This window comes from Bradyrhizobium sp. USDA 4451, assembly GCF_054822585.1.
Genome location: NZ_JBTRCH010000001.1, coordinates 1,362,877 through 1,478,219 on the forward strand (window position 1 = coordinate 1,362,877; position 115,343 = coordinate 1,478,219).

Annotated in this window: 98 protein-coding genes, 1 tRNA gene and 8 pseudogenes (2 of these 107 only partly in view); 43 read left to right on the forward strand and 64 right to left on the reverse strand. The window is 64.3% G+C overall.

Annotated features, from left to right (window positions below):
* The 3 genes from ACVMB0_RS06235 to ACVMB0_RS06245 form a co-directional block, all read right to left on the reverse strand.
* Nucleotides 1-592, reverse strand: partial view of a S1C family serine protease gene (locus tag ACVMB0_RS06235; RefSeq protein ID WP_461345647.1) — the start only. Its footprint begins 674 nt before the window's first position; 592 of the gene's 1,266 nt are visible here — the first part of the coding sequence; the start codon lies at nt 590-592; its stop codon lies off the left edge, out of view.
* Nucleotides 593-795: 203 nt separating this feature from the next.
* Nucleotides 796-1,041, reverse strand: a complete 246-nt coding sequence (locus ACVMB0_RS06240; protein WP_456798939.1) for a hypothetical protein — start codon at nt 1,039-1,041, stop codon at nt 796-798.
* 326 nt (nt 1,042-1,367) lie between these two features.
* Entirely contained in the window at nt 1,368-2,381 is a 1,014-nt protein-coding gene (locus ACVMB0_RS06245; RefSeq protein ID WP_461345648.1) for a 1-aminocyclopropane-1-carboxylate deaminase, read from the reverse strand.
* Nucleotides 2,382-2,542: 161 nt separating this feature from the next.
* Between ACVMB0_RS06245 and ACVMB0_RS06250 the strand changes: the two genes are divergently transcribed.
* Nucleotides 2,543-3,007: an Lrp/AsnC family transcriptional regulator gene (locus ACVMB0_RS06250; RefSeq protein WP_461345649.1), complete on the forward strand. Its 465-nt coding sequence runs from the start codon at nt 2,543-2,545 to the stop codon at nt 3,005-3,007.
* 320 nt (nt 3,008-3,327) lie between these two features.
* Nucleotides 3,328-4,167 (forward strand): hypothetical protein, encoded by an 840-nt coding sequence (locus ACVMB0_RS06255; protein WP_461345650.1) that lies wholly within the window; start codon nt 3,328-3,330, stop codon nt 4,165-4,167.
* A 234-nt stretch (nt 4,168-4,401) separates the two neighbouring features.
* Here the strand turns inward: ACVMB0_RS06255 and ACVMB0_RS06260 are convergent.
* Nucleotides 4,402-5,547, reverse strand: a pseudogene (locus ACVMB0_RS06260) (N-6 DNA methylase); the annotation flags it as partial.
* Nucleotides 5,548-5,923: 376 nt separating this feature from the next.
* Here ACVMB0_RS06260 and ACVMB0_RS06265 point away from each other — a divergent pair.
* From ACVMB0_RS06265 to ACVMB0_RS06275, 3 genes are all read left to right on the forward strand, one after another.
* Entirely contained in the window at nt 5,924-7,324 is a 1,401-nt protein-coding gene (locus tag ACVMB0_RS06265; protein ID WP_461345651.1) for a selenium-binding protein SBP56-related protein, read from the forward strand.
* A 2-nt stretch (nt 7,325-7,326) separates the two neighbouring features.
* Nucleotides 7,327-7,995 carry a hypothetical protein gene (locus ACVMB0_RS06270; RefSeq protein ID WP_461345652.1) on the forward strand — a complete coding sequence of 223 codons (669 nt, stop codon included), beginning with the start codon at nt 7,327-7,329 and terminating at the stop codon, nt 7,993-7,995.
* 143 nt (nt 7,996-8,138) lie between these two features.
* Entirely contained in the window at nt 8,139-9,287 is a 1,149-nt protein-coding gene (locus ACVMB0_RS06275) for a LysM peptidoglycan-binding domain-containing protein (protein WP_461345653.1), read from the forward strand.
* Nucleotides 9,288-9,307: 20 nt separating this feature from the next.
* Here ACVMB0_RS06275 and ACVMB0_RS06280 read toward each other — a convergent pair whose 3' ends face one another.
* The gene (locus ACVMB0_RS06280) at nt 9,308-9,610 is read right to left on the reverse strand and encodes a c-type cytochrome (RefSeq protein ID WP_461345654.1); all 303 of its coding nucleotides are present in this window, start codon (nt 9,608-9,610) and stop codon (nt 9,308-9,310) included.
* 100 nt (nt 9,611-9,710) lie between these two features.
* Between ACVMB0_RS06280 and ACVMB0_RS06285 the strand changes: the two genes are divergently transcribed.
* Nucleotides 9,711-10,604: an NAD-dependent protein deacetylase gene (locus ACVMB0_RS06285; RefSeq protein WP_461345655.1), complete on the forward strand. Its 894-nt coding sequence runs from the start codon at nt 9,711-9,713 to the stop codon at nt 10,602-10,604.
* 166 nt (nt 10,605-10,770) lie between these two features.
* On the opposite strand, the gene ACVMB0_RS06290 is transcribed toward ACVMB0_RS06285, so the two are convergent.
* From ACVMB0_RS06290 to dctA, 9 genes and pseudogenes are all read right to left on the reverse strand, one after another.
* The gene (locus ACVMB0_RS06290; RefSeq protein WP_456751659.1) at nt 10,771-11,067 is read right to left on the reverse strand and encodes a hypothetical protein; all 297 of its coding nucleotides are present in this window, start codon (nt 11,065-11,067) and stop codon (nt 10,771-10,773) included.
* Entirely contained in the window at nt 11,064-11,342 is a 279-nt protein-coding gene (gene minE / locus ACVMB0_RS06295; protein ID WP_026192121.1) for a cell division topological specificity factor MinE, read from the reverse strand. Before minE ends, ACVMB0_RS06290 begins: the two co-directional genes overlap by 4 nt.
* Nucleotides 11,342-12,157: a septum site-determining protein MinD gene (gene minD, locus ACVMB0_RS06300; RefSeq protein WP_456751658.1), complete on the reverse strand. Its 816-nt coding sequence runs from the start codon at nt 12,155-12,157 to the stop codon at nt 11,342-11,344. The genes minE and minD overlap by 1 nt, the downstream gene beginning before the upstream one ends.
* Nucleotides 12,158-12,182: 25 nt before the next feature.
* A complete protein-coding gene (minC, locus tag ACVMB0_RS06305; RefSeq protein WP_456751657.1) occupies nt 12,183-12,893 on the reverse strand; it encodes a septum site-determining protein MinC in 711 nt (236 codons plus the stop codon).
* Between the two features lie 167 nt (nt 12,894-13,060).
* Nucleotides 13,061-13,324: a hypothetical protein gene (locus tag ACVMB0_RS06310; RefSeq protein ID WP_456797062.1), complete on the reverse strand. Its 264-nt coding sequence runs from the start codon at nt 13,322-13,324 to the stop codon at nt 13,061-13,063.
* Nucleotides 13,325-13,371: 47 nt separating this feature from the next.
* Nucleotides 13,372-14,172: a TetR/AcrR family transcriptional regulator gene (locus tag ACVMB0_RS06315; RefSeq protein ID WP_456797061.1), complete on the reverse strand. Its 801-nt coding sequence runs from the start codon at nt 14,170-14,172 to the stop codon at nt 13,372-13,374.
* A gap of 52 nt (nt 14,173-14,224) precedes the next feature.
* Nucleotides 14,225-15,121, reverse strand: a complete 897-nt coding sequence (locus tag ACVMB0_RS06320; protein WP_461349608.1) for a tripartite tricarboxylate transporter substrate-binding protein — start codon at nt 15,119-15,121, stop codon at nt 14,225-14,227.
* A 126-nt stretch (nt 15,122-15,247) separates the two neighbouring features.
* The gene (locus tag ACVMB0_RS06325; protein ID WP_461345656.1) at nt 15,248-16,177 is read right to left on the reverse strand and encodes a LysR substrate-binding domain-containing protein; all 930 of its coding nucleotides are present in this window, start codon (nt 16,175-16,177) and stop codon (nt 15,248-15,250) included.
* 24 nt (nt 16,178-16,201) lie between these two features.
* A pseudogene (gene dctA, locus ACVMB0_RS06330) lies at nt 16,202-17,501 on the reverse strand (C4-dicarboxylate transporter DctA).
* A 278-nt stretch (nt 17,502-17,779) separates the two neighbouring features.
* Here dctA and ACVMB0_RS06335 point away from each other — a divergent pair.
* The 4 genes from ACVMB0_RS06335 to ACVMB0_RS06350 all read left to right on the forward strand — a co-directional run bounded on the left by ACVMB0_RS06335 (nt 17,780) and on the right by ACVMB0_RS06350 (nt 22,091).
* Entirely contained in the window at nt 17,780-18,922 is a 1,143-nt protein-coding gene (locus ACVMB0_RS06335) for an FAD-dependent monooxygenase (protein ID WP_461345657.1), read from the forward strand.
* Nucleotides 18,923-18,945: 23 nt separating this feature from the next.
* Nucleotides 18,946-19,344 (forward strand): carboxymuconolactone decarboxylase family protein, encoded by a 399-nt coding sequence (locus tag ACVMB0_RS06340; RefSeq protein WP_456797060.1) that lies wholly within the window; start codon nt 18,946-18,948, stop codon nt 19,342-19,344.
* On the forward strand, nt 19,334-20,185 hold the full coding sequence (locus ACVMB0_RS06345; protein WP_461345658.1) for an alpha/beta fold hydrolase: 852 nt from the start codon (nt 19,334-19,336) through the stop codon (nt 20,183-20,185). The genes ACVMB0_RS06340 and ACVMB0_RS06345 overlap by 11 nt, the downstream gene beginning before the upstream one ends.
* Nucleotides 20,186-20,432: 247 nt before the next feature.
* Nucleotides 20,433-22,091: an alkaline phosphatase family protein gene (locus tag ACVMB0_RS06350; RefSeq protein ID WP_461345659.1), complete on the forward strand. Its 1,659-nt coding sequence runs from the start codon at nt 20,433-20,435 to the stop codon at nt 22,089-22,091.
* Nucleotides 22,092-22,217: 126 nt separating this feature from the next.
* On the opposite strand, the gene ACVMB0_RS06355 is transcribed toward ACVMB0_RS06350, so the two are convergent.
* The 15 genes and pseudogenes from ACVMB0_RS06355 to ACVMB0_RS06425 all read right to left on the reverse strand — a co-directional run bounded on the left by ACVMB0_RS06355 (nt 22,218) and on the right by ACVMB0_RS06425 (nt 35,303).
* Nucleotides 22,218-22,988, reverse strand: a complete 771-nt coding sequence (locus tag ACVMB0_RS06355; protein ID WP_461345660.1) for an urease accessory protein UreD — start codon at nt 22,986-22,988, stop codon at nt 22,218-22,220.
* 65 nt (nt 22,989-23,053) lie between these two features.
* Nucleotides 23,054-23,704: an urease accessory protein UreG gene (gene ureG / locus ACVMB0_RS06360; RefSeq protein WP_456797056.1), complete on the reverse strand. Its 651-nt coding sequence runs from the start codon at nt 23,702-23,704 to the stop codon at nt 23,054-23,056.
* Nucleotides 23,701-25,407: an urease subunit alpha gene (gene ureC, locus ACVMB0_RS06365; protein WP_461345661.1), complete on the reverse strand. Its 1,707-nt coding sequence runs from the start codon at nt 25,405-25,407 to the stop codon at nt 23,701-23,703. The genes ureG and ureC overlap by 4 nt, the downstream gene beginning before the upstream one ends.
* 2 nt (nt 25,408-25,409) lie before the next feature.
* The gene (ureB, locus tag ACVMB0_RS06370) at nt 25,410-26,108 is read right to left on the reverse strand and encodes an urease subunit beta (protein ID WP_461345662.1); all 699 of its coding nucleotides are present in this window, start codon (nt 26,106-26,108) and stop codon (nt 25,410-25,412) included.
* Nucleotides 26,109-26,124: 16 nt separating this feature from the next.
* On the reverse strand, nt 26,125-26,805 hold the full coding sequence (locus tag ACVMB0_RS06375; RefSeq protein ID WP_456751644.1) for an urease accessory protein UreF: 681 nt from the start codon (nt 26,803-26,805) through the stop codon (nt 26,125-26,127).
* Nucleotides 26,792-27,247, reverse strand: a complete 456-nt coding sequence (ureE, locus tag ACVMB0_RS06380; RefSeq protein WP_461345663.1) for an urease accessory protein UreE — start codon at nt 27,245-27,247, stop codon at nt 26,792-26,794. The genes ACVMB0_RS06375 and ureE overlap by 14 nt, the downstream gene beginning before the upstream one ends.
* Nucleotides 27,248-27,379: 132 nt before the next feature.
* Entirely contained in the window at nt 27,380-27,682 is a 303-nt protein-coding gene (locus tag ACVMB0_RS06385; protein ID WP_461345664.1) for a putative quinol monooxygenase, read from the reverse strand.
* Nucleotides 27,682-29,196 carry an amidase gene (locus tag ACVMB0_RS06390; RefSeq protein WP_461345665.1) on the reverse strand — a complete coding sequence of 505 codons (1,515 nt, stop codon included), beginning with the start codon at nt 29,194-29,196 and terminating at the stop codon, nt 27,682-27,684. Before ACVMB0_RS06390 ends, ACVMB0_RS06385 begins: the two co-directional genes overlap by 1 nt.
* An 87-nt stretch (nt 29,197-29,283) precedes the next feature.
* Nucleotides 29,284-29,985, reverse strand: a complete 702-nt coding sequence (locus ACVMB0_RS06395; RefSeq protein WP_461345666.1) for an ABC transporter ATP-binding protein — start codon at nt 29,983-29,985, stop codon at nt 29,284-29,286.
* A complete protein-coding gene (locus ACVMB0_RS06400) occupies nt 29,982-30,710 on the reverse strand; it encodes an ATP-binding cassette domain-containing protein (RefSeq protein WP_461345667.1) in 729 nt (242 codons plus the stop codon). Before ACVMB0_RS06400 ends, ACVMB0_RS06395 begins: the two co-directional genes overlap by 4 nt.
* Before the next feature lie 2 nt (nt 30,711-30,712).
* Nucleotides 30,713-31,777, reverse strand: a complete 1,065-nt coding sequence (locus ACVMB0_RS06405) for a branched-chain amino acid ABC transporter permease (protein ID WP_456751638.1) — start codon at nt 31,775-31,777, stop codon at nt 30,713-30,715.
* Nucleotides 31,777-32,643, reverse strand: a complete 867-nt coding sequence (locus ACVMB0_RS06410; protein ID WP_456751637.1) for a branched-chain amino acid ABC transporter permease — start codon at nt 32,641-32,643, stop codon at nt 31,777-31,779. The genes ACVMB0_RS06405 and ACVMB0_RS06410 overlap by 1 nt, the downstream gene beginning before the upstream one ends.
* 60 nt (nt 32,644-32,703) lie before the next feature.
* Nucleotides 32,704-33,942, reverse strand: coding sequence for an urea ABC transporter substrate-binding protein (locus tag ACVMB0_RS06415; protein WP_456751636.1), 1,239 nt, complete (start codon nt 33,940-33,942; stop codon nt 32,704-32,706).
* A gap of 70 nt (nt 33,943-34,012) precedes the next feature.
* Nucleotides 34,013-35,063, reverse strand: a pseudogene (locus ACVMB0_RS06420) (substrate-binding domain-containing protein).
* Between the two features lie 42 nt (nt 35,064-35,105).
* On the reverse strand, nt 35,106-35,303 hold the full coding sequence (locus ACVMB0_RS06425) for a hypothetical protein (protein WP_461345668.1): 198 nt from the start codon (nt 35,301-35,303) through the stop codon (nt 35,106-35,108).
* An 8-nt stretch (nt 35,304-35,311) separates the two neighbouring features.
* Between ACVMB0_RS06425 and ACVMB0_RS06430 the strand changes: the two genes are divergently transcribed.
* Complete coding sequence (locus ACVMB0_RS06430) at nt 35,312-35,767, forward strand: MarR family winged helix-turn-helix transcriptional regulator (protein ID WP_461345669.1); 456 nt, start codon at nt 35,312-35,314, stop codon at nt 35,765-35,767.
* Nucleotides 35,768-35,919: 152 nt separating this feature from the next.
* Here ACVMB0_RS06430 and ACVMB0_RS06435 read toward each other — a convergent pair whose 3' ends face one another.
* Nucleotides 35,920-36,264: a MerR family transcriptional regulator gene (locus ACVMB0_RS06435; protein WP_456751634.1), complete on the reverse strand. Its 345-nt coding sequence runs from the start codon at nt 36,262-36,264 to the stop codon at nt 35,920-35,922.
* A gap of 80 nt (nt 36,265-36,344) precedes the next feature.
* Here ACVMB0_RS06435 and ACVMB0_RS06440 point away from each other — a divergent pair, with 80 nt between their 5' ends.
* Nucleotides 36,345-37,772, forward strand: coding sequence for a nitrilase-related carbon-nitrogen hydrolase (locus ACVMB0_RS06440; RefSeq protein ID WP_461345670.1), 1,428 nt, complete (start codon nt 36,345-36,347; stop codon nt 37,770-37,772).
* On the opposite strand, the gene ACVMB0_RS06445 is transcribed toward ACVMB0_RS06440, so the two are convergent.
* The 9 genes from ACVMB0_RS06445 to ACVMB0_RS06485 all read right to left on the reverse strand — a co-directional run bounded on the left by ACVMB0_RS06445 (nt 37,691) and on the right by ACVMB0_RS06485 (nt 48,695).
* Nucleotides 37,691-38,164, reverse strand: coding sequence for a 2-keto-4-pentenoate hydratase (locus ACVMB0_RS06445; protein WP_461345671.1), 474 nt, complete (start codon nt 38,162-38,164; stop codon nt 37,691-37,693). The two genes, ACVMB0_RS06440 and ACVMB0_RS06445, sit on opposite strands and share 82 nt — an antisense overlap.
* Before the next feature lie 11 nt (nt 38,165-38,175).
* Nucleotides 38,176-39,057 carry an alpha/beta fold hydrolase gene (locus ACVMB0_RS06450; RefSeq protein ID WP_456751629.1) on the reverse strand — a complete coding sequence of 294 codons (882 nt, stop codon included), beginning with the start codon at nt 39,055-39,057 and terminating at the stop codon, nt 38,176-38,178.
* A gap of 22 nt (nt 39,058-39,079) precedes the next feature.
* Entirely contained in the window at nt 39,080-40,891 is a 1,812-nt protein-coding gene (locus ACVMB0_RS06455; protein ID WP_461345672.1) for an FAD-dependent monooxygenase, read from the reverse strand.
* 43 nt (nt 40,892-40,934) lie between these two features.
* Nucleotides 40,935-41,516 (reverse strand): DODA-type extradiol aromatic ring-opening family dioxygenase, encoded by a 582-nt coding sequence (locus ACVMB0_RS06460; protein ID WP_461345673.1) that lies wholly within the window; start codon nt 41,514-41,516, stop codon nt 40,935-40,937.
* A 10-nt stretch (nt 41,517-41,526) separates the two neighbouring features.
* Nucleotides 41,527-43,788, reverse strand: a complete 2,262-nt coding sequence (locus ACVMB0_RS06465) for a DEAD/DEAH box helicase family protein (RefSeq protein ID WP_461345674.1) — start codon at nt 43,786-43,788, stop codon at nt 41,527-41,529.
* Nucleotides 43,789-44,247: 459 nt separating this feature from the next.
* Nucleotides 44,248-44,337: transfer RNA gene (locus ACVMB0_RS06470), tRNA-Ser, on the reverse strand.
* 354 nt (nt 44,338-44,691) lie between these two features.
* The gene (locus ACVMB0_RS06475) at nt 44,692-46,143 is read right to left on the reverse strand and encodes a trehalose-6-phosphate synthase (RefSeq protein WP_461345675.1); all 1,452 of its coding nucleotides are present in this window, start codon (nt 46,141-46,143) and stop codon (nt 44,692-44,694) included.
* 203 nt (nt 46,144-46,346) lie between these two features.
* Nucleotides 46,347-47,198 carry a trehalose-phosphatase gene (gene otsB / locus ACVMB0_RS06480; protein ID WP_461345676.1) on the reverse strand — a complete coding sequence of 284 codons (852 nt, stop codon included), beginning with the start codon at nt 47,196-47,198 and terminating at the stop codon, nt 46,347-46,349.
* A gap of 3 nt (nt 47,199-47,201) precedes the next feature.
* On the reverse strand, nt 47,202-48,695 hold the full coding sequence (locus ACVMB0_RS06485; protein WP_461345677.1) for an MFS transporter: 1,494 nt from the start codon (nt 48,693-48,695) through the stop codon (nt 47,202-47,204).
* 183 nt (nt 48,696-48,878) lie between these two features.
* On the opposite strand from ACVMB0_RS06485, the gene ACVMB0_RS06490 reads away from it, so the two are divergent.
* The gene (locus ACVMB0_RS06490; protein WP_461345678.1) at nt 48,879-49,247 is read left to right on the forward strand and encodes a DUF3175 domain-containing protein; all 369 of its coding nucleotides are present in this window, start codon (nt 48,879-48,881) and stop codon (nt 49,245-49,247) included.
* A gap of 155 nt (nt 49,248-49,402) precedes the next feature.
* Here ACVMB0_RS06490 and ACVMB0_RS06495 read toward each other — a convergent pair whose 3' ends face one another.
* Nucleotides 49,403-51,436, reverse strand: a complete 2,034-nt coding sequence (locus ACVMB0_RS06495; RefSeq protein ID WP_461345679.1) for a methyl-accepting chemotaxis protein — start codon at nt 51,434-51,436, stop codon at nt 49,403-49,405.
* Nucleotides 51,437-51,901: 465 nt separating this feature from the next.
* Between ACVMB0_RS06495 and ACVMB0_RS06500 the strand changes: the two are divergent.
* Together ACVMB0_RS06500 and ACVMB0_RS06505 are read left to right on the forward strand one after the other, a co-directional pair.
* Nucleotides 51,902-53,075 (forward strand): annotated as a pseudogene (locus ACVMB0_RS06500) (FIST N-terminal domain-containing protein).
* Nucleotides 53,072-54,445 (forward strand): ATP-binding response regulator, encoded by a 1,374-nt coding sequence (locus ACVMB0_RS06505; protein WP_461345680.1) that lies wholly within the window; start codon nt 53,072-53,074, stop codon nt 54,443-54,445. Before ACVMB0_RS06500 ends, ACVMB0_RS06505 begins: the two are co-directional and overlap by 4 nt.
* On the opposite strand, the gene ACVMB0_RS06510 is transcribed toward ACVMB0_RS06505, so the two are convergent.
* The 4 genes from ACVMB0_RS06510 to ACVMB0_RS06525 form a co-directional block, all read right to left on the reverse strand.
* Complete coding sequence (locus ACVMB0_RS06510) at nt 54,440-55,222, reverse strand: LuxR C-terminal-related transcriptional regulator (protein ID WP_461345681.1); 783 nt, start codon at nt 55,220-55,222, stop codon at nt 54,440-54,442. The two genes, ACVMB0_RS06505 and ACVMB0_RS06510, sit on opposite strands and share 6 nt — an antisense overlap.
* An 80-nt stretch (nt 55,223-55,302) precedes the next feature.
* Complete coding sequence (locus ACVMB0_RS06515) at nt 55,303-55,983, reverse strand: response regulator (protein WP_456751616.1); 681 nt, start codon at nt 55,981-55,983, stop codon at nt 55,303-55,305.
* A 24-nt stretch (nt 55,984-56,007) separates the two neighbouring features.
* On the reverse strand, nt 56,008-57,207 hold the full coding sequence (locus ACVMB0_RS06520; protein ID WP_461345682.1) for a c-type cytochrome: 1,200 nt from the start codon (nt 57,205-57,207) through the stop codon (nt 56,008-56,010).
* A gap of 22 nt (nt 57,208-57,229) precedes the next feature.
* The gene (locus ACVMB0_RS06525; protein WP_456751614.1) at nt 57,230-58,945 is read right to left on the reverse strand and encodes a PQQ-dependent methanol/ethanol family dehydrogenase; all 1,716 of its coding nucleotides are present in this window, start codon (nt 58,943-58,945) and stop codon (nt 57,230-57,232) included.
* 404 nt (nt 58,946-59,349) lie between these two features.
* On the opposite strand from ACVMB0_RS06525, the gene ACVMB0_RS06530 reads away from it, so the two are divergent.
* The 4 genes from ACVMB0_RS06530 (at nt 59,350) to ACVMB0_RS06545 (ending at nt 64,438) form a co-directional block, all read left to right on the forward strand.
* Nucleotides 59,350-59,835: a (2Fe-2S)-binding protein gene (locus ACVMB0_RS06530; RefSeq protein ID WP_456751613.1), complete on the forward strand. Its 486-nt coding sequence runs from the start codon at nt 59,350-59,352 to the stop codon at nt 59,833-59,835.
* 90 nt (nt 59,836-59,925) lie between these two features.
* On the forward strand, nt 59,926-62,265 hold the full coding sequence (locus ACVMB0_RS06535; RefSeq protein WP_461345683.1) for a xanthine dehydrogenase family protein molybdopterin-binding subunit: 2,340 nt from the start codon (nt 59,926-59,928) through the stop codon (nt 62,263-62,265).
* 13 nt (nt 62,266-62,278) lie between these two features.
* Complete coding sequence (locus ACVMB0_RS06540) at nt 62,279-63,079, forward strand: FAD binding domain-containing protein (protein WP_461345684.1); 801 nt, start codon at nt 62,279-62,281, stop codon at nt 63,077-63,079.
* 246 nt (nt 63,080-63,325) lie between these two features.
* Nucleotides 63,326-64,438, forward strand: a complete 1,113-nt coding sequence (locus tag ACVMB0_RS06545) for a CaiB/BaiF CoA transferase family protein (protein WP_461345685.1) — start codon at nt 63,326-63,328, stop codon at nt 64,436-64,438.
* A 112-nt stretch (nt 64,439-64,550) separates the two neighbouring features.
* Here the strand turns inward: ACVMB0_RS06545 and hppD are convergent, their stop codons facing one another.
* Nucleotides 64,551-65,669, reverse strand: coding sequence for a 4-hydroxyphenylpyruvate dioxygenase (gene hppD, locus ACVMB0_RS06550; protein ID WP_461345686.1), 1,119 nt, complete (start codon nt 65,667-65,669; stop codon nt 64,551-64,553).
* Between the two features lie 122 nt (nt 65,670-65,791).
* On the opposite strand from hppD, the gene ACVMB0_RS06555 reads away from it, so the two are divergent.
* Both ACVMB0_RS06555 and ACVMB0_RS06560 read left to right on the forward strand, forming a co-directional pair.
* Complete coding sequence (locus ACVMB0_RS06555) at nt 65,792-66,268, forward strand: Lrp/AsnC family transcriptional regulator (protein WP_461345687.1); 477 nt, start codon at nt 65,792-65,794, stop codon at nt 66,266-66,268.
* A gap of 86 nt (nt 66,269-66,354) precedes the next feature.
* Nucleotides 66,355-66,666: a DUF1272 domain-containing protein gene (locus ACVMB0_RS06560; RefSeq protein ID WP_461345688.1), complete on the forward strand. Its 312-nt coding sequence runs from the start codon at nt 66,355-66,357 to the stop codon at nt 66,664-66,666.
* Between the two features lie 103 nt (nt 66,667-66,769).
* On the opposite strand, the gene fahA is transcribed toward ACVMB0_RS06560, so the two are convergent.
* From fahA to ACVMB0_RS06585, 5 genes are all read right to left on the reverse strand, one after another.
* A complete protein-coding gene (gene fahA, locus ACVMB0_RS06565) occupies nt 66,770-68,041 on the reverse strand; it encodes a fumarylacetoacetase (RefSeq protein ID WP_461345689.1) in 1,272 nt (423 codons plus the stop codon).
* 152 nt (nt 68,042-68,193) lie between these two features.
* Nucleotides 68,194-69,540, reverse strand: coding sequence for a homogentisate 1,2-dioxygenase (gene hmgA / locus ACVMB0_RS06570; protein ID WP_461345690.1), 1,347 nt, complete (start codon nt 69,538-69,540; stop codon nt 68,194-68,196).
* A gap of 2 nt (nt 69,541-69,542) precedes the next feature.
* Nucleotides 69,543-70,499, reverse strand: a complete 957-nt coding sequence (locus tag ACVMB0_RS06575; RefSeq protein WP_456751604.1) for an MBL fold metallo-hydrolase — start codon at nt 70,497-70,499, stop codon at nt 69,543-69,545.
* A gap of 22 nt (nt 70,500-70,521) precedes the next feature.
* The gene (locus ACVMB0_RS06580; RefSeq protein WP_456751603.1) at nt 70,522-70,761 is read right to left on the reverse strand and encodes a DUF2783 domain-containing protein; all 240 of its coding nucleotides are present in this window, start codon (nt 70,759-70,761) and stop codon (nt 70,522-70,524) included.
* A gap of 9 nt (nt 70,762-70,770) precedes the next feature.
* Entirely contained in the window at nt 70,771-72,396 is a 1,626-nt protein-coding gene (locus ACVMB0_RS06585; RefSeq protein WP_461345691.1) for an FAD-dependent oxidoreductase, read from the reverse strand.
* A gap of 287 nt (nt 72,397-72,683) precedes the next feature.
* On the opposite strand from ACVMB0_RS06585, the gene ACVMB0_RS06590 reads away from it, so the two are divergent.
* Both ACVMB0_RS06590 and ACVMB0_RS06595 read left to right on the forward strand, forming a co-directional pair.
* Nucleotides 72,684-73,133 carry a MarR family winged helix-turn-helix transcriptional regulator gene (locus ACVMB0_RS06590; RefSeq protein WP_249137848.1) on the forward strand — a complete coding sequence of 150 codons (450 nt, stop codon included), beginning with the start codon at nt 72,684-72,686 and terminating at the stop codon, nt 73,131-73,133.
* 182 nt (nt 73,134-73,315) lie between these two features.
* Nucleotides 73,316-74,302 (forward strand): annotated as a pseudogene (locus tag ACVMB0_RS06595) (IS30 family transposase); the annotation flags it as partial.
* A gap of 168 nt (nt 74,303-74,470) precedes the next feature.
* On the opposite strand, the gene ACVMB0_RS06600 reads toward ACVMB0_RS06595, so the two are convergent.
* Together ACVMB0_RS06600 and ACVMB0_RS06605 are read right to left on the reverse strand one after the other, a co-directional pair.
* Nucleotides 74,471-75,352: an NAD(P)-dependent oxidoreductase gene (locus tag ACVMB0_RS06600; protein WP_461345692.1), complete on the reverse strand. Its 882-nt coding sequence runs from the start codon at nt 75,350-75,352 to the stop codon at nt 74,471-74,473.
* Nucleotides 75,353-75,398: 46 nt separating this feature from the next.
* Nucleotides 75,399-76,205 carry an N-acyl homoserine lactonase family protein gene (locus ACVMB0_RS06605; protein WP_456751600.1) on the reverse strand — a complete coding sequence of 269 codons (807 nt, stop codon included), beginning with the start codon at nt 76,203-76,205 and terminating at the stop codon, nt 75,399-75,401.
* Between the two features lie 476 nt (nt 76,206-76,681).
* Between ACVMB0_RS06605 and ACVMB0_RS06610 the strand changes: the two genes are divergently transcribed.
* From ACVMB0_RS06610 to ACVMB0_RS06625, 4 genes and pseudogenes are all read left to right on the forward strand, one after another.
* Nucleotides 76,682-78,244: a caspase family protein gene (locus ACVMB0_RS06610; RefSeq protein WP_456751599.1), complete on the forward strand. Its 1,563-nt coding sequence runs from the start codon at nt 76,682-76,684 to the stop codon at nt 78,242-78,244.
* Nucleotides 78,245-78,379: 135 nt separating this feature from the next.
* A complete protein-coding gene (locus ACVMB0_RS06615; protein ID WP_456751598.1) occupies nt 78,380-79,033 on the forward strand; it encodes an OmpA family protein in 654 nt (217 codons plus the stop codon).
* Nucleotides 79,034-79,256: 223 nt separating this feature from the next.
* Nucleotides 79,257-80,176, forward strand: a pseudogene (locus ACVMB0_RS06620) (efflux RND transporter periplasmic adaptor subunit).
* Nucleotides 80,177-80,189: 13 nt separating this feature from the next.
* A complete protein-coding gene (locus ACVMB0_RS06625) occupies nt 80,190-83,342 on the forward strand; it encodes an efflux RND transporter permease subunit (RefSeq protein WP_461345693.1) in 3,153 nt (1,050 codons plus the stop codon).
* Between the two features lie 17 nt (nt 83,343-83,359).
* Here the strand turns inward: ACVMB0_RS06625 and ACVMB0_RS06630 are convergent, their stop codons facing one another.
* Together ACVMB0_RS06630 and ACVMB0_RS06635 are read right to left on the reverse strand one after the other, a co-directional pair.
* Complete coding sequence (locus ACVMB0_RS06630; protein WP_456751596.1) at nt 83,360-83,995, reverse strand: pyridoxamine 5'-phosphate oxidase family protein; 636 nt, start codon at nt 83,993-83,995, stop codon at nt 83,360-83,362.
* A gap of 386 nt (nt 83,996-84,381) precedes the next feature.
* Nucleotides 84,382-85,056, reverse strand: a complete 675-nt coding sequence (locus ACVMB0_RS06635) for a Crp/Fnr family transcriptional regulator (RefSeq protein WP_456751595.1) — start codon at nt 85,054-85,056, stop codon at nt 84,382-84,384.
* 211 nt (nt 85,057-85,267) lie between these two features.
* On the opposite strand from ACVMB0_RS06635, the gene ACVMB0_RS06640 reads away from it, so the two are divergent.
* Together ACVMB0_RS06640 and ACVMB0_RS06645 are read left to right on the forward strand one after the other, a co-directional pair.
* Entirely contained in the window at nt 85,268-87,334 is a 2,067-nt protein-coding gene (locus tag ACVMB0_RS06640; RefSeq protein WP_461345694.1) for an AsmA family protein, read from the forward strand.
* Nucleotides 87,335-87,469: 135 nt separating this feature from the next.
* Nucleotides 87,470-89,377 (forward strand): adenylate/guanylate cyclase domain-containing protein, encoded by a 1,908-nt coding sequence (locus tag ACVMB0_RS06645; RefSeq protein WP_461345695.1) that lies wholly within the window; start codon nt 87,470-87,472, stop codon nt 89,375-89,377.
* Nucleotides 89,378-89,902: 525 nt separating this feature from the next.
* On the opposite strand, the gene ACVMB0_RS06650 is transcribed toward ACVMB0_RS06645, so the two are convergent.
* The gene (locus tag ACVMB0_RS06650) at nt 89,903-90,085 is read right to left on the reverse strand and encodes a hypothetical protein (RefSeq protein ID WP_461345696.1); all 183 of its coding nucleotides are present in this window, start codon (nt 90,083-90,085) and stop codon (nt 89,903-89,905) included.
* A gap of 95 nt (nt 90,086-90,180) precedes the next feature.
* On the opposite strand from ACVMB0_RS06650, the gene ACVMB0_RS06655 reads away from it, so the two are divergent.
* From ACVMB0_RS06655 to ACVMB0_RS06670, 4 genes are all read left to right on the forward strand, one after another.
* Complete coding sequence (locus ACVMB0_RS06655) at nt 90,181-91,686, forward strand: SIR2 family protein (RefSeq protein WP_461345697.1); 1,506 nt, start codon at nt 90,181-90,183, stop codon at nt 91,684-91,686.
* A complete protein-coding gene (locus ACVMB0_RS06660) occupies nt 91,631-94,003 on the forward strand; it encodes a hypothetical protein (protein ID WP_461345698.1) in 2,373 nt (790 codons plus the stop codon). Before ACVMB0_RS06655 ends, ACVMB0_RS06660 begins: the two co-directional genes overlap by 56 nt.
* Nucleotides 94,004-94,107: 104 nt before the next feature.
* Nucleotides 94,108-94,338, forward strand: a complete 231-nt coding sequence (locus tag ACVMB0_RS06665) for a hypothetical protein (RefSeq protein WP_461345699.1) — start codon at nt 94,108-94,110, stop codon at nt 94,336-94,338.
* A 154-nt stretch (nt 94,339-94,492) separates the two neighbouring features.
* Nucleotides 94,493-95,275 carry an efflux RND transporter periplasmic adaptor subunit gene (locus tag ACVMB0_RS06670; protein WP_461345700.1) on the forward strand — a complete coding sequence of 261 codons (783 nt, stop codon included), beginning with the start codon at nt 94,493-94,495 and terminating at the stop codon, nt 95,273-95,275.
* A 319-nt stretch (nt 95,276-95,594) separates the two neighbouring features.
* On the opposite strand, the gene ACVMB0_RS06675 is transcribed toward ACVMB0_RS06670, so the two are convergent.
* A complete protein-coding gene (locus ACVMB0_RS06675) occupies nt 95,595-96,434 on the reverse strand; it encodes a caspase family protein (protein WP_461345701.1) in 840 nt (279 codons plus the stop codon).
* Nucleotides 96,435-96,794: 360 nt separating this feature from the next.
* Between ACVMB0_RS06675 and ACVMB0_RS06680 the strand changes: the two are divergent.
* From ACVMB0_RS06680 to ACVMB0_RS06720, 9 genes and pseudogenes are all read left to right on the forward strand, one after another.
* Nucleotides 96,795-98,523: pseudogene (locus tag ACVMB0_RS06680) on the forward strand (hypothetical protein).
* Nucleotides 98,524-98,716: 193 nt separating this feature from the next.
* A complete protein-coding gene (locus ACVMB0_RS06685; RefSeq protein WP_456751587.1) occupies nt 98,717-99,442 on the forward strand; it encodes a thermonuclease family protein in 726 nt (241 codons plus the stop codon).
* 96 nt (nt 99,443-99,538) lie between these two features.
* A complete protein-coding gene (locus tag ACVMB0_RS06690; RefSeq protein ID WP_461349609.1) occupies nt 99,539-100,309 on the forward strand; it encodes an LssY C-terminal domain-containing protein in 771 nt (256 codons plus the stop codon).
* Between the two features lie 132 nt (nt 100,310-100,441).
* Nucleotides 100,442-101,626 carry a pyridoxal-phosphate-dependent aminotransferase family protein gene (locus ACVMB0_RS06695; RefSeq protein WP_456751585.1) on the forward strand — a complete coding sequence of 395 codons (1,185 nt, stop codon included), beginning with the start codon at nt 100,442-100,444 and terminating at the stop codon, nt 101,624-101,626.
* Between the two features lie 275 nt (nt 101,627-101,901).
* Nucleotides 101,902-102,202 (forward strand): annotated as a pseudogene (locus ACVMB0_RS06700) (GIY-YIG nuclease family protein).
* Between the two features lie 277 nt (nt 102,203-102,479).
* Complete coding sequence (locus ACVMB0_RS06705) at nt 102,480-103,532, forward strand: ABC transporter ATP-binding protein (protein ID WP_461349610.1); 1,053 nt, start codon at nt 102,480-102,482, stop codon at nt 103,530-103,532.
* 21 nt (nt 103,533-103,553) lie between these two features.
* Nucleotides 103,554-103,709 (forward strand): hypothetical protein, encoded by a 156-nt coding sequence (locus ACVMB0_RS06710; RefSeq protein WP_461345702.1) that lies wholly within the window; start codon nt 103,554-103,556, stop codon nt 103,707-103,709.
* Between the two features lie 142 nt (nt 103,710-103,851).
* Nucleotides 103,852-105,567, forward strand: a complete 1,716-nt coding sequence (locus ACVMB0_RS06715) for an ABC transporter permease (RefSeq protein WP_461345703.1) — start codon at nt 103,852-103,854, stop codon at nt 105,565-105,567.
* Between the two features lie 193 nt (nt 105,568-105,760).
* On the forward strand, nt 105,761-107,869 hold the full coding sequence (locus ACVMB0_RS06720; protein ID WP_461345704.1) for a S9 family peptidase: 2,109 nt from the start codon (nt 105,761-105,763) through the stop codon (nt 107,867-107,869).
* Nucleotides 107,870-108,198: 329 nt separating this feature from the next.
* Here ACVMB0_RS06720 and ACVMB0_RS06725 read toward each other — a convergent pair whose 3' ends face one another.
* From ACVMB0_RS06725 to ACVMB0_RS06740, 4 genes are all read right to left on the reverse strand, one after another.
* Nucleotides 108,199-109,281, reverse strand: coding sequence for an IS4 family transposase (locus ACVMB0_RS06725; RefSeq protein WP_461345437.1), 1,083 nt, complete (start codon nt 109,279-109,281; stop codon nt 108,199-108,201).
* A gap of 137 nt (nt 109,282-109,418) precedes the next feature.
* The gene (locus tag ACVMB0_RS06730; protein ID WP_461345705.1) at nt 109,419-110,138 is read right to left on the reverse strand and encodes a ribonuclease activity regulator RraA; all 720 of its coding nucleotides are present in this window, start codon (nt 110,136-110,138) and stop codon (nt 109,419-109,421) included.
* Nucleotides 110,139-110,283: 145 nt separating this feature from the next.
* On the reverse strand, nt 110,284-112,023 hold the full coding sequence (araD, locus tag ACVMB0_RS06735; RefSeq protein WP_461345706.1) for an L-arabinonate dehydratase: 1,740 nt from the start codon (nt 112,021-112,023) through the stop codon (nt 110,284-110,286).
* Between the two features lie 185 nt (nt 112,024-112,208).
* A complete protein-coding gene (locus ACVMB0_RS06740; RefSeq protein WP_456751580.1) occupies nt 112,209-112,841 on the reverse strand; it encodes a response regulator transcription factor in 633 nt (210 codons plus the stop codon).
* A 153-nt stretch (nt 112,842-112,994) separates the two neighbouring features.
* Here ACVMB0_RS06740 and ACVMB0_RS06745 point away from each other — a divergent pair, with 153 nt between their 5' ends.
* Nucleotides 112,995-113,303, forward strand: a complete 309-nt coding sequence (locus ACVMB0_RS06745; protein WP_461345707.1) for a hypothetical protein — start codon at nt 112,995-112,997, stop codon at nt 113,301-113,303.
* A gap of 88 nt (nt 113,304-113,391) precedes the next feature.
* Here the strand turns inward: ACVMB0_RS06745 and ACVMB0_RS06750 are convergent, their stop codons facing one another.
* The 4 genes in view from ACVMB0_RS06750 to ACVMB0_RS06765 are tightly spaced (at most 43 nt apart) and all read right to left on the reverse strand, a layout consistent with a single transcriptional unit that may run on beyond the window.
* Nucleotides 113,392-113,709, reverse strand: a complete 318-nt coding sequence (locus ACVMB0_RS06750) for a PilZ domain-containing protein (RefSeq protein WP_212023244.1) — start codon at nt 113,707-113,709, stop codon at nt 113,392-113,394.
* 3 nt (nt 113,710-113,712) lie between these two features.
* The gene (locus ACVMB0_RS06755) at nt 113,713-114,570 is read right to left on the reverse strand and encodes a CheR family methyltransferase (RefSeq protein WP_461345708.1); all 858 of its coding nucleotides are present in this window, start codon (nt 114,568-114,570) and stop codon (nt 113,713-113,715) included.
* Between the two features lie 35 nt (nt 114,571-114,605).
* Entirely contained in the window at nt 114,606-114,995 is a 390-nt protein-coding gene (locus tag ACVMB0_RS06760; protein ID WP_456751577.1) for a response regulator, read from the reverse strand.
* A 43-nt stretch (nt 114,996-115,038) separates the two neighbouring features.
* Nucleotides 115,039-115,343: the 3' portion of a chemotaxis protein CheW gene (locus tag ACVMB0_RS06765; protein WP_461345709.1), read on the reverse strand. 169 nt of this gene lie beyond the right edge of the window; the window shows 305 of its 474 coding nt (coding positions 170-474); the start codon falls outside the window, past its right edge; the stop codon is at nt 115,039-115,041.

Sequence of the window (115,343 nt, forward strand, 5' to 3'; positions counted from 1 at the left end):
TCGCGGGCGGCGTGCTGGGGCCTGCGGCCTGCTGCGGCGGCGCAGCCGCAGGCTTGGCCGCGACCGCGAACTCGCCGGCATTGGCGACGCCGTTCTTCTTCACCGAAACCACGCAGTTGAGCAACGCGGGCAGCAATTGCCCGGTTTGATTCAGGTTGAACTGAAACAACTGTCCCTGCGCGAACGCCGTCATCTGGCGCGCCTTGCGGAACTGGTTGACCAAGTTGGAATTGACCGGCATCTCGACATTGACGAGTTGGCTGCCGAGCGGCATGCCGTAGACAGCGAACGCGGGCTGTCCGTCGAAGGTCAGCGCAAGCGGGAAGGCCTCGCCCGGCGTCAGGCGCCAGCTCTCATGGGCAAAGCCGAGCCGCCAGCTGCCATTCGCGGCAATCGCGACGACGAAGTAGATGCCGCTTTGATAGACCGTCGCGGCCGAGCAATGCGTGAACGCACCGCTCTTGTCGTCGGTGAAGGCGCCGCCCTTCCAGTTGCCGACCGTGATCGAGCCGTAGGGACCGCGGGCATGCGATGGAGTTGCGGACGTGAACAGCCACGCGGCCAAAACGGCCACCCAGATCACAACTCTCATGACGCACACTCCCCAGCCACAACCCATTCTAGGAGGAAGAAATTCACCCGCAAGTGGTGCGCGGCTCAGCCTTTGGTCCTGCCACCGCGCAATACCGCCGCAGATGAGGCCATCGCCACATCCTCAGGTTACACCTGTAACGTTCCTATTATGTTCCTAGAATGTCAACCCAGACATATTTCGTCGGTCATGCCGGCGGATGGCTACTGCGGATCCCGAACCGAGGATTGCGCCGAGTCGTTGGAATCGCTGAACCAGTACCGGGATGCGAGGGCGTGGACGCCGATGCCGATCAGGAAGATGCCCGCGTACAGCTCGACCGCGTGATTCATCCCCAGCAGGCGGGCGCGCAGCCCAGCAGCGTGGCCCTGGTAGGTCCAGAACCAATGCCCCACGGCGACGATGCCAAGGCCAAGTGCGGCGATGGCCCGGCCGGCCGCATTCATCATCCTCACGCGAAGGTCTCCCGACTCGCCCGGCCCGGACAGGATACCGAGAGAAGCTGACGCCGACCTGACGCGGAGAGATGGAACGTAGCCCGGATAGCGCGAAGAAGCGTAGCCCGGATGAAGCCAACGGGTCGCGCGAATGCGCACCCGATGACAGGCTCCGCGCAATCCGGGGATCTCGCGCCGCGGAGAAACCTATCCCGGATTGCGCTGCGCTCCATCCGGGCTACGAAGCTGTATGCGGGGAGAGCAGATCCCCACCCGCTTTGCTCTGTCGAGCAAAGCGACCTCCCCTTTTCAAGGGGAGGTAAGATGCGTGCGACGCCTCAGCCGTTGCGGAACGCGTAGGCGTAGCCGTTGAGCGCCGGGGCGCCGCCGAGATGGGCGTAGAGCACCTTCGATCCGGCCGGGAAGAAGCCCTTCTGCACCAGATCGATCATGCCCTGCATCGACTTCCCCTCGTAGACGGGGTCGGTGATCATGCCTTCGAGCCGCGCGCTGAGGCGGATCGCCGCCTTGGTCTCCTCCGACGGCACGCCATAGGCGGGATAGGCATAGTCCTCGATCAGCACGACATCATCCTCGACGATGTCGCGGCCGAGTTCGACCAGCCTGGCGGTGTTCTGCGCGATCGACAGCACCTGCGCCTTGGTCTGCGCGGGCGTGAACGAACCGTCGATGCCGATCACGTTGCGCGCGCGCCCATCGGCGGCGAAGCCGACCAGCATGCCGGCATGGGTCGAGCCGGTCACCGTGCAGACCACGATGTAGTCGAACTTGACGCCGAGCTGGCGCTCCTGCGCGCGCACCTCTTCGGCGAAGCCGACATAGCCGAGCCCGCCATATTTGTGCACCGAGGCGCCGGCCGGAATCGCATAGGGCTTGCCGCCCGATGCCTTGACCTCCTCGATCGCCTGCTCCCAGCTCTTGCGGATGCCGATGTCGAAACCTTCGTCGACCAGGCGCACGTCTGCGCCCATCACGCGCGACAGCAGGATGTTGCCGACGCGGTCATAGACGGCGTCCTCATGCGGCACCCAGCTCTCCTGCACCAGCCGGCACTTCATGCCGATCTTGGCCGCGACCGCGGCAACCATGCGGGTGTGGTTCGACTGCACGCCGCCGATCGAGACCAGCGTGTCGGCGTTGGAGGCGATCGCGTCGGGGATGATGTATTCGAGCTTGCGCAGCTTGTTGCCGCCATAGGCAAGCCCGGAATTGCAATCCTCGCGCTTGGCATAGAGCTCGACCTTGCCGCCGAGATGCTTGGACAGCCGATCGAGCTTCTCGATGGCGGTCGGCCCGAAGGTGAGCGGGTAGCGCGCGAACTTCTCCAGCATGCTGGCATCCTCTTGGGTGGTCTGGAATGGCGGCCAGATCTATCATCACCGGTGCGAAAGGTGCTCTCTAACTCAGGCCGCGTATTCGTAGAAGATTGCCGAATTGGCCATAGATGATATGTTTTCTCTCACAAGATCGATCAATCATGAGAGATTCTTCCATGGCAGCACGGCTCGACCGCATCGACCTCAAGATATTGAGATTGCTGCAGAAGAACGGCCGGCTCAGCAATGCCGAGCTGGCCGAACTGGTCGGCGTCAGCCCCGCCACCTGCCATCGCCGGACCCAGGCGCTGTTCGACGAGGGCTATCTGAGCGGCGTCCGCGCCATGGTGGCGCCGCGCAAGCTCGGCAAGGGCACGCTGGTCATGGTCGGCGTCGTGCTCGACCGCTCGACGCCGGAGAGCTTTGCGAGCTTCGAGCAGGCGGTGGCGAAACTCAAATGCGTGCTCGACTGCCACCTCGTCGCCGGCGATTTCGACTACTTCCTCAAGATCCGCGCCGGCGACGTCGACGACTTCAAGCGCATCCATGGCGACCAGCTCATCGCGCTGCCCGGCGTGCGCCAGACCCGCACCTTCTTCGTGATGAAGGAGGTGGTGGACAATGCGGCGCTGGAGTTTTGAGCTGGCGCAAGCGGACTGTCGTCACGTTTTAGCCGTTCGCCAGTCAAGTTCAAAACTCCAACATTTCTCAACGCTTGGGCATTTTGACCGACCAATCACGACTAATCAGGTTGACCCCTGCGTGCAATTAACCGGGTATACTCGGAAACTACGATTCGCGCGCTTTGGGGTGGGCCGTGTCCGAACCGACAAATATCTGGAAATTTGTTGAAGGGCTGCGCGCAGGCAGGATGCGCGTTCCAAACTTCCAACGCGGGTTTGTTTGGGAGTCTGAGCCTGCACTCGCAACATTTGCGAATAAGTCGTCGGCGAGGTGAAGCATGCCTCCGAAAGCCTATGATGACGATCAGGTCGAGTACGAAGTCATTCCCCGCCACGGAAGAGACCTGCTTGCGCCTGACCCTCATAGTTATGAGGCAGTATTTGCGCCAATTCACTCCGTGGGATTAGGCGAAATTCTCACTGTTCTCACGCTGCTGTATGTCTGCACGATTACCGCATTCAACGCAGCGTATTTCGCTAACGTTCCCGGCAACTTTGTGGAGTTCTTCTCCCTCACCGATTTGATCCAGACCAATCTTCCAATCATTCAGTATTTCTTCCAAGTGTTCATCACTTACACGCTGGTGGCATCTTTTTTTGGATTTGTGTGCGGAATGGCCGGAGTGGATATTCCGGGAACGGTGCGAAACTTCCTCGAGCCGTTCATCGTCGATTCCCATATTCAGCCCCGCAAGTTTTGGCTCAGCGTTACAACTGCGATTGTGCTTTTCTGGATATACGTTGGCGTTATGGATGCCATGCATGTCACGAATTTCACCGCGCGCATGATTCCAACCTTTATATTTCAGGCCGTCCTTCTGTACGCTTTTTGGGTCGGTTTCAAATATTCGCTCGTGCCAGCGCGACAGCTCGCCGGGGCCGCATTCATCGCGCTATTTGTGTGCTCCAATAACGCTGGCCACGCTTGGATAAAAAGTCAAATTGCCGATCCGACTCATATCCAAGCGATCCAAGACAAAGAAGGCAATTGCCACGACCGCAATATACTTCGCAATTCCAGCAGCGGGCTACTCCTGCATAATCCATCGCTAAATCAGTTTGAGTTTCGCAGTAAGGATACTATCAAGACGATTTTTCAAAATCGAGGCTGCGTTTGACGCGACGACGCTAGCGGTTTGAGATGCGAAAGCGCTGCTGCGCCCTTCTATGCGTCATGGATAGAAGGTGAATCGCGTTGGTGAGCACCGGGAAGACCTGAAAGTATTCCAACGAAATTGGCGAAGCATGGGTCCGCCGTCCGTCCGTTCTAGCGCGCATTCCAAGCATACCGGCCACAGTGTCAAAATTCGCAAAAGGCCATCAGCGGACATTGCGCTAGTTGTTGCGATCGCCTACGAGATGCGCGCCGTGGCGCTCCAGTCCCCGATATCGTGCAGCTTTGTCCGGATCAGATCAAACCGCTTTACCGCGGCAGCAATAGTCTGCTGCCGGTCAAGATCAAAGGACCCGTCCGGCCGAATCGGAATTGCCGCAGTGAGCTGGCGGGCACGTCCAGAGAATAGCTTGGCTTCGTAGATGAAGTTGCCGGCCGCAATGGAGCGGCGGAGTTCCGAAGCAAGATAGTCGAGGTCAATCTGGTCACTAAGAATTTCGATCCCAATCACATCGTCCGTTATCGTGTACTTTTCTTCTCGACGGACGAACACCTTGCCCACCGCCTTGGCACCATTTGCGATAACGGTGACGAGAGGCTTGGTTTCAACTGGGATCTTATTAGCCTTTAGCCATTTGGCCGAGATACTCCCCTTGATGGCGTTAGCTTCCTTGAAGCAAGAGAACACCGGCACATCTCCGCGGTTCTTCTCTATGTCCTCATTCCTGACGCGTTCCCCCGAGCGCACTTTGAAGAATCTGTCATCTGATAGTGAGACCGTTGCGGTAGGACCGTCGGTCAACGCGGCTAGTTCGGCCTTCGCCGAGGCCAAGTCGGCCACAATCTCTTCGATCTGGGTGATGGCATCGTCGATGAATTCGGTGCGCTCGACCGCAGCAGCCTGCACCCCAAGCTCCACAAGCTCTTCTTCGGACCAAAACCGAGCAATGTCCCAGCGATCACTTGCGCTAAAATCCTCTGGCGAAACGATCTTTACCAGTGTGCTAGCCGCTGCCTTTGATGCATCCCGCTTCTCATCCCAAGCTATGAAACGGTCCGCCACTTCTTCGAGATCGTTGTCGTCGGGCGTCGGCACGCGTCGAACGTCCAATGTCTCGCCGATTGACCGCACGTAGCCGCAGAACACCGGTGGCCTGCTATCGACCTCGGTATGCCGTCGTTCCAAGACAAGGATGCTCGTGGGCTGCGACGTATTGAAGAACGAATTTCGCGGGAGGGTGATCGACGCGAGAAGATTGCACTCATCCAAAAGCTTCTGTTTTGGCCTAGCTTCCGTTCGATTGAGCATCCCGAGCGGGACGATGATATAGGCACGGCCGCCAGGTTTCAAAGCACCAGAGATATAGCGCATAAACAGCGCCTCTAGTCGCCCGTTATCAACGCGACTACTCGCTAGGCGTGGACGAGGGCACGACGAATCTTTGCGTCCTCAGTCTCTGAGCCGGAATATAGCTCGCGGAGAACTGATGATCGATAGTGGTGTCGCGAAGGCCGCCTAGGGTCAGGGGCTGATGCCGATGCGTTCTCGGCGCCCGTCCGTCCAAAGTTCAATAGCAGACCTCCAGCTGCAGAACGTCACAGCTCAAGTGGATGCGCGCGTGTTTCCGGGAGGCGCATGATGCCGTAAGCTGTGCGCAGCCAACCTCGCGCCCAGCGGAGTGCCAGGCCGACCATTCAGAGCATTGCAACGCTGCGCACGGCCGACGTTGGCGACAAGCCGATAGAACCGGGAGGACGTCATGACGATGCGACCCGACCCTACGTTTCACGCCTCGCCCAAGCTTGCGATGGAGGCGCCGCCGGAGCAATTCGCCTATACGCTGCTGCTCAGTCCCGACTTCAAGAAACCCGACGCGCTCGCGGTGATCGACGTCAGGCCGGGCTCGAAGACCTACGGCAAGATCGTCCACACCGTGACGATGCCGAACAAGGGCGACGAGTTCCATCACTTCGGCTGGAACGCCTGCTCCTCCGCACTGTCACCGCTCACAGGGCATGCCTTCATCGAGCGGCGCTACCTCATCATTCCCGGACTGCGGTCGTCGCGCATCTACATCATCGACACCAAGCCCTCGCCGCTCGAAGCCAAGATCCACAAGATCATCGAGCCGGAGGAAGTGTTCAAGAAGACCGGCTACTCGCGGCCGCACACTATTCATTGCGGACCGGACGGCATCTATGTCTCCACCCTCGGCGGCGGCGGCAAGGACGGCACGCAAGGCCCGCCCGGCATCTTCATCATGGATTGCGAGACCTTCGACGTGCTCGGCCGCTGGGAGATCGACCGCGGGCCGCAAACGCTGCACTATGATTTCTGGTGGAACCTGCCGCGCGATTACATGGTGTCGAGCGAGTGGGCGCTGCCGCCGCAATTCGAGAACGGCATCGTGCCTGAGGACCTGCTGGCGAACAAATACGGCCACCGGCTGCATTTCTGGGATTTGCGCGCGCGGCGCAACGTGCAGACCATCGACCTCGGCGCCAATCACCAGATGGCGCTCGAGGTCAGACCCGCGCATGATCCGATCCGCGAATACGGCTTTGTCGGCGTCGTCGTCGACACCACCAACCTCGAAGCCTCGATCTGGACCTGGTGGCGCGAGGGCGGAAAATTCCACGCCGAGAAGACCGCGGTCATCCCGCCCGAGCCGGCGCCGAAGGAGAAGCTCCCGCCGCTGCTGCAGGGGTTCGGCGCCGTGCCGCCGCTGGTGACCGACATCGACCTGTCGATGGACGACCGCTTCCTCTACGTCTCCTGCTGGGGCACCGGCGAAATGCGCCAATACGACGTCCGCGATCCGCGGAAGCCGAAGCTCGCACGCTCGGTGCATATCGGCGGCATCGCCCGCCGCACGCCGCATCCGAACGGCAAGGCGTTTGCCGGCGGCCCGCAGATGGTCGAGATCAGCCGCGACGGCAAGCGGGTGTACTGGACCAACTCGCTGTATTCGACCTGGGACGACCAGTTCTATCCCGACGGCATGCCGGGCGCCGAGGTGATGGCCAATGTCGGCGCCAACGGGGGGCTGGAACTCGCCAAGGACTATTTCGTCGACTTCCCCGAGGGCTATCGCCCGCATCAAATCCGCCTCGAGGGCGGCGACTGTTCGACGGATTCGTTCTGCTATCCGTCGGTCTGACATTGAGTGGCGTCGATCCGACGGCCATCTGGCTGTGGTTCGCGATCATCGCAAGCGGCCTCTATCACGGAATCAATCCGGGCATGGGCTGGCCGCTCGCGGTGTCCGCGGGCCTGATGGACAAATCGCCGCGCGCCGTGGTCGGCGCGCTGCTGCCGCTGTCGGCGGGCCATCTCGCAGCGATGCTGCTCGTGCTGCTGCCGTTCGCGCTGCTGATCGCGCTGGTGGAATGGCAGCGCCCGATCCAGGTCGCGGCCGGCATTATCGTCATCGGCTTCGGCCTGATGCGCCTGGTCGATCGCCGCCATCCGCGCGCCCTCGCGCGGATTCCGCCGGCCAGATTGGCGCTCTGGTCGTTCGCTGTGGCGATTGCACATGGTGCAGGCCTGATGCTGCTGCCGATCTATCTCGGCCTCTGCGCGACGTCATCGGCGCACGACGGCCACACGGCCGCAGCCCGGATGATCGACCAGAATCTGGCGATGGCGCTCCTGGTCGCATTCGTCCACACCGCCGCCATGCTGTGTGCCGGTGGCCTGCTGGCATGGCTGGTCTATCGCTATCTCGGCGTGAGATTCGTTGCGCGGAGCTGGTTCAACCTGGAGATGGTCTGGGCGCTCAGCCTGGTTCTTGTGGGCACCGCAGCGCTTGCCGTCAGTGTCGCGGCGTAGCGCTGAGCTGCCCGGTCGGCCGTGCCGCTCAAGGGAGTAATCCTTTCATCCGACTTGATGGGGTGCGCAAACCGGCGCACTCTGTTCCGGAAACCTCACGAGGCTGCAGGGGAGCGCGGACACACGGGGACATTGATCCGCGGATGATGATCATGAACGCTACGGCGATGCGATTGGTCATACCGTTGCTGGCACTTGCCGCCGGCGGCACGGCGGCGCTCGTCTTCGGTATCCGCCAAACCCAGCAGATCCTGAGCACAAGCCCGCGCCTGATGGCGACGGCGCCATCCGCTCCCACACAAGACGCACCAAACCAAGACAGGACCGCGCTGGCGAAGGCACAAACCGAGACAGCGGCCCTGACCGACGCCCTCGCAGGATCGTCGCCGGCAACGGGTGGCGACGCGGTGCCGGAATTCGACGTCGTCAACATCGAGCCGACCGGCGGGACCGTTGTTGCTGGCCGGGCACCCCCGGGCACGACGGTGGAATTGCTGCGCAACGGCGAGGTGCACGATCGCGCCGTGGCCGACAAATCCGGCCAGTTCGTCATGGTGCCGCGCCCGCTTCCGCCGGGAAATTACGACCTGACCCTGCGCATGACGCGTGACGGCAAGCAGGTGACCTCGACGCAGAGCGTGGCCGTGGCGCTGGATGCTGCGGCACGGGAGCGGCCGATGGTGGCACTGATGGCGCCGGACAAGCCGGTGCGTGTGCTGTCGCAACCTGCCGCGGCGGCGCCGGCGGCCGGCAAGGTGACCGTCGAGGCGGTCGAGACCGAACCGGGGGGCAAGCTCCATGTCAGCGGTCAGGCCGCGCCCGGGGCAACCGTCCGGTTCTATCTCAACGGCGGCTTGATCACGTCGGCCACCGCCGACCAGACGGGACACCTCTCGGTCACGATCAACCAAGGCGTCACCGCCGGCGACTACCGGATCCGGCTCGACGATGTCGACCCCGGCTCGGGCAAGGTCCGTGCACGCGCCGAAGTGCCGTTCAACGTTCCGGACGCGGCCATGACCGCGTCGATCCCGGCGTCGAGCGGTGCGAATGCAACCACACCGCAGCTCGCGGCGGCGACGCCCACCGCCGCATCAAGCTCCCCCTCCGCCGTCATCGTGCCGAAGATCGCGACGACCACCGTCGTCCGCGGCGACAGCCTGTGGCGGATCAGCCAGCGCGCATTCGGCGCCGGGCAGCGCTACGCCGTGATCTATCGGGCCAACGCGCAGCAGATCCGTAATCCCAATTTGATCTATCCCGGCCAGGTCTTCGTCGTGCCGGCACGGTGAGACCGGCGTTGCGCCAACGGTCATTTGCCGGGGGATTTCAGGAAAGCGACGATCCTGGCGCGATCCTCCGCCGAGCGCACGCCGGTGTACGGCTTCATGCCGTTACCCGACACCACGGCCTCGGGATCCTCGATGAAGCGCAGCAGTGTGCGCTCATCCCAGACGATGCCGGATGATTTCATCGCCTCCGAATAGGGAAAGTTCGCGACCGATCCGGCCTTGCGGCCGACGATATTGTGCAGGTTCGGGCCGACACGGTTGTCGCCGTCCCTGACGGTGTGGCAGGTGCGGCAGGAATTGTTGAACGCCTGCTCACCGGACACGCCTGCATCCTGACCATGAGACGGCGTCAACGGCAGGGATATCAACCCGCAAACGACGACGATGAATCCTTGACGCATCGATCGCTCCGTCGGAAGTGCCATGCCGTCAACGCAGAGATCACGTGAAAGGTCCGCTCGCGGCAGGGCCCACATCTGGCGGAGCCACGCGCGCCGCACTAGATGTGCCCGCATGCAGCACCCCGCCCTCGAGGATTTCGTCGCCGGCCACCAGCGCCTGTTTGTCCTGACCGGGGCCGGATGCAGCACCAATTCGGGCATTCCCGATTACCGCGACAGCGACGGCAACTGGAAGCGGACGCGGCCGGTCACCATCCAGGCATTTCTGGGCGAGGCTGCGACGCGGCAGCGCTACTGGGCGCGCAGCATGGTGGGGTGGCGGCGGTTCGGCCGCGCGGCGCCGAACGGCGCGCATCGCGCGCTGGCGAAGCTCGAACAGCAAGGTCGCTGCGAGCAGCTCGTGACCCAGAATGTCGACCGGCTGCACCAGGCCGCGGGCAGCGAGCATGTGATCGACCTGCACGGCCGGCTCGATGTGGTGCGCTGCCTCGGCTGCAGCGCAACGATGCCGCGTGAGCAGTTTCAGGGCGAGCTGGCGCGGCTCAATCCGGCCTGGCTCACGCTCGATGCCGCCGACGCGCCCGACGGCGATGCCGATCTCGAGCAGGATTTTTCATCATTCGCGGTGCCGGCCTGCACGGCCTGCGGCGGCGTGCTGAAGCCCGACGTGGTGTTCTTCGGCGAGAACGTGCCGCGCGAGACGGTGGCATCGGCACAGGCGCATCTCGAGCAGGCCGACGCCGTGCTGGTGGTCGGCTCCTCGCTGATGGTCTATTCCGGCTTTCGCTTCGTCCGGATGGCAGAGCAGCTCGGCCTGCCGATCGCCGCCGTCAATCTCGGCCGCACCCGCGCCGACGATTTGCTCACGCTCAAGGTCGAGGCCCAGTGCGAGACGGCGCTGTCGTTTTTGCTGTAGGCCGCTGCCGCTTCAGCTCAGCGCTCCCCAATAGGATCGTCATTCCGGGGCGACGCGAAGCGTCGAGCCCGGAATCCATTGTTCCGCATCGCCCGTGGCTCAATGGATTCCGGGCTCGCGCCAAGAGGCGACCCCCGGAATGACAACTCCCGTGAGAAATCGCCCTCTACGCGCGATGGCGCGGCGCCTTGGCCATCGGCATGTTGGCGTTCCAATGCGTCCAGCTGACGCTGGCGAGACTGCCGAGATCCGTCGCCAGCGGACGGCGGGTACGGCGCTCGTACTCGGCGATGCAGCGGCCTGATTCGCCAATCTTGCGCTGCAATTCGTCGATCGTCATCTGCGTCGCGCGGCCGCAATTGGCCTTGCCGAGCTGATCCGCCTCGATCGCCTTCAAGGCCGCACGCAGCTTCTTGAGCTGCGCGCGCTGCCAGGCGATGTGACTGTCGCTGTCTACCGTCATGTGGCCGCCACCATCTTTGATCGTTGCACGCCATTGGGAACCTCGATGTCGACTTCGAGCATCGAGACGAACTTGCCGCGGTCCATCCGGACCACGACCTTGTCGGGATCGACGTCGATGTGCTTGGAGACCACGCTCAGGATTTCCGAGCGGAGCGTCTCCAGCAGGTCGGGTGCGCCGGTCCGGCCGCGCTCATGCGAAAGCAGGATTTGCAACCGCTCCCGCGCGACGGGCGCCGATGCGGCGCGGCCGCCGAACAGCCGCATTACGTTCATCATGCCGCCCTCCGTCGCAGCAACCTGTCCATCAGCCCCTTGCGCTCGACCGGCACCACCATCTCGACCGCTTCGCCCATCAGGCGCCGCACTGCGTCGGTATAGGCCTTGGCCGGCGCGCTGCCCGCCGCGTTCAGCGTCACCGGGCAGCCGACATTGGAGGCGCGCAGCACGTCCTGGCTCTCTGGGACGATGCCGAGCAGCGGCGTGGCGAGGATCTCCAGGATGTCGTCGATCGACAGCATCTCGCCGCGCGCGGCGCGGCCGGCATCATAGCGGGTGACCAGAAGATGCTTCTCGACCCGCTCGCCGCGCTCGGCGCGGACCGTCTTGGAATCCAGCATGCCGATGATGCGGTCGGAGTCGCGCACCGACGACACTTCCGGATTGGTGACGATGATGGCTTCGTCGGCATAGCGCATCGCGAGCGTCGCGCCGCGTTCGATGCCGGCCGGGCTGTCGCACAGGATCCAGTCGAACTTGGTCTTGAGGTCGGCGATCACGCGCTTGACGCCCTCTTCGGTCAGCGCGTCCTTGTCGCGGGTTTGCGATGCCGGCAGCAGCCAGAGATTTTCCAGCCGCTTATCGCGGATCAGGGCCTGCGGCAGCTTGGCGACGCCCTGCACCACATTGATGAGGTCGAACACCACGCGCCGCTCGGCGCCCATCACGAGGTCGAGGTTGCGCAGGCCGACGTCGAAATCGATGACGACGACGTTCTGGCCCATTTGCGCAAGCGCCGCGCCCAAGGCGGCAGTAGAGGTCGTTTTGCCGACCCCGCCCTTCCCAGACGTCACGACCAAAACCTTGGCCATTCTCTCTCTCCTTGTAGTCAGTCGGTCAGTTCAATGGTGTGATGCGCAGCATTTCGCCCTCGAGCCACGCCTGGGCGGGCCGGTTGCGCAAGCTGTCGGCGATGTCATCTGCGGTCTGGTAGTAGCCGTCGATAGCGAGCAGTTCGGCTTCGATCTTCTGGCAGAAGATCCGCGCCGCCGAATTGCCGTTGATGCCGGCCATCGCGCGGCCGCGCAGCGTGCCGTAGACATGGATCGAGCCGCCGGCGACGATCTCGGCGCCGGAGCCGACCGAGCCGAGCACGGTGACGTCGCCCTCGGCGAACACGATCGACTGGCCGGAGCGGACCGGGCTCTCCAGCAGCAGCGACGGCAGCTTGCTCTTGTCCTTGTCCTTCTCTTTCGGCTGCGGCGCCTTCGGCTCGACATGGGTGATCGCGCAGGCCCGGCCGCCGGTCAAAAGCGGCGGCATGTTGGCGCCGAGCTTGGATTCGTCGACCCCCTCGATGCCGAGGATGCGGATGTTGCGTTCACCGAGGCTGCCGATCAGATGCGCGATCGCGGCCTGGCTGAGGTCGACCGACGCGAGGTCCAGCACCACAGGCTTGCCGGTGAAGAAGCCCGGCGATTTCGCCAGCGTCGCGTCAATCTCGGCGAGCCAGGACACGACAGGCACGACCGGCGAGAAAACGAACGCAACATAGGAACGGCCGCGCATGCGGACCTGCTGACGTGCGACCTGTTGAGTTGCGTCCATCGCCCCTGACTCGGTTGTCTTGTCGAATGGTTAACAATCGGACCGCATGGTTAATCAAAGGTTAACGGAAGGGGGTGTTTTCACGGATTTGAGACGGCTGCTCCGGCGGCAACCGCCACTGGCTGCGAACTGTGGCCCGGATGCAAACTCCTGGAGCCGACGGCCGATCAACGCCGCGCTGACGGCGATCGCTCGGCCTGCACGGAGGCATCGAACACGGCGCGGCATGACGGGCTGAGCTGCTCGACCTGCGCAGCCATGCAATCCCTGATCCGCTCGCGGTCCGGAATGTAGGCACCGCACAGCCGCACCGCGTCACCCATGCAGGCCTGACGCTGCATCGATTCGTTCGGTCCGGACTGGGCCACAGCGGGCGTCACGGCGGGCGCAATGGTTGCGGCGATAAGCACGAGGGCAAGACGAAGTTTCATGGATCACTCTCTCACTGGTGGTTGAAATGCCGGGTCGAGACGGATTGTCACGACTGCGGCGTGCCGGCGTTGCCGGCTGCGGGATCGACGTCGGCTTGCGACGGCGGAAGGTGCAGAAGTGTTGCGATCGTGGTGTCGAGCAGCCGGGTCCAGGCGGCTTCCGCGTCGATCTCGGGCGCAATCCGGCCGAGCAGCATCGGGAAGGACGGCGGCTGGTTGAGCGCGGCATTGAGCAGCGCGAAGAACAGCGCCGGATGGCTGCTGCGGATGATCCCGGCATCGATGCCGGCCTGGAAAAGCTCGCGCGCCGACTCATACGCCGGACGCAGCAGCTTCTCGGTCACCTGCGTGGCGCGCTCGGGGCTCTCGGCGCCGCGCCGAACCACGAAATTGCGCACCTCCGGATGCGCCGCGTAGAAGGTCGCGACGCGGATGATCAGCACGCGCAGCCGATCGCCAAGGGAACGGCTGCTGTCGTGGGCAATCGCATGCACTTCGGCCATCGCGGGCACGGCAAGCGTCACGATGCGGTCGAGGCAGGCCTCCCACAGCGCGGCCTTGTTGCCGAAATGAACGCGCACGAGATTCGGCGCGACACCCGCCGCCGCCGCGACACTGCGCAGGTCGGCGCCATCGAAGCCGAGATTTGCGAAGGCCTCGGTCGCCGCGATCAGCAGCGCCTGACGGCCATCAGGCAAGTCCTTGCTGCGGCGTCCCTTGGGACGTCCCTTGGGCCGGGAATTGGGCCGGGCGATTGTCGCCGGCGCCGTTTTGCTCGTATCGGTCATCGCCACCATTATATGTTCGATTGAACATATAATGGTGCAGGCCGACCGTTCAAGGGGCAAACCCCAAGTCGGGGAATTCGCCTAAAACACCCATTCAGTCAGACGATTACGCCTATTCCGGCTTGATGTTGGCCGACTTGACGATCGGCCACCATTTCTCGATTTCGGCGGCCTGATGGTCGCGCAGCGCGGCGGAGCTCTGCTTGTCCGGCGGCGGAATCTCCTGACCGAGCTCGGCGAAGCGTTGCCGCACGACGGGCTCGGCGAGCGCAGTCATCGCGGCCTTCGACAGCGTCGCCACGATCTCGGCGGGCGTACCCTTCGGGGCCCAAATGCCGTGCCAATAGGCGATGGTGAGCCCCGGCAATCCGGCTTCATCAACGGTTGGAATCTCGGGCGCCGAGGCCAGCCGCGACGACTGCGTCACCGCAAACGACTTCACGGTCCCGCTCTTCACCTGCGGCAGCGAGTTGGAGGCCTGATCGAACATGATGTCGATATGCCCGGCCATCAGATCGTTCAGCGCGGGACCGGCGCCGCGATACGGCACGAAAGAGAAGTTCGTGTTCGTCAACTGCTGGAAGAACACACCGGCGACATGCGCGCCCGATCCCGGACCGGCGGTGCCCGCCGTCGCCTTGTCGCCATTGGCCTTGAGCCAGGCGATCAGCTCCTTCAGATTCTGCGCCGGCAGGTCGGGCCGGCCGATGATCAGCTGCGGTCCGCTGGCGATCAGCGCGACTGGCGCGAATTCGCGCACGTCATATGGCAGCTGATAGATCGCGCCGTTGAGGCAGTGCGTGCCCCAATGCCCGATCGTGATCGTGGTGCCGTCCGGCGCCGCACGCGAGGCACGCAGGCCGGCGACGGTGCCGGAGGCGCCCGTGACATTCTCGATGATGACGGGATGGCCGAGCGTATTGCGCATGTATTCGGCGAGGATCCGCGCCAGCACATCGGTCGGCCCGCCGGCGGCGAACGGCACGATCATGGTGATCGGCCGCGCCATGGTCTCCGCGCGCGCACCTCGCGATGCAAGCGGCAGCGTCGCGGCACCAAGTGCGAGTTGCAGGAATGGCCGGCGAGACATGTTGGGCATGCGCGTTCCCCCTGATGCTGTCTTAGAGCTCGTCGTTTAGAAGCTCCAGCCCTTCGACTTGCCCCAGTCCATCATGAATTGCTCGGTCTCACGCCCGGCATCGGCGAGCCATGCGGTGAAGTCGGCGATCGCGCCGGCGCTGTCATTGTCGGCGAGATAGAACGAGCGATATTCGCGCTTGCGTAGCCCGAGATCGCCGAACGGCAGGCAGAGCTGGCCCGCCATCAATTCGTCGATCACCAGAAACAGCGGAAACAGCCCGATGCCGATGCGCTCGATGGTCGCCTGCAGCGCGAAGAACATCTGCTCGAACCGCAGCGTCTCCTGGTCCGCGCTCATCTCGCCGCCTGCCTGGGCCAGCCAGCGCGGCCAGTCATAGGGCTCAGTCAGATAGGTGATCAGGGTGTGATGCCGCAGATCGTCGGGGGTGGCGAGGCGGCCTCGGCTCAACAGGTCGACATGGCAGACCGGCGCGATCAGCTCGGTCATGAAGTGCTGCGACATCCAGCCCACCGGCTCGCCGACATTGCCGCGGATCGCGACGTCGAACGATCGGTCGTTGACGTTAAGCGGCCCGATCGAGGTCAACAGCCGCAGCTCGACATCGGCGCGCATGCGCTGGAACGAGGCGATGCGGCGGATCAGCCAGCGCATCGCAAAGGTCGGCGGCGCGCTGACCCGCAGCACCGACGGCGAGCCGTACGCCTTCATGTCCATCGAGGCGAGCGCCAGGCGATCGAGGATCGCCGTGACCTCGCGATAATAGATCTGCCCGGCGGCGGTCAGCGTCAGTTGCGACGGCGCGCGGCGAAACAGCTTGACGCCGAACCAGTCCTCGAGAAGCGCGACCTGGCGGCTGACGGCACCGTGGGTGACGAGCAGCTCTTCAGCGGCCTTGGTGAAGCTGACGTGCCGCGCGGCCGCCTCGAATGTCCGCACCGCGTTGAGCGGTGGCAACTTTCTCATGATCCTGTCGCGTCTCCGGAAGGCTCAGGAGGATAGCGTGGCGGCGTCGGGATTGTCGAGGGCGCGGACGAATTGCGCGCGGTCGAGGTCGCCTTCCCAGCGCGCCACCACCACGGTCGCCACCGCCGTGCCGATGAAATTGGTCAGCGCACGCGCTTCCGACATGAAGCGGTCGATGCCGAGCAACAGTGCGATGCTTGCTACCGGGACGTGGCCGATCGAACCCAGCGTCGCGGCGAGCACGATGAAGCCGCTACCCGGCACCGCGGCGCCCCTTCGAGGTCAGCAGGCAGACCACGACGAGACCGATCTGCTGCATCAGCGACATCGGCGTGTCGGTGGCCTGGGCGAGGAACACGGCGGCCATGGTGAGATAGATGCAGGTGCCGTCGAGATTGAAGGTGTAGCCGGTCGGGATCACCAGGCCGACGGTCGATTCGGCGCAGCCTGCAGCCTTCATCTTGTCGATGAAGCGCGGCATCACCGATTCCGAGCCCGACAGGCCGAGCACCAGCAGCAGCTCTTCCCGCAGATAGCGGATCAGCTTGAAGATGCTGAAGCCGGCAAGCCGCGACACGATGCCGAGCCCTGCGATCACGAACAGCACGCAGGTGAGATAGAACACCAGCATGAAGTGCGACAGCGCGACGATCGAGCCGACGCCGTATTTGCCGATGGTGAAGGCCATGGCGCCGAACGCGCCGATCGGCGCGATCCGCATGATCATGCCGATCAGGATGAACAGGATCTTCGACAGCTTCTCGATCGCCACCAGCACCGGCTTGCCGCCTTCGCCATAGCGCTGCAGGGCGATCCCGAACAGCACGGCAAAAAATAGCACTTGCAGCGTGTCGCCGTTGGTGAACGCGCCGCCCACGGTCGAGGGAATGACGTTCATCAGGAAGCCGACCACGGTCTGGTCGTGCGACTGGGTCACGTAGGTGGCAACGAGGCGGGAATCCAGCGAAGCGGCCGAGACGTGCATGCCGGCGCCGGGCCGCGCCAGGTTGATCACGATCAGGCCGATGATGAGCGCCGCGGTGGTCGCAACCTCGAAATAGATGATTGTCTTCAGACCGATCCGTCCGGCCTTGCGCATGTCGCCGAGGCTCGCAATGCCGTGCACTACGGTGAGGAAGACGATCGGCGCGATCGCCATCTTGATCATCTTGATCAGCGCGTCGCCGAGCGGCTTCAGCGCTGCGCCGATATCCGGCCAGAGGTAGCCGACCAGCACGCCCAGCGCGATGCCGATCAGCACCTGGACATAGAGACGCGCATGCCAGGGCGCTGCGGCGACGTCGAGACGGGCAGCACCCGTCATTGGTGATCGTGGACATGGGCGGCGATCCTCTGGAGTCTTGATGTTGGCCGCGCCATCGGTGGATGCACCGCTGCAGCAGCGGCGGAACGTTGGCGGGCGATCGCGCCGAGCGCAAACGAGTTAAGCTCAGGCAGCGTGACCTCAGCTCACAGGCTGGTACCGGGCGCGTGAGCCCACCTCACGCTCCGTCAGCATTACTCGTTTGCGGGCGCCTGCCGCTTTGACCGACAACGGCAAGGAAGCCGGTCGTCAACCGGCGCAAGCTGTGAGGAACGACGATGAGCAGACTTTCGGTGGCGGTGATCGGCGCCGGCATGGGCGGACTGGCCTCGGCGGCGGCGCTGAGCCGCGCGGGTGTCGATGTGACGGTATACGAACAGGCCCAGCGCTTCACCCGGCTCGGCGCCGGCATCCAGATCGGCTGCAACGCCATGAAGGTGATGCGGGCCTGGGACCTGGAGCCGGCGCTGCGCCGCGCGGCGTTCTACCCGCGCTCCTGGAACAACAAGGAATACGACACCGGCGAGGTGCGCTTCGACATGGTGTTCGGCCCTGCCGCGGAGGAGCGCTACGGCGCACCCTATCTGCTCGGGCATCGCGGCGACCTGCATGCGGCGCTGGCCAGCGCCGTGCCGGATCATCTCGTCCGGCTCGACCACAAGCTCACTGCGATCGAACAGCGCGCCGACGGTTCGGTGGCGCTGACCTTCGCCAACGGCCACAGCACGGCGGTCGACGCGGTGGTGGCGGCCGACGGCGTGCATTCCTTCGTCAAGGAGCGGCTGTTCGGCCGCGACGAGCCGAACTTCACCGGCCGCATCGCCTATCGCACCGTGTTTCCGGCATCGCTGCTCAACGGCTATCCGATCGACGACTGCACCAAATGGTGGGGACCGGATCGCCACATCGTGATCTATTACGTCAAGCCCGATCGCAGCGAGGTCTATTTCGTCACCAGCCAGCCGGAGCCCGGCTTCACGGTGGAATCCTGGTCGGCGACCGGCGACATCAACGAATTGCGCAAGGCGTTCGAAGGCTTCCATCCCCAAGTCCGCAGGGTGCTGGAGGCCTGCCCGTCGGTGCACAAATGGGCGCTGGTCGACCGTGATCCACTGCCGCGCTGGAGCGAGGGCAACATCACGCTGCTCGGCGATGCCTGCCATCCGATGACGCCCTACATGGCGCAGGGCGCGGCGATGGCGATCGAGGATGCCGCGGTGCTGTCACGCTGCCTCGCGGGCGTCGATCGCGACGGCGTCGCCGAGGCCTTCCGCCGCTTCGAGGCGACGCGCAAGCCACGCACCTCGCGCGTGCAGGCGAGCTCGCGCACCAACACCTGGCTCAAGAACCCGACCGATCCGGACTGGGTCTACGGCTACGACGCCTGGACCACGCCGCTCGCCGAGCCGGCGCTGGCCTGACCACAATCGAAATGGAGACGATGATGACCGACGCCAATCCCCGCGGCGAGAAGTTCGAGCGCGGCTTGCAAACCCGCCGCACCGTGCTCGGCGACGCCTATGTCGAGCGCTCGCTGAAGGCGGCCGACGAGTTCAACTGGCCGATCCAGAAGCTCGCGACCGAATATTGCTGGGACGAGATCTGGAATCGCCCCGATCTCGACAAGCGCAGCCGAAGCCTGCTCAACCTCGGCATGATCGCAGCGCTGAACCGGCCGCACGAGCTCAAGGTACATATCCGCGGCGCACTCAACAACGGCCTGAGCAAGAGCGAGCTGCGCGAGGTGTTTTTGCAAATCGCGGTGTATTGCGGCATGCCCGCCGGGCTCGACAGCTTCCGCATCGCCAAGGATGTGTTCGCGGAGATGGGCCTTGTCGACTGAACCGGCCCCGATCGTCACCGCCGCATGGCAGGGCTTCGTCCGGCACGACGTGCCGGGCAAGGCCGGGCGGCTCAGCGTCCGTGTCGGCGGCGCCGGTCACCGCGCGCCGGTGCTGCTCTGCCACTCGATCCTGACCAGCAGCGCGATCTGGCACCGCCAGGCCCTCGCGCTTGCCGCCCGCGGCCATCGCGTGTTCGCCCTCGACAGCCGGGGCCACGGACAATCCGAGGCACCGCGCGGTCCGTATACGATGGACCACCTCGTGGCGGATGCCATCGCGGTGCTCGATCATTTCGAGATCGCGCGGGCGCATGTGATCGGCGTCTCGCAGGGCGGCATGACGGCGTTCGGGCTCGGCGTGCGCCATCCCGACCGCCTGCTCAGCCTGTGCGTGATCGCCGCGCGCGCCGATGCGCCGCCGCCGTTCGCGGCCGCATGGGACGATCGGATCGCTCTCGTGCAAGCTCAGGGCATCGCGCCGCTCGCGGCCCCGACCGCCGAGCGCTGGTTCGGACGGGCTTTTCTCGAGGCCCATCCCGCCATCGCCACCGCGCTGCTCGACTGCATCAACGTGACCGATCCCGCGGGCTTCATCGGCTGTGCCCGCGCGATCCAGTCCCTCGCCTATCTCGACGGTGTGAAGACGATGCAGGTGCCGCTAACGATGATCGTCGGCGCAAACGACCAGCTGCTGGTGCAGCCGATGACCGAACTCGCGGCGATGCTTGATTGCCGGCTTGCGATCGTTCCCGACGCCGGGCACCTGCCCCAGGTCGATCACCCCAGCGAGGTCGAGACCGCGATCGAACGGCATTTGCGGGAAGCCGCTCGATCCGAGTGACGCGCGTCCGCCGCGGTCGCCGCGGCTCCCAGCAAAAACATCGAAAACAACCCCATGCAAAGGTGCGGGCGGCCGCCGCCTGCACCAATTCGCGCCATCGGCGTGACGATCCTTGGATGCCGGTCAGCCCCCGGCCGGTCATCGAACTCGCAAGAAAGCGTCATCCCGCCGTCAACTGACCGCGACAGATTGTCGCGGCCAGCGCGGGCGATTCAAAATCTCACCGGAAATCGAGAGGGGCGAACTCATGAGTGGTTTTCGTGACTATTTCTTGTCGACTGCCGCGATCGCGGCGGCCATGCTGGCTTGCGGCGTCGCGGTCGCGCATGCCGATGATGACAACGACCATTCGCAGCGACATCGCTACAAGCACGTCCTGCTGATCAGCGTCGACGGCATGCACGCTGTCGATTTGAAGCGTTGGGTCGAAAGCCGTCCGGGCGGCAACTTCGCGCAGCTCAGCGGCAAGGGCGTGGTCTATCCGAACGCCTTCACCACCGCGCCCTCCGACAGCTATCCCGGCATGCTGGCGCAGGTCACGGGCGCCACACCGAAGGGCGGCGGCCTGTTCTATGACGACAGCTATGATCGCACCGAATATCCGGCGAAGGCCTTCTATACCAGCCAGGGTCTTGCCGATCCCGGTTGCGTAAGCCCCGCAGGAACCGAACTCACCAATTTCGAAGCGCTCGACAAGAGCTACAACTATTCCAGCGGATTGGTCGCCGATTACACCGCCGGCGGCACGCTCGGTCAGGTCTACACCCAGCTCGATCCGGATCACATGCAGCGCAAGCTGGTGAACGGCGAGTGCAAGCCGGTCTATCCGCACGAGTACGTGCGCACCAACACGATCTTCGAGGTGATCAAGCAGGCCGGCATGCGCACGGCTTGGTCCGACAAGCATCCCGCCTATGAGGATCTCGCCGGCCCGTCGGGCAAGGGCCTCGACGAGCTGTTCACGCCGGAGATCAATTCGCAGGACACGATCGACCCCGGCGCGCAGCCCGGCGACGACTACACCACGAGCTACACCGGCGTCCGCTCCTACGATTCGCTGAAGGTGCAGGCGGTGCTGAACTGGATCGACGGCTATGACGGCACGCGAAGCAAGCGTCAGCCGGTGCCTGCGATTTTCGGCATGAACTTCCAGGCGGTCAGCGTCGGCCAGAAGCTCGCCAAGGCCGGCCACGCCGATACCGACAAGTCGCTGGTCGGCGGCTACGCCGACGGCAAGGCGACGCCCGGCAATGCGCTCACGCTGCAATTCCAGTTCGTCGACGACGCGCTCGGCAAGTTCGTCAACGAGCTCAAGGCGCAAAACCTCTACGACTCGACGCTGATCATCGTCAGCGCCAAGCACGGCCAGTCGCCGATCGACGTCAAGGACCGCGTGGCGATCTCCGACGCGCTGTACAGCAGCACGCCCGGTTTCGGCAGCAACGGCTTCGAAATCTGCGATGACGAGGCGCTGGTCTGGCTGTCGCCGGAGTTGCAGCAGGCGACCAATCCGGCGACCGGCCATCCCTATTATGCCGACGCCAAGGCCTACATCCTGGCTCACGCCGCCGACTTGCATATCCAGAAGCTGCTCGACCGCGACGAGCTGACCAGGCTGTATGAGGATCCGTTCCACAACAGCCGGGTTCCGGACTTCATCGCCATCACCGACCACGGCGTGATCTGCACCGGCGGCAGCAAGCTCGCCGAACATGGCGGCTTCTCGGACGACGATCGCAACGTGCTGCTGCTGCTCTCCTCGCCGCGCATCAAGCATGCGCGGGTCATCGAGGACGAGAGCTTCACCACCCAGATCGCGCCGACCATCCTCCGCGCGCTCGACCTCGATCCGCGCAGCCTGCAAGCGGTTCGCGACGAGGGCGTCGAGCCGCTGAAGGAAAAATGAAGCCGCAGCCGCGGGAGCTCCAGCGGCGCACCACAGCGAACGGCTTGCGCGGCAGAGACACCGGGCAAGCCGACCTGCCCGATCTCACGTATCGGCGCCTCGCATAGCGGGGCGCCGATACTCGCATCAGCAGGCGATCGCGCCCGCACGCGCCGTCGGCGCCAGCATTGCTTGACGATAGATCGCCCGGATCCCGTCAAAGGCCGTTCGGATCGGCCGGAGGTCCGTCGCCGCAAGGCGGACACCGAGCCCCGCGGCCTCGGGCAGCACGCTGGCCGCAGCGTACAGGCACGGAATCCGATCCAGAGCGGCGTTCAGCGATGCCTGGAGGCTCGCCAGATCATGCGTTGGGGTCAGCACCAGGAACGCCGATCCAAACGCCCGACGACCGCAAAAGATATCGGGGTCCGGACGCTGCAGCCGCATCCGGTCGATCAGCAGGGGCTCGCCGCCCGATCTGCGCAGGCAGAACGTCGATTCCAGCTCGCGGAAACCGCGGGCTTTCCCGCCGGGATCGTGCATCGTGAATGCGTCGACGATCAAGCTGCAAGCCTCGTCTGCGCAGTCGAGCTCCACGGACTGGCGCAGCGCCGCATCCGGAAACAGGATGCGCGGCTCCGGCAGATATTCCAGGCTGGCGCCATTCGCGACCTGAAGGCTGACGGTCTCGGCGGCGTGAGCATCCGGGTCCGCACGATGCACCGACGTCGCGCCTTGATTGGTGAGGCAGACGGCCGTGCCCGGCTCGAGCACGAGACGCTGCGCCAGGCGATCCTCGCCGTGAACCGCGCCACTTGCCGTCTGCACGATCACGCCGAGGCAATCCGGCCGATCCGGATCGACATGGAAGCTGCGGGTGAGGACGAACGGCCAACGGAACAGGCGCCGGTCGATCACTGTACGATGACCACGACGGGCAAAGCTCAGGTCGAGCCGCAGATCGTCCGCTGTCGCCGCCGGCCTCACGTTCTGAACAGAACCTCGCGCTCGAGCAGATCGACGATCGCATCGATCCCCTCGCCGCGACGGCAATTGGTGAGCAGCACCGGACGATCGCCGCGAACAGTCAGGGCCTCGCGACGCATGCGCTCCAGGTCGACGCCGACATGAGGCGCCAGATCGACCTTGTTGATGACAAGGAGGTCGGCGCGGATGACGCCGGGCCCGCGCTTGCGCGGGATATCGTCGCCCCCGGCCACGTCGATGACGAACATCCAGAAATCGGTCAGATCGCGCGAAAAGGTCGAGGCGAGGTTGTCGCCGCCGCTCTCCAGCAGGATCAGCTCGACGCCGGGAAAGCGCCGCTCGAGTTCGTCCGCCGCCTCGATGTTGAGCGTCGGGTCCTCGCGAATGACGGTGTGAGGGCACGCGCCCGCCTCGACCGCCGACACCCGAGCAGGATCGATCAGCCCGGATCGCCGGATCCGCTCGGCGTCTTCCGCGGTGACCAAATCGTTGGTGATGACGGCAATATCGATGCCGCGCGCCTTGAGCGCCGGGATCAGCCGCTCGACCAGCGCCGTCTTGCCCGAGCCGACCGGCCCTCCGATCCCGACCCGCGCGGCCGCGATATGTGCAGCGCTCGATTCGCCTCTTAGCGTGATTCGATTCATCGCAGCATATACCGCCTGGCAAGCGGCACCTTGGTAGCCGGGGGACACATCAATAGCTTGCCGTCGGCGCGGACTTCGAAGGTCTGCGGATCGACCTCGACATGCGGCTTCGCCGCATTCCGCACCATGTCGGTCTTGCGCAGCTTCCGCACGTTCCTGATCTGGACGAGATCGCGCGTCAGGCCGTGCTTGCGGCCGACGTCGGCATCGATGGCAAGCTTCGAGACGAAGTTGACGCCCAGACGTTGCGGCGCGGCGCCAAGCGCGCCCCACATGCGTTTCTGGATCATCGGTTCCGACAGGCCAAGGCTGCCATTGCCATCGCCCATGGCGGCCCACACGACAAAGCCGTTCTTGATCACCATGTAGGGCTTGATGCCGAAAGACGCGCGCGGCCAGAGCACGAGATCGGCCATCTTGCCGATCTCCACCGAGCCGACCATGTGGTCGATGCCGACCGCGATGGCCGGGTTGATGGTGAGCTTGGCGACATAACGCTTGATGCGTTCATTGTCGGCGCGAACGGTTTTCTCCTCGGGCAGGCGGCCGATCCGGTCCTTCATCACGCTGGCGAGCTGCCAGCATTTCGCGACATTCTCGGCAAGCCGTCCCATGCCTTGCGTATCGGTACCGAAGATCGAGATCGCGCCCATGTCGTGCAGGAAATCCTCCGCGGCCATTGATTGGGCGCGCACCCGCGCTTCGCCGAACATCACGTCCTCGGGCGCATTGTAGTTGAGCTGATGACAGATCATCGTCATCGGCACGCCCTCCTCCATACCGTAGGAGGTGTAGGGATTGGTCGGGTTGGTGGACGAGGGAATCACGTTGTCCCACGACACGACCTTGAGCAGATCCGGCGCATGACCGCCGCCGGCGCCCTCGACGTGATACATGTGGATGGTGCGCCCATCGACGGCGGCCATCGTATCCTCGCAGAAGCCGTATTCGTTGATCGAATCGGTGTGCAGGTGGACCGCGAAATCGTTGCGATCGGCCGCCACCAGGCTCTGGTCGATCACGGCCGGAGCGGCCCCGAAATCCTCGTGGATCTTCACCGACATACCGCCGGCCGCCACCGCCTCCTCGACGGCTTCCGGATTGGACCCGCCGCGCCCGAACAGCGCGTAGTTGAGCGGCGAGAACTCGATCGCCTGGAGGAAGCGCGCAAAGGGTGCGGCGGCACCACTGCCAACATCGAAAACCGGACCCGAGCCGTTGCCGACCAACGTGGTCGTGCCGCCGGCGAGGGCATGGTCGGACTGTTCGGGCGAGATCAGATGCGCATGCGACTCGATCGCGCCGGCGGTGACGATGAACGGGCCGCCGGCGATCGGCGCCGTGGTGTGGCCGACCACCATGTCGGGATGCACATCCGGCATCACGTCGGGATTGCCCGCCTTGCCGATGCCGACGATGCGGCCGTCCCGGATGCCGATGTCGGCCTTCACGATGCCGGTTACCGCATCGACGATCGTGGCATTCTTGATCACTGCATCCAGGATCTTGTGCGAGGACGTCCGGTAGCCGTTGACGCCCTCGCCGTCGCGCAGGTTCTTGCCGGCACCGACCAGCAACTCGTGTCCGTAAGTGGTGTAGTCGTGCTCGATCTCGGCGAGCAGGCTGGTGTCGGCGAGCCGCACCAGATCGCCCTTGGTCGGGCCGTAGAGTTCGCCATAGGCGCGGCGAGTCAGGATGGCCACGGTCAGGCTCCCTGATAGCCGCGGGCGCGGGCCTGCTTCAGCGCCGCGTCGCGCGCCGACGGCGCATCCAGCGGACCGTTGACCAGCCCGGCCTGTCCAAGCACGACCCGGTTGCCCGCGATCGGAACGAGGCGCACCGACTTGGTCACGCCAGGCTCGAAGCGGATGCCGGCGCCGGCCGGCCGATCGATCTTCATGCCCCAGGCCGCCGCGCGATCGAAGCGCAAGGCGCGATTGACCTCGAAGAAATGCGTGTGGCTGCGAACCTGGACGTCACGGTCGCCGGTGTTGACCACCTCGATGGTGACCGCCGGCAGGCCGGCAAAGCTCTCGATGTCTTCGCCGCCTGCGATAATCTCGCCGGGAACGAGATCCTCGGCGACCGCACTATCGCTGGGCGCGATCGGCTCGAACACCGCCATCACCTTGGTACCCTCGGCGAACAGGCATTCGATGTAGAGCATCGGGATCATCTGCGCGACGCCGGGCTCGACGTCGTCGACCGTCAGCAGCCGGCCTGCCATGTCGCGAATGTCCGCATACGGCAGGTCACGCCGCGCCGCCGTCATCACCTCGTCGGTGATGTAGGCGACCGCCTCGGGGTGACTTAGTTTGATCCCGAGCGAACGATTGCGGCGCGCCATTTGCGCGGCGTTGAAGATCAGGAGACGATCCATCTCGGTCGGCGACAGATTCATCATGACGAAGCCACCTCTCCTATGTCGTGAACATCCGAACGTGACGCAGCGGCCCGCGCGACACCGCAATGTCGATGAACGGCGTGAAGCTCGCCGGCTGCGCGTCCGGCCGGGGCGTTTCCGCCAGCAGGTTCGCGAGCAGCCCGCGCGCCACCGCCTGGCTGCGCTGGGCTTCCACATGACCGATGACGCCGAGCCGTACCGCGGCACCGACCAGACCGGTCACCAGCGTCCAGCCCGACATCAACTCCGCTGCATCGAGCTTGAATTCGGCATCGCGGCAGACCACGGCCTGCGCGACCGGTAAATGACCGAGCCGCGCATCCGATGACACCAGCCTGCGGTAAGCGACCGATAGCGGGCCATCGAGCTTGACCCAGACCCCGAGCAGCGCCCTGCCCGCGCGACGCGAACCTTCCCGCATCTCGGCCGACACCGTTGCCGCCTCGGCGAGCCGATCGACCGCAGCAATCGCATCGCAACCCGCCGCATGAAAGGCGCTGCGCAGCAGGATGCGATCCATGGTGGCCCAGCGCCGCACCAATTGATCGGAGATGATGCGGTCGAGCTCGTTGCGATTGGCGAGCATGCCGTCGGCGGCGAGCCCTTCGAGTCCCCAGGAGAACGCGAAGCCGCCGGCCGGATAGGCGCTATCGCCCAGCTGCAGCAGCGCCAGCGCTTGCAATCTATCGAACAGCATCGGCTTCCATCACCTCGCCGGTCTCGAGCAGCGGCATGATGCGCGCGCGATACGTCTCGAGCGGACCATCCAGCGGCACGACGAGCCAGTCGCCGTCGAAGCGGACCCGCCAGTGCAGGTTTCCGGCATTCCATCCGAGCTTGAGCGCCGCCGCCTGATCCGTGGCCTTCAATCGCCACGTCTGCTGCTCGCCAAAACGCACAATGACGGCGCGATCATGCGCGAGAAAGAGCAGCGCGCCATCTACCAACTCTTCATCGCGATCCAGGCTGACCGCGCAGTCGGTTCCACGATCGGTCGTCAGACGAAAGCGCTTGCGACCGACATCCGCCGGCGGCACGAACAGCAGTTCAATGCCGCCGTGATGCTCGACATGATGGAGGCGGCGCGCAAAGGCCGTGTCGTCGGACCTCCCGATGATGCCATGAAGCCGTAACGTCACGATGTTCTCCCGCAATTGATCCGGCGCCGGTCTAAAGCGCGATGAGATTTGGTTGAATCGTCATCGCGCTTTAGCCCTTTGTTTGAGCATGATCTTTTCGGAAAACCGCTTCGCACTTTTCCGGATCATGCTTTAACGCACCGTCGCCGACACCTCCTTTGACGTCACCAGCGTGACCTCGCCGTCGAGGATCGGCTTGGCGATGCCGAAGAAGGTCGCCACCGCGGCCGATCCGTTGTGACGATCCATCGCGGCCTTGTCGGCGAAGCGCTCATAGGTCGTGAACAGGCAGGGATCGTCCTCGCTTTGCGAGATGAAGAACCCGATCGTCTCCGGCTCCTTGGCCGCGACATGGGCCGCGACGTCGCGCAGCGCGTCGCGCATCGTGGCCTCGCGGCCGGATTTCGCCCTGATGATGGCGGTGATCGTGATCATCAGAACTTTCTCCAGTCGCCGTCGGCCTCGAAGGCCTTGGCCGCCTGATAGATGGTCGCCTCGTTGTAATCCCTGGCGATCAGCATCAGGCCGACCGGCAGGCCGTCCGAGAGACCGCAAGGCACGGTCATGGCGGGGTGGCCGGTGACGTCGAACGGGCTGGTGGTGGCGGTCATCTCGAAGGCACGCTGGACCACTTCGGCCAACGGCGCCCCCTTCGCCGGAATCGGCGTCGCGACGCAGGGCAGGGTCGGCATCAGCAGCAAATCGTACGACCCGAACATCCTGTCGTAGGCCGCCTTGGCGGCGATCGCGATGTTGCGGGACTTGGCGTAATAGCGGCCGCGATAGTGGCTGACGCCCCACTGTCCGACCAGCATGCAGAGCTTCAGCGTCTGCGACAGATCGTCGGCACGGTCGCGCCAGGCGGAATGCGCGTCGACCAGGCCCACATCGTAGAGCCCCTTCCAGTTGAAGCCCATGCCGTTGCCGATCATCATCTGAACCAGAAAGCCCTCCAGCGTGATCGGATTCCAGGCCGCGAGCGCGTGCATGTGTTCGGGGATCGAAACCTCCGACACGCTGGCGCCGAGCTTGGCGAAGCGCTCCGCCCCGGCTTTGACCTTGGCGACGACGCCTTCCTGCATGTTCGGCGCCGAGAAGCCCTCCTTGAGGACGCCGATCCTCAGGCCCTTGGCGCCGCGGTTGAGCAGCTCGGTGTAGCTCGTGACCTTCGGCGCATATTGCCGCGGATCATACCCGTCGGGACCGGCCAGCACCTCCAGCAGCAGCGCATTGTCGGCGACGTTCGCCGTCATCGGCCCGGTGTGATCGATCGTCGATTCGATCGGCATCACGCCGGTGTAGGGAACCAGGCCGTGCGTCGCTTTCATGCCGTAAATGCCGCAATAGGACGACGGGATGCGGATCGAGCCGCCCTGGTCGCCACCGATCGCCATGTCGACTTCACCGGCCGCAACCAGCGCAGCGCTGCCTGAGGACGAGCCGCCTGCGGAATACCCCATCTTGAGCGGGTTATGAACCGGCGCCGGATCGGAGGTGTGGCTGCCGCCCGACAGACAGAAATGTTCGCACACCGCCTTGCCGACGATGGTGCCGCCAGCATCGAGGATCCGCGTCACGATGCTCGCGTCGGCAGCTGGAATGAAGCCCTCGAGCGTCGTCGCGCCGTTCATCATGGGAACGCCGGCAAGCGCGACATTGTCCTTCAGCACGACCGTACGGCCGGCAAGCTTGCCGCTGGCCGCACCCTTCACCTCGGTCTTGATCGCCCAGGCGCCGTATTTGTTCTCGCCCGGTGCCGGCTTGGCGCCAGGTACGCGCGGATATTTCACCGGCGGCAGCGGATTCGGCAGCTCGTCGATGACGTCATACGCATCGAACATGCCGCCCATCAACGCGAGATAGTCGCCGGCCTCCTCGACCGACATGTTCATGTGCAGGCTCGCGGCGAGCTCGGCAACATCCTCGGCATTCGGGCGCTTGATAGACATGAGTCATCCTTTCTTGTGCGGACAAGCTGGCAGAGCAGACAGAAATCAGTCATCGCGGTGGCCGGCGCGGCTGCGCCGGAACGGGCCTTAAGTCGGGCTCATGGCGGCATCCCGTGCCATCAGGCTGTTGCGGTCGAGCTCTTCCGTGATGCGTCCCTTCTGGATATTGAGCACCCGGTCGGACAGCGAGGTGATGAATTCGAGATTCTGTTCGACGACGATCAGCGACATGTTCCAGCGCTTCTTCAGCGCGAGCAGCGTCTCGATGATCTCCTCGATGATCGACGGCTGGATGCCTTCGGTCGGCTCGTCGAGCAGGATCAGCCGCGGCTTGGTGCAGAGACAGCGCGCCAGCGCGAGCAATTGCTGCTCGCCGCCCGACAGCGCCCCGCCGCGCCGGTCGAGCAGGCGCACCAGGCGCGGAAAGTCCTGCAGCACGGCGTCGATCACCGTGCGATCTTCCTTCGGTGCCGCCGCAAGCCCCATCCGCAGGTTCTCGTAGACGCTGAGGTCGGGGAAGATCTCCCTGCCCTGCGGCACCAGACCGATGCCGAGCCGGGACCGCTCATGCGGCTTCAGATGGGTGATGGTCTTGCCGGCAAAGGCGACCGTGCCGCCGGTGGTCGGCAGATGGCCCATCAAGGCACGCAGCGTCGTGGTCTTGCCCATGCCGTTATGGCCGAGAATGCCGAGATACTCGCCGTCCTGCACCGTCATGTCGATGCCGAACAGGATCGGAATCCGGCCGTAGCCGGAGCGCAGATCCCTGGCCTCCAGCAGCGCGTTCATGCCGCCACCTTCTTGCCGAGATAGACGTCGCGCACCCGCTGATCCGCCAGCACCTTGCTCACGGTATCTTCCACGAGCACGCGCCCCTGATGGAACACGGTCACCTTCTTGGCGATCTGCTTGATGAACTCCATGTCATGCTCGACGACGATGATGGCATGGGTCTGGTTGATCTCGCGGATGATCGCGGCGGTGTGCGCGGTCTCCTCATCGGTCATGCCGGCGGCCGGCTCGTCGAGCAGGATCAGATCGGGCTCGGCGGCGAGCACCATGCCGATCTCCACCCACTGTCGTTGGCCGTGCGACAATGTCGCGACAATGCGGTCGGCGTGGTCGGTCAGGCGGATCATCTCCAGCACGGCATTGACGGCGGGCGCCTGCGCGCGCGGCGTCGCCTTGCGGCGGACTGCGAGCCAGATGTTCTCGCGCACCGACAGGCCGTTGAAGACGTTCGGCACCTGGGTCTTGATGCCGATCCCCATCCGGGCGATCTGGTGCGACAGCCGGCCGGCGATGGCCTCGCCGCGAAATGCGATGGTGCCGGAGGTCGGGGTGAGCTGGCCGGTCAGCATCTTGAAGAAGGTGCTCTTGCCGGCGCCGTTCGGGCCGATCAGGCAACGCAGCTCCATCTCCTCCAGCGTGAAGGTGATGTCGTCATTGGCGACCACGCCGCCGAACCGCATCGTGAGATGCTCGGCCTTGAGCAGGGGGACGAGTTCGGCCATTTCTATTCTGCTCCAGCCGGGTGCGGCGCCACCGTCGGCGATGACATCGGTTCCTCTTCGAGAGACGCTTTCGCTTTCGGCTGCGGCACAAGCCTGAGCAGGAGATCGCGCGCCGTGGGTACCAGCCCCTTGGGCAGCAGCAGCACGAACACGATCAGGACGGCGCCGAGGACGAGATTGGAGTTCAGCGCCTGCTGCGAGCCGATATAGGCGACGATGTACTCGATCAGCACGCAGCCGACGATCGGACCGAGCAGGGTGCCGAGGCCGCCGACGGTGATCCAGATGATGATCTCGGCCGAGAGCGACAGGCTGAAGATGGTCGGACCGACGAACGCGCCCCAATTGACATAGAGCGCACCGGCCAACCCCGCGATCGCGCCGCCCAGGCTGAAGGTCAGCAGCTTGACGACGCGCGGGTCATAGCCGAGCAAGGACGCGCGGGTCTCGTTCTCGCGCACGGCGACGATGACGCGGCCGGCCGGCAGCGACAGCAACAGACGCAGCAACAGGAACACGGCAAGCAGCGCGCCGGCCGTCGTCCACCAGGATTGCTCGGGCGACAGCATCTCGCCCGGATGGAACGGCACGTTGAAGGTCGGCACTGCCGGAATGCCGTTGAAGCCGCCGAGCAGCGCCTGGCCGATCCGGTAGCTGTCGCCGGACGTCGAGTTGATGCAGTTGAACAGGATCAGCGTCACGGTCAGCGTGATCACGCCGAGATAGACGTCGGAGATGCGGCCGAAGAAGATGAAATAGCCGAGCACCACCGCGAACAGCAGCGGAACGATGACGGCCAGCAGGATCGCCGGCGTCGAGTCCTGGAAATTGATCGCGGCGATCGCATAGGCGTAACCGCCGAGCCCGAAGAACGCGGTCTGTCCGAACGACAGGATGCCGCCGAAGCCCCAGATGAAGGCCAGGCTGAGCGCCAGCACCGACATCGCCGCGAACAGCGTCAGCTGCATCAGCGCGAACAGTTCGATCACCGACGGAACCAGCGCGATCGCGATGATCGCAGCGACGATCGCAGCCGCCTGGGCCGCGAGGCGAAAGCGGGGCGGCATCACAGCGTCCCCTTGAAGAAGCGGCCGGAGATGCCCTGCGGCAGCAGGCGGATCAGGACGATCGCCGCCGTGAACACCAAAACCTCGCCGTATACGGGCGTCGTGAAGTAGGCGCCGATCTGATTGACGGCGCCGAACAGGCTGGCAGCCGACATCGTGCCCGACAGGATCGCCGCGCCGCCGCCGACCACCGTCATGAAGGCCTTGGCGACATAGGCGCCGCCCATCCCGGGCGTGATCCCCGAGACCGGCGCAAGCAGGCCGCCGGCAAGGCCGGTGACCGCGGCGCCGACCGCGAAGGTGCTCATATAGACCCGCGCCGGATTGACCCCCAACGTCGCTGCCATCGCCGGGTTCTGCATCGTGGCGCGCGCGATCAGGCCCCACCTGGTATAGCGCATGACGCCGTAGACCAGCGCCATCATGACAACGGCCATGCCGGCCAGGAACAGCGTGTAGTAGCTCGACTGATACGAGCCGATCGAGAAGCCGCCGAGCGGCGTCGGCACGCCCTGCTGGGTATTGCCGTAGATCGTCGTGATGATGCCGATGATGGCGAGGCTCAGTCCCCAGGTCGCCAGCATCGAATCGACCAGGCGTCCGTAGAGAAACCGGATCAGGCAGCGCTCGATGACGAGGCCGACGACGCCGACGAACAGCGGCGCGACGACCAGCATCGCGATCCAGATGTTCACTCCGGCGTTGGCCGAGATGACGGTCGCGTAGGCGCCGAGCATGACGAACTCGCCATGGGCGAGGTTGATGATCTTCATCATGCCGAAGATGATTGCCAGTCCGAGGCACAGCAGGAACAGCGAGGCGATTCCGTTCAGAACGTCGAGCCCGAGTATGACGTAGATCGCCATTCGTAAGGTCCTTCCGGCAGTCCAGTGCGCTGGCCCCGCCGCGCCGCGGGCCAGAAGACGTCAGAGACTGATGATGTACTGCTTGATGTCGTTCGGATTCTTGACCAGATCGCAGACGCTCGCGGTGTCGGCCGGCTTGACGTCCGGGTAGCTCTCCAGCACCGACCATTTGCGGTCCTTCACCTCGGCGAGGAAGGCGTTGCGGATGGTGTGATGGGTTGCCTTGTCGAGCGTGACCTTGCCGCTCGGCCCGTCGAACGAGATGGAATCCTCCAGCGCCGCGATCACCTTCATGCGGTCGATGCTGGCGGCCTTGCGCACGCCGGCCGCCCACAGCATGACGCCTTCGTAGGTACAGGCGGCGAGCTCGCTGATATAGGGCGTGTCGGAATGCGCCTTCTTGATCTTCTCGACGAAGCTCTTCGAGGCCGGCGTCGTCAGCTCCTCGAAATAGCCGTAGGCGCCGAGGATGGAGTCGCTTTCGGCCGCATCGAGCGTGGTCGGCTCGTTGACCAGGCCGAACGTGGTCGACGCGATCGGGATCTTCCCCTTCATGCCGGCCGAGGTCCACTGGCGGTAGAACGCGGTGTGGTTGCCGCCGACCAGCGCCGAGAGGATGAGGTCGGGCTTGGCAGCCTGAATCTTCGAGATCGTCGGGCCGAAATTGGTGACGTCGAGCGGGAAGAAGTCGGTCGACAGCACCTCGCCGCCATTGTCCTTGACGTATTTGGTCATCCACTTCGCGGTGATCTGACCGTAATTGTAGTCGGCGGCAATGATGTAGGCCTTCTTGCCGGCCTTCTTCATCGCGGTCGGCACCAGCTTTTCCACGGTCTGCGCCGGTGTCGTTCCGGTGCAGAAGGTGTTGCGATCGCAGACGCCGCCCTCATAGAGCACGTTGTAGAAGTACAGCACCTTGAAGCGGTCGAAGGTCGGGCGCACCGCCTCGCGCGAGGCCGAGGTGATGCCGCCGTGAACCACGTCGACCTTGTCCTTCACCGCGAGCTGCTGGGCGAATTGCGAATACATCTGGATGTTCGACTGGGTGTCGTAGTGGATCACCTTCAGCGGCCGGCCGAGCAATCCGCCGCCGGCGTTGATCTCGTCCACGGCGAGCTGCAGGGCGTAGACCATCGGCGTGCCGGAGGCTGCGATCGGCCCGGACTGATCGTGCAGGCTGCCGACCACGATCGGGTTCTCGGCACCGAGCGCGCCGGAGCGGAAGACCGCGGGCGCCGCGATCAGCGTCGTCGTTGCAATGGCCGAGTGCTGCAGGAAGCGGCGACGCGAGAAACTCATGGAGGCCCCCAAGTTGGCGGTGCTTGATATGGAAACTATTAAAAAGACAATATTTGAAAATGCAAGCGCTTTATCGCCGCGCGACCAGCGAGAAATCGTAGCCATCGAGCCGGGCGAGATGGATCGGATGCCGGACTCCGACCACCGGACGCGCATCATCGCCGCGTGCCGTGCCGCTGCTGGCTGGTCCGCCCGTAAAAGCGGCTGAGTTGCCGCGCATCGAGGCTGCCGGCTTCCTCGATCAGGGCGGCGAGGGAATAGATCCCCTCGTAGCAGGACTCCCCGAAAGCATTGGCCGGCGGCGGACTGTCACCGAACGCGGTGTGATAGCGCTCCAGGAAGGCGCCGTTGTTGCGGGAGCGGATCGAGGCGAAATAGCTCGACGCCGCATAGAGGTTTTCGGTCTCGTCCGGCTCAAGCCCGTAGATGATGGTCTCGTCGACCGCCGAGGAAAACCGCAATACGTGCGAACTCAGGCCGGCGGCACAGAACGCCCGGTTGAAGGCGATGCAGTCGAGCCCCAGGAACATCGGCACCACCACGTCCGAGCGCGTGGTCTTGATGCGGTCCAGGATCTCATCGAAATCATGCAGGCCGACGGGCAGATAATGCTCGCCGGTCACGCTGCCGCCGAAGCGGGCGATCAGCGCGCGCGCAATCCTGAGCGACGAGCGCGGCCAGATGTAGTCGTTGCCGCAGAGAAAATAGCGGCGCGCGTGCTTTGATTCCGAGAGCCATTGGATCGCCGGCGCGAGCAACTCGTCGGCGGTCTCGCCGGTCGTCATGACGTCGAACGGCGACGACAGCCCTTCGAACTGCGGGGTATAGATAAATGGAACGCGACCGAGGGCCGCGCTGACCACGGAGTCCCGCGCAAAACTCGGCAACATCCCGACGATGCCGTCCGCGCCATGAAGGTCGATGGCGTCGCGCGCCGCCTGCCCCGCACTTGCGCCGCTCTCGCCGGCATTCATGACGCAGAGTTCGACCGGCCGGCGCAGGATGCCCGACATCCGGTTGATTTCGTCGACCGCCAGACGTCCGCACGCCTCGGCCGACGGCGCCCACAGTCCCGCCGCGCCGCTTTGTGGGATGAGCAGACATATCCGGACGCTACGCAACAATGGCCTCTCCGCAATTCCGACGGAGATACCACTCACGAATCATGCCAACCGCGATCCCGCGCGCAACCGGGCCGGTTTTGCAGCAGAAGCGATCATTCTCGCAGTCTCGCCGCCTGTCTTGCCGACGTTTGTCGCCGAGCCTGCCCATTCATTGAGCAGTCCCCAACCGGATTTGCTTTCCGGGCGCAGCAATTTATAGTCGAAATCAAATGTTGAAATGTCAAATAAATTGGCCAAGGACCTCCATGGATCTACCCGACCTGATCCGGGGCGTGCATCGTCAGCTGGAGCAAGCGCTGGAAGCCGAGCTCAAGCCGCGCGACATGTCGCTCCACCAGTATCGCGTGCTCGAGGCATTGGCCGAGCAGAACGGCCTGTCGATGGGAGATCTGGCGACCCGTCTGCTGGTCGATGGTCCGACCCTGACCAAGGTGATCGACAGAATGGTCGCGTCGGCCGACGTGTATCGCGGTCCCGATCCGTTCGACCGGCGCAAGGTGCTGATCTTCCTGTCGCGCAGGGGCGCTGCGCGCTTCGACGACATCGGCGCGCTCGGCGCATCTATCCAGCAGGACGTCGTTGACCGGCTCGGCACATCGGAAGCCGCAACCTTGACGGCGCTGCTCTCGGAACTGTTGACCTGCGGCCATCCGTTACAGTCCCGATCGACGCGTGGACGAGAGACGTTCACGCACGAATGATCGCGTGCTATTCTGCACATCGATCGCCGGGTGCTAAACCACAACTTGAGCCACGACCCGAACCAGTCTAGCGGGTTTGGCTCATCCAACTCGGAAATTCGAGCTCGAGATATAAGCTTCTGTCGCGAATGGGAGCTGGGTTTACACCGCCCTCAACGATCCATTACCTTTATTAGTTTTGCGATCTCACGCCGCCGGGCTTGTATCTCCTTGATATGCTGGTCGATACGGCCCAGCTTTCCTCTTAGTGCCTTTACCATCGCTGCGCGCGAGGGATAATTGGGCGCGGCGTCGCTGAGGCCCTTTCGGATTTCGCCAAGGGAAAAACCCAGCCGCTGCGATCCATCGATGAGACTGAGAATTTTCACGGTCGTTTCCGGATAGTCTCGATAGCCATTCTCACGCCGGATCGCGGCGGGAAGCACTTTGCGCTTTTCGTAAAACCGGATGCGGGACGGCGAGATGCCGGTCCTTTTTGAAAGCTCTCCGATCCGCATCGGACCTCCTTGACCTTGAACCTAGGTTGAAAGTGTAGCGTCGACCGATCGGCCGGAAAAGCCAAAGGAGGGAGCGCCCGATGACTACACACGCATTTGAGGACGACAGCGCGAGAGTTGCGGTCGCTGCTCCCGCCTGCAACCAGTCGCTACTATGGCTGATTGCAGGAGCGTTCACCTCGATGTTCGCCGTCGGCGGGCGATGGGACATCGCACTGGCAGCTTGGGTTGCTCCGGTATTCCTGCTGCGATTTGTACGCATCAACCGTTTACGCGTCGCGATCCCGGCCATTTGGCTGGCTTCCCTGGCCAACGCCTTGTTCTGGGCGATCGAGCTGAACGACAGAGCGATGACCGCTCCGGATTATGCGATAGCGATCGTGTTCGGCGCCGTATTCGCGCTGCCATATGTGGCCGATCGAATACTCACGCCCCACCTTGGTGTTCTCGGTAAACTTCTGGCATTTCCGGCAGCCTGGGCCTGCACGGAATATTTGGTGGCGACGCTGAGCCCGCTGGGAGGCATGTATGGCCTGCGCGCCAACACGCAGACCGAATATCTGTCGGTACTGCAGCTGACCTCCGTGCTCGGACCGTACAGCATTGGATTTCTGATCAATTGGTTTGCAACGACGGTGAACTGGATGTGGGAGCGCCCGCGCGATTCCAGGCGACGATCCGTAGCGATCGCTTACGGTACCGTTCTAGGCGTGGTTCTGATCGGAGGGGGTTTGCGGCTCGCATTCACGCCGACGCCAAAAGCTTACGTCCGCATGGCGACGATCACGCCGAGCATGTACGCGCAAAATGCCGCGCGCGCGATGATCGAAGGTCGATCCGCTGCTCCAAATTCATACGCCGATCCGATGACCGTCATGCACGCCAATACACTTCTTTTCGCGAACAAGAGTGAAGTGGCGCGCGCGCCCACGGATTTGGTGCGAGCTGCCTATTCGCTTGTGCAAGACGACCTGCTCCGAAGCACGCGCGAGGCTGCCTGGAGCGGCGCCAAAGTCGTGCTCTGGTCCGAGACAGCGGCACCAATACTCAGTGATGCCGACAAATCCGCCTTTCTTGTCAAGATCGCAGACGTTGCGCGCTCGGAGAAGATTTTCATTGATGCCGCCATCGGAGAGCCGTTCGCTCGGAATCAGAGTGAGCTGATCGGTCCTGACGGCAAGGAAATCTGGTCCTATGACAAGCGCCATCCTGTTCCTCTCCTCGAACCGGTTGCTCCGGGAACACGACCGGCACCCACTGCGCAAACGCCTTTCGGCCGCTTGACCAACGTCATCTGCTTCGACGCCGATTTCCCCTCGCAGTCGCGGGTGGACGCGGATGTCATGTTGGTGCCAGGGTTCGAGTGGCCCGAAATCGGCTCCTCGCACACGCTGAAATGGGTGCGCGTGCGAGCAATCGAGAATGGCTACGCCCTGACGGTATCGACGATGCCGATGTCCCAATTGGTGATGCGGCTGCCGACGATCTCGAGGGCTGGCATCGCGTAGGCCACCGCCCGCAGCACGTCGGCCACCGTCGGTGTTTCGACCTCGACGTCCCGGTCAAGAAGAAAAGCCACTTCCGCTTCGATCTTCGGCTGAAGCACGCGCCCCGCAGCGACAGACTCGTCCTCGCCCACGATCATATCGGCGAAGAGAACTCCGAAATCCGGCCTGTCTACCCCGAGTTGCTTCTGCACGGCGCGCGAGGTCAGACCGATCTTGCTTCCGACCATGCGCCGGCCTTCCTTCTCCCAATGTGCGGTGTTCTCCTGCTGGATGGTATAGGCCCCATCGACGTCGAGGTCCGCCAACTGGGGGCGAATGGGCGCGATCGGAGTACCGGCGTAAGCGGCGCGAATCTGAGCGGCGAGTTCGCTGTGCTTGGCTTGCTGATTCATCTGAACGATCCTTATTTGCCGGTCCGCAGAAATTCGATGTGGAGCCGATTAAACTGCTCTGCGTCCTCGAATTGGGGCCAGTGGCCGCAGCGGTTCATGACCACGAATTTCGAGCCCGGAATCATGTCCGCGATCTGCTTCCCCTCCTCGGGCGTCGCCGTCGGATCATGCGAGGTCCATACGACCATGGTCGGCGCCTTGATCGACCGGTATTGGTCGGCGGTGATCATGTTGGGCCGGCGGATTTCCATCTCCTGCAGGCACATGATCCGCTTCATCGTGTCGGCGAATCCCGGCTGGGCGTAGATCGCGCGACGGGTCTCGATCAGATCGTCCGAAACCATTCTCTTGTCGCACATCAGGAATTCGAGACGTGCCTTGATCCGTTCCCAGGAGGGATCGGACGCAGCCTCGTTGGACAGCTTTTTCAGCCGCTCCATCACGTGAGGGTGCGCCGTCCAGCCACCGGCAGTGTTGAGGACAAGCTTCTCGACCGCGGCGGGACGATGCACCGCGAGATAGGTCGCGACCCAGCCGCCGAGCGACTCACCGCTGATCATCGCCTTGTCCCTGCCGAGCGTCTTGAGGACGGCAAGGACATGATCGGCGTAGTCCTTGACCTGGTAGTCGATGGCCGGCTTGTCGGTCCATCCATGGCCCAGCATGTCGATGGCGACAAACCAGAAGTGATCAGCGTGCGGACCGAAGTTTCTGGAGTATGCCTCTGCATGGCCGCCGACGCCGTGCAGCGCCAGGACGAGCGGCTTGGACGGATCGCCCGACTCGATGCAGCGAGTGCGAATCCCGCCGGCGTTGATGAAGTGCTGTTTGAAGGAAATGCCCCTGAGATCGGCCCAGACGCTGGAAAAGTTTTCTGGTCTCGTGTCGCTCATAGCTGGATCTCGTTCGTTGACGTCAGGCGAAAAGCGGGGTGCCGCTGGGTTTCGATGGAGAGGATGGTTTCTGTCGCGGGACCGCTGAGAGGTCCGGAAGATCCAGGACCGTCCGGATTGCTGCGCTGAGCCGGTCAAGGGCCGCGCTTGCGTCGGACGTTCCCTCAATGTCGCGCCAGGCGATCACGCCATCGGGGCGAACAAGCAGAACTCCGGCTTCCTCGATCTCGCGGATGCGCTGCCACTCGCAATAGAGGTCCTGCGCCTCCGGCGAGCCCGTCAACACGACGCGGAGGAATGGCAGATCGAGGCGCAGCGCCGCCTCCTTCCATGCCCCGCCGGCGAGGCCGGTCACTACAGTGAATAGGCCCTTTCCGGTCACGTCGAGCGTCGACACGCGCAAGCCGTCACGGTCGACGAGCCATGCATGCGGAATCTTGGCACCGGGGCGCGACGTCGGTTGATTGTAGAGGCCGCGATCTCGCCGCCACTCCTCCGGCTTGGCACCGACGTCCGGGATCACGGCCGAGGATTCGTACCGCTGGTTCATCTCGGTGCCCTGGGCATTGAACTCCGTCTGCTTGAGGTCCAGCGCTGCCTGCGCCGCCTTCCGGGCGGCCACGCCATCCGGCCCTGGGTCGCGGAAGCGTGCGATGCCCGCGGCGACCGGGTTTTCCGCGCCCTGCACCCTGAAGCATGCGTTCAGCGGGGCGTAGTCGAGCCGGGACTGGTTCGCCCGCAGCACGATCTGCTTTCCGACCGGCGCCCGCTCCTGCGAGTAGCTTTCCAGCAGCTTCGGACCGGCCCAGCCCTTCACCGAATAGGCGAGCTTCCAACCGAGGTTGTGGGCGTCCTGGACGCAGGTGTTGTTGCCCAATCCGCTCGACGGCGGGTGCCGGTGGACCGCATCGCCGCCACAGTGCACCCTGCCCTTCGAATACTGGGTCACGTAGGCCTGGTTCACGTACCAGATCGATGTGCGCACGATGTTGATGTCGACGGACGGGTCGCCGATCAGAACCTTTATCTTTGGAATGATCGCGTCCGGAGATAAGTCTGGCTCGCCCTTGCTGATGTCGAAACCCCAACCGGCGATCCACTGCGTCCAGGGATGCACGGCCCGCAGCAGGCCCATGCCGATTTCGCCGAAGCTAGCATCCGGCGTCACGATCCAGTTCAGAATGCTCGGCCGATGTTTGCTGTATTTGGTCAGGTCACAGTTGAAGACGGTGTAGACGGTGCCGGCGCGCGCCATCTGTCCTTCGATCGGCAGGCCCAGATGGTCCACCACCATCGAGCGCGCGCCGTCCGCGCCGACCATATAACGCGCGCGGACGGTGTACTCTCGCCCGTCGAGGCGATCGCGCAGCGTGGCCGTAACGCCGCCCGCATCCTGCTCATGCCGGACGTACTCGGTGTTGAACGCGAAGGTCGCGCCCTTCTCGGCCGCCTTCTGGAACAGAATTGGCTCGAGCAATGGTTGGATGATGTCGACCATGCCGCAGGGGCTTGCACGCAGATAATCGCCGCGGCGATCGTCGCCAGTCCCCCAGGTCCGCATTCGGATCAGCTCGCAGCCAGCCAGGCTGGTCGTGAAGGTCGTGTCCCCCATGAGCTCCCAGGGGCTCGCGTACCGGGCCACGTCTTCCGCGATCCCGAGATCGCGGAAGACCTCGTTGGCGCGCTGGTTGGTGATGTGAGCGCGCGGGCTGTCGGCCATCCAGTTGCCGCGCGATACGATGTGACTGCGAACGCCGCAATTGGCGAGCGCCACGGCGGTCGTCGAGCCCGTGGGGCCGGCGCCGATGATGAGCACGTCCGTTTCGTATGCCATTTGCCTGCTCCGCGATGCCCGCATTCGCGCGGGCTTTAGTCGATCAATGAGCACCGTCGGCCTGCTTCGCCGCCATCATCGCCATGCCGGCGATCCAGCCCGGAATCGCTTCGTAGAATTCCTGCTCCATCTTGAAGTGGCCGCCCGTGGAAAAGGCGCCGAAGGCGGCGACCCATGCGAGCACCTCGTTGGCGCCGCGCCCCGCGACTTCGCGGACCTTGCCGGTGTTGAGGGCGTCCGCGCGCCAGATCTGGCCGCTGCGAAGGATGTTCATGAACTCCGCGTCCCACTCGGGATTGAGCGGCTGGCAGGGCCCCTTGCCCGCCTCGGCGAGAACACCCGCCTCGAGCACGCGCTTCTCGCGGGCCTCCTTGGTCTCGGCCGTCGGATTCCGACCGTTGATCAGCCGCTCGCGGATTTCGGGCGGCGCATCCTTGATCGACGGCAGCGGCGGATCGTGCGAGAGGCCACCCGACGCGGCAAACAACACCCGCTTGCCGGAACGTGCCGCGAACCGGCCGACCGATTCACCGAGTTGCCGAGCACGGCGGTAGGTCGGAACGGGCGGCGCTGCGGCGTTCACGAAGATCGGCAGGATCGGAATCGATTTGAAGTCTCCGAGCATCGCTTCGCGATCAATCCGAGCCCTTGAGCACGATAGCAGCGTTTTCCGGCATGGCGGCGAACCAGGGCTGGTTGTGGGTGATGAATAGGTCGCCGCGCTCAGGTCGCCTTAAGGCGCGGGCGTGGTACCCATGGTGGCTGAAGTAGTCGTAGAGATCGAAGTCGTTCATCCGGTCTTCATCGCGAATCAGGTCGGGGTCAAGGCGCTCTCCGAGCAAGTGCTCGATGAACTGGCGGCGCTTATGCGGCTCGATCCATAGCGCGCGGAACTCATCCAGCGTGTGTGCCTCGCTTAGCACGCGGCCGACTACCTCGCGGCGGTACTCCTCCACTGGCACAGGCGTATCCCTACCCTCGCGGCTGACGACGATGAAACGGCCTTGCGCCGTGATAACGACAGGCTTGCCGCCGACCTCGCCCACGGCTGGGCCATCGCCACCGTCGTCGCCGCCACCGCCTCCGCCGTTGCCTTCATCATCTTTGCGTCCGCCTCCGCCCGAGCGCGGCGGCTGGGTAATGAATTCCGTGCCAAAGAGGCTTGTGACCTCGGTGTAGTCGAAAAGCCAGAACTTGTACTTACCTGATTCCTCGTGGATGCGGGTGCCGCGTCCGACCATCTGGTAGAACTTGATGGGCGATTGCAGGTAACGGAAGAACACCACGGCATTGAGCCGCTCGATGTCCACGCCGGCCTCAAGTAAATCCACTGTGCAGGCAATGAAGGCGCGCTCGCTGGAGCCACGCATTGGTTCGATGAGGTCAGCGCCATTGTTGGCTCCGCCCATGCACTTGAAAGCGTAAAGGTCCTTCGGCGTGCGGCCCTGATCCCTGCACCAGCGCACATATAGATTGTTCATGTGCTGGGCCACGCGGTCGGCATGGATCTCGCGGTTACAGAAGATGATGACTTTCTGTTCCGGGCCGCCGTTCTCACACAGTAGCTTGAACAGGTCTTCGCACATCTTAGGCGTGCGCAGCTCAATGAAGATTTCGTCGTCGAAGTCCTTGCCGGTGTACTGATCCTTGGTGAGGTCCTCGGCGGTCAGCAACCGGTCAGTCTTGAGGTCGCGCACGCCTGCCTTGAGCAGTTCTTCCTTGGTGAAGACGGCGCTGTCGATGCTGGCCTTGCGCTTGACGATCTCGCAAGCGGCCAGATAGCCGTCTTCCTGCGCCTGGATCAGCGTGTATTCGTAAACCGGCTCACCAAAGTACTCGCGGTTGTTGGCCGTGATTTCATGGTCCTCGGCCGTGGCCTTCTCGGACTCCTGAAGCTTGCGCGGCGTGGCGGTGAGACCGATGTGAATGGCATTGGGGTTGCGACGCAGCACCTCCGACCATTTGCCCCAGGCGGATCGGTGGCACTCGTCAATAACGATGACGGAAAACGCATCTTCGCTGTAGTGCTCGGTGAGGAAGCTGGCATCGCCCGCGTCGTCGATACCCAGCGTCTGGTAGGTGGCGATGTGGATGCGCGCATTGGCGGCTGCATTGCCGCCACGTTCGGTTTTGACGATGCGCGCGTTGTCGCCAAAGGCCGCCTTGAGCTTCGTGTAGGCCTGCTCACGCAGTTCGTCGCGGTCACAGAGGAACAGCGCCGGTTTAGGCAACTGGCCGGCTTGGGCGAGGCGCCACAGCAAGTTGGTGGCGATAATGGTTTTGCCCGCACCGGTGGCGAGCGTGAGCAGCACGCGTGGTGATGCGCCAGCTTGACGGTCAAGGATGACCTTTTCGAACGCGGCGCGGATGGCAGCGTCCTGGTAGTAGCGGGTTTGCGACCAGGCCGGGCTGTCGGCCTGGAACAGCATCGTCGCCTCGGGCCGCGTCAGGTCGATGCCGCTCGCCTTGGCATAGCGGGCGGTAAGGTCCACGTGCGCCGGGAAATCCTGGAATGCGAACGGCCCCTCGATCAGTTCGGTGAACCGGTCGTACTCGCCGTACTTATGACCATTGGTGGAGAAAACGTACTTGACGTCGAATCGCAACGTCTCGGCGTAGCCCCGTGCCTGCTGCATGCCCCTGAGCGGGTCGTCGCCTTCTCTCTTCGCCTCAAGCACAGCGACTGGCATTGCCTTGGGCATATCGCCTACCTGGACGCACAAGAGATAGTCCGTGCGACCCGGCCCCCTCCGGCGGCGGCCCTTGGGGCCTGTGGGCTCGACTGGCGGCGGGGTGAGCACTGTCTCCAGGGTGATGCGGTCGCGGCTGACGTAGCCCTTGTCGCGCAAGACCGGATCAATGAGGTGGTAGCGCGTGTCCGCCTCATTCAGGCTCACATTTGCACCCCAGGTACTTGCCCGTCATCTGCGCCCCCTGCGCGCACCCGTCCAACTACCTCAGATAGCCTGAATTTCCGGAGACGCGCAACACGATGGGCTTCAGCCTTTCGGCGATCAAAGAGCTGCTGACGCTCCTCTGATCCGTTTCTTGGGGAGGTGCAGTCAAAAGCGCGTGGGCTGCGCCGCATAGACTGCAATGATGTAAGCCCGGTTTGCCGCGCGTTTCCCATGAGCGAGAGAGATTCAAACCGAGGCCCGAAAAAGGGCTCAGTTTCCCGTAAAATGCCGTACCGTACCGACTCCGTACGTTCTAGGATTCGGAGAAAAATGCATTCTCCAAGGCCCATTCACGGCCCATTTTACGTACGGTCGGTATTCTCCAAACCGAAAAACACACGAAAACGGCCGCGTTTTCGGCCCTGCTTCGATGTCGAAGTACGAAGTTTGGGGGCAACGTGGCGGAGAGAGTGGGATTCGAACCCACGGTACGGTTTCCCGCACACACGCTTTCCAAGCGTGCGCCTTAAGCCACTCGGCCATCTCTCCGGGAGGCCTCTCTTGAAGGGCTCAGCCGGATTTTGCAAGGGAGCGCGGGCCTCCGGCGCAAGATTTCCCCAATGTATTGAAAACATTAGATAAATTGGCAAGACGCCAGGCGCGCCTGGCGGCCGCGGTTGACGCCGCAGGCGATTCCTGCGGCGTGCTGGCCGGACGCAAGCGCAAATCAATGACGGCGGTCCGGGCGGGCTGGCGCAAGCATTGCGAGAATGCGCGCGTATCACTCACCAGGCGGAGCAACATAATGTCATACCGGCTCCCGTGCGCAATTGCGCACCAGGCCGGGACGACAGAACAGCGGATGTGCGAAACGACGCACCGATCCCGCAGGGATAACGTCGCTCAGTGATAGCGCGCGGCAATATCCGCCGCGCGGCGCGGCCACAGGGTTGGAGGCTCCGGCAGCGCCGCGTTTGCCGCACTGTGCGTATCCTGCAGCGCCTCGATGAAGTCGGCGAACCATTGTTGGATGGTACCGCTGTTGAGCTTCTCCATCATCGCTTCCCAGCGCATCCGCCGCTCGGTCAGCGGCATCGCCAGCGCGGTTGCGAGCGTGCGCGCCATGCCGTCGATGTCGTGCGGATTGACCAGCAATGCGGAGTCGAGCTCGTTCGCCGCGCCGGCGAATTTCGACAGCACCAGCACGCCGGGATCCGCCGGATTCTGCGCGGCGACGTATTCCTTGGCGACAAGGTTCATGCCGTCCTGCAGCGGCGTCACGACGCCGACCTGCGCGGTACGATAGAGCCCCGCGAGCACGCCCTGGCCGAACCCCTTGTTGAGGTAGCGGATCGGCGTCCAGTCGACCTCACCATGCACGCCGTTGACATCGGTGACGAGCTTCGCCACCTCGCCGGCAAGATTGCCATAGGCCTCGATCGCGCCGCGCGAGGGCGTCGCGATTTGCAACAGCGACACCGAACGCTTCAGGTTCGGATGCAGCGACCACATCCGGTCGAACGCCTTGATGCGGTTGACGAGACCCTTGGAATAATCGAGCCGGTCGACGCCGATCGCGAGCTTCTCGCCGTTCAGGCTGCGCCGCAGCCGCGTCACGTCGGGATGCGTCATCGCCTTGGTGGCCTGCTGCGCGAACTTGCCGGGATCGATGCCGATCGGGAACACCGCAGCGCGGGTGCGGCCGAACGACGAATTGATCACGCCGTCACGCACCTCGAATTCGAGGTCGTTCTGCACGTAGCTCAGGAAGTTCTCGCAGTCCTCATCGGTCTGGAAGCCGATCAGATCATAGGACAGCATCGCCTCGATCAGCTCGCGATGATTGGGCACGCCGGCGATCACCGCGCGCGCCGGCCACGGCGTATGCAGGAAGAAGCCGATCGGCTGCGTGACGCCGAGGTCGCGCAGCTCGGCGCCGAGTGCGAGGAAATGATAGTCCTGGATCCAGAATACGGAATCAGGCTTGCGAAAGCGCAGCAGCGCGCGCGCCATGAACGCGTTCACTTCGCGATAACTGGTGTAGTCCTCGTGCGAGGCGCGAATCAGATCGGCACGCGAATGCATCGCAGGCCACAGCGCCGAATTGGCGAAGCCCTCGTAGTAGCCGCCATAATGCGCGGCCGGCAGATCGAGCATCGCCAGCGCGCCCGCACCGAGGGCCTCGACTTCTGCAAAAGGTTCCTTGTGGTTCCCGTCGCGGACCCGCCCGCTGGAACCAACCCATATTGCCCCTGTCTTTTCCACCACCGGCAGCAATGCCGCGGCCAGCCCCCCCGTCATGGGTTCGTTAGGTTTTCCGCGCGAGACGCGGTTCGATACGACGACGAGGTTCACCAGGTCCCCTCCTGTTGGTCAACTCGCGTATTAACAACCATTCATCAAGATGGTTCCTGATTAAGGAATCTCCCAAATGAAACCAAAATCGGGCAGGGCGCGGAGGAACTCGCGGGAACTCGCGAAAAGAAAATTACACGCGAGCGCCGCGTCACGACGCAAAAGCACCGCATTCGATTCGGTTGCGATGAATACGACTCGGGTTAGGACAGGCTGACGTCCCGATCATCGTCAAGCAGCCGCGCGAGAAATTGACGCACATCGCTCGGCCCGGCGAAATGTCCGGCGACGCCGGTCGCGCGGCGGCCGACGGAGAATGCGAGACCGTCGAAATCAGGCATGATGCCGAACACGGTCTCGTCGGTGACGTCGTCGCCGATGAAGAACGGTCGGCGTCCCCGGAACGGCTCATGCGTCATCAGCTCGCGCACGCCGGTCGCTTTGGTGAAGCCGGAATGCTTGATCTCGCAAACGCTCTTGCCCGGCAACACCTCGATCGGCGCATTCGGCAGCTCGGCGCGGATCAGCGACACCGCTTCATAGATCGCCTTCTCCGCAGCGGGCGCCAGCCGATAGTGCAGCGCCAGCGAATAGCCCTTGTCCTCGAGCAGAATGCCGGGGCTGAGCTTGGCGATCGCGGCCAGACGGCGCTTCAATTCCTTGTCGAGCGGCGGCGCGTGCGCGGCGACCGCCTCGCTGTCCGGCTGCAACCGCATCTCGGCGCCATGGCCGCCGATCGCGGGAAACACGTCCGGCGCGAAGATCAGGTCGATGTCGTTGAGCGAGCGGCCGCTGACCAGCGCCAGCGCGCCGCCGGTGCGCTCATGCAGCTGCTTCAGCGTGCCTGACAGCTCCGGCGGCACCCAGACCTCGCGCGGCGTCGGCGCGAAGTCGAGCAGCGTGCCGTCGATGTCGAGCAGCACCGCGGTCTGGTGAAGCGGCGGAATCAGCGATGCCGGCACACTCTCGATCCTGCTGTCGATCCTGCTGTCATTCTTGGCGTCAGGGGCGATGTCGTCATCCAGAGCCATTTCGGCCACGTCATGCTTCGTCATAGTCTACTCCACAAATGCCAACGGTCGCGCGACAGATTCGAGCGATTTTCGCTCGGCCGCGACGGCATAGCGCCAAGCGGCGGCTGCGGCGACCAACATGAGTGCCGACCCCAGGAGGTAGCCGGCGAAGACGCTGTTGCGCGATCCGGTGTCGATCAACACGCCGAACAACGCCGGGCCGATCACGCCGCCGATCCCGGTGCCAACAGCATAGAAGACCGCGATCGCAAGCGCGCGGACCTCGAGCGGAAACGTCTCGCTGACGGTGAGATAGGCGGCGCTTGCCGCCGGCGAGGCGAAGAAGAAGATCACCATCCAGGCGATGGTCTGGGTCGTGGCGCTGAGCACGCCGACCGAGAACAGATAACCGGACAACGCGAGCAGCACGCCCGAGGTGCCGTAGGTCAGCACGATCATGGTGCGGCGGCCCAGCGTATCGAACAGGCGGCCGAGCAGCAGCGGTCCGAGGAAATTGCCGGCGGCGAACGGCAGGATGTACCAGCCGACATTGCTGGCGGCGATGCCGAAGAAATCGGTCAGGATCAGCGCGAAGGTGAAGAAGATCGCGTTGTAGAAGAACGCCTGCGCCGCCATCAGCGTCAGCCCGAGCAGCGAGCGTTGCCGGTAGGTCGAGAACAGTGTCACCGCGACCTCGCGCAGCGGCGTGTGATCGCGCATCCGCAGCTTGATCTTGTCGAAATCTTCGCTGGACTGTTCGCGACCGAGCACCGAGGTCTCGATATCGGCGACGATCTTGTGCGCCTGTTCGGGGCGACCGTGGATCATCAGCCAGCGCGGGCTTTCCGGAATCCACATTCGCATCAACAGCACGACAAGGCCGAGCACCGCGCCGGTGAAATAGGCGAGCCGCCAACCATGATCCGGCGCAAGCAACGCAGGATCGAGCAGCACGATCGCGCTCGACGCGCCGATCGCGGCACCGATCCAGAAGCTGCCGTTGATGACGAGATCGGTCCAGCCGCGGTAGCGCGCCGGCACCAGCTCCTGGATGGTCGAATTGATCGCGGTGTATTCGCCGCCGATGCCGGCGCCGGTGAGGAAGCGAAACAGCGCGTAGCTTGCGACATTCCACGACAGCGCGGTCGCAGCCGTCGCCGTCAGATAGACCGCCAGCGTGATGAAGAACAGCTTCTTGCGCCCGATCCGGTCGGTGAGCCAGCCGAAGCCGAGCGCGCCGAGCACGGCGCCGGCGAGATAGGCGCTGCTGGCAAGACCGACATCGGCGTTGGAGAAGCTCATGGTCGGGCTCTCCTTCAGCGCCCCCGATAATGCGCCGGCGAGCGTCACTTCGAGCCCGTCGAGAATCCAGGTGATGCCGAGCGCCAGCACGACGCGGGTGTGGAAGCCGCTCCAGTGGAGATTGTCGAGGCGAAGGGGGATCGAGGTCTCGATGATGCGATCGGCGCTCTGCGCAGTTGGCGCGGCCGTCCCGTCGATCGTTGTCGCAGAACTCGATTGTACCGGCTGCAAATTCATCAGATTGGACCAATGAGAAAATCCCCGGAACGGTGCGTTCCAAGGTCTTTCCTCCCAGGATTGCGGCAAACGGTGTGCCCGCCACACCTCATCAACGCTGCATGCCGGGAACGGTTCCCGCACTGCGGCACAGGAACCGCAATCGCGGCGAAGTGTTCTCGGCACAAAGCCATGGAGGCATTGATGGCTGCACACAAGAAAGTCTCGCGCAAGACGTCGAGAAAATCAGCGGCACGATCCACGAGCACAGCGCGCCGCAAGCGTGGTGCGAGAAAGACGACGTCGAAGCGCTGGTCGCAGCGGGTCACAAAGGAGAGCGACGCGCTCGACCTCAAGCGCGGCGTGTTCAAGCAGACCAGCGCGAGGAAGATCGCAGCATCGCTGAAAAAATCCGCCGAGCACAGCACGCGCCGCAAGAGCGGCGCCTATCGTTCCGCGCTGTCGATGCTGACCTTCTATATCAACCGCGCCGGCAAGACGCTGCCGAAGACCGAGCGGTCGCGGCTCGAGCGCGCCAAGGTCGAGCTGAAGCATCAGTTCGGTCGGGATTGATACCGTCGTCCTCGTTCTGTCGGCCTGGCGAAAGCCGGGACCCATTACCACTACTGTCTGTTGGCGTAAGGACAACTCGCCGCTTGCCTCTTTCGAGGGCGGCGGCGTGTGGGTTCTGGCCTTCGCCAGGACGACGGTGGTTAGTTCAGCGCCAGTTACGCCGCGCGGATATTCGCCATGAAGCGGTCGAGCTCCTCGCGCAGCCGCGAGCTCTCGACCGAGAGCGAGCGGGCAGAGTTCAGCACCTCTTCGGAGGCGGCTCCGGTCTCGGTGGCGCCGCGGTTGACCTGGGTGACGCTGGAAGCGGCTTCCTGGGTGCCCTGCGCGACGTTCTGCACGCTGCGCGCGATCTCCTGCGTGGCGGCGCTCTGCTGCTCGACCGAGCTTGCGATGTTGGTCGCGATCCCCGAGATCTGCCCGATCGTGCCACCGATCTCCTTGATCGCGGCGACCGATTCCTGCGTCGCGGCCTGCATGCCCGAGATGTGGGTAGAGATCTCGTCGGTGGCGCGCGCGGTCTGGCTCGCCAACGATTTCACTTCGGAGGCAACGACCGCGAAGCCGCGGCCCGCCTCGCCGGCGCGAGCGGCCTCGATGGTGGCATTCAGCGCCAGCAGATTGGTTTGCTCGGCGATCGCCGTGATCAGCTTGACCACGTCGCCGATCTCCTGCGCGGCACGTGACAGCTTGCCGATCCGCGCATCGGTCTGCTCGGCCTGACGTACGGCGGAATCGGCGATCTGGCTGGACTCCTTGGCACGGCGGCCAATCTCGTCGACCGACGCCGACAATTCCTCGGTCGCGGATGCCACCGACTGCATGTTGCTGGAGGCCTCCTCGGAGGCGGCGGCGACCTGGCTCGACAGGTTCTGCGTGGTCTCCGCAGTCCGCGTCAAGGTACCGGCCGCGGATTCGAGCTGCACGGCGGACGCCGACACGTTGGAGACGATCGAGCCGACCGCGGATTCGAATTCGTCGGCGAAACGAATCAGCTCGTTGCGCCGCGCGGTCGCGCTCGCCTTGTTCTGCGCTTCCTGGGTCGCGGCATCGCGCTCGGCCTTGGCGACCGCCTGGACCTTGAACTCTTCCACCGCGCCGGCCATTTCGCCGAGTTCGTCGCGACGGCCGAGGCCGGGCAGCACGACGTCGAAATTGCCGGCGGCGAGCTCGCGCATCGCCGCACACATCGCCGCGATCGGCCGCGAAATGCCCTTGCCGAGCAGGAACGCCCACACCAGCCCGAGCACGAAGCTGCCGGCCGCGAGCATCAGGATCAGCTGCTCGGTGTCGCCGATCATGCTGTGCGATTCGGTCTCGAACCGCTTCTGGTCGGCGAGCAGATCGGACTTCATCGCCGCCGCGCCCTGGCTGATGGCAGCCGCGGATTCCGTCATCTCGACGGTCAATTCGTCGATCGACTTCGCATTCGCGATCAGCCTGGTGAGCGCCTCGCGGTACTCCTCAAGCAGGCCGGTGATGTCCTTCACGCTCTGCGTGATCCGCTCGTCCTTCGAGGTGATCGCCTTCACCAGATTGTCGGCGAATTTCAGCCGGGCGAGCGCGCTGGAGGCGACCGTCTTGTCGCCGTTGACGACGAAGGTGTTGACCGCCCCGGCGATCGACTGCAACTGGTCGGCCACCTTCTTGGCGCCGAACTGGATCGACTGCAGCTCGGAATCGTCGGCATTGCTCGGCAGATCGTCGAGCTTGTAGCGCATCGAGGTTGCGCTGCGCGTCAGCTTGTTCTGCGCGGTCAGCGCGCTGTCGTCCTTGATGCGGACGATCTCGGCAAAGATCTTGGTGAAGGCACGGAACTCGCGCTCCAGCTTGGTGACCTGCTCGAGCCGGGCCGGATTGCTGGTGCCCTTCATCGACGCCACGATGGCGTCCTTCAGGCTGGCCTCGGCGGCGAGCGCGGCCTTGGCGTCGTCTTCCTTGCCGGTGGCGACGTAGTAGCGCGCCAGCGAACGGTAGGAGATCAATTCGCGGTCGATGTTGCGGGCGAGATCGGCTTCCGCGACGCTCTGGCGATAGGAGCCGACCCCGGCGGAGACCCGCTCGAAGCCCAGATAGGCAAAGCCCATGGTGGCTGCCGACAGCGCCAAGGTGACGGCAAAGCCGAGCATGATCTTGGCGCGGAATCTGAGGGTTGGGAACCTGATCGACAACGATCGCTTCAGTCCCGGCATTCCAACCCCCGTCTTCATTCTGAAAACCACGCGGGGTCCGGCGGCAACCCGCCCCAGCCCCCGGAGGGCAAAACTAAGGCAGAATCGATAAGGCCCGGTAAATGGGCAGCGGCCGCGCCGGTTCGGCCCGGTACTACCTTGGTCGGCCCAGGGGGGCGGGCAAGGTGATTGACGCGCGGGTCCGGCCCGATAGTTTAGAACCGATCAAACCTGTCCCTGCCCGGGCCAGGACAACACATCGGGAGGTGTCCCATGTCATCGCGTCGATCGGCGCCGTTGGCGCTCGCGGCGAGCTCGGCTGACGGCGAAGACCGCCGGCCCATGACATTTCCCCTCACGACCTGGAATTTAGAGGCGGGCTTGGCCGCAACCGATCGCGGCTAAGCCCCATATGCCCTTGAGACCTGCGCGAGCCGAACCGGCCGCGCCAAGAAAAGCAAAAAATTCTGGTCAGGGAGGATACGTTTGGCGAAGCAGAACGGCAGCGCCACCGACAGCATTGTCGTGGTGCAGGCAAAGACCGACGGGCCGCAGGAGGCGGCCGACGAGATCGCGCGCCAATTGGCGGCGACCGAGCTCGCCATGCTCGTGGTGTTCGTGTCGCCGTTCTACGATCCGCAAGCGTTCATCGCCGAACTGTCGAAGCGGATGCCCGACGTTCCGATCTTCGGCTGCACCACGGCCGGCGAGTTGTCCCCGCGCGGCTGGGACGAGGACAGCGTGGTCGCGATGGGATTCGACGCGGCCGATTTCGTCATCGCGGCCCGGCCGCTGTTCGACGTCTCGACGTTCCGGGTCGACCACGGCCGCTCGATCTGCACCGAGCTGCAGCACGAATTCGCGCAACGCACCGAGCATTGCGACCACACCGACGAGTCCTTCGGACTGCTCTTCATCGATGGCATGTGCCAGCGTGAGGAGACCATCATGTCGGCGATCTACGCCTCGCTCGGCGACATCCCGGTGGTCGGCGGCTCCGCCGGCGACGGGTTGCGGTTCGAGAAGTCCTGGGTGTTCCATGACGGCAAGGCCCATAGCGATGCCGCCGTCCTGATCCTGATCCGGACCCGGCTGCCGTTCCGCACCTTCAAGTGCGATCATTTCGAGCCGACCTCGACCAAGATGGTGGTGACCGAGGCCGACACCGAGCACCGCATCGTCAAGGAATTGAACGCCGAGCCGGGCCGCGCTGGAATATTCCCGCGCCGTGGGCCTCAGCGACAGCAAGCTCGAATTGTTCTCCTTTGCCGCGCATCCGGTGCTGGTCCGGGTCGGCGGCGCCTACTACGCGCGGTCGATCCAACGCACCAACCCCGACGGGTCGCTGCAATTCTTCTGCGCCATCGACGAGGGCATGGTGCTGACGGTGGCGCGCGAGCGCGACCCGATCGACGTGACCAGCCGCCTGCTCAAGGAGCTGACCGAGGATCTCGGCGAGGTCTCGATGTTCATCGGCTTCGAATGCGTGCTGCGCCGGCTCGATGTCGAGCAACGCCAGCTGTCGCGCGAAATGTCGGAGCTCTATCGCCGCAACAAGGTGATTGGCTTTCAGACTTATGGCGAGCAGTATCGCTCGATGCATGTCAACCAGACGCTGACCGGCATCGCCATCGGCAAGCGGGCGATCGCGCCGCAATGACCGACAGCAAGACCACGCGCATTGCCGCCCTGGAACGCGAAGCCGAGAAGCTGCGCAAGATCAACGCCGCGCTGATGTCGCGTGTCGAACGGTCGACCGACCAGCAGCTCAACGCCTTTTCCCTGTTCGAGACCGCGATTGCGCTGGACCAGCAGGTGCGCGACCGCACCCAGCAGCTCAAGCAGGCGCTGCAATCGCTGGAGAAAACCAACGGACGCCTGCTGCAGGCCAAGCAGCAGGCCGAGGCGGCAAGCTCGCTGAAATCGTCGGTGCTGGTTTCGGTGACGCATGACCTGTTGCAGCCGCTGAATGCGGCGCGGCTGACGCTGTCCGCGCTCGCGGAAATGGCGACCGAGCCCAAGAGCGTCGCGCTGACCGACCAGATCGACCGCTCGCTGGCGACGCTGGAAGACATGCTGCGGACGCTGCTCGACATCTCGAAGCTCGACGCCGGCGTGCTCCGGCCCGAATTCGGCCCGGTCGCGATCGCCGCGCTGTTCGAGGCGCTGGAGCAGGAATTTGTCGCGACCGCCGCCAAGCGCAATCTCGGCTTCCGGATCATGCCGTCATCCGCCGTGGTTCGCTCCGATCCGCTGATGCTGCGCCGGATCCTGCAAAACCTCGTCGCCAACGCGCTGCGCTACACCCAGCGCGGCGCCGTGCTGATGGGATGCCGCATGAAAGGCAGCGACATCTGCATCGAAGTGCACGACACCGGGCCGGGCATCCCGGAAGCCCAGCGCGAGGCGATCTTCGTCGAATTCCAGCGCGGCGACGCCGGCGCCGGCGACAAGGCCGGCATCGGCCTCGGCCTTTCGATCGTGCGCCGGTTTGCCGATCTGCTCGGTCATGACATCAGGCTGAATTCGCACGCCGGCAAGGGCTCGGTGTTCTCGGTCACCGTGCCGCGCACGCTCGATCCGGTCGCGATCCCGGTGCGCGAGCAGGCCAGCGTCGACTATCGCTATGGCGGCATGGAGGGCGCCAAGATCCTGCTGATCGAGAACGACCTGTCGAGCGCCGAGGGTCTCGCGCATCTGCTGGAGAAATGGGGCTGCGACGTCGCGGTGACGATCTCCAAGACTGAGGCGCTCGAGCGCATCCATGCGCTCGACGGCATCCCCGACGCGATCATCGCCGACCTGCATCTCGACAATGGCGAGACCGGCATCCAGGCCGTCGATGTGATCCGCGGCGAGATCAACGCCAAGGTCCCGGCGATCATCGTGACCGCCGATTACTCGGCCAAGGCTGCGTCCGACGTCTCGGCGTTCGGCCATGAACTGCTGAAGAAGCCGATCAAGCCGGCCGAGATGCGCTCGCTGCTGTCGTTCCTGCTGGCGGCGGAGCAGTCCGGCGCGCGGCTATGATTCGGCGTCGCGCGACGACGAGGCCGTCACCGGCGCGTGGTCGTGCTTGCCGAAATCGAGCTTCGACAGCGCGATGATCGCCTCGGTCCGGCTGCGTACGCCGAGCTTGCGCAGGATCTCGGAGACATGCACCTTCACGGTCGTGACCGAGATATCGAGCTCATAGGCGATGTGCTTGTTCTGCAAGCCACGGCAGATCATGTCGAGCACACGAAGCTGCTGCGCGGTGAACTGACCGAGTTGCTGCATCAGCTGCTTGGTCTCGGCCTGCGCCTTCCGTGCGGCGGCGGTATCACGGAAGCGCGTCGGCAGGCACAGCTGGCCTTCGAGGATGCCGCGCAGCAGCCGCGCCAGTTCGAGCTTCGGCGTCGACTTCGGAATGTAGCCGGAGATGCCGAGCGAGATCGCGCCGCCGACGATCCGGGAATCGTCATGCGCCGACACGATCACCAGTGCGCTGCGTGGCGCAGCGGCGCGCACCCGGTAGGCGCCGAGCAGGCCTGTGGTCCCCGGCATCGACAGATCGAGCAGGATCAGATCAAGCCCCTCGCGCGCGGCGATCACATCCAGCGCGCCGTCGATCGAGGTGGCCTGCAACACCTCGGCGTCGGGAAACTCGGCGCTTATCACGCCGATCAGGGCGGCACGGAACAGCGGGTGATCCTCGACGATCAGCAGTCGAGGCGCACCCGCTTGATCGAGCGGCGGCTGGTCCGCCAGGGGCGCGGTCGTGGTCAATGCTGCGCCGTCCTCCCTCGGATCGCTTGTGACAGCCATGATGCGCACGAACTTATCCCAAAGCCGACCGGCGGCCTATAGGCAGGACGTTCAATGCGATCGCCTCGCGATGCAGCAAGCTAGGGCGCCTTCTCGGCCTTCGCAGCCGCGCTGGTCTCGAGGACCGGAAGCGGAATCTTGCCGAGCTCGATGATCGCCTTGTTGCGGCTGAACAGCTTCAGCTTGCGCAGGATCTCGGTGACATGCGCCTTCACGGTGGATTCGGCGAGCTTGAGCTCGGCGGCGATCTCGCGGTTCTGCAGGCCGCGGATGATCAGATGCAGCACGCGGATCTGCTGCGGCGTCAGCTTCTGGATCCGCTCGCGCAGCGTCCGCGCGGTCTCGGACTGATCGAGCGCGCCGACCGCGACGAAATCCCGCGGCGCCGACACCGATCCGCTCAGCACGCGCGCGATCGCCTGCGACAGCTCGCCGAGCGAGGTCGATTTCGGCAGATAGCCGACCGCGCCCATCTCCAGCGCCTCGCGGATGGTGTGCTTGTCTTCTTCACTGGAGACGATGGCGATCGGCAGCCGCGGATAGCGATCCCTGATCTTCTGGAAGCCGGAGAAGCCGACCACGTCGGGCAGCAGCAGATCGAGCAGCGCCAGATCGATATTCGGCTCGCTCGCGAGGATGCCGAGCGCGCCCTTGATCGAGGTCGCCTCGTAGATCCGGGCATCGGGATGCGAGATGCGGATGGCGTTGCCAAGCGCTTCGCCGAACAGGGGGTGATCGTCGATGATCAGGAACCCCATCATGAGGACCCTCGCACTGCTCTTTGCCTAGTTCCCGCCGGTATCCTGAACGCTCTGCAGATAGGCATACACGTTTCTCAGCTCGTCGTCGCTGAAGACGTCCTTCCAGGCCGGCATGCCCTTGGCCGGCCGCCCGTCATGGACCGTCTTCCAGAAGGTCGATTCCATGTCGTCAGCATAACGCTTCTTGAGCAGCCTGAGATCGATCTTTCGTTCGGCCTGCACTGCGTCCGGGCCGTGGCAATGGGCGCAGGTGCCATTGAACACCTCCCGCCCTGCCTTTGGATCCCCCTTGGTGTCGCCGGCGGCCGCCGCGGTCTGAACCGGTTTCTCGGCGACCGCCTGCCCGACCGTGACAGGCTCGCTCGTCCCGACCGACGTCGTCGCCGGTGCCGCCTGGCCGAATTTCACCGGCGCGCCGTTCGGCACGCCATACTTGGCAAACAGAGCGGCAATATCCGGCCCGAGCGACGGCAGCACACCGTCGACCTCGTCGCGCAGTGCGCCGGATGCCTTGGCAAAACCGATCGCGGTGGCCCAGAGCAGGCCGTCGCCCTCGGTGGAGACAATCTGGTATTTGTCGCCGTAGCTGGTCTCGTTGAGCCAGCCCGCCACCGGCGCCCAGATGAAGGCGATGTCGACCTTGCCCTGCTCGAGGGCCGCCATGCCCTCCTCCGGGCTCAGCACGGTGACCTTCTGAATATCGTCACGCAGCGCCAGCAGGTTCTGCGGCGTCGACTGGTATTGCACCGCAACCCGCAATCCCCTGAGGTCGTCGATGCCGCCAAGCTTGCGATCCCTGGCGCCGACCAGCGCATAGCCCTCATGGGCGATCGGCTTCGAGAAGATCACCGAAGGCCCCATGAAATCATCGATCAGTGGGAGCCCGACCATGGCGTCGCACTGCTTGCTGAGCAGCGTCTCCCGCACGGTGCGCTTGCCGAAATACGACTTGTACCAATTGGTGCTCACGCTGCGGCCGAGCTTCGCGGCCACCGCCTGGCCGATCTCGAGGTAGAGGCCGGGCTTGCCCGGCTCGTCACTCGAGAACGGCAGGTTGGTCGGATCGGCGCAGAGCCGCAGCGGCGGTTTTGTCTCGTCCGCGCCGGCCGACAGGGCCGGCGCAAGCAGCGTCGCGGAGAGCAGCACGGTCCGGATCGCCTTTCCCAACTGCACGCGGCGCGTTGAGTTCGGCATGCCATTCAAGTTGATACGGGACACGGACAATGCTGCCTCCTCGCGACTGTTGTTACTGCAGGGCGAACACGAACAGCGAGCCGCCTTCGGGCGCCGCGGCGACCATCTGCTTGCCGATGTCACCGAGGAAGGCCGGCAGCGCCGCGGTGCGGCCGACCACGATCGCGACATACTGCTTGCCGTCGACCGAATAGGTCACCGGACCGGCACCGATGCCGCTGCCGAGGTTCTTGCTCCACAGCACCTTGCCGTTCTTGGCGTCGATGGCGCGGAAGTCGCCATGCAGATTGCCGGAGAACACCAGATTGCCGCCGGTCGTCAGCGTGCCGCCGTTGAAGGGCAGGTCTTCCTTGATGCTCCACACCTTCTTGTTGGCCACGGGATCCCAGGCCACGAGTTCGCCGAGGAAGCCGCCGGGACCGGGCTTGGTCGGGAATTCGGCACCGAGATAGAACACGCCGCGCTTGTAGTTCACGTCGGAGACCGACCAATCCATGCAGACATTGTTGCTCGGGATGTAGACGAGGCCGGTCTGCGGGTTGAACGACATCGGCTGCCAGTTCTTGCCGCCGATCAGGTTCGGGCAGATGTCCTTGGCGGGATGGCCGGGGCCGGGACGCTTGTCCGGATCCTCCTCCGCCCGCATCGTGTTGATGTCCCACTTCTTGGCCCAGTTGGCGAACACGTATTTCTCGGCCGAGATCACCTTGCCGGTCTCGCGGTTGGCCACGAAGAAGAAGCCGTTGCGGTCCGCCTTCATCAGCACCGGCGTCTCGGCGCCCTTGATCTTGAGGTCGGCGAGCAAGAGTTCGTTGACGCCGTCATAGTCCCAGGCGTCGGCCGGCGTGCCCTGGATATGCCACTTGATCTTGCCGGTGTTGGGATCGATCGCCAGCGTCGAGGCGGTATAGAGGTTGGTCAGCTTGCCGAAATTGCCGTCGCCGGTGGAGCGCACCGCGGTATTCCACGGACCCGGATTGCTGGTACCCCAGTAGACGGTGTCGGTCTTGGCATCGTAGGAGCCGACCAGCCAGGCGGCGCCGCCGCCATGCAGCCCGGTGTCGCCCTTCCAGCTGTCGCTGCCGGGCTCGCCCGGCGCCGGCACCGTGAAGGTCTGCCAGAGCAGCTTGCCGTCCTTGAGGTTGAAGGCCTGCAACGCGCCGCGGACGCCGTATTCGCCGCCGCCGAAGCCGGTGATGACCTTGTCGCGGACGATCAGCGGCGGCGAGGTGATCACCGAGCCCTGCTTGTAGTCGACGACGGTCGAGGTCCAGAGCTCCTTGCCGGTCTCGGCATCGAGCGCGGTCAGCTTGCCGTCGAGCCGGCCGACGAAGATCTTGCCGTCGGCATAGGAGACGCCGCGGCTGTTGACGTCGCAGCAGGCGTACTGGAGCACGTCGTCAGGAATATCGGGCTGCCAGGTCCATTTGCGCGCGCCGGTCGCGGCGTCGATCGCATAGACGTATTTCGGCCCCCACGAGGTCGACACATACAGGTTCTTGCCGATCACCACCGGCGAAGCCTCGTTGGAGCGCAGCGAAGCGAGCGACATCGAGTAAACGAGCTGCAGCTTGCCGGCGTTCTCGGAATTGATCTGCTTCAGCGGGCTGAAGCGCGTATTGCCGTAGTCGTGGCCGGCGATCGCCCACCCGTTCGGATCGGACGCTGCCTTTGCGACGGAATCATTGGCGTTCGATGCCGTAACACCTGCCATCACCATGGCGACCAGCGACACGCCGGCAAAGAAAATCCCGCTCCTCAGCTTCATTGGCTTCCTCCAATATGGTTTCGTTGCCGCGATGGATGCATCGCGCGCGCGTCTCTCTACCCAAATGCATGGATCAGCGATCTTGTGTCGCTACATCGGCGATGAAAATGCCAGCAACACTCTTGCGTCGTTATAGGCGGAAGGTAGTAGCGTCAGCGGCGACGATTTTGCCGTGCTGCAAGCACCAATGATCTGCCGGAAATCGCTTGCGTCGCAGCGCATTTTCGTCACGCCGGAGCACGCCGCGGCCCGCTTGCAAATTGCCCATCGAACGGCTGGCTGCTAGGATTAGAGGCACAGCCCGGAGCCTTCGTGACAGGGCCGTAACTACGACTTTGATCGCGGTTACGTCCCATCTGAAGCGTGGTCTACTGGGCCCATAACGAAGCTATTGGGAGAAACGCGTGTCTACAGTCAAACTGACGGTAAACGGCAAGGCGGTCTCGGTCGATGTCGAGGACCGAACCCTCCTCGTGCACCTGTTGCGCGAAAATCTGAACCTCACCGGCACCCATGTCGGCTGCGATACCAGCCAGTGCGGCGCCTGCGTCGTCCATGTCGATGGCCGCGCGGTCAAATCCTGCACCATGCTGGCCGGCCAGGCGGCGGGCTGCAACGTCACCACCATCGAAGGCCTCGCCAAGGGCGACGAGCTGCACCCGATGCAGGCGGCATTCCGCGACAATCACGGCCTGCAGTGCGGCTATTGCACCCCCGGCATGATCATGTCCGCGGTCGATATCGTGCACCGCCACGGTGGCAGGCTCGACGAGGAAACGGTCCGTCACGAGCTCGAAGGCAACATCTGCCGCTGCACCGGCTACCACAACATCGTCAAGGCGGTGCTCGACGCTGCCGGCCGCATGAAGGTCGCGCAGGCCGCCGAATAGCAGCTCGCGCAGCACATACGATCAAGCTCATCACCGCCGATCTCGATGGAAACGGCGGCAAATCGAATCTCCGGTCGGGAGGACCAGACCATGGGTGTTGAAGGAATTGGCGCACGCGTCGTGCGCAAGGAAGATCGCCGGTTCATCACCGGACAAGGACGTTACGTCGACGACGTTAAAATGGTCGGCATGAGCTACGCTCACTTCATCCGCAGCCCGCACGCCCATGCCAAGGTCAAGGGCATCAATTCCACCGAGGCCATGAAGATGCCCGGCGTGATCGCGGTGCTGACCGGGCAGCAGATCGTCGACGACAAGGTCGGCAACCTGATCTGCGGCTGGGCGATCACCTCGAAGGACGGTTCGCCGATGAAAATGGGCGCGTGGCCGGCGATGGCGCCGGAGACCGTGCGCTTCGTCGGACAGGCGGTCGCAGTCGTGATCGCCGAGACCAAGAACCAGGCCAAGGACGCGGCCGAAGCCGTCGTCGTCGATTACGAAGAGCTTCCCGCGGCGGCCGACATCAAGGCTGCGATCAAGCCGGGCGCGCCGCAGCTGCATCCCGAGGCCCCCGGCAACATCGTCTATGACTGGCACCTCGGGGACGAAGCCGCGGTCAAGGATGCCTTCAGCAAAGCCGCCAATGTGGTGACGCTCGACCTCACCAACAACCGCCTGGTGCCGAATGCGATGGAGCCGCGTGCGGCGGTCGCGCATTACGACCAGGCCGAGGAGCACTACACGCTCTACACCACGTCGCAGAACCCGCACGTCGCCCGCCTCGTGCTGTCGGCGTTCTACAACATCGCGCCCGAGCACAAGCTGCGCGTGATCGCGCCCGACGTCGGCGGCGGCTTCGGCTCCAAGATCTACATCTATCCGGAAGAGATGGTGGCGCTGTGGGCCTCGAAGAAGGTTAACCGTCCGGTGAAGTGGACCGGCGACCGCTCGGAAGCCTTCCTCACCGACGCGCATGGCCGCGACCATGTCTCGAAGGCGGAGATGGCGTTCGACAAGGACAACAAGATCCTTGGCCTGCGGGTGAAGACCCACGCCAATTTCGGCGCCTATATGTCGCTGTTCTCCTCGGCGGTGCCGACCTATCTCTACGCGACGCTGCTGTCGGGCCAGTACGTGATCCCGGCGATCTATGCCGAGGTGATCGGCGTCTACACCAACACCACGCCGGTCGACGCCTATCGCGGCGCGGGCCGCCCCGAGGCGAGCTACCTGATCGAGCGCATGATGGAGACGGCGGCGCGGCAGTTGAAAGTCGATCCGGCCGAGCTGCGCAAGAAGAACTTCATTACTTCGTTCCCGTATCAGACGCCGGTCATCATGGCGTACGACATCGGCGACTTCCACGCCTCGCTCGACGCTGCGATGAAGGCGATCGACTATGCCGGCTTCCCGGCCCGCAAGGCCAAGGCGAAAGCTGATGGCAAGCTGCGCGGCATCGGCGTCTCCTGCTACATCGAGGCCTGCGGCATCGCGCCGTCGAAGGCGGTGGGCAGTCTCGGCGCCGGCGTCGGCCTGTGGGAATCGGCGGAGATCCGCGTCAACCCGGTCGGCACCATCGAGGTGCTCACCGGGTCGCACAGCCACGGTCAGGGTCACGAGACGACGTTCTGCCAGATCATCGCCGAGCGGCTCGGCGTGCCGATCAGCCAGGTCTCGATCGTCCATGGCGACACCGACAAGGTGCAGTTCGGCATGGGCACCTACGGCTCGCGCTCGCTCGCGGTCGGCGGCACCGCGATCGTGAAGGCGATGGAGAAGGTCGAGGCCAAGGCCAAGAAGATCGCGGCCCACGCGCTCGAGGCGTCCGAGAGCGACATCGTGATCGAGAATGGCGAGTTCAAGGTCACCGGCACCGACAAGTCGATCGCGCTGCCGATGGTCGCGCTCGCCGCCTACACCGCGCACAATCTGCCCGACGGCATGGAGCCCGGCCTGAAGGAGACGGCGTTCTACGACCCGACCAACTTCACCTTCCCGGCCGGCGCCTATATCTGCGAGCTCGAGGTCGATCCGGCTACCGGCAAGACCTCCTTCGTCAACTTCGTGGCAGCGGACGATTTCGGCCGGCTGATCAACCCGATGATCGTCGAAGGCCAGGTTCACGGCGGCCTTGCCCAGGGCATCGGCCAGGCGCTGCTGGAAGGCGTGGTCTATGACGGCACCGGTCAGCTCGTGACCGCGTCCTTCATGGATTACACCATGCCGCGCGCCGACGATCTGCCGTCGTTCCAGCTCTCCCACACCACGACGCTGTGTCCGGGCAACCCGCTCGGCGTCAAGGGCTGCGGCGAAGCCGGCGCGATCGGCGCCTCGGCTGCCGTGATCAACGCGATCACGGACGCCATTGGCAACAACAAGCTGGAAATGCCGGCGACGCCCGATCGCGTCTGGCACGCCATTCACGGTTGAGGGAGGAAGAGCCATGTACGAGACCAATTATCATCGCGCTTCCTCGGTCGCCGACGCTGCCGCAACCTTCGCCAAAGGCGCGGAATCAAAATTCCTCGCCGGCGGGCAAACCCTGCTTCCCGTGATGAAGCAGCGCCTCGCCGCACCTTCCGATGTGATCGACCTCTCCAAGGTGCAGGAGTTGATCGGCATCGAGGTGTCGGGCGACACCGTCACCATCAAGGCCGCGACGCCGCATTACGACGTGGCGCAAAGCGAGGCGGTGCAGAAAGCGATCCCGGCGCTGGCGCATCTGGCGTCGGGGATCGGCGATCCGGCCGTGCGCTATCGCGGCACGATCGGCGGCTCGCTCGCCAACAACGATCCGGCGGCGGATTATCCGGCGGCGGTGCTGGCGCTCGGCGCGACGGTCAAGACCAACAAGCGCTCGATTGCGGCGGATGACTTCTTCAAGGGCCTGTTCTCGACGGCACTCGAAGACGGCGAGATCATCACGCAGGTCGCATTCCCGGTCCCGGCCAAGGCGGGCTACGCGAAATTCCCGAATCCGGCCTCGCGCTTCGCGCTGACCGGCGTGTTCGTCGCCAAGACCAAATCGGGCGATGTCCGCGTCGCTGCGACCGGCGCGTCGCAGAGCGGCGTGATGCGGGTCGGGCCGATCGAGCAGGCGCTGAAGGCGAACTGGGCGGCCTCGGCGTTCGACAGCGTGACCATCCCGGCGAGCGGCCTGCTCGCCGACATCCACGGCTCGGCGGATTACCGCGCCAACCTCGTGAAGGTCATGGGACAGCGGGCGGTCACCGCCGCAGGCTGATCAAGCAGCGCGCTTTAGCGCCTAAACACAAGTCTGCAACGGCGCGCAGCGATGCGCGCCGTTCGCGTTTTTACCGGCCGCATAAGGCAAAAGGTGCTTGCCACATCGCGCATTCAGCGAGACAATTTAGCTAATCAGCTAATTAAAAATACCGGCAGACGGGCGGCTGGGGAAACGCAGGAAGTTCGGCGCCAAGCCAGTCGTAGCCCAGCCGCATAACACCATCCAACCAACGGAACAACAAACGTGCTCGACAAGCCTGCCCCCCAAACCGCCGCTCGCACCTCGGGCCCGCTCACCGGCTTCCGCATCGTCGAATTCGCCGGCATCGGTCCCGGCCCGTTTGCCTGCATGCTGCTCGCCGACATGGGTGCCGAGGTCATCACGCTGGACCGGGTCGGCGCGGGCAAGAATCTGAAGGCGGTGGCAACCCGCGGCCGCAAGGTCATCGAGCTCGATCTCAAGAACAAGGCAGCGATCGCGGAAGTGCTCGAGCTGCTCGGCCATGCCGATGCGCTGATCGAGGGCTTCCGCCCCGGCGTGATGGAGCGCCTCGGTCTCGGCCCCGACGTCGTGCTCGCGCGCAATCCGAAGCTGGTCTACGGCCGCATGACCGGCTGGGGCCAGGAAGGCCCGCTGGCGAATGCCGCCGGCCACGACATCAACTACATCTCGATCACGGGCGCGCTCGCCGCGATCGGACCCAAGGAGAAGCCGGTGCCGCCGCTCAATCTGGTCGGCGATTTCGGCGGCGGCGCGCTGTACCTCGTGGTCGGCGTGCTCGCAGCCCTGCTGGAAGCGCAGAAGTCCGGCAAGGGCCAGGTGGTCGACACCGCGATGTGCGACGGCGCGGCCTCGCTGATGTCGATGTTCTACGACATGGCCGCGCAGGGCCGCTGGAGCGGCGGCCGCGATCAGAATTTCCTCGACGGCGGCGCGCATTTCTACGGCGTCTACGAATGCTCCTGCGGCAACTTCATCTCGATCGGCTCGATCGAGCCGCAGTTCTACGCACTGCTGCGCAAGCATGCCGGCCTGACCGACGCCGACTTCGACGCCCAAATGGACCGCAAGGCCTGGCCGGCGCTGAAGGCGAAGCTGGAAAAGGTGTTCAAGACCAAGTCGCGCGCCGACTGGTGCACGATCATGGAAGGTACCGACATCTGCTTCGCGCCGATCCTCACCATGGAGGAAGCACCGAAGCATCCGCACATGGCAGCCCGCCAGGTGTTCGTCGAACGCCACGGCGTCACCCAGCCCGCCCCCGCGCCGCGCTTCTCGCGCACGCCGTCAGCGATCCGCGAGCCGGAGCTTGCGAGCATTGGCGAGGTGACGAGCGCATGGAAGGCGGGGAAATAGTCTCGCCGTCATTGCGAGGAGCGAAGCGACGAAGCAATCCAGGTCTCCGCAAGCGGTGAGATGGATTGCTTCGCTTCGCTCGCAATGACGAGGTCATGCGGCGCGGTCGCCGCTACGCCGCGTGATCGACCTTGAGCACGCCGCGGCGGATCTGGTCTTCCTCGATCGATTCGAACAGCGCCTTGAAGTTGCCCTCGCCGAAACCATCGTCGCCCTTGCGCTGGATGAATTCGAAGAAGATCGGCCCGATCGCATTCGCCGAGAAGATCTGCAGCAGCACCTTGGTCTGGCCGCCCTCGACCACGCCCTCGCCATCGATCAGGATGCCGTTCGCCTTGAGCCGCGCGACGTCCTCGCCATGCTTCGGCAGGCGGCTGTCGATCCGCTCGAAATAGGTGTCGGGCGGCGACGGCATGAACGGCAGGCCGTCCGCGCGCAATCTCTCGACCGTCGCGTGGATATCGCGCGCGCCGCAGGCGATGTGCTGGATGCCCTCGCCGTGATAGGTGTTGAGATATTCCTCGATCTGCCCGGAATCGCCGGCGTCCTCGTTGATCGGAATCCGGATCTTGCCGTCCGGGCTGGTCAGCGCGCGCGAGAACAGGCCCGACGCGCGGCCCTCGATGTCGAAGAAGCGGATCTGGCGGAAGTTGAACAGCTTTGCGTAGAAGCCGGTCCAGACATCCATGCGGCCGCGATGGACGTTGTGGGTGAGGTGATCGATGTAATACAGGCCGGAGCCGGCGGGGCGCGGGTTGGCGGCGCCTAACCACTCGAACTCGGTATCATAGGCCGAGCCCTTGGCGCCGTAGCGGTCGACGAAATACAGCAGGCTGCCGCCGATGCCCTTGATCGCGGGCACATCGAGCGTCTTCTGCGCCGACGATGCCTCGGCGGGCTCGGCGCCCAGCGCGATCGCACGCTCATAGGCGCGCCTCGCATCGACCACGCGGAACGCCATCGACGGCGCGCAGGGGCCGTGTGCGGCGACGAAGTCGAAGCCGTGGCTGCCGGGCTCCTCGTTGACGAGATAGTTGATGTCGCCCTGGCGATAGACCGTGATCGCCTTGGTCTTGTGCCTGGCCACCGCGACAAAGCCCATCAGCTTGAACAAGGCGTGCAGCTCGCCGGGATTGGGGTGGGCGTATTCGACGAACTCGAAGCCGTCGGTGCCCATCGGGTTCTCGGCGCTGATTTCGGCCGGCGGCGCATCGTGCGGAAACGGACCCATGGCGGCAACTCCCTGATTTGTCTGGGACCAGTTTCCGTCACTTGCGGCGCAACGTGCGTGCAAAATTGGGCCTACTTTGCTAGTATTGCGCACGATCCGCGCATGAATTGGACATTTGGTGCATGCCAGACGTTGACGCCTTCGACCTCAAGATGCTCGCGGCCCTGCAGGATGACGGCCGGCTCACCAACCAGCAGTTGGCCGACCTCATCGGCCTGTCGGCCTCGCAATGCTCGCGGCGGCGGATGCGGCTGGAGGAGGAGAAGGTGATCGCCGGCTACCACGCCGACCTCTCCGGCGAGGCGCTCGGCTTCGGCCTGATCGCCTTCATCCACATCACGCTGGCGACCCACTCGCCCGACAACGCCAAGCGGTTTCGCGAACTGGTCAACCGCGTCGACGACATCCAGGAAGCCTACGCGCTGACGGGAGACGCCGACTACGTGCTCAAGGTGATGCTGTGCGACCTCAAGAGCCTGTCCGACATCGTCAACAACGTGCTGATGCCGCACCAGAGCGTGGCCCATGTTCGCTCCTCGATCGTGCTCGACCGCCTGAAGGAGAGCACCAAGCTGCCGCTGAAATCGCTGCAGGCGTGATCCGGCGCGAATCGAGGGAATTTCGTCATTCGCTTTCGCGACACGATTTGCGATCATTTCGCCAACACCCGGCTAGAGAGACGACCATGGCGCTGCAGCTGCGACCGAACTGCGAATATTGCGACAAGGACCTGCCGCCGAGCGCGCTCGACGCACGAATCTGTTCTTACGAATGCACGTTCTGCGCGGATTGCGCCGAGACCAGGCTCGGCAATGTCTGTCCGAACTGCGGCGGCGGCTTCGCGCCGCGGCCGATCCGCCCGGCTAAGCCGTGGCGGCCGGGCGTCTGCACCGTGAACCAGCCACCGTCGGACCAGCGGGTGCATCTGAAATACAGCGTCGAGAACTGCGCGGCGCATACGGCGCGCTTGCGGGATATCAGGCCGGAGGAGCGGTAAGCTTCAGCTCGTCATTGCGAGCGAAGCGAAGCAATCCATGGTTCCGCGTAAGTGGAGCGATGGATTGCTTCGTCGCTTTGCTCCTCGCAATGACGGAGACGATTTACTCCGCCGCCGCGATGGTGCCTTCGACTTCGCCGAACCCGACGCGGTAGCCATCGCCCTGGCACCAGCCGCGCATGACGAGCGAATCACCGTCCTCGAGGAACGAGCGCGTGATCCCGCTGGCGAGCTCGACCGGCTCGGTGCCGTTCCAGCCGATTTCGAGCAGACTGCCGCGCTGGTGCTTTTCGGGGCCGGAGATCGTGCCGCTCCCTAGGAGATCGCCGACATTCATCGCGCAGCCGGATGAGGCGTGATGCACGAGCTGCTGCACCGACGACCAGTACATGTATTTGAAGTTGGTGCTGCAGATCGTCTTTGCCTGGTTCATCGCACCCGCGCGCAAGGCGACATCGAGCTGCATGTCGTAATTGTTCGGCTGGGTCTGCTTGAGATAGGCTAACGGCTCCGGCTCCTGCTTCGGACCCGGCATCCGGAACGGCTCGAGCGCCTCGCGCGTCACCACCCACGGCGAGATCGAGGTCGCGAACGCCTTGGCCTGGAACGGGCCGAGCGGCACATACTCCCATTGCTGGATGTCGCGCGCGCTCCAGTCGTTGAGGATGACGAAGCCGAAGATCATCTCCTCAGCCTGCTTCTCGGTGAGCATCTCACCCATCGCCGATGCCTGTCCAACCACGACCCCCATCTCCAACTCGAAATCGAGCCGCTTGCACGGGCCGAAGCTCGGCACCTCGGCGCTCGGCGGCTTCAGCTGGCCGCGCGGACGCCTCACCTTGGTGCCGCTGACCACGACCGTCGAGGCGCGGCCGTTGTAGCCGATCGGCATGTGCAGCCAGTTCGGCTGCAGCGCGTTGTCCTTGCCGCGGAACATGACGCCGACATTGGTGGCGTGCTCCTTCGACGAATAGAAATCGGTGTAGCCCGCAACGGCGAACGGCATGTGCAGCCTGACATCGGCCATCGGCACCAGTGCCCGCGCGCGCAATTCCCTGTTGTCGCGCAGCTCAGGATGATCCGAGCGCAGCAGCTCGCTGATCCGCGCCCGCGTCTTCGACCACACTTTTGGCCCGAGCGCCATGAAGGCGTTGAGCGACGGCTGCGAGAATAGGCCGAGCGGCCCGACATCGAGCCGCGAGTCCTGCTCAAGCTCCCAGAGGTCGAGCACATAATCGCCGATCGCAACGCCGACGCGCGGCGCAAGCCCGTCCTTCGACGAGAACACGCCATAGGGCAGGTTCTGGATCGGGAAATCGGAGCTGGGCGAGACGTCGATGAAGGAGCGTAGCTTGGGGTCGTTGGGGTGGGGCATGGTTTCCTGCCGAAATGATTGACGCACTCTGTCTCTCGTCATTCCGGGGCGCGCGCAGCGCGAACCCGGAATCCATTTTTCCACGGGGAACGCGGCCCAATGGATTCCGGGCTCATCGCTTCGCGATGCCCCGGAATGACGAAGACTGAATTCTACGACTTGTTCGGGTCGAACTTCTTCTCCAACCCCTTCCAGCAATCCGCGTAATCATCCTGCAACGTCGATGAGGTCGCGGCGTGCTGCGTCACGCGTTGCGGGAAGCGGGTCTCGAACATGAAGGCCATGGTGCCGGTCAGCTTCGCCGGCTTCAGCTCGCCGTTGCTGGCGTGCTCGAAGGCCTCGCGGTCGGGCCCATGCGGCAGCATGCAATTGTGCAGGCTGATGCCGCCGGGGACAAAACCCTGCGGCTTGGCGTCGTACACGCCGTAGATCAGGCCCATGAACTCCGACATGATGTTCATGTGGTACCACGGCGGACGGAAGGTGTTGTCGGCCACCAGCCAGCGCTCCGGGAAGATCACGAAGTCGATGTTCGCGGTGCCGGCGGTCTCCGACGGCGAGGTCAGCACCGTGAAGATCGACGGGTCGGGATGATCGAAGGCGATCGCGCCGACCGGCGAGAAGGTGCGCAGATCGTATTTGTAGGGCGCGTAATTGCCGTGCCAGGCGACCACGTCGATCGGCGAATGCGGCAACGTCGTCTTGAACAGCGAGCCGCCCCACTTCACGTAGAGCTCGGTCGGCGTGTCCTTGTCCTCGTAGGCGGCGACCGGCGTCAGGAAGTCGCGCGAATTGGCCAGGCAATTGGCGCCGATCGGGCCGCGCTCCGGCAGCGTGAAGGCGCCGCCGTAATTCTCGCAGAGATAACCGCGCGCCGGTCCGCCTGGAATTTCCACGCGGAATTTGACGCCGCGCGGGATCACCACGATCTCGCCCGGCTCGGCATCGATGCGACCGAACTCGGTGACGAAGCGCAGCTTGCCCTGCTGCAGCACGAACAGCAGCTCGCCGTCGGCATTGTAGAAATGCTGATCGACCATCGATTTGGTGATGAGATAGACATGCGCCGCCATGCCGGCCTGCGTATTGGCATCGCCCGCCGTGGTCATGGTCTGCACGCCCTGCAGGAAGGTCATGTCCTGTTTCGGGATCGGCGCGGGATCCCAGCGCAGTTGCGCGATCGGCATGTCGTATTCGTGACACGGCGCGGTGCGCCACAGCCCGCTATCTGCCTTGGCGAAACGGCCGGAGTGCCGCACCGACGGCCGGATGCGATACAGCCACGAGCGCTCATTGGTGCCGCGCGGCGCAGTGAACGGGGAGCCGGACAGCTGCTCGGCATAGAGCCCGTAGGCGCAGCGCTGCGGCGAGTTGCGCCCCATCGGCAACGCGCCGGGCAAGGCCTCGGTCTCGAAGCTGTTGCCGAAGCCGGACATGTAGCCCGGGGTGACTTGCCCCGAGCTGCGCACGATCTGATCAGGCGAGGTATTGATGTTCATGTCTATCCTCCTCCTTGCAGGGCGGCCCACATCTCCTGGTCGCGCTTGTCGGTCCAGATCACGGGATCGTCGATCCCGGACGCTTCGTCATAGGCACGGGAAACGTTGAACGGCAGGCAGTGCTCGTAGATCGCGAAATCAGAGAATTTCGGATCCATCACCTCGCGGGTCGCCGCCATCGATTCCTTCAGGCTGCGGCCCTTGGCGACGGAAGACTCCGCCGCACCGTAAAGCGTGGTGACGAAATCGCGGGTCATCGCGATCGCATCGCGCCCGGTCTCGAGGCCCTTCAGCGCATCGCCGCGGCCCGGCGCGATCGCCTTCGGATTGAAGGCGCGGATCTCGTTCAGGGTCGTCGGCCATTCGCGCAGATGCGCATCGCCGCAATAGCAGGCCGAGTGGTATTCAATCAGATCGCCCGAGAACATCACCTCGGCATCCGGCACCCAGGCGACGATGTCGCCCGAGGTGTGGCCGGCGCCGAGCTGCATCAGCCGCACCTCGCGCTTGCCGAGATAGATCGACATCTCGCCCTCGAATGTCAGCGTCGGCCAGGTCAGGCCGGGAATGCTGGCGGCATCCTGAAACAGCCGCGGGAAGCGGCCATATTCGGAATCCCAGTCCTGCTGGCCGCGTTCCTCGATCAGCCGATAGGTCTCTTGCGAGGCGACGATGCCCTGCGCGTGATAGGCGGATGCGCCGAGCACGCGCACCGCGTGATAGTGCGACAGCACGACGTACTTGATCGGCTTGTCGGTGACGGTCTTGACCCGCTCGATCACCTTGTTGGCCATCGCCGGCGTCGCCTGCGCGTCGAACACCAGGCAGCCGTCCTCGCCGACGATCACGGCGGTGTTGGGATCGCCCTCGGCGGTGAAGGCGTAGAGATCGGTGCCTATCTCGGAGAAGGTCACCTTCTTCTCCGCGAGATCCGTGGTCGATGCGAAACCTTTGGCCATCAGTTCATTCCTGTCCGTTTGATCAGTGCTGTTGCTGTTGCTGTTGTTGTTGTTGCTGCTGGCTCGCGTCGAGAAGCCGCCGCTTGGCCAGCGCGATCGCCTCGCGCAGCACGTCGAGATCGCCGATATGGTTGGCGAGTACCAGAACCAGCGCGGCATCGAGATCGGCGCTCTGCGCGTCGGAGAGGCCGCGATGCGCCTCGACGATGGCGCGGAAGGCGTCGTCGGGCTTTGCGAAGTTCGAACTGGTCGACAGCGCCATGATGGATCCTCAGCTCACGCCGGTTGCACGCGCCAGCGCCGCATCGAGTACCGGCCGCGCGGCGTTGCGGAAGCGTGCCGCAACATAACCATCCGGCCGCAGCAGATAGGCGGTGCCGGGCGCAGCGTCGTAGCGCTTGCCGGCAAGGCCTTGCGCGTCGACCAGCCTGCCCTCGCCGCCGACCCGGATGGAGCCGACACCGTCGGGCACATCGACATCAGCGCCATTGCCAAACTCCAGCAGGGTGAAACGCGTTCCCTGCTTGATGAAAACGTCGGTCAGATAGCTCGAACCGCCGCCCTGCTCGGTCACCGGCGCGTCCAGCATGGAGGCGCCCGGCGGCGGGCCGCCGCGCCAGTCGTCACGATCGCCGCTCGACAGCGGCGTGTCATAGATCGACGGCACCGACAGCCGCCCGCCATTGACCATGCGCTTGCCGAACTCGGTATCCTTGGCGAGCGACAGCACCGCCTGGCGCAGCCGCGCCTCCTGTCGCGTCACCGGCGCCATGAAATCGGTCGAGCGGGTGGACTCGCGGATGTTCTCGTCCGCCGCGGCACTGCGCTCGATGTGGTAGGTCTCGAGCAAGCCTTCCGGCGACAGCCGGCGCAGCACGCGATCGAGCTTCCACGCCAGATTCTCGGCATCCTCCAGCCCTGAATTGGCGCCGCGCGCACCGAACGGCGAGACCTGATGCGCGGAATCGCCGGCGAAGATCACCCGGCCATGGATGAACTTGGCCATCCGGCGGCACTGGAACTTGTAGAGCGAGATCCATTCGAACTCGAACTTGTCATGCCCCAGCATGCGCTCGATCCGCGGCCGAACATTCTCGGGCTGCTTCTCGGCTATGGGATCGGCATCGGGATTGAGCTGCAGATCGATCCGCCAGATGTCGTCCGGCTGCTTGTGCAGCAGCGCCGAGCGTCCGGCATGGAACGGCGGATCGAACCAGAACCAGCGTTCGGTCGGAAACGCCGCGGTCATCTTGACGTCGGCGATCAGGAATTGGTCCTCGAACACCTGGCCTGCGAACTCCGCACCGACCATCTGCCGCAGCGACGAGCGGGCGCCGTCGCAGGCGACGACGAAGGAGGCGTGGACGTGATAAGCGCCTTCGGGCGTGGCGATGGTCAGCGCGACGCCGTCATTGCGGCTCTCCAGCGCGATCACCTTGTTGCGCCAACGCAGATCGATGTCGGGCAGCTGCTCGACCCGGTCGACCAGATAGGCCTCGGCGTAGAACTGCTGCAGATTGATGAAGGCCGGTCGCTTGTGGCCCTCTTCGGGAAGCAGATCGAACTGGTAGAGCTGCGAGGCGCCGTGAAAGATCTTGCCGACGCTCCACACCACGCCCTTCTCGACCATGCGGTCGCCGACACCGAGGCGATCCCAGAACTCCAGCGAGCGCTTCGAGAAGCAGATCGCGCGCGAGCCCTCGCCGATCCGGTCGGCATCGTCGAGCAGCACCACGCGCTGGCCGCGCTGGGCGAGATCGATCGCGAGCGACAATCCAACCGGCCCGGCGCCGACCACGACAACCGGATGCTCCGCGACGTTGGCGGCCGACCGGTCCTGGTCGGGGTGGCGGCGATAGCCGAACTGGGTTTTGGCCTCTGCCGTGTTGGCTGCCATTGCGTGACCCTGGATGTTCCCTTGTACCGGCCCTCGTCTATGGCTCAGGCTGCGGCTTGTGTGACTGGCTTGCGACAGGACCTTGCGGGTCGGCCGCGAGCTTGCTAAATTAGTCTCACTTGCAACTATCTTAAACCCCCAGTCGAGCCCGCCGTCAACTCAAATTGGAGGAATTTTTGGTCAGGACCTCTGCAAGCCAGCCTCCAGCCCGGGCGCAGAGCGCCGTGGAAGTGGACGCGCACGACGATGCCGCGCCGGCGAAGAAGCGCCTCGACCTCTTCCACTTCATGCCATTCCGCCTGAACCGGCTGGCGGCTGAGGTGAGTTCGGCGCTGTCGAGCGAATACCAAGCGCGCTACGGCCTCGACATTCCGGAGTGGCGCGTGCTCGCGACGCTCGGCTTCCGCAGCGATCCCTGCAGCGCGCAATACATCGCGCATTGCACGCGCACGCACAAATCCACCATCAGCCGCGCCGTCTCGGCGCTGATGGAGCGCGAGATCGTCGAGCGCGTCGAGAACGCCGACGACCGCCGCGAATTCCGCCTGCGGCTGACCAAAAAGGGCCAAGCGCTGTACGAGGAGTTGATCCCGCGCCTGTTGCGCAAGGAGCAGGAGATATTGTCCTGCCTCTCCGCACAGGAGCGCCGCGACCTCGGCCGCCTGCTCGGAAAGGTCGAGAGCAGCCTCGAGCTGGTGCAGACCAGTGAAGAGGCCGACGCGAAGGACGTGTATTAGGCGATCGCCCCGCTTTGGACAGACACTCCGCTGTCGTCCTGGCGAAAGCCAAGACCCATACGCCGCTGCAGGAGTTGTTAACGGGACTCGTCGTTGCAGCGACGCGCAACAATCAACGTTGGTGGTAATGGGTCCCCTGAGTTCACAAACGAAGTGCAACACTTCCTTGAGGAGGTGTTGCGATGGGGCGGAGTTACGAGCAGCTATCCCTGGACGAGCGATGCGAGATTGCCCGGCTTTCAGCCAATGGCAGCTCGGTGCGGCAAATCGCGGCAGCTCTGGATCGCTCGCCATCAACGATCTCTCGGGAGCTGAACCGCAATTCTGGCGCCCAGGTCGGCTACAAACCCAGCTATGCCCAGCAACAGATGCGAGCGCGGCGCTGGACGGGCGTACGCCTCGAACGGGAGCCCGGCCTGCGCCGCGCGGTCTTGGAGCGCCTTGGTCGGGGCTGGTCGCCCGAGCAGGTCGCGGGCCGGCTGGCCCGCGAACACGGCCGCAAGGTGATCTCCCACGAGACCATCTACCGCTTCATATACGCCCAGATCCGGCGCACCTCGGACTTCAGCTGGCGGCGTTATCTGCCACGCGGCAAGAGCAAACGCGGCTACCGCGGCAAGAAGGGCGGCAGTCCCGCAAGCTTCATAGAAGGCCGTGTTTCCTTGGACAAACGGCCTATCGAGGCCGCCGATCGCAATGCCCCCGGTCATTGGGAAGCCGACCTGATGATGTTCTCCAAATACGGTCAGGCGATCCTGACCGTGCACGAGCGCACCTCGCGCCTGCTGCTCGGCATCCGCATCGCCAGCAAGCTCGCGCGCGGTATCGCCCGTCATCTCGTCCGCTTGTTTGCTGCCTTGCCGGAAGGCCTGTGCCAGACCGTTACCTTCGACAATGGGACCGAGTTCGCCTGTCACCTGGAGCTGCACCGCCTCGCGATCGAGACCTTCTTCTGCGATCCGCACGCGCCCTGGCAGAAGGGCGGCATCGAGAATGCGATCGGTCGGATGCGCCGCTTCATTCCACGCAAAACCGATCTCGCGACCTTCCCGACGCGCCGCCTCCGCCAGTCGATCAACGCCTACAACAACACCCCGCGCAAATGCCTTGACTTCCAAACCCCTCTCGAGGCCTTCTCTCAAGTGTTGCACTTCGAGTGTGAATCCACCTCCTGGCTTTCGCCAGGACGACGCTGGGGTTGGGATTCGCGCCCCGCCCTGTCCTCGTCATTCCGGGGCGTGCGAAGCACGAGCCCGGAATCCATTCATCCGCAGAGTACGCGGCTCAATGGATTCCGGGTTCTCGCTGCGCGAGCCCCGGAATGACGACCGAGGGAGTTACGCCTTGTCGATATGCTTGGCGATGACAGGGAAATAATTGTCCTTCGACCCCTTGTCGATCGCCTCCTGCAGCACCGTGCCGATCAGCTCCGCCCCGCGAATCCTGATGCCGGCGTCGGCGGCGAGCTCCAGCGCGTAGGACAGATCCTTCAGCGCATATTCGGTCGAGAAGGCGCGCTCCGGAAACACGCCGGGCACGATCGCCTTCATGCCGTGGTTACGCAGCGCAAAACTGTCGGCCGAGCCCTTCGACAGGGTGTCCAGCAGCAACTTCGGATCGACGCCATTGTGCTTGGCCACCGCGACAGCCTCGGCCAGCGCGTTCACCGTCTCGAACAGCACCATGTTGTTGAGGATCTTGCTCACCTGCCCGGCGCCGACATCGCCGCAATGGGTGACGTCGGTGGCAAAGCAGCGAATTAAGGGCTCGATCGCGGCATAGAGGGCGGGCACCGCGCCGACCATCACGCTGAGCGTGCCATCCTGCGCCGCCTGCCGGGTGCGCGCGATCGGCGCATCGGCCCAGGCCGCGCCCTTGGCCTGCAATTGCGCGGCGAAGTCGCGGGTCTGGCTGACGGATGACGTGCCGAGATCGACCACGATCTGGCCGGCCCGTGCGTTCTTCAAAATGCCGTCTTCCTCGAACACCGCGCGCACGTGCCTGGCGCTCGGCAGGCAGAGGAACAGCACGTCGCTCTGCTTGATGACATCGGCGACCGACGTCGCGCCCTCCGCGCCGTCAGCGCGGAGCCGCTGCAACGGCTCAATCGCGAGGTCGAACACCACGACGCGCTTGCCGCTCTTCTTGACCAGGTTGCGGCAAATCGGCTCACCCATCACGCCGAGGCCGATGAACCCGAGAGTCTTGTAGTCAGTCATATCGTTGCTTCTTTTCACGTTTCTTGACGCGTTGCAGATGCGCTTGTCACCTCGCGAACGATCGCGACGGCGCCAGATGCAGCGCGAACGCATCGACCTTGTCGCTGGCGCGCGGATAGATCTCGCTGACGATCGGATCGTGACCTGGGATGAAGCGGTCGGGATGCCCGGCGAGCCGCTCGACGATCTCCCAGCCCTGCACCATGTCGCCGACATTGTAGACGATCGGGAACGGGCTCTTCTTGTGCAGGTTCGCATAGTAGTGCGCGGCATCGGACGCCAGCACCACCGGACCGCGCGCGGTCTCGACCCGCACCACCTGCAAGCCGTCGGAATGGCCGCCGACGCGATGCACGGTGACGCCGGGCGCGATCTCGCCGTCGCCGGAATGGAAGGTGACGCGCTCGCCATAGACGTGCCGCACCATCTGGGTGACATGCTCGACCGAGAACGGATGACGCAGCATGCCGCTGCACATGCAGCGGCCGGTCGCGTAGCTCATCTCGCGTTCCTGCAGATGGAATTTGGCATTCGGGAAGCGATCCAGGTTGCCGGCGTGGTCATAGTGCAGATGGGTGACGATCACGTCGCGGATCGCATCGGCGCTGACGCCGAAACCGGCCAGCGCATCGACCGGGTTGAGCGTCAGCTTGCGGGCGCGCACCTTGGCCTCCTCGGCGTTGAAGCCGGTGTCGACGAGGATATCGCGGCCGTGGCCGCGGATCAGCCAGACGAAATAATCCAGATCCTGCGCCGTCGTGTCGTGCGGATCGGGGACTAGGAAGTTGAGGTGGGGCGTGCGCGGCGACATCGTCGCATAACGCAAGGCGTAGATCTCGTAGGCGTTTCCCATCGGTTTCGCTCTTGTTTGCAGCCTTGTTGAATGGTTTGCCGTCCCGACCACAAAGCCATCGCCCCGCGCAAAGGTCAAACCGCGCGTCGTGCGACGAGCGCATGACAGGGCCGCCAAGCCACTGTGAGTGCAATCACATTATCAACGCGCAGGAACCGGCACCATCCCATGATGGCGATGGCCGCCATGACCGCATGCTGTTGCACTGCGGCCTCCCTGCGGTCACCTCGATAAGCGATGCGGTCGCAAGCCGTTGACGGGAGTTCGGCCGTGGCTTGATAATGGATTTTCGTGAGAAGCGTTTTCGAGCGAAGTGGCTACCGGTTCGCGTTAAGAAAGCGCGTCAAAACAAGAATCTAGAGCCCTCGTTCCGATTTCCATCGGAACGGAAAAGGCTCTAGAGTTAAGGTCCCCGCGGCGCAGGCTGGAAACGGCGCCGTTTCATTGCAATGCCGAGATCTGGATTTGCCGCGATTATGAAAATCCGCCTTGCCTTGCTCGCCACGCTGATTTTTTCGATCGCGTCGTCCACCCTGTCGTTCGCCGCCGGCGACCGTTTCGCGCTGGTGATCGGCAACGCCAAATATCCCGACGCCGACGCGCCGCTGAAGGAGCCGGTCAACGACGCGCGCGACGTCGCCGATGAACTCAAGCGCGACGGCTTCACGGTCGAGGTCGGCGAGAACCTGACCGGCGACGGCATGCGCCGCGCCTTCGACCGGCTCTATGGCAAGATCAAGCCCGGCTCGGTCGCGCTGGTCTTCTTCTCGGGTTACGGCATCCAGTCGAACCGGCAGAGCTACATGATCCCGATCGATGCGCAGATCTGGGCCGAGGCCGACGTGCGCCGCGACGGCTTCAGCCTGGAGACCGTGCTCGGCGAGATCAACAGCCGCGGTGCCGGCGTCAAAATCGCCTTGATCGACGCCTCCCGGCGCAACCCGTTCGAGCGCCGCTTCCGCAGCTTCTCGGCCGGGCTTGCGCCGGTGATCGCGCCGAACGGGACGCTCGTGATGTACTCGGCGGCGCTGTCGTCGGTCGTCTCCGACAATGGCAGCGACCACAGCCTGTTCGTGCGGGAACTCCTGAAGGAGATCCGCACCCCGGACCTGATGGCCGAGGAAACGCTGAACCGCACCCGCGTCGGCGTCACGCGGGCCTCGCGGCAGGAACAGGTGCCGTGGATCTCGTCGTCACTGGCCGAGGATTTCTCGTTCATTCCAGGCGGCGCAGCCACTTCAAGCGGTGCGCCGGGAGCGGCGAGCACTGCACCCACCCCCGCCGCATCGCCGTCAACCGAGGTGGCCACGGCTCCGCCGGTCGCGCCACCACCGGCCCCGCCCGCCGCAACGCCGACGCCAGCACCGGCGCCTCCCGCGGCAACGACACCGACGCCGGCGCCGCCCAAGCCCCCCGTCGCGACCGCCCCGGCCTCACCGCCACCCGCACCGAAGGGCCCCGAGATCGCGCTGCCGCCACCCGCGCCTCCGCCGCCGGTGGTGATCCAGCCGACACCGGCGCCGAGCAATTCGCCCGTGCTTGCCGACGATCCGACCATCAAGAGTCTGAGCGAGAAGCTGGACAAGAACCCGGACGACGGCGCCGCGCTGTATCGCCGCGGCCAGGTCTATGCCAGCAAGGGCGCTTACGAGCTCGCGGTGAAGGACTTCACCAATTCGCTGCGGCTGAACCCGAAGGATGTCGAGGCCTATAACAACCGCTGCTGGGTCCGCACCGTGATCGGCGACCTGCAGGCAGCGCTGAAGGACTGCAACGAGGCGCTGCGGCTGCGCCCGAATTTCGTCGATGCGCTCGACAGCCGCGGCCTGATGAATCTCAAGGGCGGGCAGAACAAGAACGCCATCGCCGATTTCGACGCCGCGCTGAAGATCAATCCGCGGCTGACCTCGTCGCTCTACGGGCGTGGCCTCGCCAAGAAGCGCAACGGCGCGGTCGCGGAAGGCGATCTCGACATCGCAAACGCCAAGGCGATGGACCCCAACATCGTCAAGGAATTCGCCGACTACGGCGTGCAGTGACCAATCGATCGCTGCCCGGCCGGGCTCGAACCGCCGCTGCAATTGCGCGACTAATCAGAGGGTGCGTGCCGGGCCAATGCCGGGCGAACTGAAGAGTTGCATGGAACCGCGCAAGCCTGCGCAGGAGGGACCGAAATGTTCAAGCCGTCGGCAAAGGCCGCGATCCTTTCAATCATGACCGCCGGCGCCGTGCTGTCGTTCGGCATGGCGGCCGCCCGCGCCGGTGACGACGTCACCGAGGACCAGATCATCAAGGCGCTGACGCCCGAGAAGAAGCCGCTGACCCGCGGCCTCTCGGTCGGCCCGCAGACCACCTCGCCCGGGCTGAACGCCGACCAGGCCAAATTCGTGCAGAGCGTCCGCGGCCGCGCCACCCGCTCGCTGTCCTCGACCGAGCGCGAGGAGATCGCGACCATCGTCCAAGACAAGCCGAAGATCGATCTCGAGATCAACTTCGACTACAACTCCGCCGATATCAGCGCCAAGTCGCTGCCCTCGGTGCAGGCGCTCGGCCGCGCCCTCACCAATCCAGACCTGAAGGGTTCGACCTTCGTGGTCGCCGGCCACACCGACGCCGCTGGCGGCGAGGACTACAATCAGGGGCTCTCCGAGCGCCGCGCCGACGCCATCAAGCGCTATTTGGTCGACAAATACGGCATCAACGGCACCGATCTCGTCACCGTCGGCTATGGCAAGAGCAAGCTGAAGGACCCCAGCCACCCCATGGCGGACGTCAACCGCCGCGTCCAGGTCGTGAACGTGGAAAACAAGGACACCGCGTCCAAGTGAAACTCGTCCCAATGATCTGGATGTGATGGCCGGTGGCGTGGCCGCTTTTTGAGGTTACAATGCGCCCCGCACCCCGGCGGGGCGCATTTGCTTGAGGGCAGAAGCCCGGAGCAGCCCACCGGTGACCCGCCTCACATGACGTCGCATGCTCAAGCAACACAATGCGAGCGGATGAGACTTCGACAGGCAGACACGGCGTGACAAGCTCTGGATTGATCAGGCGATGAATTTTTCCCGATACCTCAAGCCTGCGCTCGGCACGGTGTTTTTCATCGCGCTGGTCATCGCCTATTACGCCTTCGAGCACCGCTCCCCCCCGCAAGAGAAGGAAACGCCGGGCCAGGCGCTGGTGGTGGTGACGAAGTCGACCAATGCCTGCTTCTCCGACATGGTCCGCGTCACCGGCTTCATCGTGCCGCGCCGCGAGGCGCAGGTGAATGTCGACCAGGACGGCTCCAAGGTCACCGACGTCCTGGTCCGCGAGGGCGATACCGTGACCGAGAACCAGGAACTGGCGCGGCTGACCCCGCCGCCGCAGCAGGCCGCCCAGGCCAATGCCAAGCCGATCGTGCTGCGCGCGCCGGCGGGGCCGGCCTGATCACCGAGGTGCGCACCGCGCCCGGCGCGCCGGCCTCGCCGCAGGCTCCCCCGATGTTCAAGATCTCGATCGGCAACGAGATCGAGCTCGACGCCGAGGTGCCGGGCTTCCAGCTCCTCAAGCTCAATCCCGGCGCCAATGTCCGGATCAGCCGCGATGACGCGCCCGACATGGTCGGCAAGGTCCGCCAGATCTCGCCGCAGGTCGATCGCACCACGCAACTCGGCCATGTCCGCATCACCATCAACAACAATCCGACGCTGAAGGTCGGCATGTTCGCGCGCGCCAACATCGACGCCAAGCGTTCCTGCGGCGTCGCGGTGCCGCGCACCGCGATCGACCGCCTGACCTTGCAGGTCGTCAAGGACAACACGGTGGAGACCCGCAGGGTGCGCGTCGGGCTGACCTCCGACACCTCGACCGAAATCCTTGAAGGCCTCGACGTCGGCGAAATCGTCGTGGCCGATGCTGGCACCTCGCTGCATGACGGCGACCAGATCAAGACCATGTTCGCCGACGAACTCGATCGCACGCGATCACGGTAATTCGGACACTCTAATGGCTTTGAACATCTCGGCATGGTCGATCCGGAACCCGCTTCCCTCGATCGTCTTCTCGATCATCCTGCTCGTGCTGGGCTGGGTCTCCTTCACCAAGCTCGCGGTGACGCGGCTGCCGAGCGCCGACATTCCGGTGATCTCGGTCGCGGTCTCGCAGTTCGGCGCAGCACCCTCGGAACTTGAATCGCAGGTCACCAAGACCATCGAGGACGGCGTCTCCGGCGTCGAAGGCGTGCGCCATATCTCCTCCTCGATCACCGACGGCCTGTCGGTGACCACGATCCAGTTCGCGCTGGAGACCAACACCGACCGCGCACTCAACGACGTCAAGGACGCGGTGACGCGGGTGCGCGCCAACCTGCCGCAGAACGTCACCGAGCCGCTGATCCAGCGCGTCGACGTGATCGGCCTGCCGATCGTGACCTATGCCGCGATCTCGCCCGGCAAGACGCCGGAGCAGCTCTCCTATTTCGTCGACGACGTGGTCAAACGCGCGTTGCAGGGCGTGCGCGGCGTCGCCCAGGTCGAGCGCATCGGCGGTGTCGAGCGCGAGATCCTGGTCTCGCTCGATCCCGACAAGCTGCAGGCGGTGGGGCTGACCGCGGTCAATGTCAGCCAGATGCTGCGCGGCACCAATGTCGACGTCGCCGGCGGCCGCGCCGAGATCGGCAAGAACGACCAGGCGATCCGGACGCTCGCCGGCGCCAAGACGCTGAACGAACTCGCCGGCACCATGATTCCGCTGTTCGGCGGCGGCGAAATCCGGCTCGACGATCTCGGCACCGTCACCGATACCATCGCCGACCGCCGCACCTTCGCCCGCTTCAACGGCGAACCTGTGGTGGCTCTCGGCATCAAGCGCTCCAAGGGCGCCAGCGACGTGGTAGTCGCGGCCGCGGTGCAGAAGCGGATCGACGCCCTGAAAATTGCCTATCCCGACGTCGACCTCAAATTGATCGACACCTCGGTCGAGTTCACCAAGGGCAATTACGAGGCCGCGATCTCGACCTTGTTCGAGGGCGCGATCCTCGCCGTCATCATCGTGCTATTGTTCCTGCGCGACATCAGAGCCACGATCATTGCCGCGGTCTCGCTGCCGCTGTCGATCTTCCCAGCATTCTGGGCGATGGACCTGCTCGGCTTCTCGCTCAATTTGGTCTCGTTCCTCGCCATCACGCTGTCGACCGGCATCCTGGTCGACGACGCCATCGTCGAGATCGAGAACATCGTCCGCCACATGCGGATGGGCAAGACGCCTTATCGTGCCGCGCTCGAAGCCGCGGACGAGATCGGCCTCGCGGTGATCGCGATCTCGCTGACCATCATCGCGATCTTCGCCCCTGCAAGCTTCATGTCCGGCATCGCCGGGCAGTTCTTCAAGCAGTTCGGCATCACGGTGTCGGTGCAGGTGTTCTTCTCGCTGCTCGCCGCGCGCTTCGTGACGCCGATGCTGGCGGCCTATTTCCTCAAGCACCATGACCACGATGATCCGCCGCCCGGCCGCATCCTGCGCAGCTATCACAGCCTGGTCACCTGGTCGGTGAAACACCATTACATCACCGTGCTGCTCGGCTTCGCGGTGTTCGCCGCCTCGATCTGGAGCATCACGCTGCTGCCGCAGGGCTTCCTGCCGGCACAGGACACCGCGCGCTCGCTGCTCGCGATGGAGCTGCCGCCCGGCTCGCAGCTCGCCTACACTGAGAAGGTCACCGAGGAAATCGTGGCGCGGCTGCGCAAGCGGCCCGAGGTGAGGAGCGTGTTCGTCGACGGCGGCCGGGTGCCGCCCGGCATCCAGGAGGTGCGGCGCGCCGCGCTGATCATCAACTACACGCCGAAGGCCGACCGCAGGATCACCCAGCGCGAGCTGGAGCTGTCGATCGGCAAGGAGCTCGATAACGTCCCCGACATCAGGTTCTGGTTTCTCGACGAGAACGGCCTGCGCGCGATCTCGCTGGTCGTGACCGGCACCGACAGCAATATCGTGAACAACGTCGCCAGCGAGCTGGCGACGCAGATGAAGCGGATCCCGATCATCGCCAACGTGATCTCGGAGACCGCGCTCGACCGGCCCGAGCTGCGCATCCGTCCGCGCGCCGAGCTCGCCGCTCGGCTCGGCGTCTCGACCGAGAGCCTGTCGCAGACCATCCGGGTCGCCACCATCGGCGACGTCGGCCCCGCGCTGGCGAAATTCGACGCCGGCGAGCGCCAGGTCCCGATCCGCGTCCAACTCGAGGACAATGCGCGCAGCGATTTGCAGATGCTGGAGCAGCTGCGGGTGCCGCTCGGCCAGCGCGGCGAACGCGGCGGCGTGCCGCTGTCCGTCGTCGCCGACATCCAGCTCGACCAGGGCCCGACCAGCATCAACCGCTACGACCGCGAGCGGCAGGCCACCGTCGCCGCAGACCTCGTCGGCAATGCCGCGCTCGGCGACGCCACCAAGCTGATCTACGACCTGCCGGTCATGAAGAGCCTGCCGAAGGGCGTCAAGGTCAGCCCGTCCGGCGACGCCGAGAGCCTCGCCGAGCTGTCCGACGGCTTCGCCACCGCGATCACCGCCGGGTTGATGATGGTCTATGCCGTGCTGGTGCTGCTGTTCGGCACCTTCCTGCAGCCGATCACCATCTTGTTCTCGCTGCCGCTCTCGATCGGCGGCGCGATCGGCGCGCTGCTGTTGACCGGCAAGCAGCTCACCACGCCGGTGTGGATCGGCATCCTGATGCTGATGGGCATCGTCACCAAGAACGCCATCATGCTGGTGGAGTTCGCGGTCGAGGCGATCCGCGACGGCAAGGCGCGCGAGGACGCCATGATCGACGCCGGCATGAAGCGCGCCCGCCCGATCGTGATGACCACGATCGCGATGGCCGCCGGCATGATGCCGTCAGCGCTGGCGTTCGGCGCCGGTGGCGAATTCCGCTCGCCGATGGCGCTCGCGGTGATCGGGGGCCTGATCTTCTCGACCGTGCTGTCGCTGGTGTTCGTGCCGGCGATGTTCATGGTGATGGACGACATCGGCGGCCTGATCTGGCGCCTCGGCAAGCGGCTGGTGGTCTCGCATGCCGACCACGAGCTCACGCCGAGCGAGCCGAAGGGCGACGACACCAAGCGGCAGGGCGGCCCGCCAAGCATGATCTCGCCCGCCGCGGAATGAACTTGAGTTCGGTGCGGCTAATACAGCCTCGTCCGATAAGCCTCTTCCATCGCCTTCTCGGCGACCTCGACCTCAACGGCGGCGGTCTGCTCGGCGATGATCCGGCCGAGCGTCGGGAAACTGTTGCGCTCGACCTGGGCAGCGGGATTCCAGAGCTTCGAGCGCATCAGCGCCTTGCCGCAATGGAAATAGGTCTCGTCGACATGCACCTTGAGACCGATGATCGGCGTGACGTTCTGCACGGTCAGCGGCGTCAGGAGATCCGGCTCCTGCGAAATCTCGGCCCGCCCGTTGATGCGCAGCGTCTCGTTGATGCCGGGCACCATGAAGATCAACCCGACCCCGGGCGAGGCGATGATATTGCCGAACGTGTCGACCCGGTTGTTGCCGCGCCGATCCGGGATCAGCAGCGTCTTGTCGTCGAGCACCGAGACGAAGCCCGGCGCATCGCCGCGCGGACTGGCGTCGGCATGGCCGTTGCCGTCGCTGGACGCAATGATAAGGAACGGCGACAGCGCGATGAAGTCGCGGCAGAATTTGTCGAGATGATGGAGGACCTTCTTCTCGGCGAGCGGGCTGACCTGCCCGAAATGCCCACGAAGATCCTGCTGCGACTTGACCGGCGGCTTGCCGCCCGCGTTCTGGCTGCTCATTGCGAACTCCCGTTTATGGCCCGTCTATACCACGTCAGCGCGGGAATTGATGCCGGCCGGCAGGGAGCGCGCATTGGCCGCGGCCGCGAGGCTCAGCGGTGCCCGGAATGCAAAACCCCTGCGGTCAACGGGAAAGACCGCAGGGGTTTGCAGGTGGATGGCGTGAGGCCAGCAAGGCTGGGTGTCACCCCAAGGACCGGCGCCGCAATGAAAGCGATAGCGGCCTTGTCATGCAAGCACGTCTTTTAGGCAGGAGTGCGTCAACATTCGCAGGCAAAGCGCGCGAGAGACTCGAATTCACGCGCACGTTGCATGCGTTCCGCCGGGCTTCTCGTTCGTCGCGCTCCTTGCGCGAACCGATTATTCGCTTCGTTCGAAAACCGTTTCTAATCGTTGCGTGCGACCGCCGTCAGCTTGGTCATGTTGTGCAGCATGATCCGGCCGCGCTGCAGGTCGACGATGCCGTCCTTGCGCCAGGTCTGCAGTTGCCGGTTGACGCTCTCGCGCGCCGCGCCGACGAAGATGCCGAGCTGCTCCTGCGAGATGTGCACCTCGGAACCGAAGTCCTCGGCCAGCGCACACAGCCGGCGTGCGAGGCGCACCGGCAACGGCTGCAGCACGGATTCCTCCATCCGCTCGCTCTGCCAGCGGATGCGCTGGCACAGCAATTCGATCAGCCGGACCGCGACCTTCGGCTCGCGCTCGAGGAAGCCCAGGAAATCCTCCCGCCGCAGCACGAACAATTCGGTCGGCTCGCCCGCGGTCGCGTCCGCCGTGCGATCCTGGCCGTCGAGCACGGCGACTTCGCCGAACAGGTCGCCGGATCCCATGAAGTTGAGTGTGAGCCGGCTGCCGTCGGAGGCACCGGTTTCGATCCGCATCTGGCCGCGGCGGACCCCAAACAGGGCATCGCCGGGATCTCCTTTCTGGAACAGCACCTCGCCGGTGGTGAGCTGCTGGGTGTGGCAAAGGCCCGAAAGCCGCTGCAACTCGTCCGCGCCGAGATCGGCGAACATCGGATTCATCTTCAGAATGACCGCAAATTCGGCCTGTTTGTTCATTGTACTGCCTTCCAAATCAATCCGAGCAGTCCCCGCTGCCCGGTTAGCAAAAATCACCCTCATAAGAGTGTGTTTGAGGTCACATAAGTTCATGCTGGTAACGGATTATTTTTCCCGGCATTGGAGCGAGACCCCGTTTGCGGGGTAATCTCGTGCGATCGGCCGCGTGTTGGCGCGGCGGAACCCTGTCTGCCCGGCCTGGAATATCGACATGAGAGCACTGAGACTTGCCGGGGCTGCCGTTGCGGCCGTGGTCGTGATCCTCGCGCTGGTGTCCGTGATCGGGATCCCGACCTCGTTCCTCACCTCTGCGATCGCCGAGCGGGTCGAGCGGGAGACCGGCTACCAGCTCACCATCAATGGCGGCGCCAAGGTCTCCCTCTGGCCGACCGTCAATCTGACGCTGAACGACGTCGTGTTGCAGGACCCGCGGGACCGCGAGGCCAGCAACCGGTTCGCGGCCGCCAGCGTCAACGCCGAGATGACACTGTCGAGCCTGTGGTCGGGCCGGGCCGAGATCACCGACCTCGCGATCGAGAAGCCGGTGGTCAACCTGCCGCTGCAGCGCGAGCGCACCCGCGACCATCATCCGCCGGCGAAGTCGTCCACCTCCGACAGCGGCGGCATCACGATCCGGCACGTCGGCGTCACCGGCGGCACGGTCGTGTTCTCCAATGTGCGCGACCGCGTCGAGAGCCGGATCGAGGCGCTCAACGCCGACGCGACCATCGGCGACGATCGCAAGATCGTCGTCACCGCGAACGCCCGCGCGAGCGACAAGCCGCTGAAGTTGGAGCTCCGCGCGACCGCGCCGCAAGCTCCGCTGGAACGCCAGAGCGTGCCGACCGAATTCAACATCGAGGCACCGGGCCTGTTGCCGGCAGCGATCAAGGCCAACGCGGAAGCACGTCTGAACGGCACGGTCGTGATGTTCAACGGCGTCTCCGGCACGCTCGGCGATGGCGGCTTCACCGGCTGGGCCTCGGTCGATTTCGCCAGCAACAAGCCGCTGGTGAAGCTCGATCTCGACTTCCAGCGCATCTCGATTCCGGTGCCGCCGGGCCAGCCCGACGCGGCGCAGCCGTTGGGCACCAACAGCTGGAGCAACGCGCCGATCGATCTCAACGGCCTCAATTACGTCGACGCGCAGGCGCGCATCTCGACGCCGGAGCTCGTGATCGGCGACGGCCGCTTTACGCAGGCGGCGATCGATGCGTCGGTCGACAGCGGCGTGCTGAAGGGCAGGCTCAGCAATCTCGGCGCCTATGAGGGCACCGCCGATGGCGACGTCACGATCGACGCGCGGACCGCGAACCCAACCTACGCGCTGCGGCTCGATCTCGCCGGCGTGCGCGCGCTGCCGGTGCTCAAGAGCCTCGCCGAGTTCGACAAGCTCGACGGCAAGATGCAGGCCAAGCTCGCATTGACCTCGCAGGGCACGAGCGAGCGCGCCATCGTCGGCAATCTCGGCGGCACCGCCTTCGTCGTGTTCCAGGACGGCAAGATCCTCGGCCTCAACGTCGCGCAGATGATCCGCAACCTCACCACCAGCCCGCTGTCGGGCTGGCAGCAGGGTGAGGAATTGTCGACCGATCTCAGCCAGCTCTCGGCCTCGTTCAAGGTCGACAAGGGCCAGGCCGTAACCACCGATCTCAATCTGATCGGCCCGCTGGTGAAGATGACCGGGGTCGGCACCATCGACCTCAACACCCGCCAGATCGGATTCCGCGTCGAGCCGCAACTCGTGATGACCACCGAGGGCCAGGGCCGCGCCGGCAATCCGGTCGGCCTCGGCATCCCGGTGATGCTCGAGGGCCCCTGGGTGAGCCCGCGGATCTATCCGGAGATGCAGGGCATCCTGGACAATCCCCAGGCCGCCTATGCCAAGCTCAAGGAGATGGGCAAGGGCCTGTTCGGCGCCAACGGCCAGGGTCTGAGCCAACAGGGCCTGAGCCAGGGGCTCAACGGGCTGACCAACCTGCTCAACGGCGCGCAGGGCGGCGGTGGCGCCGGCACCGGCCAGGCTCCAGGCGCCGGCCAGGGCAACCCGCTCGGCGGGCAACTCGGCGACACCATCGGGAACCTGCTGCAGCAGGGCCTCTCCACCCTCAACCAGGGCGACGCCTCGCGCCCGAGCCGCAGCCTGGCCAGGCCCGAGGCGGACGCGCCGCCGGCCGCCGATCAGCCCGCGCCGCCGTCCCCGCCGCCCGGCGACACCGCCGAGCAGCACGACAATCCGGCGATGAAGGACGTGCTGCGTCAGCTGTTCAATCGCTGATAGTCCCGGATATCCCCCGCCATCATCCGGGGCTAACCATGCGGCCCAAGGCCCCGCTCCGGCATTCCGATCCGTGCTAAACAGCGCCGACGACAGTGGCGCACCCGACGGATCGGAGGGGACGGACGAGGCGGGATGAACGGGGCTGCGGACAACGGCAAGAACTGGTTCCTGCGCGGCGGCCTGTTCGCCAAATACGTCCTCGCGCTGGTCGGCCTCGTCGTGTTCGTGCTCGCGGTCAACGGCGCGCTCGAGACCTGGATCAGCTATCGCGGCATCAAGAGCACGCTGACCGATGCGATGAGCGAGAAGGCGGATGCCACCGCCAAGCGCATCGAGCAGGCGATCTCCGATCTCGAGCGCCAGATCTCCTGGGTGACCCGTGCCTCCTCCAACACCATCGAGCTGCGCCGCGCCGACTATGCCCAGTTGCTCGGCCAGGTCCCGGCGGTGAGCCAGCTCACCTTGATCAACAGCCAGGGCCAGGAGCTGCTGCGGCTGTCGCGCCAGACCGTCACGGTGAACTCCAACACCGACCTCTCCCGCGACCTCCGCTTCATCGAGACGGTCAGCCGCGGCACCGCCTACGCGCCGGCGTATTTTCGCGACGGGCGGCCCTTCATGTCGATCGGCGAGCAGCATTCCGGCTTCAATGCCGGCGTCACCGTGGCCGAGATCGACCTGCGCTTCCTCAATGACTATTTCGGCGACTCCCAGGTCGGCCGCACAGCCCATGCCTATGTCGTCGACGCCAAAGGCCGCGTGCTGGCGAGCTCGTCGAAGGGCCCGGAGGTCGGCAGGGACCTCGCCGCATTGCCGCAGGTCGCCGCCGTGCTGTCGCGCAACGGGAGGCCGCTCGCCTCCGGCAGGGATGTCGACGGCAACGCGGTGCTGACGACTGCGACCGCGGCGCCCGACCTCGGCTGGCACGTGTTCTACGAGCAGCCGACCGCGCAGGCGCTGTCTCCGATCCGCGACCAGCTGGTGCGCATTGCGCTGTTGATCGCGCTCGGCCTCGTGGTCGCGATCATCGCCGGCACGATCCTGGCGCGGCGCATGCTGGTGCCGATCACGGCACTGCGCACCGGTGCGCGGCGGCTCGGCGCCGGCGATTTCGGCCATCGCATCGAGGTGAAGACCGCGGATGAGCTCGAGGAGCTCGCCGGGCAATTCAACAGCATGGCCGCGCAGCTTGCGGAGACCTATTCCGACCTCGAAGGCAAGGTGAAGGAGCGCACCCGCGACCTGGAGGAAGCCAACGCCACGGTGCGCGAGCAGGCCGACAAGCTGCGCGAGCAGACCGAGCAGCTCAAGGACTGGAACAGGTCGCTGGAGCAGCGGGTCGAGACCCAGCTCGGCGAGCTCGAGCGCGTCCGCAGGCTCGAGCGTTTCCTGGCGCCGCAGGTGGCGCAGCTGATCGCGTCATCCGACAATCCCGAGGGCCTGCTCGACAGCCACCGCCGCGAGGTCACGGTGGTGTTCTGCGATCTGCGCGGCTTCACCGCCTTCACCGAGGCGACCGAGCCCGAGGAGGCGATGAACGTGCTGCGCGAATATCACGCAGCGCTCGGCCAATTGATCTTCAAATACGAAGGCACGCTCGACAAATATGCCGGCGACGGCGTGATGATCCTGTTCAACGCGCCGATTCAGCTCGCCGACCACACCGCGCGCGCCGTGAAGATGGCGGTGGAGATGCGCGACACGGTCGGCCCCTTGACCGAGAAGTGGCGCAACCGCGGGCATAGCCTCGGCTTCGGCATCGGCATTGCGCTCGGCTACGCCACGCTCGGCCAGGTCGGCTTCGAGCAGCGGCTGGAATATGCCGCGATCGGCAGCGTCACCAACCTCGCCTCCCGCCTGTGCGGCGAGGCCAAGGCCGGCCAGATCGTGGTCAGCCGCCGCGTCTACGGCATGGTCGAGCCTTACGTCGAAGGCCGCGCCATCGACGACCTCGTGCTGAAGGGCTTCAATCACCCGATTTTGGCGGCGGAGATCTTGCGCTGGAAAGGCGAGCCGAGCGCGGAGGCCGCGGCGGAGTAAGCGAAGCTCTTTCCCAACGTCGTCCCGGGCACCCACATAAGTCCCGTCATCCTGAGGAGGCGCGAAGCGCCGTCTCGAAGGATGCACGGCCCCGATGCGGCCGCAGCCGGGCCGTCGACCCTTCGAGACGGCCGCTGCGCGGCCTCCTCAGGGTGACGGATTGGAAACCGTTGTCCTGATTCAACTATCAAACAGCCGAGGAAGGGAACACACCCGCGCAGCCTCGCGACGCCACCGCGCCCGAGTCATGCGATCAAACCACCCTCATCGAAAATCGGAGGGCGCAGGGAAGGCCGGGCGCCGATCGCACCCGCGGGTCCCGTGCAACAAAAAGCACGGGAGGTAGGACCACAGGTGTAACCGGAAACATCCGGCCTTCCCTGCGCAATGGTTTACGGCTTATACGTGTTCGCCCCGGTGAGACTTGGCTTTTTTGTCACCGTCCTTCGCGAGAACGCTTGCGCGTTCCGCTAGGAGACACCTACCACTTGGGCGTCAGGTCTGCACGACTTCGCCGTCCGCCGATCAGCGCGCGTCGTCGTTCGCGCCGCCAGCGTCCATCGCATCCCGCCGCACGTTCGTGACGATCGCGATACGCCCCTCTTGCCGGGCGGGATGGGGGAAGTTGTACAGGTGAGTTGGGGTGAAAGTCAAGAGAAATTCTGGCAATCGGAATTTTTCCACCGCGCGCGACACGATCTCACTCAACCCAAAGTCGACTTTGCCAGATAACATTACTCGCGATAAACGGGTGGATATTACCACGAACTAATATCTAGCGACCCGAGATAGATTGATCCGTCATGCAGTTTGTTCCGCACGGTCCCGACATTCCAGACGCACTCCTCCAGGCACATGAAGAAGGTCGTCTAGTCCTTTTCTGCGGCGCGGGCATATCCTACCCGGCAGGCCTCCCAGGTTTCAAAGGACTAGTGGATGACATCTATGCGCGCGTTGGTACAACTCGCTCCGACATCGAACAGCAGGCCTACGATCGTAGTCAATTTGATGCCACGCTAGATTTATTGGAACGGCGACTTCCAGGCCAACGGCTAGCTGTCCGCCAAGGACTCTTACAAGCCCTGAAACCCAATTGGCATCGCAAGGGTGCTACTGACACTCACGAAGCCCTGCTGGAACTTGCGCGCTCGCGCGAAGGCACGGTCCGCCTAGTGACCACTAATTTCGACCGCATTTTTGAACGAGTGGGAAAACGCCTCAGGACTTCTTACCAGACGTATGCGGCACCAATGTTGCCCATACCCAAGAATAGCCGCTGGAATGGGCTGGTTTATTTGCACGGACTACTACCGGACAAGGTTGACGAAAGTGCGCTGCATCGGCTGGTTCTTACCAGTGGAGATTTCGGCCTCGCTTATTTGACGGAGCGCTGGGCGGCGCGTTTCGTCAGCGAATTATTCCGAAACTACCTGGTCTGCTTCGTCGGTTACAGCATCAATGACCCTGTGCTGCGCTACATGATGGATGCGTTAGCCGCCGATCGGATGCAGGGAGAGTTTACTCTGCAATCATACGCCTTGGGCGACTGCAGACCGGGCGAAGAGCACATTAAGACAATCGAATGGGAAGCAAAGGGTGTAACGCCGATACTGTACGAGGTGCAAAATAGTAGTGACGGTCATTCTGCGCTGCACCAGACGTTGAAGATCTGGGCGAAAACCTATCGTGACGGAACTCTAGGTAAAGAGCGAATTGTCATTGATTACGCGCTTGCTCGCCCTTCCGCTAGCACCAGGCAAGATGACTTTGTGGGGCGGATGCTTTGGGCGATTTCCCACAAGTCTGGAATACCCGCCAAGCGCTTTGCGGAGTTTAGCCCCGTACCAGCTCTCGAATGGCTCGAAGCCTTTTCGGAAATGCGTTTTGTTCAGAGCGATCTAGGTCGCTTCGGCGTTTCCACTAACCGAGAGATAGATAGCAAGCTGCGATTTAGTCTAGTTCGCCGTCCTGCACATTATTTGCACGCGCCGTGGATGGAATTGGTGTCGGTTGGCGCCATCGACTGCCAATGGGATGATGTGATGCTCCATCTAGCCCGCTGGCTAATGCGACATCTAAACGATCCTGCATTGATCGCTTGGCTGGCAGGCTTGGGAGGACAGCTTCACGATCGCTGGAAACGGTTGATCGAAGGAGAGTTAGACCGCTTTGCTCGACTAGAACGTGATGGAAATCTGGCGGAGCTCGACGATATCCGCTCCAACGCACCTAACGCCATTCCAAAACCATTTGATGCAGGTTCTATGGCGCTTACTGCTTGCCGGTCGAGTGAAATCACCAGCGCGTGAGCTAAGCCTTTACGGTTGGGGCAATCGTTTAAAGCGCGATGGGCCGACGGCCACACTTCGGCTCGAACTGCGCGAACTGCTATCACCCAAGATTCTGTTGAGGAAGCGGACTCACACGGACGAGCAAGACGAAAGTACGGAAGAGCCGCTCCACATCAGAGAGTTGGTGGACTGGGAGCTAGTACTGGCTGCCGACGATGTTCGTTATTTCCTTCGCGAACTGCCTACCGAGCCTTGGCGATCGGCCCTACCAGCGTTCCTAGACGATTTTCAACAATTGCTGCGCGATGCGTTGGATTTGCTGCGCGAAGTTGGCGAGGCAGACGACGAGAGCGACCGGTCGCACTGGGATCTGCCTTCGATTAGCCCGCATTGGCAGAATCGAGAATTTCGCGATTGGGTTGGCTTGGTTGAATTACTGCGCGATTCCTGGCTGGCCACGCATGAGCGTGACGTCAAACGTGCGAGACGAATTGCGATTGGATGGTTCGAAGTACCGTACCCAACGTTCAAGCGGTTGGCCCTATTTGCGGCAAGTCAGGATGAAGTCATAGGTTCGGCACGCTGGGTAGGATGGCTTGTGTCGCGTGAGGCGTGGTGGCTTTGGGCTACGGACACAAGACGAGAAACGATGCGTCTCCTAGTTCAGCAAGGAAAGAAGCTCTCGGCATCGGCTCGTGACACTTTGGAAAGAGCAATTCTGGCTGGCCCACCGCGAAGGATGTATCGCGAGAATCTCGAAGCCAAACGCTGGGGCGAGCTCGTGGACCACTCCGTTTGGCTGCTCCTTGCAAAATTGCGCCAAGGTGGCGGACGACTCGGGGAGCGAGCTTCCGAACGCTTCTCCAGCTTGTCACTTCAGCACCCCCAATGGAAGCTGGCCAGTGACGAACAAGACGAATTTTCGTTCTGGATGAGCGGGAGCGGCGACCCAGATTATGAGGCTAGCCATCAGACCAACATAGCTCCTCGCAAAAGAGGAGAATTGGTAAGATGGCTCAAACAAGCTCAGCCGTCGTCATTCTTTTATGAAGACACGTGGCGTGAGATTTGTCGTACTCGTTTTTTTCACAGCTATTTCGCCCTATGTGACCTTGCCCAAGAAAACCTATGGCTGACCGAGCGGTGGAGGACAGCCCTGCAAGCTTGGAGCGAAGAGGGCCTTATTTCACGATCGTGGCGATATGCGGCTCCTCTCGTGTTGAATATGCCCGATCGGGTCGTGCAGGAAAATGTGCATAGCGTAACTTGGTGGACGAATGCAGCATCAAAATCGATTGATCGCCACGAGGGGATCCTACTTGACCTCTGCAGGCGGCTCTTAAGCTTAATTCTAGAATCCGGCTCCGGCACGCGTCACCGCGATGAGACGGTCGATGATTTCTTAGCCGAGGCCATAAATCACCCGATTGGTCACGTTGTCCAAACATTGCTGAACTTCTGGTTCAAGCGCGGGCCAAATGACAACGACTTGCTGCCAGAGGAGATCAAAGCTCTCTTTACGAAAATTTGCGACCCTGGAATCGATATTTTCCGTCACGGCCGAGTGTTGCTCGCATCACGATTGATCGCTTTGTTTCGAGTTGACCGCAGCTGGACAGAACAACACCTCTTGCCACTATTCGATTGGTCACGCAGCTCGGTTGAAGCTAAGGCCGCTTGGGAAGGTTTCCTTTGGTCCCCTAGGCTGCATCGTCCGCTTCTAGCCGAATTCAAGTCACAGTTCCTCTCCACTGCATTCCACTACCAAGACCTTGGTGAACACCGCGGCCAGTTTGCAGCATTTCTAACCTATGCCGCTTTGGATCCTGTTGAGGCCTATTCGCTCAAGGACTTCCAGACTGCCATTGATTCGCTGCCGCAGCAGGGTCTGCATGAGGTCGCACGAACGCTAGCACAAGCCCTCGAAGGCGCCGGTGAACAACGGGAGGAGTATTGGATAAACCGAATCCAACCATTCTGGCACAACGTCTGGCCAAAATCCCGTGACCGCGCTTCGGACAACATTGCACAATCGTTGGCCCGACTGAGCATTGCGGCTGGTGGTCAATTTCCTGAAGCGTTGGCCGCGATCGTGGACTGGCTGCGACCGATCGAACATCCAGGCTATATCCTGCGCAAACTGCACGGATCTCAGTTAACTATTCGGTTTCCGGAGCATGCCTTACGCCTTCTAGACGCAATCGTGCTGAATCAGCCATGGACGTCCGAAGACCTCCATCGATGTCTAATGGACATCTCGCAAGCAAGGCCCGACTTGCAGCAGCAGCAGCGATACCAACGTTTAGCTGAATTTGCGCAACAGCGCGGAAACTAACACTCATGTTCTCAACACGCAGATACTCCCTGCCGCCGAACCGATCGCTCGATAACGAGAACGCTCCTTAATGTGCGAGCGCGTCACAGCTCAATCACTATCCAGTGACCCCCGCCCCCTCCGCAATCACGATCCCGACCACGCCGGCGGCCGGCCACATGCTGCCGGTGACGCATGCCGAGCGGGTCAATCCGGAGATCCTGCGGCACATCTGGCGCGCGGAGGAGCTGGCGAGACTGGAGCTCGCCGCCGATGCAAGGCCGGCCGACGCGGCGCAGCCGGCTGGCTCGGACGGGACGCATCTGGTATTCAGGAGGCCCTCATTTTGGGACTAGTTTGCCGATGATCTCGCGTGTGAAGCAAGTGATGGGTTTCGCTTCCGCCTTCGCTCTTCGAGCTACGGCGGACAAGCCGCTCCACCCATCCTACGCAGCCGCTCTACTGCTTCTGCTCGCAGCTTCTCCCGCGCTTGCCGCTGATGAGGCCGCCGTGCCGAAGGGCGCGGCCGTCACGGTGCTGAAGGCGTCGAAATTCTGCTTCGACAATATCGTCGAGGTCACAGGCATCGTGATGCCGCGCGACGAGCAGCAGATCCGGCCGGATCGCTTCGGCTTGAAGGTGGCGGAAGTGAATGCCGACCCCGGCGACACCGTCACCGCGGGCCAGGTGCTGGCGAAGCTGACCGACGGCACCAATACCAGCAACCTCACGGCGCCGGTGGCGGGCACGATCTCGACGTCGTCGGCGATCGTCGGCAGCCCGGCCTCCGGCAAGGACGCGCTGTTCTCGATCATCACCAGAAGCGAATACGATCTGGTCGGCATGGTGCCGACCCGCGACATCGCCAAGCTGAAGACCGAGCAGACCGCCAAGCTGCGGATCCTCGGCGCCGGCGATGTCGACGGCAAGGTGCGGCGGATCGCGCCGACCATCGAGCCGAACAGCCAGCTCGGCCAGGTGTTCGTGGCGATCGGCGGCACCAGGCGGCTGCTGGTGAATTCGAGCGGGCGGGCGCAGATCAAGACCGGGCAGAGCTGCGGCGTCGCGGTGCCGCTGACCGCGATCCTCTATTCCACCGCCGGCACCGTGGTGCAGGTGGTGCGGGGCGGCCGCGTCGAGACGCGGCGGGTCGAGACCGGGTTGATGTCGGCGGGCCAGGTCGAGATCCGCGACGGCATCCAGGAAGGCGACATCGTGGTCGCCCGCGCCGGCGCGCTGCTGCGCGAGGGCGATCCGGTGCGGCCGGTGGGGGCGAGCGCGGATGCGAAGTAGGTGGGGTGATCGAGCGCGGTGGAAGCAGCGATAGTTAGCGATGCGTCCAGCAGCGGAGCAAGCGGCACCCCTCTCCCTAACCCTCCCCCGCATCCGCCTTCGCCAAGAGGCTTCGGCGGACAAGAGGGGGGAGGGAACCCATCCGCCGGTAGCTGCCTTACGTAGAGCTGCAGTGAAAGCAATACGCTGCTACGCGCGTGAGGTGAGCACGCAAGTCAGGCTCCCTCCCCCCTTGCGGGGGAGGGCTGGGGAGAGGGGTTCTCTCCACACAGCATGTTTCTGATTTGGGATCGGTGCGCGCAGACCAGTCGCAAGCCGCTCAGCCGCCGAGCTTGATGTCTTCCAGCAGCGAGGACGACACGCTCGGCACCTGCTCGCCTTCGCTGGCGCGAGAGATCGCGACGCGGGTCTTGTTGAAGGCGGTCTCGGCGCCGGCCTGGGCGTTGAGGTTTTGGATCAGTTCGGAGACCAGCACGCTGTTGGCGCCCTTGGAGTCATCGGCGACCTTGCCCGGCGTCGCCGAGCTGAGAACGATGCTGTTCTCCGGCGGGCTGATCGGCGCGAGGCCGTGCGAGAAGGCGCGGAAGCGGCGCTCATAGGGATTGCGGCGCGACGCATCGAGCACCACGAGTTTTGCTTTCGCGCCACGCTCCTTCATCGCATCGAGCACGGACTCGACGCTGACGCCGGTGCGCTTGACGTCGGCTTCCTTCCAGATCGTGGCATCGACCGGGATCATGTAGCTCTCGCGGCCCACCTGCACGCCGTAGCCGCCGAAGAACAGCATCACGACGGTGTCGGGGCGGATCTTGGCCTTCATGCGCTCGACCGCGCGGAACATATCGTCCCTGGTCGCATCCTCGACCACGTCGACGTCAAAGCCTTCGCGGCGCAGCGCCGACGACAAAGTGCGGGCATCGTTGATCGGCTGGGCCAGCGGCGCGGCGGCGTCCGGGTAATGGCCGTTGCCGATGATCAGCGCGAGGCGGGAGGTGCCGGTCGGAATGCTGCCGGTCAGCTCGGTGGTCACAGGCTTGTCGGCATCCGGGACGCGCTTGTTGAGCGCGGCATGGGCACCGATCGCCAGCGACACCGTGGCGGCCACCGCCACGCAGACGGCGATGGTGCGACGGGAAATCTGAAGCTGCCTAAGGTTCATAGCGTTCCTAGTCCCAATCCTTGTCCCGAAGGCGCTCGAACGAAATCGCGCCAGTTAGTCGCGTCAGTGACGGTCAGGTTTAATGGGGTTGAGCTGTGTGTGCCGTCGATTGATCTCAATTTGCGGCGCCGCAACAAACATTCCCTTAACCCGGACGGCCGGCCGGGGCAACCCGGTTTGCTGCATGCTGCCGCCCGGCACAGGGCATTGACGCCGTTAAGATCCCGTTACGTGATCTCGGTCACATTTGTGTTTTGTACGGATTCATGTAGCTTTCCAAAGGCTTGCGAGTTTGGGGGAGGACCGGAGGAAACACCGTCCGGGGCGGCGGCGTTAACCGGTTCCTTGAGAAAGGGATTCATGAGCCTTCACGAGATCGCCGGGGCCGTGTGCCGGTCGCTGACCGCCAGGAAGGACGGCCCGTCGCTGTACGACGTCTGCGACCCCATCTTGCAGGCCTATCGCGGCGGCGACGCCCATCTCGGGAAGTTCTACCGGACCGCGCTCGGCAATCCGCCGCTGCGTACGCTGCTCCGCCGCACCGGCCTGCCCGCACTGAAGGACCCCGGCCGCCTTGCCGGCCTGCGCGCGGCGTTGACCGCGGCGCGCGATGGCGAGGCGCCGGACTGGGCCGCGATCGGCGCCCCCGTCGCGGACCTGATGGACGGCATCGGCGTGCGCCACCCCCGCCCCGCCGGCTGCGGCGGCGCCGGGCCGCCCGCCGGCAATGGCCGAGATCGACCGGGTGATCCGCAAGACCGGCGCGCATCTGCTCGCCTCATTCGGCAGGAACGGCTTCATCCCGACCTATGCCGCCTTCAACCTGATCGGCGATCCCGACCTGGGCGGGCGCGAGATGCTGATGGCGCTGACCGGGCTGAACGCGCGCGGCTACAAGAACTCGACCCTGCTGTTCGGCCTGGCGCGGATCTTCATCGCGCATTCGCCGGCGCGCGCACTGATCAACCCGGCCTGGCGCGGCATCGCCGAGCCGATGTGGGAGCCGGTGCAGATCCGCCACCGCTCGGCCTATTACGACGCGTTCTTCACCGAGGCGCTGCTGGGCTTTGTCGAGACCGGGCTGGCGTCACCGGATGAGGCCGGCGCGGCGCGGCGCGCGATCGCCGACATGGTCGAGTTCTGCCTCAGGACCAGCGCCGAGGAGGTGCCGTCGCATGACGGCGCCACGGTGAAGGTCATCACCGCGCTGGCGCCGGGACCGCATCCGCGCTTCTCGCGGTTCTTCGCCCAGATCAAGCAGGACCTCGGCTTCGGCGTCTATGTGCCCGACTGCGACACCACGGCGTGCGCGTTCTCGGCCGCCACCCAAGCCGGCTCCGACGATCCGATCCTGAAGCAGCCGCTGCTCGATTTCTACCGCGGCTATCAGGTGCGATCAGGCGCCAACGAGCCTGTTGTCACGGTGCCGCTGAACGACAACATCGATTACGAGGGCGGCGTCGTCACCTGGATCGACAACCTCAAGGGCGAGCGGCCCTATGGCAACGACCTCGACCCGACGCTGAACCTCGACATCCTCGAGGTCTCGTTCCGCAACCTCGCCCGCTGGCAGATCATCGAGACGCCGCAGCGGCTGGAGACGGTACATCGCATCATCGCCTTCCAGAGGAATCTGGTCGAGAGCGGCGCGTTCAGGAATCCGCGCTCGCATATTTATTATTTGCCGGAGCTCTATTCGGCCTATTTCGGCCGCTGCTATGCCGCCTTCATCGCGCTGCCGCTGGCGGCGCAGCGCATCATCGATCCCGGCAACGTGTTCGCGCTGATCCGCGCCCGCGTGCTCGGCTATGTCCAGAGCGAGCTGATCGCCCATGAGATGAACCCGTTCGACGCCGCGCTGGCGCTGATGGCGCTGGCGCACCTTAACGCCGAGATCTCGAGCTTCACGCCGGCGCTGCACTGCATCGTACAGGGCCTCGGCGAGGGCGGCCGCAAGGGCCCCTACAGAGCCTATGAATGGAACAAGATGAAGACGCCGACGCGCATCCTGGTCGGCGGGCCCGAAGTGACATCGGCGTTCGTGCTGATGGCCCTGGCGCTGGCGCGGAAGCGAATGGCGGGCGAATAGCGAATGGCGAAGAAAGCCACCCCTTCCCTATTCGCAATTCGCCACTCACCATTCGCCCCTGGATGACGCGAAGTTGACACTGGCGGAAACACGACAGCACTGGCAGGGTTGCCCAATTGCCCGCACAATCGTTGGGCACTGACCGATCAACGCCAAAGCCCTTTGAACGACAAGAACCTGGCCGGGAACGCCGATGCTGAAGACGCTGCTCACTGCTGGCCTGCTGCTGTCGCTGCCGACGCTGGCTGTGGCGGCCGACATCACCGGCGTGCCGAAGATCCGCGACGGCGACCAGCTCATGATCGGCAGCGTCAAGATTCGGCTCGGCGGCATCGATGCGCCGTCGACCGACCAGCTCTGCCTCAACACCAAGGGTGAGCGCTGGACCTGCGGCGTCGCCGCGCGCGACGAGCTGATCAAGCATGCCGGCAACAAGAGCTGGACCTGCCACGCCCGCTCGGTCGACCGCCGCGGCCGCACCGTCGCGCGCTGCGAGGTCGATGGTGAGGACATCCAGAAGTGGATGGTCGCGAATGGTTGGGCGCTGGCCTACACCCGCGTCTCGCATGACTACGAGCCGGACGAGAAGGCCGCGCGCGAGGCAAAAGCCGGGATGTGGCAGGGCGCGTTCATCGCACCGTGGGACTGGCGCGTGCGCAACAAGAAGACCATCGTGCTCGGCGCGGTGAAGCCGCCGGAGGGCGCCAATGCGATCCTGCTCGCCTCCGCCTCCGGGCCGGTTGCGCCCTCGCCCGATTGCACCATCAAGGGCAACGTCAACCGCTCCGGCGAATGCATCTTTCATCAGCCGACCAGCCGCTGGTACGCCAAGATCGAGATGAAGATCTCAAAGGGCACGCGCTGGTTCTGCTCGGTCGAGGAAGCCGAGGCCGCCGGCTGTCGCGAGACACGGCGCTAGCGCGCGCGACGCAGTGATCCGGAAGCGTGTGCCGTGACCGATGTCGAGATCGATCCGTCTCCCGCGCGCCGGCGCAGCCGCCTCCGGCAAGCGCAGATGCTGCTGCTGTTCGTGCTGGTCATCTATCTGATCGCGGCCTATCTGGTGCTGCCGGCGCTGTGGACGCATTACGAGCACCAGAAGGGCCTCGCCAATCTGCCGATGGTGACGCGTACCGCGCAGGGCATTCCCGGCGATCCGATGAATGTCGGGCTGATCGGCGACACCAGGGACGTGGTCTGCGCCATGCACGAGGCCGGCTGGTTTCCGGCCGATCCGGTGACACTGAAATCCTCGATCGAGATCGTCGGAAGCGTGCTGCTCGATCGCCCCTACAAGGATGCGCCGGTGAGCAGCCTGTTCTATCTCGGCCGCCGCGAGGACCTCGCCTTCGAGCGGCCGGTCGGATCGAGCGCCGATCGCCGCAACCATGTCCGGTTCTGGCGCGTGCTCGACCAGGGTCAGGAGAAGCGCCCGGTGTGGCTCGGTGCCGCGACGCTCGACCGCAGCGTCGGCGTCAGCCATTACACCGGCGCGGTGACCCATCATATCGGACCCGACCTGGACGCCGAGCGTGCGCTGCTCGCCACCGACCTCGAGTCCGCCGGCATGGTCACCGCGAAATATCAGGTGACCGGCATCGGTCCGACCTTCAACGGCCGCAATGGCGGCGGCGATCTCTATTACACCGATGGCGAGATCTGGGTGCTGCGGCTGGTCGAGGCCTGCAATAAGAACCACGGCGCGGTCGCGCAGATCCCGAGTCCCGCCGCGACCGAATTCAAGGACCAGATCTGGCGCGCGGTCGTGGAGTCGATCGGCAAATAGGCCGCTGCTACCCGGTTTTGGAAATGCTGGATTGCTCCGTCCGGCTCGCAATCGAAGCCGCAATGGAATATTGTCCCCGCTCGACCCCTCACACGCATGATTTGCGTTGCTTTACCCAAAAGGAACAGGACGATGACCGTTCGCGCGGGCCGGGAATTTCTGGCCATCCCCGGGCCCACCACGATGCCCGATCAGGTGCTGCAGGCAATGCACCGCCCAGCGCTCGACATCTACTCCAGCGAGATGCTCGAACTCACCGACGGCCTGCTGCGCGATCTCTCGAACCTGTTCGCGACCAAAGGCAAGTCCTACATCTACATCGCCAACGGCCACGGCGCCTGGGAAGCCACGCTCTCCAACGTGCTGTCGCGCGGCGACAAGGTGCTGGTGCTCGAAAGCGGGCGCTTCGCGATCGGCTGGGGCCAGGCCGCGGCCGCGATGGGCGCCGATGTCGAGGTGCTGAAGGGCGACTGGCGCCGCGCGATCCGCCCGGCCGAGGTCGAGGAGCGGCTGCGGCGCGACAAGGAGCACGCGATCAAGGCGATCCTCGCGGTGCAGGTCGATACTGCCTCCGGCGCCTATAACGACATCGAGGCGATCGGCAGGGCGATCAAGGCCGCCGGCCATCCCGCACTGTTCATGGTCGACACCGTCGCCTCGCTCGGCTGCATGCCGTTCGAGATGGACAAATGGTATGTCGACGTCGCGATGTCTGGCTCGCAGAAGGGCCTGATGACGCCGCCCGGCCTCGGCTTCGTCGCCGCCAGCGACCGCGCCTGGGACGCGCACAAGAAGGCCGATCTGCGCACGCCCTATTGGGACTGGACCGAGCGCGAAGGCTCTGAGCACTACCGCAAATATGCCGGCACCGCGCCGGTGCATCTGTTGTTCGCCTTGCGCGAGGCGATCAACATGCTGCACGCCGAAGGCCTGGAGAACGCCTTCGAACGGCACCGCCTGCTCGGCGAAGCGGTGCGCCGCGCGGTTGCGGTCTGGGGCGAGGGCCAGGTGCTCGGCTTCAACATCGCCGAGCCCACCGAGCGCTCCAACACGGTGACGACGGTGACCGTGAAGGGCGCCGACCCCGCCGCGATCCAGCGCTACGCCAAGGAGAAATGCGGCGTGGTGCTCGGCACCGGCATCGGCGATCTGCAGGGCCAGGCCTTCCGCATCGCGCATATGGGCCACGTCAACGCGCCGATGATCCTCGGCACGCTCGGCGTCATCGAGGTCGCACTCACCGCGCTGAACATCCCGCACGGCAAGGCCGGCGCCGACGCCGCCATCCAATGGCTCGGCGAGAACGTGAAGGCGTAAGGCCAAGGGATCGATGACTCGCATCTCAAACCCGTCATCCTGAGGAGGCCGCGGAGCGGCCGTCTCGAAGGATCGACGGCCCGGCTGACGCCGCGAGCGAATCGGAGTACGCCGGGATATCCGGGCCGTGCATCCTTCGAGACGCGCGCAAGCGCGCGCTCCTCAGGATGACGGGACGTCTTTCACGATGTGACAAGAGGCATCCAACGCGTGCTTGCTACTTGGCCGTCGCGACGTATGCTTGATTCAAGCGTACGCGAGCCAGAACCAACGCCATGGGCATCTACGTCTACATGCTTCGCTGCGCCGACAACTGTCGGCAGTGCAACGGGCGACGATCTCACGCCGCGCATCGAACAGCACAATGCGGGTGCGTTCCCCGGCTACACCTACAATCGCCGGCCGGTGGTTCTCGTCTGGTCGGAGTATTTCGACCGTATCACCGACGGCATCGCTGCGGAGCGCCAGATCAAGGGCTGGAACCGGGCGAAGAAAGAAGCGCTGATCAAATCGGATTGGGACACAATCAGCCAACTGGCGCGTCGTCGCAGCGCAACTGCTTCCCCGTCATCCTGAGGAGGCCGCAGAGCGGCCGTCTCGAAGGATCGACGGCCACGCTCCCGCGGCGAGTGAATCGGAGTACGCCGGGATATCCGGGCCGTGCATCCTTCGAGACGCCGCGCGTTGCGCGGCTCCTCAGGATGACGGGCCGAGGGAGACGCAACAAGGCCTAGCCACGACTTATTGAACAGGCACGTCCACTTTTCGGCGCCGCGGATTTCCGCTTTACTGCCGGCAACAGCCGGGCACTGATCCCTGCAGCACAATAAAATGGAGGGATCGCTTGGCATCGGTGGAATTGCGCGGCCTGGTCAAGCGGTTTGGATCGTTCGTCGCGGTTGATGACGTCTCGCTCAAGATTGATCACGGCCAGCTGGTCTGCCTGCTCGGGCCGTCCGGCTGCGGCAAGACCACGACGCTGCGGCTGATCGCGGGCTTCCTCGAACCATCGGACGGCGAGATCCGCGTCGGCGACCGCGTGGTGTCCTCGAAGGCCCGCACGCTGCCGCCCGAGCAGCGCAACATGTCGATGATCTTCCAGAGCTACGCGCTGTGGCCGCACATGACGGTGGCCGAGAACATCGTCTATGGTTTGCGCCTGCGCAAACTGGATCGCGACAGCATCGCCAAGAAACTCGCCGCGATCCTGGCGACGACCAAGCTGGAACCGCTGGCGCAGCGCTATCCCGGCGAACTGTCCGGCGGCCAGCAGCAACGCGTCGCGCTGGCACGTGCGCTGATCGTCGGCCCGGAGACGCTGCTGCTCGACGAGCCCTTGTCCAATCTCGACGCCAATCTGCGCGAGGAGATGCGGTTCGAAATCCGTCGCCTGCATGACCAATATCGCTACACCACGGTCTACGTCACCCACGACCAGTCCGAGGCGATGACGACGGCCGACCTGATCGCGGTGATGAATGCCGGCAGGATCGACCAGCTCGGCAGCCCCGAAGACATCTATGCGCGGCCGGAATCCGAATTCGTCGCGCGCTTCATCGGCGCCGCCAATGTGATCAAGGGCATCGCGCGCGACGCGACCCATGTTGAGTTCGCGGGTGCCGTGCTCGAGGTGGTCGGCGCAAAATTAACCGCTGGCCAGAGCGCGCCGATCGCGATCCGCCAGCATGAGATCCAGCTCTCGACGCGCCCGCCCGCCGCCGCGCCAAACACGCTCAAGGCCGTCGTGACGCGCCAAGTCTATCTCGGCATGAACCGCGACACCATGGTGGAAACCGCTGACGGCACCTCGCTGCGGGTGACCACGCCGACGGAGACCGCCGTCGAGAAGGGCCGCGAGGTCTGGCTGACATTGCCTCCCGAGCGCTGCCGCGCGCTCAAGCGATAACAACAAGAAACGGGCGAGGCGATGCGCAGACCGCTTTCCACGCGCGATGTCCTGAAAGGCTCTGCGGCACTTGCCGCCGGCACGGTGTTCGCCTCGCCGGCGCGTGCCGCCCAGGCCGAGGGCAATTACGTGACCGAAGAGAGCGCGATGCGCGGTTGTTTCGGGTGTGAGCCATGAGGTCGCGCCATACCCACCCTCGTCATTCCGGGGCGCGCGCAGCGCGAGCCCGGAATCCATTTCTGAGCTTGCGCCTGTGGCCCGATGGATTTTGGGCTCATCGCTTCGCGATGCCCCGGAATGACGGGGAGGGAGTCTTGACATGACGACCACCACCTCCCTATCCCCCAAACCCCGCATCGACTGGACGCGCCCGGTGCTATGGCTGTTCGCTGCGGTGCTGATCCTCCTGATCCTGCTGCCGCTGTCGTGGCTCGCGGTATTCGCCTTCACCGACAAGAACCGCCATCCGACGCTTGCAAACTTCGTCACGCTGTTCAGCAATCCCGACTTCCTCGATCCGCTGCTGACCACCGCGATCATCGCGACTGCCTCGGCGCTGATCTGCTGCATCGTGGCTGCGCCGATCAGCTGGCTGGTGTCGCGCACCGACATGCCGGGCCGGCAGACCGTCCGCGCGCTGGTGACGGCCTCGTTCGTGACGCCGCCGTTCCTCGGCGCGGTCGCCTGGGAATTGCTGGCGGCGCCGAATTCGGGGCTCCTGAACCAGCTCTACCGGCTGTTCGCGGGCGAGGATGCGGATGCGCTGTTCAACATCTACTCGATGACCGGGATCATCTTCGTGATCTCCTGCTACACGTTTCCGTTCGTGTTCGTGCTGGTGGCCAATGCGCTCGACACCATGCCGGGCGAGCTGGAAGACGCCTCGGCGATCCTCGGCGGCAATGCCTGGACCACCGCGCGGCGGGTGACGATCCCGCTCGCGCTGCCTGCGCTGGTCGCAGGCGCATTGATCGCCTTCCTGCAGGCAATGACGCTGTTCGGCTCGCCCGCGATCCTGGCGCTGCCCGCCGGCTTCCACACCATGACCACCAAGATCTGGAGCCTGTTCCAGTATCCGCCGAAGCTCGAACTCGCGGCCGCCGCCGCGGTGCCGCTGCTGGTGCTGACCATCCTGCTGTTGCAGGGCCAGAAGGCGCTGCTCGGCCGCCGCGGCTATTCGGTGATCGGTGGCAAATATGGCGCGCCGCGACGCGTCGAGCTGCGCGGCTGGCGCTGGGCCGCGCTCGGCTTCTGCCTGCTGGCGCTGCTCAATCCGGTCTTCCTGCCCTATCTCGCCCTGCTCAACGCCGCGTTCTCGCCGAACGCCACCACGCTGGTGACGCCGTCGACGGCGACGCTGCACAACATCATCTTCGTGTTCACCGAACTGTCGTCGACCCAGCTCGCGCTGAAGAACACCGTGATTCTCGGCACCGCGACCGCGACCATCGGCACCATCCTTGCGCTGGTGATCGCCTATGTCACCACGCGCAAGGTGATCGCCGGCCACCGCGTGCTCGGCTTCCTTGCCACCGCGCCGGTTGCGGTGCCCGGCATCGTGCTCGGCGTCGGGCTGTTCCTGAGCTACACGCGACCGCCCTTCGTGCTCTACGGCACGCTGTGGATCCTGCTGCTGGCGTTCCTCACCATCAATCTGCCCTCGGCCTACCAGCAATTGCAGGCGGCATTCGCGACCATTCATCCCGAGCTCGAGGAGGCGAGCCGCATCCTCGGCGCGACGCGGCTGCAGGCGCTGCGCCAGATCACGGCGCCGCTGCTGCGCACCGGCGTGATCGCGACCTGGTGCTTCATCTTCATCGGCGTGATGCGGGAGCTGTCGGCCGCGATCGTGCTGTTCACCTCGCAGACCAAGGTGCTGTCGGTCCTGATCTACGATCTCAACGAAGGCGGCGACCTCGCCGCGATCGCGGTGCTCGGCATCGCGATGCTGGTGATCACCTTCGCCGTGGTGCTGGCGGTGAACCGGATCCCGATATCCGGCGGCAATGCGGGTGCGAGGCTGCGGAACGGGTAGTTCGATCCATCCACATCGTCATTGCGAGGAGCGAAGCGACGAAGCAATCCATCTATCCATTCGGGGAAGGATGGATTGCTTCGCTCCGCTCGCAATGACGGGGATGGAGCGCAGCAACCCAATGAGCCCCAACCATCTGGCAATCGCCACATTCATCCCGATATAGTGCGGAACCCCGCATTATGAGGATCGAGTGACCAAATCCGCCACCACGACATCGCCCCCCGTCGCGCCGCGCCGGCCGCATTCCTTCACCACCCACGGCATCACGGTGACCGACGACTACGCGTGGATCAAGGATCCGAAGTGGCAGGAGGTGCTGCGCGATCCCTCGATCCTCGATCCTGACATCCGGAGCTATCTCGAAGCCGAGAACGGCTACACTGAGAGCCTGCTCGGCCATACCGACGCGTTGCAGAAGCGACTGGTCAAGGAGATGCGCGGGCGGATCAAGGAGGATGATTCCAGCGTGCCCTCGCCGGACGGCCCGTTCGCCTATTTCCGCAAATTCCGCGAGGGCGGCCAGCACGAGCTGTACTGCCGCACGCCGCGCGACGGCGGCGAGGCGCATGTCGTGCTCGATGGCGACGCGCTGGCAAAGGACCACAAATATTTCAAGTTCGGCGGCAGCCGGCATTCCAACGACCACCGGCTGCATGCCTGGAGTGCCGACACCAAGGGCTCGGAATATTTCTCGATCCGCGTGCGCGACTGGGCCACCGGCGGCGATCTCGACGACCTCGTCGAGGAGACCGACGGCGGCGTGGTCTGGGCCGCGGACTCCAAGAGCTTCTTCTATGTCAAGCTCGACGACAATCATCGCCCGATGCAGGTGTGGCGGCACAAGCTAGGCACCAAACAGGCCGACGACACCCTGATCTATGAGGAACAGGATCCCGGCTGGTTCACCCATCTGCACGAGAGCGCCAGCGGCCGCTTCTGCGTGATCGCCGGCGGTGATCACGAAACCTCGGAGCAGCGGCTGATCGACCTTTCCAATCCCGACGCACCGCCGCGCCTGGTCGCGGCGCGCGAGGACGGTGTGCAATATTCGATCGCCGACCGCGGCGACGAGCTGTTCATCCTGACCAATGCCGACGACGCCATCGACTTCAAGGTCGTCACCGCGCCGCTCGCCACGCCCGAGCGGGCCAACTGGCGCGACCTGATCCCTTATCGAGAAGGTGTTTATGTGCTCGACGTCGAGCTCTATGCCGGCCACATGGTGCGGCTGGAGCGCGCCAACGCGCTGCCGGCGATCATCATCCGCGACCTCCAGGCGGGCGAGGAGCACGCGATCGCGTTCGACGAGGCGGCCTATTCGCTCGACACCATGGGTGGCTACGAGTTCGACACCACCAATCTGCGCTTCGCCTATTCGTCGATGACGACGCCGTCGGAGGTCTATGACTACGACATAGCGACGCGGACGCGCATCCTGCGCAAGCGCCAGGAGATTCCGTCCGGCCACAACCCGGCGGATTATGTCACCACGCGCATCATGGCGACCTCGCATGACGGCGCGCAGGTGCCGGTCTCGATCCTGCATCGCAAGGACTTCGTGCGCGACGGCCAAGCGCCACTGCTGCTCTATGGCTACGGCTCCTACGGCATGGCGATGCCGGCGTCGTTCGCGACGAACCGGCTGTCGCTGGTCGACCGCGGCTTCGTCTACGCGATCGCGCATATCCGCGGCGGCGCCGACAAGGGCTGGGGCTGGTATCTCGACGGCAAGCGCGAGAAGAAGACCAACACGTTCGACGATTTCGCCGCCGCCGGGCGCGCGCTGATCGCGGCGAAATACACCGGCGAAAAGCGCATCGTCGGCCATGGCGGCTCGGCCGGCGGCATGCTGATGGGCGCGGTCGCCAACCGCGCCGGCGAGCTGTTCGCCGGCATCGTCGCCGAGGTGCCGTTCGTCGACGTGCTCAACACCATGCTCGACGACACGCTGCCGCTGACGCCGCCGGAATGGCCGGAATGGGGCAACCCGATCGAGAGCGAGACGGATTTCCGCACCATCCTGTCCTATTCGCCCTACGACAATGTCGCAGCGAAGGATTATCCGGCGATCCTGGCGATGGGCGGGCTCACCGACCCGCGCGTGACCTATTGGGAGCCGGCGAAATGGATCGCGCGGCTGCGCGCCACCATGCGCGGCGGCGGCCCGGTCTTGCTGCGCACCAACATGGGCGCCGGCCACGGCGGCGCTTCCGGCCGTTTCAACCGGCTCGACGAGGTCGCGATCGTCTACGCGTTCGCACTGTGGGCGGTCGGGATGGCGGACAAGGCGGAGGTGTAGCGAGGCCTCTCCCCATCGTCGTCCCGGCGAAGGCCGGGACCCATACCGCGTGATCTATCGAGCGGGGACGTCGTAGTACCACGGCGTGCAACGCAACTGCCGGTCTTCGCCAAATTGCTCCCTGTGGTTTTGGGTCCCGGCCTTCGCCCATGTGCGTTAAGGTAGTGGATACATGGTTTGATAGCGGCGCTTTTTCCTCGGGGGCTCGCGGAGGTGTCGGCGAAGAGTGGAGAGAGATCGGCGAAGGCGAGCCATTGTCGGCTGCGGAATGATCGCCTGCAGGAGTGAGGCGACGAGTTGGCGGAGCAAGCGCCACGCGCCGGGGCGGGTCAGGCGGCGTCCGCCAAGCGGGGAGAGTCCTCGAGTTCGTCGACAAGCGGCTCGAGCAAGAGAATAACCAGCAGATGAGCGAGGATGTGAGGTCGGGCCGTTCGTTCGTCAGTTCCCGGCGGCCCCTTCAGGCCGATCAGGCTCTTCAGTCGCTTGAAGCCCAGTTCGATCCGCCAGCGCAGGCGATAGAGGGCGAGAACATCATCCGCGGTGAAGTCATCCGGAGCAAGTGAGGTGACCAGGATGACCCAATCGGCGGCCTCAAGCGTTTGCTTGGAGAGCTGATGGCCTCCCTTCTGTGCGGTCCGGTGCGCCTTGCGTCGTGCCTCGGCAGCAGCCTGTTGCGGCTTCTTGATGGCGACCAGACGCACGGCGAGCGGCGCGCCGTGCTTGGGTTTGATCCAAATCGGACAATCGATGAGGCCTCGTTCCGCCGCCTTGCGCAGCTCAGCCATGAGGTCCAGCGCACAGCCTTTGCAATCGAGCCAGCGCGCGCTCTTCCAACCAGCCCGAATGACGAAGTCTGCGCCGGCCTCGATCAGCCGTGCCATGCGTTCCGGCTGCAAATAGGCCCGATCGGCAAGACGGATTTCGCCCGCAACCACCGGGATCCGGTCGAGCGTCTCGCCTTCTTGCTGATCGGTCAGTTCGAAGTGGCCAAATCGTTCCTGCGGAAGATCGAACGCGCTGTGAATGCGCCACACCTCGTTCTTCTTCCTGGCATCCAGCGCTTTCTTCGGCACCGTGGTAGCATCGATGATCCGGATCAAGCGACCTCGGCTTGCCTTCGGGGCAGCGGCAGCAAGCGCCTGACCCACCAGCAGCGCCAGCCAATCTCCGCACTGACGCAAACGATACAGCAACGCCACGCAGGAAATGTCGACAAGGCCGACCGATGTCGCCCATGCCGCCGTCGAGCGAAGTCCCCGCTCACTCAAACAATAAGCCAGGATCAGCCGCAGCAAATCCACCGCACTCCTAATCTCGCGCGGACGCACGAAAGCCTTCGTCTCACGTGCCGTGCGATTGAGTGCTTCTGCCCCACCGAGCCGGGTCACGACGCCCGCCCAGTCGCCATTCACCAGCGATTCGTGTGTCATTCCATGCTGGAATCACAAACGATTCCGCCACACAAGCCTATTTTAACGCCGATGGGCCTTCGCCGGGACGACAGCGGAGCGTGTGGCGATTGTTAATGAAGAACGGACAGCGGCCTCGCCTACCGTCCCTTCGCCTTCCGCCACGCCGCAAAATCCGTCAGCGTCTGCTCGTCGGTCGCGGGATAAAGACCGAAGATGCCGCGGCCGTTCTGGACCTGCTCGGTGACGAAGTCCTCGAACGCGGTCATTTCGAAGGTCTCGGCCGCGATCTCGTCAGCGAGATGCGCCGGGATCACGATGACGCCGTCGCTATCGCCGAGGATCACGTCGCCGGGAAACACCGGCGCGTCGCCGCAGCCGATCGGCACGTTGATCTCGATCGCCTGGTGCAGGGTCAGATTGGTCGGCGCGCTCGGGCGGTGATGATACGCCGGGAAACCGAGCCGCGCGATCTCGGCCGAATCCCTGAATCCGCCGTCGGTGACGACACCGGCACAGCCGCGCTTCATCAGCCGCGTCACCAGGATCGCGCCGGCAGAGGCTGCGCGCGCATCCTTGCGGCTGTCCATGACAAGCACCGCGCCCGGCGGGCAGTCTTCAATCGCCTTGCGCTGCGGATGCGCGCGGTCGCGGAACACCTCGATCGTATTGAGGTCTTCGCGCGCCGGCATGTAGCGCAGCGTGAAGGCCTCGCCGACCATGGTCGGCTGATCCGGACCGAGAGGGTGAACATCCTGGATCATCTGGATGCGCAAGCCGCGCTTGAACAGCGCGGTCGCGACGGTGGCGGTGGAGACGGATTTCAGTCTGTTGCGGGTGGCGTCGCTGAGTTTTGGCATGGGTGCTCCTATCTTCGTCATTCCCCGGTGCGCAATTGCGCACCTGAGGGCTCGCGAAGCGAGAGCCCGGAATCCATTTCTCGACAGCGCATGCGGCCTGATGGATTCCGGGCTCGCGCTCCGCGCGCCCCGGAATGACGGGAAACTAATAAATCGACGGCTCGCCGACCGGCTTGCCGAACCCGGTCTCGAGGAAATCGAAGTCGCAGCCCTCATTGGCCTGCTTGATGTGCTTGGAGAACATCCAGCCATAGCCGCGCTCGAAGCGCTTCTCCGGCTGCTTCCATTCGGCGCGGCGGCTGGCCAGTTCCGCCTCCGGCACATCGAGATTGATGGTGCGCGCGGCGACGTCGAGCGTGATGCGGTCGCCGTTCTTCACCAGCGCGAGCGGGCCGCCGATATAGGATTCCGGCGAGACGTGCAGGATGCAGGCGCCATAGCTGGTGCCGCTCATCCGCGCGTCCGACAGCCGCACCATGTCGCGCACGCCCTGCTTCACGAGCTTGGTCGGGATCGGCAGCATGCCCCATTCCGGCATCCCCGGGCCGCCCTGCGGCCCGGCGTTGCGCAGGATCAGGACATGATCGGCCGCGACGTCGAGATCGGGATCGTCGACCGCCTTCTTCATCGACGGATAATCGTCGAAGACCAGCGCCGGCCCGGTATGCTTGAGGAAGCGCGGATCGCAGGCGGACGGCTTGATGACGCAACCGTCGGGCGCGAGATTGCCCTTCAGCACCGCGAGCGCACCCTCCTTGTAGATCGGGTTCTCGACCGTCCGGATCACGTCGTCATTGTGGACCTCGGCGCCGTCGATGTTCTCGCCGAGCGTCTTGCCTGTGACGGTCATGCAATCGAGATGCAGATGCGGCTTGATCCGGTTCATCAGGCCGGGCAGCCCGCCGGCGTAGAAGAAATCCTCCATCAGATAGTGGTCGCCGCTCGGCCGCACATTGGCGATCACCGGCACCTTGCGGCTCGCGATCTCGAAATCATCAAGCGAGATGTCCTGGCCGGCGCGGCGCGCCTGCGCAATGAGGTGAATGATGGCGTTGGTCGAGCAGCCCATCGCCATCGCGACCGTGATCGCGTTCTCGAACGCTTTGCGGCTCTGGATCTTCTGCGGGGTGAGATCCTCCCAAACCATCTCGACGATGCGGCGGCCGGCCTCGGAGCTCATGCGGATGTGGTTGGCGTCGGCGGCGGGGATCGACGAAGCACCCGGCAGCGTCATGCCGATGGCTTCGGCGATCGCGGTCATGGTCGAGGCCGTGCCCATGGTCATGCAGGTGCCGTAGCTGCGGGCGATGCCGGCCTCCATGTCAACCCAGTCCTTGTCGGAGATCTTCCCCGCACGCCGCTCGTCCCAGTACTTCCAGGCATCCGAGCCGGAGCCGAGCGTCTTGCCCTTCCAGTTGCCGCGCAACATCGGCCCCGCCGGCAGATAGATCGCGGGCAGGTTCATGCTGGTAGCGCCGAGCAAGAGCCCCGGCGTGGTCTTGTCGCAGCCGCCCATCAGCACCACGCCATCGACCGGATGGCCGCGCAGCAGCTCCTCGGCATCCATCGCCAGCATGTTGCGGTAGAGCATCGTGGTCGGCTTCAACAGCGATTCCGACAGCGACAGCGCCGGCAGCTCCAGCGGAAAGCCGCCGGCCATCAGCACGCCACGCTTGACGTCGTCGACCCGGCTCTTGAAGTGCATGTGGCAGGGCTGCGCGTCCGACCAGGTGTTGATGATCGCGATCACCGGCCGGTCGCGCCATTCCTCCGGCGCGTAGCCCATCTGCATCGCGCGCGAACGATGCCCGAAGGCTCTGAGATCGTCGGGCGCAAACCAGCGTGCGCTGCGCAATTGATCCGGGGTCTTGTTCTTGTTCGTCATCGCCATGTCTCGATGCCATGTGTCTCGACTATGCTCGCGCGCGGTCACGGCGCGCGTAGGCCCTGCGCCACGCATATACAGGATTTCCGGAGGTGTCGTCCCGCGCCAGGCGCAGACGTGCCGTTCGCCGAACGTGCGCTGCACAAACTCGGCGATATGACAATCAGGGCAAAACCGGCTTGGGCTTACTTCTGCTGCGCCGTCATCACGATGCGAACCAGATCGGCGGCGTTGCGCGCACCGAGCTTCTTCATGATGTTGGCGCGGTGATCTTCGATCGTGCGCGGGCTGATGCCGAGATGGCGTCCCGCCTCCTTGTTGGAGGCGCCGGCGGTGAATTGCTCGAGCACCTCGCGCTCGCGGCGGGTCAGCGGCTCGCGGCCCGGGAAGTGCAGCGCGGCGATGCGCGAGGCCGAGGTCTCGGCCTGCCGCCTGGTATAGGCGTCGATCGCCTCATTCAAGCGGCTGACGATCTCGTTGCCGCGGAACGGCTTCTCGATGAAATCGAGCGCGCCGTTCTTGATGGCGCTGACCGCCATCTGAATGTCGCCCTGGCCGGAGATCATGAAGATCGGCGCCGGGTAGTCCTCGCCGTGCAGCTCCCGCAGGATATCGAGGCCGGATTTGCCGGGAATGTGGACGTCGAGCAGGATGCAGGCCGGGGTCCGGCTGCGCGCCACCGCGAGCAGCGCTGCACCGTCCGCAAAGCAGATCACCTTGTAACCGGCGGTCGACAGGACCACGGAAAGCGTCTCGCGGACGGCGGGATCGTCGTCGACTACAAAGATTTCCCCGCGAGGAGCGCCATTCTCAACCATATGCATCGTCCATCAGTGGTGAAGCGTGCTGCCCAATCTGCACAAGACCTAACTCGACCATCTCGATCAATGGACCCGTATTTGTACGGGACGTCCGCTTAACGCACAAGTAGCACCGCGTTCCCTAAAACCGGGGGCGGTGGAGAAACATGCATGGAAAATGCAGCGGTGGACGGCGTTGCAATGTGCCTGGACGAGGGCAGTGATCCCTACAATCTGATCGTGACCGAGCTGGTCGCGCTGATCGGCCACGTCCAGGCGAGCCTGCGGCTGATCGAAGCCGCGATTGCGCGCGAGGCCCTGCTGGCCGAGCAGGACGGTGCTGCCGATATCGTCGTCCTTGACGACGTCACCCCGCGCTATGTCGCAGCCTCGACCGCCCTGAAGGCCAGCGGCACCGGCCTTGGCGCGGCACTCGACCGGCTGCGCGATTCAGGCGTGCCGAGACGCCTCCTGAACTGATGCCGGGCCGGCCAGCGCCGCTTCGTGGCATCGCGTAAAGTCGTCCCCAAGCCCGGATCATGTCTTCTTGAGGGTCAGGCCTTGAGCGTCAGGCTCTGGCCCGCTCTTCGTCGGCGGCCGAGCGCCGCTTGCTCGGCTTGCCCTTGAGGAAGCTGATGTCCATCTCGGTGCCGTTGACGCGGACCAGCTCGCAGCGGCGATAGGCAAGCCCGGTCGAGGACAGCAGCAGGAAGAACTCCTTCAGATTGAGCCCCTGAATGGAACCCTCGACCGTCAGCGACGCGTCGTTGTCGGAGATGGCGTTGAGCTGGCAATCGCGCCGCCAGGTTCCGTCGATGGCCATGATGCAGACATCGACGCCCCGGCTGAAGGTGACCCGCTCAACGGATTTGCCGTCCTCGGTCATCGCTCAATATCCGACCGCCATGGCCGGTCTCGGCATCGCAAGCGCCGGGGGCACGCCGCTCGGGCGGTACAGGCCACGGCGCTCGGGTATCGGCTTGAACGTGTCGGTGAGACCGACCACGGTTTCGGCGGCGCCGAGCACCAGGAAGCCGTCGGCCTCCATCTGCCGGGCAAGGCGGTTGAAGATGTTGATCTTGGTGTCCTGGTCGAAATAGATCAGCACGTTGCGGCAGAAGATCACGTCGAAGGTGCCGAGCTGGGAGAAATCGTGCAGCAGATTGAGCTGACGATGCTGCACCATCGAGCGCAACTCCGCATTGATCTGCCAGAGCTCACCCGACTGCTTGAAGTATTTGACCAGCAGCTGGATCGGCAACCCGCGCTGCACCTCGAACTGGCTGTAGATGCCGGCCTTCGATTTCTCCAGCACCTCCTGCGACAGATCGGTCGCGATGATCTCGACCCGCCAGCCCGCGAGCGCGGCGCCCATCTCCTTCAGGCACATCGCAAGCGAATAGGGCTCCTGGCCGGTCGAACCGGCGGCGCACCAGATCCGGACGCTGCGGCGCGCGGCGCGCGCCTTCAGCACGTCGGGCATGATGGTGTCGCGGAAATGGTCGAACGGCACCTTGTCGCGGAAGAAGAAGGTCTCGTTGGTGGTCATGGCTTCGACCACCTGGACGGTGTGGGTGGACGAGCCGGCCCGGATCTTGGCGACCAGGTCGGGGATGCCGGACAGGCCGCTCTTGCGCGCCAGCGGCAACAGGCGGCTCTCGATCAGATACTGCTTGTCCGCAGACAGATCGAGACCGGAATGGTCTTTCAGGAGCTTACGCAGATACTCGTAGTCGGGGGGCGTCACGGGAGCCTCGCAAGGGCAAAGAGTGAAACTGGGTGTCAGGCTTCGGCCGACGCATCGAGCGCCAGCAGACCCACTTCCTGGAATTTCGCGATCACGATGTCCTTGTCGAACGGCTTCATGATGTACTCATTGGCGCCGGCATGCAGCGCGCGCGAGATATGGTCGATGCCGTTCTCGGTGGTGCAGAACACCACCTTCGGTGCGTCACCGCCGGGCATGCGGCGGAGCTGCACGAGGAATTCGAAGCCGTCCATCACCGGCATGTTCCAGTCGAGCAGCACGGCGTCCGGCAGGGCGCGCTTGCAGGCCTCGAGCGCGACCGCGCCGTCCTCGGCCTCGATGACGGTGAACTCCATTCCTTCGAGGATGCGGCGCGCGATCTTTCGCACCACACCGGAATCGTCGACGACAAGACATGTCTTCATGGGTTGGCCTCCTTGTAGAATCCGCCGTCTGTGCGGCGGAGCGTTATGCTGCAGCAGCTGTTTTGGGCACCAGTTCGAGCACGCGATCGACGTCGAGGACGACCATGAGCTGGCCGTCGAGGCGGTGGACGCCGCCGGCGAGCTTGGCCATGCGGGGATCGAGGTTGACCGGATTGTCCTCGCGGCTGTCGTCGGGCAGCCGCAACACCTCGCCGATCTGGTCGATCAGCAGGCCATAGGATTCGCCGCGCTGGTCGACGCCGACCGCCATCGGCGGCTGACCGTCATCGGCCTTCGGCAGGCCGAGCCGGGCGCGCATGTCGACCACGGTGACGATGCGGCCGCGCA

Coding starts and splice junctions, on each gene's coding strand:
- ACVMB0_RS06240 (WP_456798939.1), bottom strand. CDS start 1,041: ATGATGAATGCGGCCGGCCGGGCCATCGCCGCACTTGGCCTTGGCATC.
- ACVMB0_RS06245 (WP_461345648.1), bottom strand. CDS start 2,381: ATGCTGGAGAAGTTCGCGCGCTACCCGCTCACCTTCGGGCCGACCGCC.
- ACVMB0_RS06250 (WP_461345649.1), top strand. CDS start 2,543: ATGGCAGCACGGCTCGACCGCATCGACCTCAAGATATTGAGATTGCTG.
- ACVMB0_RS06255 (WP_461345650.1), top strand. CDS start 3,328: ATGCCTCCGAAAGCCTATGATGACGATCAGGTCGAGTACGAAGTCATT.
- ACVMB0_RS06265 (WP_461345651.1), top strand. CDS start 5,924: ATGACGATGCGACCCGACCCTACGTTTCACGCCTCGCCCAAGCTTGCG.
- ACVMB0_RS06275 (WP_461345653.1), top strand. CDS start 8,139: ATGATGATCATGAACGCTACGGCGATGCGATTGGTCATACCGTTGCTG.
- ACVMB0_RS06285 (WP_461345655.1), top strand. CDS start 9,711: ATGCCGTCAACGCAGAGATCACGTGAAAGGTCCGCTCGCGGCAGGGCC.
- ACVMB0_RS06290 (WP_456751659.1), bottom strand. CDS start 11,067: ATGACGGTAGACAGCGACAGTCACATCGCCTGGCAGCGCGCGCAGCTC.
- minE (WP_026192121.1), bottom strand. CDS start 11,342: ATGAACGTAATGCGGCTGTTCGGCGGCCGCGCCGCATCGGCGCCCGTC.
- minD (WP_456751658.1), bottom strand. CDS start 12,157: ATGGCCAAGGTTTTGGTCGTGACGTCTGGGAAGGGCGGGGTCGGCAAA.
- minC (WP_456751657.1), bottom strand. CDS start 12,893: ATGGACGCAACTCAACAGGTCGCACGTCAGCAGGTCCGCATGCGCGGC.
- ACVMB0_RS06310 (WP_456797062.1), bottom strand. CDS start 13,324: ATGAAACTTCGTCTTGCCCTCGTGCTTATCGCCGCAACCATTGCGCCC.
- ACVMB0_RS06320 (WP_461349608.1), bottom strand. CDS start 15,121: ATGGCGCGGCCGATCACCATGATCGTGCCGTTCGCCGCCGGCGGGCCG.
- ACVMB0_RS06325 (WP_461345656.1), bottom strand. CDS start 16,177: ATGAGAAAGTTGCCACCGCTCAACGCGGTGCGGACATTCGAGGCGGCC.
- ACVMB0_RS06335 (WP_461345657.1), top strand. CDS start 17,780: ATGAGCAGACTTTCGGTGGCGGTGATCGGCGCCGGCATGGGCGGACTG.
- ACVMB0_RS06340 (WP_456797060.1), top strand. CDS start 18,946: ATGACCGACGCCAATCCCCGCGGCGAGAAGTTCGAGCGCGGCTTGCAA.
- ACVMB0_RS06350 (WP_461345659.1), top strand. CDS start 20,433: ATGAGTGGTTTTCGTGACTATTTCTTGTCGACTGCCGCGATCGCGGCG.
- ureG (WP_456797056.1), bottom strand. CDS start 23,704: ATGAATCGAATCACGCTAAGAGGCGAATCGAGCGCTGCACATATCGCG.
- ureB (WP_461345662.1), bottom strand. CDS start 26,108: ATGATGAATCTGTCGCCGACCGAGATGGATCGTCTCCTGATCTTCAAC.
- ACVMB0_RS06375 (WP_456751644.1), bottom strand. CDS start 26,805: ATGCTGTTCGATAGATTGCAAGCGCTGGCGCTGCTGCAGCTGGGCGAT.
- ACVMB0_RS06385 (WP_461345664.1), bottom strand. CDS start 27,682: ATGATCACGATCACCGCCATCATCAGGGCGAAATCCGGCCGCGAGGCC.
- ACVMB0_RS06390 (WP_461345665.1), bottom strand. CDS start 29,196: ATGTCTATCAAGCGCCCGAATGCCGAGGATGTTGCCGAGCTCGCCGCG.
- ACVMB0_RS06395 (WP_461345666.1), bottom strand. CDS start 29,985: ATGAACGCGCTGCTGGAGGCCAGGGATCTGCGCTCCGGCTACGGCCGG.
- ACVMB0_RS06400 (WP_461345667.1), bottom strand. CDS start 30,710: ATGGCCGAACTCGTCCCCCTGCTCAAGGCCGAGCATCTCACGATGCGG.
- ACVMB0_RS06405 (WP_456751638.1), bottom strand. CDS start 31,777: ATGCCGCCCCGCTTTCGCCTCGCGGCCCAGGCGGCTGCGATCGTCGCT.
- ACVMB0_RS06410 (WP_456751637.1), bottom strand. CDS start 32,643: ATGGCGATCTACGTCATACTCGGGCTCGACGTTCTGAACGGAATCGCC.
- ACVMB0_RS06415 (WP_456751636.1), bottom strand. CDS start 33,942: ATGAGTTTCTCGCGTCGCCGCTTCCTGCAGCACTCGGCCATTGCAACG.
- ACVMB0_RS06430 (WP_461345669.1), top strand. CDS start 35,312: ATGGATCTACCCGACCTGATCCGGGGCGTGCATCGTCAGCTGGAGCAA.
- ACVMB0_RS06435 (WP_456751634.1), bottom strand. CDS start 36,264: ATGCGGATCGGAGAGCTTTCAAAAAGGACCGGCATCTCGCCGTCCCGC.
- ACVMB0_RS06440 (WP_461345670.1), top strand. CDS start 36,345: ATGACTACACACGCATTTGAGGACGACAGCGCGAGAGTTGCGGTCGCT.
- ACVMB0_RS06445 (WP_461345671.1), bottom strand. CDS start 38,164: ATGAATCAGCAAGCCAAGCACAGCGAACTCGCCGCTCAGATTCGCGCC.
- ACVMB0_RS06450 (WP_456751629.1), bottom strand. CDS start 39,057: ATGAGCGACACGAGACCAGAAAACTTTTCCAGCGTCTGGGCCGATCTC.
- ACVMB0_RS06455 (WP_461345672.1), bottom strand. CDS start 40,891: ATGGCATACGAAACGGACGTGCTCATCATCGGCGCCGGCCCCACGGGC.
- ACVMB0_RS06460 (WP_461345673.1), bottom strand. CDS start 41,516: ATGCTCGGAGACTTCAAATCGATTCCGATCCTGCCGATCTTCGTGAAC.
- otsB (WP_461345676.1), bottom strand. CDS start 47,198: ATGACGAAGCATGACGTGGCCGAAATGGCTCTGGATGACGACATCGCC.
- ACVMB0_RS06485 (WP_461345677.1), bottom strand. CDS start 48,695: ATGAATTTGCAGCCGGTACAATCGAGTTCTGCGACAACGATCGACGGG.
- ACVMB0_RS06490 (WP_461345678.1), top strand. CDS start 48,879: ATGGCTGCACACAAGAAAGTCTCGCGCAAGACGTCGAGAAAATCAGCG.
- ACVMB0_RS06495 (WP_461345679.1), bottom strand. CDS start 51,436: ATGCCGGGACTGAAGCGATCGTTGTCGATCAGGTTCCCAACCCTCAGA.
- ACVMB0_RS06505 (WP_461345680.1), top strand. CDS start 53,072: ATGACCGACAGCAAGACCACGCGCATTGCCGCCCTGGAACGCGAAGCC.
- ACVMB0_RS06510 (WP_461345681.1), bottom strand. CDS start 55,222: ATGGCTGTCACAAGCGATCCGAGGGAGGACGGCGCAGCATTGACCACG.
- ACVMB0_RS06515 (WP_456751616.1), bottom strand. CDS start 55,983: ATGATGGGGTTCCTGATCATCGACGATCACCCCCTGTTCGGCGAAGCG.
- ACVMB0_RS06525 (WP_456751614.1), bottom strand. CDS start 58,945: ATGAAGCTGAGGAGCGGGATTTTCTTTGCCGGCGTGTCGCTGGTCGCC.
- ACVMB0_RS06535 (WP_461345683.1), top strand. CDS start 59,926: ATGGGTGTTGAAGGAATTGGCGCACGCGTCGTGCGCAAGGAAGATCGC.
- ACVMB0_RS06540 (WP_461345684.1), top strand. CDS start 62,279: ATGTACGAGACCAATTATCATCGCGCTTCCTCGGTCGCCGACGCTGCC.
- hppD (WP_461345686.1), bottom strand. CDS start 65,669: ATGGGTCCGTTTCCGCACGATGCGCCGCCGGCCGAAATCAGCGCCGAG.
- ACVMB0_RS06555 (WP_461345687.1), top strand. CDS start 65,792: ATGCCAGACGTTGACGCCTTCGACCTCAAGATGCTCGCGGCCCTGCAG.
- ACVMB0_RS06560 (WP_461345688.1), top strand. CDS start 66,355: ATGGCGCTGCAGCTGCGACCGAACTGCGAATATTGCGACAAGGACCTG.
- fahA (WP_461345689.1), bottom strand. CDS start 68,041: ATGCCCCACCCCAACGACCCCAAGCTACGCTCCTTCATCGACGTCTCG.
- hmgA (WP_461345690.1), bottom strand. CDS start 69,540: ATGAACATCAATACCTCGCCTGATCAGATCGTGCGCAGCTCGGGGCAA.
- ACVMB0_RS06575 (WP_456751604.1), bottom strand. CDS start 70,499: ATGGCCAAAGGTTTCGCATCGACCACGGATCTCGCGGAGAAGAAGGTG.
- ACVMB0_RS06580 (WP_456751603.1), bottom strand. CDS start 70,761: ATGGCGCTGTCGACCAGTTCGAACTTCGCAAAGCCCGACGACGCCTTC.
- ACVMB0_RS06585 (WP_461345691.1), bottom strand. CDS start 72,396: ATGGCAGCCAACACGGCAGAGGCCAAAACCCAGTTCGGCTATCGCCGC.
- ACVMB0_RS06590 (WP_249137848.1), top strand. CDS start 72,684: ATGCCATTCCGCCTGAACCGGCTGGCGGCTGAGGTGAGTTCGGCGCTG.
- ACVMB0_RS06600 (WP_461345692.1), bottom strand. CDS start 75,352: ATGACTGACTACAAGACTCTCGGGTTCATCGGCCTCGGCGTGATGGGT.
- ACVMB0_RS06605 (WP_456751600.1), bottom strand. CDS start 76,205: ATGGGAAACGCCTACGAGATCTACGCCTTGCGTTATGCGACGATGTCG.
- ACVMB0_RS06610 (WP_456751599.1), top strand. CDS start 76,682: ATGAAAATCCGCCTTGCCTTGCTCGCCACGCTGATTTTTTCGATCGCG.
- ACVMB0_RS06615 (WP_456751598.1), top strand. CDS start 78,380: ATGTTCAAGCCGTCGGCAAAGGCCGCGATCCTTTCAATCATGACCGCC.
- ACVMB0_RS06625 (WP_461345693.1), top strand. CDS start 80,190: ATGGCTTTGAACATCTCGGCATGGTCGATCCGGAACCCGCTTCCCTCG.
- ACVMB0_RS06630 (WP_456751596.1), bottom strand. CDS start 83,995: ATGAGCAGCCAGAACGCGGGCGGCAAGCCGCCGGTCAAGTCGCAGCAG.
- ACVMB0_RS06635 (WP_456751595.1), bottom strand. CDS start 85,056: ATGAACAAACAGGCCGAATTTGCGGTCATTCTGAAGATGAATCCGATG.
- ACVMB0_RS06640 (WP_461345694.1), top strand. CDS start 85,268: ATGAGAGCACTGAGACTTGCCGGGGCTGCCGTTGCGGCCGTGGTCGTG.
- ACVMB0_RS06645 (WP_461345695.1), top strand. CDS start 87,470: ATGAACGGGGCTGCGGACAACGGCAAGAACTGGTTCCTGCGCGGCGGC.
- ACVMB0_RS06655 (WP_461345697.1), top strand. CDS start 90,181: ATGCAGTTTGTTCCGCACGGTCCCGACATTCCAGACGCACTCCTCCAG.
- ACVMB0_RS06660 (WP_461345698.1), top strand. CDS start 91,631: ATGCAGGTTCTATGGCGCTTACTGCTTGCCGGTCGAGTGAAATCACCA.
- ACVMB0_RS06675 (WP_461345701.1), bottom strand. CDS start 96,434: ATGAACCTTAGGCAGCTTCAGATTTCCCGTCGCACCATCGCCGTCTGC.
- ACVMB0_RS06685 (WP_456751587.1), top strand. CDS start 98,717: ATGCTGAAGACGCTGCTCACTGCTGGCCTGCTGCTGTCGCTGCCGACG.
- ACVMB0_RS06690 (WP_461349609.1), top strand. CDS start 99,539: ATGCTGCTGCTGTTCGTGCTGGTCATCTATCTGATCGCGGCCTATCTG.
- ACVMB0_RS06695 (WP_456751585.1), top strand. CDS start 100,442: ATGACCGTTCGCGCGGGCCGGGAATTTCTGGCCATCCCCGGGCCCACC.
- ACVMB0_RS06710 (WP_461345702.1), top strand. CDS start 103,554: ATGCGCAGACCGCTTTCCACGCGCGATGTCCTGAAAGGCTCTGCGGCA.
- ACVMB0_RS06715 (WP_461345703.1), top strand. CDS start 103,852: ATGACGACCACCACCTCCCTATCCCCCAAACCCCGCATCGACTGGACG.
- ACVMB0_RS06730 (WP_461345705.1), bottom strand. CDS start 110,138: ATGCCAAAACTCAGCGACGCCACCCGCAACAGACTGAAATCCGTCTCC.
- araD (WP_461345706.1), bottom strand. CDS start 112,023: ATGACGAACAAGAACAAGACCCCGGATCAATTGCGCAGCGCACGCTGG.
- ACVMB0_RS06740 (WP_456751580.1), bottom strand. CDS start 112,841: ATGGTTGAGAATGGCGCTCCTCGCGGGGAAATCTTTGTAGTCGACGAC.
- ACVMB0_RS06745 (WP_461345707.1), top strand. CDS start 112,995: ATGGAAAATGCAGCGGTGGACGGCGTTGCAATGTGCCTGGACGAGGGC.
- ACVMB0_RS06750 (WP_212023244.1), bottom strand. CDS start 113,709: ATGACCGAGGACGGCAAATCCGTTGAGCGGGTCACCTTCAGCCGGGGC.
- ACVMB0_RS06760 (WP_456751577.1), bottom strand. CDS start 114,995: ATGAAGACATGTCTTGTCGTCGACGATTCCGGTGTGGTGCGAAAGATC.